The organism is Streptomyces albus subsp. chlorinus, from assembly GCF_013302895.1.
GTDB classification, from domain to species: domain Bacteria; phylum Actinomycetota; class Actinomycetes; order Streptomycetales; family Streptomycetaceae; genus Streptomyces; species Streptomyces chlorinus.
The window spans coordinates 4,171,754-4,287,096 of sequence record NZ_VJOK01000001.1 but is presented as its reverse complement, the minus strand read 5'-3'; the positions used below and the strand labels follow the sequence as shown (position 1 = coordinate 4,287,096).

Below are 115,343 nucleotides of genomic sequence, written 5' to 3'. Positions count from 1 at the left end.
AGCGGCGCTTCTGCCTGTCCTCCAGCTCCTTCATCGCACCCGCCGTGCCGCGCGGCAGCCGCTTGCCCTCCGCGGCGCCGAGCGCGGCACGCAGCTCCTCCGTCTCCTTGGCGTCGAACTCCTCCGCGACCTGCTTGGCGTCCTCCGTGGCCGCGTCGATCAGCTCCTGCGCGGCCCGGAGCGCCCCGCCCACGTCGTCCACCCGGGTCGGCAGCTTCAGCACCGCCTGACGGCGGGCCCGCGCCCGCTCGTCCGTCGCCAGCCGCAGCGCCCGGTCGATGTGGCCCTGGGTGGCGCGCGCGGCGAACACCGCCATCCGCGGCTCGATGCCGTCCCGCCGCATCAGCAGGTCCGCCACGGCGTCCACCGGCGGCGTCCGCAGCGCCAGGTGGCGGCAGCGGGAGCGGATCGTCGGCAGGACGTCCTCCGTGGAGGGCGCGCACAGCAGCCAGACCGTACGCGGAGCGGGCTCCTCCACCGCCTTGAGCAGCACGTTCCCCGCGCCCTCGGTGAGGCGGTCGGCGTCCTCCAGCACGATCACCTGCCAGCGCCCGCCCGCCGGGGACATCTGGGCCTCCCGCACCAGCGCGCGGGTCTCCTTCACACCGATGGTGAGCAGATCGGTACGGACCACCGTCACATCGGCGTGGGTGCCGACCATCGTCGTATGGCAGCCCTCGCAGAAGCCGCAGCCCGGACTGCCGCCCAGCGCGCGGTCGGGGCTCACGCACTGGAGCGCCGCGGCGAAAGCGCGGGCCGCCTTGTCGCGCCCCGCGCCGGGGGGGCCGGTGAAGAGCCAGGCGTGGGTCATCGCCGAGCCGGAGAGGACGGCCGAGCCCCCGGCGTTCCCGGCCTCGCCCCCGGCCTCCGCGGTGATGTACGCGTCAGCGTCGTGCGCCGCAGCCTGGAGCTGCCGCATTGCTCTGTCCTGGCCCACCAGGTCGTCCCACACCGCCATGGACCCATTGTCGGGGATGGGGGTGACAGACCGACGCCGCCGGCTGAGGGCCGGTAGCCGGCGGAAGACAGCCGCCGCGTCGCCCCGGCGGTCCCGGTGAGCCCGGCACGGGGATGCGGACGACCCCCGGCGATCCCGGCAAGGGGGACGGCGTGCGAACGACCCCGGCGATCCCGGCACGGAGACGGCGCGCGACCCCCGGCAACCCCAGCACGAAGACGGCGCCCCCGGGGGGACGCGCCCGTCGGCGTTCGGACGGTCCCGGCGGACGTGCCGCGTCGGTGCCGGCGAACGGTGCCGAACGGCCGGGGGGTCCCAAGGGACGCTGCCCTTGGGACCCCCCGGCCGTCGTGCCGCCTGACCGGTCCGCCCGGTCAGCGCGCCCCTCAGCCCCGTCGGCGGCGCCGGCCGTCCTCCTCGTCCGGCTCCTCCTCGTGCGGGCCCAGCAGCTCGTCGGCGAGGGAGGGGGCCGTCTCGTCGCCGTCCTCGCCGTCCTCGGGCTCCGCCCAGGAAGGGCGGGGGCGGGAGGCGTCCGGGGCGACCTGGGGGAGTTCGCGGGTGCGCTCCTCTTCCCCCTCCTCGGAAACGCGGGGCAGAACCGTCGTCTCGTCCTCGTCGGCCGGGATCCTCGGCAGGACGGTCGTCTCGTCCTCGGCCGGGGAGACCTGCGGCAGCACCGTGGTCTCTTCCTCCGCGGAGACGCCTTCGGGGCGGGGCAGCTGGGTGGTGTCCTCCACGTCCGGCGACGGGGCCGGCACCTGCGGGATCTGGGCGGTGTCCGCCTCGGAGCCGTCGGGCTCGGCGGCGTCCTCGGCCGCCTCGGCCAACTCGGCCGCGGCAGCCGCGTCGGCCGCCGCACCACCGGCCACCGGCTCGCCCTGCCCGGTCCCCGGGACCTCCGGATTCTCCGGAACCTCCGCCGTACGAGCAGCGTCCCCGGCCCCCACGGTCCGACCGGCTTCCCCGTCCTCCGAGGTCCGAGCGGCTTCCCCGGTCTCCGCGGCTCCTGCGCTCGCCGCGGTCCCGGTCCCGGCGGCCTTCGCCGCCGCCGCGCCCTCGGCCCGCGCGGCCTTCTCCGCGGTCCCGGCGCGTTCGGCCGCCGCGGCCCGTTCGGCTGCTTCGGCCCGTTCCGCCTTCTCGGCCTCCGCGGCCGCCTTCGCCGCGGCCTCCGCCTCGGCCGCCCTGCGGGCCTCCTCGGCGCGCAGCAGGGCCTCCTCGGCCCTGCGCTGGCGCTCGCGGCGGCGCTCCTCCGCCTCGGCGCGGAGCCGCTTCTCCTCCTCGGCGCGCTTGCGCAGCCGCTCCTGCTCCTCCTCGTAGGCGCGCTGTTCGGCCTCCCGGCGCTTGCGCTCCTCCTCGGCGATACGGCGCGCCTCCTCGGCCTGCTTGCGGGCTTCCTCGGCGCGGCGGATCTCCTCGCGCTGGCGCTCCAGTTCGGCCTCGCGGCGCTTGCGCTCCTCCTCCTCGCGGCGCAGCTTCTCCAGCTGCTCCTTGCGTTCCCGCTCCTTGCGCTCCTCCTCGGCCTTGCGGCGGGCCTCTTCCTCCGCGCGTTTGCGGGCCTCCTCCTCGGCCCGCTTCCTGGCCTCCTCCTGGGCCTTCTTCTCGGCCTCGGAGAGCGGCAGCACCTGGTCGAGGCGGTGCCGGATGACGGTGGTGACGGCCTCCGGTTCCTGGCCGCCGTCGACGACCAGGTAGCGGGCCGGGTCGGCGGCGGCGAGGGTGAGGAAGCCGGAGCGTACGCGCTGGTGGAACTCGGTCGGCTCCGACTCCAGGCGGTCCGGTGCCTCGGTGAAGCGTTCGCGGGCCGTCTCGGGCGCCACGTCGAGCAGCACGGTCAGGTGCGGCACCAGCCCGTCGGTGGCCCAGCGGGAGATGCGGGCGACCTCCACCGGCGACAGGTCGCGGCCGGCGCCCTGGTAGGCGACGGAGGAGTCCACGTACCGGTCGGAGATGACTACCGCGCCGCGTTCCAGCGCCGGGCGGACGACCGTGTCGACGTGCTCGGCGCGGTCGGCGGCGTACAGCAGCGCCTCCGCGCGGTGCGAGAGCCCGGAGGAGGAGACGTCCAGCAGGATCGAGCGCAGCCGCTTGCCCACGGGCGTGGCGCCGGGCTCCTTGGTGACGACCACCTCGTGGCCCTTGGCCCTGATCCAGTCGGCCAGCGCCTCGACCTGGGTGGACTTGCCGGCGCCGTCCCCGCCCTCCAGGACGAGGAAGAAGCCGCCGTCCGCGGGCGCGTGGCGGGGCCGGCCGCCGCCGAACGCCTCCAGCAGGTCCCGGCGCAGGGGTACGCCCTGCCGGTCGTCGGTGCGTCCCAGCAGGACCGCGCCGACGGGCAGCAGCAGCGCCCCGACGAGCATCAGCGTGAACGAGGCACCGCCGTGGTCGAAGACGAAGGCGCCGTTCTCCACCCGGTGCGGGCCGATCAGCGCGGCCACCACGGGGGCGAGCACCGCGCAGACGGCGAGCGACAGGCGCACGACCGCCTGGAGGTGCTCGGTGGTCCGGGCCCGGCGCGGCTCCTCGGTCTCCTGGTCGAGCAGGGTGTGCAGGGTGTTGGCCGCGATGCCGCCGCCCACTCCGGCCAGCAGCGCCAGGGCGATGACGGTCGCGGTGTCGGCCACCAGTCCGGCGACGAGCAGCGCGATGCCCGTCGCCCCGGTCACCAGCGCGAGCAGCCGCCGCCGGGAGAGCGAGGGCAGCGTGTGCGGTGCCAGGCGGATACCGGCGACGGTGCCACCGGTCAGCATCAGTGTCAGCAGTCCGAAGGCGACGGGTCCGCCGCCCAGGTCGGCGGCGTGCATCGGGGCAAGCGCGACGGCCGCGGCGACGGCACCGCTGAGGGCGGCCCCCGCGAGGACCAGCAGCGGGACGGCGCCGGTGCGGCCCTTGTCGGTTCCGGCGCCCGCCCGGGGCCTGCGCAGGCCCTCCAGGGGGGAGCGCGGGCGCGGGGTGGGCGCGTCCGGCAGTTCGAGGAAGTAGCCGATGGCCGCCCCGGCGGCGAAGAGCCCGGCCGCCACGTAGGAGGCGAGCGCGGCCTGGTGGGAGCCGAACCAGTCGATCCCCACGCCGAGCAGGTTGCTGATCAGGGTGACGACGACGAGGCCGGCCGCGGCGAGCGGAAGCGCCACGAAGCCGGACCGCAGCCACAGCCGCCGCAGCGCGTCGTGCCGGTCGGGCAGCGGGCGGACGGCCGCGCCCTCGGGCGGCCCGGCGGGCAGCAGCGCGGGCGCCGCGCTGTCCCGCGTCACGGTCGAGATCCGCTCCGCGGTGCCCGTGACGAACACGGTGATCAGGAGCAGGGCGAACGCGCTGCCGGGCGTCCAGTCGATCCACAGCGGCGCCAGGATCAGGGCGGCGGCACGCAGCACGTCGGCGCCGAACAGCGTCCAGCGCCGGTCCAGCACCTTGGTACGCGCGCCGGTCCCCGGCTTGCCGCCCGGCTTCAGGCGCTGTGCGGCGTCCGCCTCGGCGGCGCCCTCTCCGGCGTTCTCCCCCGCGTGAGCGCCGGTGCCTTCGCCGGCGCCCTCCTGGGTCTCCGCGCCCGGCGTCAGGCCCGGGGCGGCTCCCGGCCGCGCACCGGAGAGGGCACCGGGTTCCGGGCCGGACTTCGCACCCGGCCTGGTGCCGGCGCCGCTGACCAGCGCGGAGACCGGGCCCAGCAGGACGGCGCCGAACAGCAGCGTGGCGAGCAGCCGCAGCCCGAAGACGACCGCGACGACGAACGCCATTCCGCGGTAGCCGCCGCCGAAGACCGGGTCCCCCGCGACGCCGCGTACGGCCGCCGCCTGCATCGCCAGCAACAACAGCACCAGCAGGCCCAGCATGTCGCCGATCCCACTGGTGAACTGCGCCGTCCACAGCCGCCTCAACGGCGGGAATCGCAACAGCGCGGTGACGGCGCCCTCGCGGGATTCCGCCGCGAGGGAATCGTCCGGAGCGGTTGGGGGCGAAGACATCATTCCGCCAGCGTATAGGGAGGGACGGGCCAACCGGACGCGTACCCGAACATCTGTATGGCCACCAGCGCCGCGGCCACCGCGCGGCGCCCCCGACGTACGTGTGAGGGAGCCGCCGGAACCTCACCCGTCAGCGAGCAGGACCCCACCCGTCAGCGGGCTATTTGCCCTCCGCGCTCTTCTTCGCGGCGGAAGTCCCCTTCTTCGCCGCGCTCTTCTTCGCCGCGGTCTTCTTGGCGGGCGCCTTCTTCGCAGCCGTCTTCGTGGCGGCGGTCTTCTTCGCCGCGCTCTTCTTCGCGGCGCCCTTCTTCGCGGGCCCCTTCGCCCGCTTCTCCGCCAGCAGTTCGAAGCCCCGCTCGGGTGTGATCGTCTCCGGGTCGTCGTCCCGCCGCAGGGTGGCGTTGGTCTCGCCGTCCGTGACGTACGGCCCGAAGCGGCCGTCCTTGACCACCACGGGGCGGTCCGTGACCGGGTCGTTCCCCAGCTCCTTGAGCGGCGGCTTGGCGGCCGCGCGCCCCCGCTGCTTGGGCTTGGAGTAGATCTCCAGCGCCTGGTCGAGGGTGATGGAGAAGATCTGCTCCTCGCTCTCCAGCGAGCGCGAGTCCGTCCCCTTCTTCAGATAGGGGCCGTACCGGCCGTTCTGGGCGGTGATCTCGTTCCCGGACTCCGGGTCGACACCGACCACCCGCGGCAGCGACAGCAGCTTGAGCGCGTCGTCGAGCGTGATCGTGTCCAGCGACATCGAGCGGAACAGCGAGGCCGTCCGCGGCTTGACCGCGTTCTTGCCCGTCTTCGGGGTCCCCTCGGGCAGCACCTCGGTGACGTACGGACCGTACCGGCCGTCCCGGGCGACGATGGGCCGGCCCGTCTCCGGGTCGGTCCCGAGTTCGAAGTCGCCGCTGGGCTTGGCCAGCAGCTCCTTGGCGTACTCGACGGTCAGCTCGTCCGGCGGCAGGTCGTCGGGGACGTCCGCGCGCCGGCCCGGCTCGCCCTCCGTCTCGCTGGGCCCCTCCACGTACGGGCCGTACCGGCCCACCCGCAGGGTGATGCCCTCGCCGACGGGGAAGGAGGAGACGCCCTTGGCGTCGATCGCGCCGAGGTCGGAGACCAGCTCCTTCAGGCCGCCCAGGTGGTCGCCGTCGCCGTTGCCGGCCGCCGCGGCCTCGCCGGCGGCTGCCGCCGCCTCGCCCGCGCCCTCACCGAAGTAGAAGCGCCGCAGCCACGGGATGGCCTCGGCGTTCCCGGCGGCGATGCGGTCGAGGTCGTCCTCCATCTTGGCGGTGAAGTCGTAGTCCACCAGCCGTCCGAAGTGCTTCTCCAGCAGCCCGACCACGGCGAAGCTCAGGAAGGACGGCACCAGCGCGGTGCCCTTCTTGAAGACGTACCGCCTGTCCAGGATCGTGCCGATGATCGAGGCGTAGGTGGACGGGCGCCCGATCTCGCGCTCCTCCAGCTCCTTGACGAGCGTCGCCTCGGTGTAGCGGGCCGGGGGCTTGGTGGCGTGGCCGTCCACCGACATCTCGGCGGCGCGCAGCGGGTCGCCCTCGGCGACCTGCGGCAGCCGCCGCTCGCGGTCGTCCAGCTCCGCGTTCGGGTCGTCGGCGCCCTCGACATACGCCTTGAGGAAGCCGTGGAAGGTGATGATCTTGCCGGTGGCGCTGAACTCGGCGTCCCGGCCGTCCGACGAGCGCCCGCCGACCTTCACGGTGACGGACTGCCCGACCGCGTCCTTCATCTGGGAGGCGACGGTCCGCTTCCAGATCAGCTCGTACAGCTTGAACTGGTCGCCGGTCAGCCCCGTCTCGGCGGGCGTGCGGAAGCGGTCGCCCGAGGGGCGGATCGCCTCGTGCGCCTCCTGCGCGTTCTTGACCTTCCCGGCGTAGGTGCGCGGCTTGTCCGGCAGGTAGTCGGCGCCGTACAGCTGCGTGACTTGGGCCCGCGCCGCGGAGACCGCGGTGTCGGAGAGCGTCGTGGAGTCCGTACGCATGTAGGTGATGAAGCCGTTCTCATACAGCTTCTGCGCCACCTGCATCGTGGCCTTGGCACCGAAGCCGAGCTTGCGGCTCGCCTCCTGCTGGAGGGTGGTCGTACGGAAGGGCGCGTACGGGGAGCGGCGGTAGGGCTTGGACTCGACGGAGCGGACGGCGAAGTCCGTGTCCTCCAGCGCCGCGGCCAGCGTGCGGGCGGCCTGCTCGTCGAGGTGGAGAACCGCGGCCGGGTCCTTGAGCCGCCCGTCGGAGCCGAAGTCACGGCCCTGGGCGACGCGGCGGCCGTCCACCGTCGTCAGCCGGGCGCCGAAGGTCGCCGGGTCGCCCGCCGCGCCCGCTCCCGTCGAGGCATCCCCCGCCTGCCCCGTCGCGAACGTGCCGGTCAGGTCCCAGTACTCGGCGGAGTGGAACGCCATGCGCTCGCGCTCCCGCTCGACCACCAGCCGGGTGGCCACGGACTGCACGCGGCCGGCCGACAGCCGGGGCATGACCTTCTTCCACAGCACCGGGGAGACCTCGTACCCGTACAGGCGGTCGAGGATCCGGCGGGTCTCCTGCGCGTCGACCAGCCGCTGGTTGAGGCCGCGCGGATTGCGGACGGCGTTCTGGATCGCGTCCTTGGTGATCTCGTGGAAGACCATCCGCTTGACCGGGACCTTGGGCTTGAGCACCTCCTGGAGGTGCCAGGCGATGGCCTCGCCCTCGCGGTCCTCGTCAGTGGCGAGGTACAGCTCGTCGGAGTCGGCCAGCAGCTCCTTGAGCTTCTTGACCTGGTCCTTCTTGTCGCTGTTGACGACATACAGCGGCTCGAAGTCGTGATCGACGTTCACACCCAGACGGGCCCACGGCTCACCCTTGTACTTCGCGGGGACCTCGGCCGCACCGTTGGGAAGGTCGCGGATGTGCCCGACGCTGGCCTCGACGACGTAACCAGGGCCGAGATAGCCCTTGATCGTCTTGGCCTTGGCAGGCGACTCGACGATCACGAGTCGGCGCCCGCCGTTTGCTGTCTCGTGGGTCGGGGACAACTTCTGCTCTTCTCTCCGGTCGGCTGACTGTGCAGTCTGTTCGTTCTTTACCGCATCGCTGTCGCTGCGGAGTGTGACGGTACCTCCCGCCTCCATGTCAAACGGGAAAAGTCCGCAACGCCACTCGAACGGTAACCCGACAACCAGCCGTGGCGCCGCCCGACGGCTCTGGCAACATGTCGGGGGCACATCACCAGGTACCGCTCGACCTCGGAGGTCTTGTGTCCCATCCGAACCAGCCCGGTTACGGCTACCCGCAGCAGCCGGGCCAGAACCCCTACAACCAGCCGTCCCCGCCGCCGGGCCAGCCCGGCTACGGGTACCCGCAGCAGCAGCCGATGGGCGCCGCCGTCCCCGGCCAGTACACGGGCGACCCGAACGCCCCGTACGGTTACGACCCCTACGGGCGGCCGCTCTCCCACAAGTCGAAGATCGTCGCCGGTGTGCTCCAGCTCTTCATCGGCAGCCTCGGCATCGGCCGCTTCTACACCGGCCACGTCGGCATGGGCATAGCCCAGCTCTTCACCTGCGGTGGCATGGGAATCTGGGCGCTGATCGACGGCATCCTCTTCCTGACCAGCGACAGCCGCACCGACAGCGACGGCCGCGTCCTGCGTGGCTGACGCCGCACCAAGCCCGGGGAGAGGGTCGCGCGAACGAGGGGAGGCACGGGCCACATGGCGAGAAACACCGTCCCTGCTGCCGTGGGCCGACTCCGTGCCACCCTCTCCCATCCGGCTGCCCCACCGCTGATCACCGCGGCGGCGGGTCTCGCCGGCGCCTGGTACCTGTGGGGCACCGACCCGCACACGCCGGGCGCCTGGCTGCCGCGGTGCCCGTTCAACTGGGCCACCGGGCTGCTGTGCCCGGCCTGCGGCGGCACCCGTATGGCCTACGACCTCCTGCACGGCGACCTGGCCAGGGCGCTGCACGACAACGCCGCCCTGCTGACGGTCGGCCTGCCGGTCGCCGTCTACCTGTCCGGCCGCTGGCTGTGGGACGGGCTTCGCGGCCGGCGTTACGCGCCACGCATGGGCACCCGGGGCAAGGCGGCCGTGCTGGCCTGCGCCGTCGCCTGGACGGTGGCCCGCAACCTGCTGTGACCCACCGGCCGCCCCGGCACCGGAACCCGACCCGCGGTCCGGGTTCCCAGGCACCGGAACCCGGCCTGCGGCCCGGATCTCAGTGGTCTCAGTCCAGCACCGGCGTCAGGAACCCCTGTTCGACCAGCAGCCTGATCGACTCCGGCGTCCGCTCGCGCAGCCCGGCCAGGTCCTCGCCCAGCAGCTGGCCGATCGCCTCAAGGATGCGCCCCGCGCTCAGCGTCCCGTCGCACACCCCGGCGAACCCGGCGCCGACCGTGTCCACCGTGACGGCCCGCCGCATCCCGCGGTTCTGCCGCAGCACCACGTACTCCGGATCCTCCGCACCCGGCGCGCCGACCTGCTCCTGGACGACCTCGTCCGCGAGGAGGAAACGGTGCTCCAGCAGCGCCCCGTCGTGCGTACGGCGCAGGAAGTCCTGCCGTTCGAAGTGCGCGCGGATCACCTCCCCCAGGGGCTGCTCGACCGGGTGCGGCCACTCCTCGGCGAGCACGGAGGGGCGCTCCGCGTCGGTACGGCGCAGGGTGATCCAGCCGAACCCGACGGCCTTGGTGCCGCGCGCCGCGAACTCCTCCAGCCAGGCGTCGTACCGCGCCGCGTACCCGGCCGGGTCCCTCAGGTGGTCCCCCGCGTCCCGCAGCCACAGCTCCGCGTACTGCGTGACGTCCTGCTCCTCACGCTGCACGATCCACGCGTCGCACCCCGGCGGCACCCACCCCGAGACCCGGTCGCGCCAGTCCTCGCCCTCACGGTGCTCCCAGTTGGCCAGCAGCTGGCAGTAGCCGCCCGGGGCCAGGTGGCGGGCCGCCTGCTGGACGAGGGTGCGGCACAGGTCGTCGCCCGCCATGCCCCCGTCACGGTAGGTGAGGCGGGCGCCCGGCGAGATGACGAACGGCGGGTTGGAGACGATCAGGTCGAAGGGCTCCTCGCCGGCCACCGGCTCGAACAGCGAGCCCTCCCGGACGTCGGGCTCGGCCGCCCCGGACAGCGCGAGGGTCAGCCGGGCGAAGCGGAGCGCCCGCGGATTGAGGTCGGTGGCGGTGACGTGCGTGGCGAACCGGCTCGCGTGCAGGGCCTGCACGCCGGAACCGGTGCCCAGGTCGAGCGCCCGCGCCACCGGGGTGGAGACCATCAGCCCGGCCAGCGTCGTCGAGGCGCCGCCGACCCCCAGGACCACGTCCTGCCGGGGCACGGCCTGCGGCCCGCCAGCCCCGCCGGCACCGCCCACGGCGCGGCCCAGATCGCTGACGACCCACCAGTCCTGGCCCTCGGGGCCGCTGTAGGGGCGCACATCGACGGTGGCGCGCACGGCAGAGGCACCGCCCTGGTCCGCCTCACCAGCCGTGGCCGTCCCACCCGCCCCGGCCGCTTCCCCCGCCCTGGACGCCCCTCCTGTACCGGCCGCCTCAGCGCTCTCAGTCGTCCCGGCCGTTCCGGCCGTCCCACCCATCCCGGCCGCCCCGGCAGGCTGCCGCGGCACCCGCTCCAGCCACCGGTCGGTCAGCGCCCCCTCCACCGGCAGCGCCGCCCGTGCCCGCTCGTAGGGGACCGGCTGCTGGAGCAGGAAGAGCCGCACCAGCGTCTCCAGCGGACCGGTGCCCCGGGTGGCGCGGAGGGCGGGGACGGTCTCGCCGCGGGCGAGCGCCGCGTAGGCCGGGGCACCGAGCAGCTCCAGAAGCCCGTCGGCGGTGAACCCCGCCTCCCTCAGGGCCTCGCGCAGCCTGCGGGTGCTCTCGGACGTGGGCTCGGGCAGTGCGTCTGTACTCACCCGCGCCATTCTCCCTGGTTCCCTCCCCGTCCCGGCACGTGGCCGGGCCGCCGGAGGCGGTGATCCCGCCGGCGCGCCGTCAGCCGGCGGGACAGCGGCCCCGCGGGGCGCCGGCCCCCGGCGGGCACGGACCGGGCGTCAGGAGCCCTTCTTGGTGAGGCCGGTCTTCTTGCAGCTCTCCTGCTTGGCCATCGCCTGGCCGACCTCGCCGGTCGACAGCCGGCGCAGCGCCGTGTCGCCCCGCTTGCCCAGCGCCGCCAGCTTGGCGGCCACGCTGTCGATGCCCTCGTCGAACGTGTCGCCGGTGGGCACCTTCTCGACGGCGGTCACCAGGTCGTTGTACTTGCCGGAGATCGTGTCGAGCTCCTTGACGGCGTCCTTCCGCATCTTCTCGCCGTCGTCGACCGGCGGCGCGCCCGCCTGCTGAACCGCCCGGGCCATCGCCTTGTAGGCGTCGGAGACCTTCTTGAAACTGGCCGCGTCGGCCTTCTTGACCTCGTCGGGGGACTTGCCCGTGCGCGTGGCCTCGACGATGTCCTGGTTGGCCTCGTTGATCTTCGCGTGCTGGGGCTGGAGGTCGTCACAGACCTTCTTGGCCCACTCGTCCGTCTTGCCGCTGTCGTCGCTGCAACCGGACAGCGCCAGTACGAGTACGGCACCACCGGACAGCACCGCCGCGAGCTTCTTGTTCACCGGATCGGTCCCTTCCATGGCTGTTCGGCCCGGAACATACACGCCAGGGAGGAGGTGGCGGCGAGCCGGAAGAACCCTATGTCCACTATTGCAGCCATTTGAACCAACGACCGAGTGCGACATGACAGGGCCCGGTTGAGAGAAAACACACACGGGCGGGCGGGACGCCAACGCGTCCCGCCCGCCCGGTCGTTGACCACCGTCGGACAGCGGCGGCCCGTACTGTCAGGAAGCGGCCACCGGAGGCACCGGATCCACCGGGTCGGCAGGCTTCGCCGCCCGCTCGGCGCTCTCCTCGCCCACGGCGATGCCGCGCCGCTTGGAGACATAGACGGCGCCCACGATGACCGCCACGGAGACCGCGGCGACCAGCACGCGTGCGCCCACGCTCTTGTCCTCGCCGTAGCTGAACTTCACCACGGCCGGCGCGATCAGCAGCGCCACCAGGTTCATCACCTTCAGCAGCGGGTTGATCGCCGGCCCGGCGGTGTCCTTGAACGGGTCACCGACGGTGTCGCCGATGACGGTCGCGGCGTGGGCCTCGCTGCCCTTGCCGCCGTGGTGGCCGTCCTCCACGAGCTTCTTGGCGTTGTCCCAGGCGCCGCCCGAGTTCGCCAGGAAGACCGCCATCAGCGTGCCCGCCCCGATGGCGCCGGCCAGGAAAGCCGCCAGCGCGCCGACGCCGAAGGTGAAGCCCACCAGGATGGGAGACATCACGGCCAGCAGCCCGGGAGTGGTCAGCTCGCGCAGCGCGTCCTTGGTGCAGATGTCCACGACGCGGCCGTACTCGGGCTTCTCCGAGTAGTCCATGATCCCGGGCTTCTCGCGGAACTGCCGCCGCACCTCGAAGACCACGGAACCGGCCGAGCGGGAGACGGCGTTGATGGCCAGCCCGGAGAAGAGGAAGACCACCGCGGCCCCGAACATCAGCCCGACCAGCGTGCTGGGCTGCGCGATGTCGACCAGCTCCAGCATCTTGCCCGCGCTCTGGTCGGCCTCGGCCAGCGCGTCACCCAGCTCGGTGCGGTACGAGCCGAACAAAGCGGCGGCGGCGAGCACCGCCGTGGCGATGGCGATGCCCTTGGTGATCGCCTTGGTGGTGTTGCCGACCGCGTCCAGGTCGGTGAGCACCTGGGCGCCGGCGCCCTCCACGTCACCGGACATCTCCGCGATGCCCTGCGCGTTGTCGGAGACCGGCCCGAAGGTGTCCATGGCGACGATCACCCCCACCGTGGTCAGCAGGCCGGTGCCGGCCAGCGCGACGGCGAACAGCGCCAGCATCACCGTGCCGCCGCCCAGCAGGAAGGCCCCGTAGACGCTGAGGCCGACCAGCAGGGCGGTGTAGACGGCCGACTCCAGGCCGAGGGAGATACCCGAGAGCACCACGGTCGCGGGCCCCGTCAGCGAGGTCTTGCCGACGTCCCGCACAGGCTTGCGGGTCGTCTCGGTGAAGTAGCCGGTCAACTGCTGGATCACGGCGGCCAGCACGATGCCGATGGCGACGGCCACGATGGCCAGGACGCGCGGGTCACCGCTGTGGCCGAGGATCTCCTGCGCGTCGTCGCCCGAGACGCCTTCGAGGTCCGCGTAGCTCGAGGGCAGGTACGCGAACGCGGCGATGGCGACCAGTACCAGCGAGATCACCGCCGAGATGAAGAAGCCCCGGTTGATCGCCGACATCCCGCTGCGGTCGGACCGGCGCGGCGCCACCGCGAACACGCCGATCATGGCGGTGAGCACTCCGATGGCGGGCACCAGCAGCGGGAAGACCAGCCCGTCGTTGCCGAAGACGGCGGTGCCGAGGATCAGCGCGGCCACCAGCGTCACCGCGTACGACTCGAAAAGGTCGGCCGCCATTCCGGCGCAGTCGCCGACGTTGTCGCCCACGTTGTCGGCGATGGTGGCGGCGTTGCGCGGATCGTCCTCGGGAATGCCCTGCTCGACCTTGCCGACGAGGTCGGCGCCGACGTCCGCCGCCTTCGTGAAAATCCCGCCACCGACACGCATGAACATGGCGATCAGCGCGGCGCCGAGTCCGAAGCCCTCCAGCACCTTGGGCGCGTCGGCCGCGTACACGAGCACGACGCAGGCGGCCCCGAGCAGCCCGAGGCCGACGGTGAACATTCCGACGACGCCACCGGTGCGGAAAGCGATCTTCATGGCCTTGTGGGAAACGGCGGTGAGGTCGGCCGGAATCTCCCCCGGCTCGCCTTTCGCCGCACCGGCCGGAGACGGCACCGGAGTCGCCTCACGCGCCGCAGCCGCCACACGCACATTACTGCGTACCGCGAGCCACATGCCGATATAGCCGGTCGCCGCCGAGAAAGCCGCACCGACCAGGAAGAACAACGAACGGCCGATCCGCTGGTTCATATCATCGGCCGGCAACAGCATGAGCAGGAAGAAGACGACCACCGCGAACACCCCGAGGGTCCGCAGCTGCCGCGCCAGGTAGGCGTTCGCCCCCTCCTGCACGGCCGAGGCGATCTTCTTCATGTTGTCGGTGCCCTCGCCCGCGGCGAGCACTTGTCGTACCAGCACCAACGCGACGCCGAGCGCTGCGAGCGCGACAACCGCGATCACGATCGCGAGTCCCCGGTTGCCACTGGTCAGTTCCGCGGCGTCCGCGAGGTGCTGGGGGTTGTGTAGTGGGCTGAGTTGCCCCGCCATTCGTCCTCCTTGACGTTTGGCACATGGGCGCGCGCAAGCACGCTCAGGCGTCCTGCTGCAAAGATGTGGACGGATTGTAGGGAGCGCCACTGGATCAAAACAGAGCGCAGCAGCGGGAATTCGCTGGGAACAGCGAAGATCAGCCGCACGCGAGGCCGGTAATTCGCTCGCATGAGGGAACGTGCAAATTCAACTGACACCGGAAAAGTGATCTATCGAGTGACGGAGAAAACCGGCACAGCTCCGTTTAGAACCTGGTCAGCGGCGGTGAAAAAGCGCGCCGTGGATCGTCCGATGATCGCGAGAGAAGATCGGGAAAAGGGGCCGGAAGACAGAAAAGCCCGCCGCGTACGCGGCGGGCACATGACCGGTTGGGGCGGGTGGGGATGTGGAGGTTCAGGGGAGGATGGGCTCCGCTGTCGGCCAGCTCATACGGATCACCCCGCCGTTCTCGTCCGTCGTCACCTCGACGTCGTCCACGAGGCCGCTGATCACCGCGAGCCCCATCTCCCCGTCGCCCTCGTCCTCCTCGGCGACCGGCTCGGGAATCTCGTCCTTCGCCCCCGGCATCAGCGCGCCGTCGGCCTCGATGAGCCCGCCACCGGGCGCGTGACCGCCGCCGTTCCTGCCGCCGTTGGCGGAGGCCGACGCGGCCCCGGAGGCCGAGGCGGTGGCGCCGAGCGTGCCGCCGGGCAGGGTGAAACGCCGGTGCGGCGCGTCGTCCCCCACCTCGATGGAGAACTTCTTCTCGTCCTCGATCAGGGAAACCCGCACCGGGGTGCTCAGACCGTGACTCATGTGCAGGCCGACGGCCCGCGTGCACGCCTCACCGACGGCCAGCCGCACCTCGTCGAGCACGGCTTCGTCGACGCCGGCCCGCCGCGCCACGGCGGCGGCCACCAGCCGCGCCGTACGGACATGCTCCGGGAGCGCGCTGAAGAGCAGCTCAACGGTGGCCATGCCATCCCCCTCGGTCTTCCTGAGTGTCTGCGGGGCCCGTCCGGGGCTCGGGGAGCCGGCCCCGGCGACCGCCTACCGGTCAAGCGGCAGGCCGCCGGACCGCCCGCACCGGGGCGGGCCGGCGGCCCGGACGCGTCAGTCAGTGGCCGCCACGGCCTCGTCGACCGAGGAGTGGATCGGGAAGACCTTCGTCAGACCGGTGATCCGGAAGATCTTGAGAATGCGCTCCTGGTTGCACACCAGACGCAGCGAGCCCTCGTGGGCGCGCACCCGCTTGAGCCCGCCGACGAGCACGCCGAGCCCGGTGGAGTCGAGGAAGTCGACGCCCTCCATGTCCACGACGAGGTGGTAGCTGCCGTCGTTCACGAGCTCGACCAGCTGCTCGCGCAGCTTGGGCGCGGTGTATACATCAATCTCGCCACCGACCTCGACGATCGTGCGATCGCCTACGGTACGGGTCGACAGGGACAGGTCCACGGATCCTCCAGCACCTTGCTATCGAGCGGTCAGCCCCCTCGGTTCTCCCTCCCCCTGCCCTGACGGAGGGAGGTACCCCCAAAGGCAGGGGACGGATCGGCAGCCGCAGAGGCATTCAATCACTTACCAGCAGGCGAGGACGACGCCTTGCGGCCATTGTCCGCCTCGCCAGTGACACACTCGGTACCGATGGCCAACGAACAGCACACCCGGTCCGCGAGCGTACGCCCGCGAGCCGAGCCCGACCGCTCGGCTCCCCACGGCGACCCTCGCGAGGTGCTGGCTCGTCTCACCAGGGGGGCGGACCGCGCCGGGCGTGTCACCCATACGGAGCACTTGCCCCCGCGAAACGGTCGCCATGCGCAATGGCCCGAGCGGATCCGTCCGGAAGTGATCGAAGCTGTACGCCGCGCGGGCATCGACCGCCCCTGGGAGCACCAGGCCCGCGCCGCCGCCCACGCCCTCGACGGCGATTCCGTGATCATCGCCACAGGCACCGCCTCCGGGAAGTCCCTCTCCTACCTCGCCCCCGTCCTCAGCACCCTGCTCGACGGCAGCGAGGCCCCCAACGGCCGGGGCACCACCGTCCTGTACCTCGCCCCCACCAAGGCACTCGCCGCGGACCAGCGCCGCGCCGTCGCGGACCTGGCCGCCCCGCTCGGCACGGCCGTGCGGCCCGCCGTCTTCGACGGGGACACCCGGGTCGAGGAACGGGAGTGGGTACGGCTCTACGCCAACTACGTCCTCACCAATCCGGACATGCTCCACCGCGGCATGCTGCCCGGCCACACCCGCTGGTCCTCCTTCCTGCGCGCCCTGCGCTATGTCGTCATCGACGAGTGCCACACCTACCGCGGCGTCTTCGGCTCCCACGTCGCCCAGGTCCTGCGTCGACTGCGCCGGGTGTGCGCCCGCTACGGCTCCGAGCCCGTCTTCCTCCTCGCCTCCGCCACCGCCGCCTCGCCCGGGGAAGGCGCGGCCCGGCTCACCGGGATACGCCCCGTCGAGATCACGGAGGACACCTCCCCGCGCGGCGAGACGGTCTTCGCGCTGTGGGAGCCGCCGCTGACGGAACTGGAAGGCGAACGCGGCGCCCCGGTCCGCCGCACCGCCACCGCCGAGGCCGCCGAACTCCTCACCGACCTGGCCCTCCAGCAAGTACGCACCGTCGCCTTCGTCCGCTCCCGGCGCGGCGCCGAGCTGATCTCCCTCATCGCCCAGGACCGCCTGACAGGCGTCCCGTCCCCCCGCGGACCACTCACCGCCACCGACCCGAGCGGCTCGGCGACGGGGAACGCCAGCAGCATGGAGACCGCCACCATGGTCGCGGATGCCCACGGGGTGGGGGATGCCCTGGGAGTCGGGGATGCCCTTGGGGCGGGGGATGCTGCCGTGGGTTCGAGGGTCGCGGCTGGGGGTTCGAGGGATGCGGCTGGGGGTTCGGCGGGCGCGGCTTTGGGTTCGGGGGGCGCCGCTGTGGGCTCGGCGGATGCGGCTCTGGGTTCCGCGGGCGCCGCTGTGGGCTCGGCGGATGCGGCTGGGGGCTCGGCGGATGCGGCTCTGGGTTCGGGGGAGGCTCTCCTGGCGGGAGAGGGTGCCCCTTCGGGTCAGGGCGGGGGTGCCAGTACTGCTCAGGGCGGGGGTGCCCGTTCGGCTCGGGGCGGCAGTGGGGCTGGGAGCGGGAGCGGGGCCGGGAGTCCGGTCGGGGCCGGGGTTCGGGGTGAGCCTGGGGCCGAGGGCGGTGCGGCCGGGAGCAGGGGCGCTTCCTTGCCGGGTGCCGGATTGCCGGGTGCCGGATTGCCGGGTGCCGGACGGCGCGGGCTCTCCTCGCGCATCGCCGCCTACCGGGGCGGCTATCTCCCCGAGGAGCGGCGTGCCCTCGAACGGGCTCTCCACACCGGCGAGCTGCTGGGCCTCGCCGCGACGAACGCCCTGGAACTCGGCATCGACATCTCAGGCCTGGACGCCGTCCTGATCACCGGCTATCCCGGCACCCGCGCCTCCCTCTGGCAGCAGGCGGGCCGCGCCGGCCGGGCGGGTCAGGGCGCCCTGGTCGTACTGATCGCGCGGGACGAACCGCTGGACACCTACCTCGTCCACCACCCCGAATCCATCTTCGACACCCCCGTCGAGTCGACCGTTCTGGACCCCCACAACCCCTACGTCCAGGCGCCCCACCTGTGCGCAGCCGCAGCCGAGATCCCCCTCACCGAGTCCGACTTCGACCTCTTCGGGCCGGAGACCGGGCGGCTCCTGCGCAAGCTCGAAGAGCGCAAGCTGCTCCGCCGCCGCAGCTCCGGCTGGCACTGGACCCGCAAGGAGCGCGCCGCCGACCTCACCGACATCCGCGGCAGCGGCGGCAAGCCGGTCCAGGTGGTCGAGGAAGGAACCGGCCGCCTGCTCGGCACCGTGGACGCCTCCGCCGCGCACACCACCGTCCACGAGGGCGCCGTCCACCTGCACCAGGGCCGCACCTATGTGGTGCGCCACCTCGATCTGGAGGACTCCGCCGCGCTCGTCGAGGAAGCCAGCCCTCCCTGGACGACCATGGCCCGCGACACCACCTCCCTCGCCGTGCTGGAGACCGAGGCCGAGGTGCCCTGGGGCGAGGCACGGCTGTGCTTCGGCTCTGTTGAGGTCACCAACCAGGTGGTCTCCTACCTGCGCCGCCGCCTGATCACCGGCGAGGTGCTCGGCGAGTCCAAGCTGGACCTGCCGCCCCGCACCCTGCGGACCCGCGCCGTCTGGTGGACGGTCACCGAGGACCAGCTCGACGCCGCCCGCATCACCCCCGAGATCCTCGCGGGCTCGTTGCACGCCGCGGAGCACGCCGCCATCGGCATCCTGCCGCTCTTCGCGACCTGCGACCGCTGGGACATCGGCGGCGTCTCCATCGCCCTGCATCCCGACACCCTCCTTCCCACCGTCTTCGTCTACGACGGCCAGCCCGGTGGAGCCGGCTTCGCCGAGCGGGCGTTCCACACGGCCCGCGCGTGGCTGACCGCCACCCGTGACGCCATCGCCGCCTGCGAGTGCGAGACGGGCTGCCCCTCCTGCATCCAGTCGCCCAAGTGCGGCAACGCCAACGACCCGTTGCACAAACGCGGCGCCATCCGCCTTCTCACGGAGCTGCTGCGATCCGCCGAGTGACCCTGCCCTGCCTGTCCGCCCCGGGACGACGAGGCCTCTCCACGAGCCTCTTCCCATGAGATCGATGCCGACAGCGTCCGTGCTGAGGGGCACGGCCCCGGCTCCGGCTCCGGCTCCGGCAGCGTCCGTGTCCACGGGACCCGCTCCGGTCGGCCTTCGTGCCGAGGGGACGGTTCCGGCAGCCTCCGTGCCGACGGGACCCGCCCGGGCGCGTACCCGTGACGCGTAGGGCCCCCACCGCACCCGCGCGTCCAGGTCCGCGATCTCTCCCCGGACCGCACACCGGGACACACTCGCCCCCTGCGCCTGGGCCACTCGGCGTGCGACCGCGCAGGCGCGAGTCCGGCCGTCCAGGGCCCGGTCGGCCGCCGCGAGCGCCGCCAGGTCGGCGGCGGCTCCGGCCCGGTGACGGACGTGGACCGCATGGCCGAACCCGAGCACCGCTGCGAACACCCCGCACAGCACCACCGCGCTCAGCGCCGCCCACACGGACGCCGAACCCCGGTCATCACTGAGCCCCGCCCGCACCCGGCTCCCTCTCCGCCGCGCCCTTGCGCTCCCGTTCATCCCGCTCTTCCGCCGCCTGGCCCGCACCTCGCCCCCTCTCATGTGCGACCTCCCCCGGCACCATCCGTGGCGGGGCGGGACTCCTTGCCGGGCGCCGGCTCCGGGCCCCCGGCCGCCGCCCCGCCCCCGGCAGGCATCGCCCCGTTCTCCGTGTCCGCCACCCCCTCCTCGGGAACCTCGTCCTCCGTGGACACCGACCCGTCTCCCGGAGCCCCGTCCTCCGTGGCCGCCGCCTCGTCCAGCGCCACTGCCTCGGACCGCAGTTCCACCGTCAGCGGGCCCGGCCCCACCGTCCGTGCCCGTACGGCGACCCGCACCAGATCTCCCTCTCTCGTCACGTGCAGCCGGGCCCTGGGCGGCGCCGCCGACCGGACGGCGCGCGCCACCCCGTCGGCGGGTTCCCCGCGTGCCGCCGCACGCGCTCCGGCCCTGGCCGCGTCCACGCACTGGATCCGTGCCACCGCTGCCATCAGCCCCCACAGCAGCCCCGCCACCAGCAACACGAGCGCCGGGATCACCACGGCGGCCTCAGCGGTGACATAGCCCGCGCTCCAGTCCGTCCGCCGCGGGCGCCCTCCGCGAGCGGGCGTGCCGCGTGCCCGATCGGGGCCGGCCTCAGAACGACCCACGGAGAGCCCGCTCGATGAGCTGCTGCATCTGGTGACCCACCGGGCCGCTGTTGACCACCTTGTAGAGCACGGCCGCCAGTGCGACCGCCGCCAGCGTGCCGATGGCGTACTCCGCCGTACTCATCCCCCTGTCCCCGCTCGGCCTCCGCGCCGCGCACGCCCTCGCCCACAGCTGCCGCATCCTCGTCAACACCGCACGTTCTCCCTCGCCTTGTCCTGCGTCTTCCGACTTTTCCTGCGTCTTCCTCGTCACTGGCTTCTGTTTGTCGTCACCCGGTGCCCGCCTCCCCGGACACGCCGCCCGACTGTCCTCGGCTGGTCACCACAGCGACCGGGCGATCCCCAGCAGCACCGGCGCCACGCCGACCACCAGGAACGCGGGCAGGAAGCAGAGCCCCAGCGGACCGGTGACCAGCACCGCCGCCCGTCTCGCCCGGCCGTTGGCGGCCCGGGTCCAGCGACGGCGCAGCTCGGCCGCGAGCCGGGTCACCGACTCCACGGCCGGGACGCCGGCCACCTCGGCCCGTTCCATGCACCGGGCGAACTCCACTCCCCAGGGCCGCTCCGCGAAGCGCCCCCACACCAACGCCGGTTCAGCCCCCAGGCGCAGCTCCGTCGCCGCGCGGACCAGCCGCTCTCCCAGCGGTCCGCCCATCGAACTCCCAACCGCCTCGGCCGCATGCTCCGGTCCGGCACCGGCCGCCAGGCAGGCCGCCATGAGATCCGCCGCCAGGGGGAGTTGGGCCTCGGCCGACCGCTCCTCAGCAGACTGCGCGTCATCGGGTTGGGGCCTGCGCCGCAGCCACCGCCACATGCCCCATGCGGCAGCACCGCCCACCAGCCACCCTGCCGGGCCGCCGATCAGCACGACCCCCACAACGGCGGCAGCCGCCGCACCGAACCCCTCCCGCACCTGCCTCCGCCGTATCGTCACCTCCCACTTGCATACGGCCCTCGCCCGCAACTGCGAGAGCGCACCCGGGGCGGCACCGTGCCGCTCCCCCTCTCTCCAGTCCGCCCCGAACCGCTCACCTCCCGAATTGGACGGCCCCGGTCCCGCCCCGGACGGGCCGGGTGCCGCCGCCCCGAGCGCTGTCGTCCCGAACTGCCCATGTGCTGACCCGAACCGCTCACGTGCCGCTCCGGGCAGCTCGCGTGCCGCCGTCCCGGACGCTTCCGACCCGCGCGGTCCACTGCCGCACAGGAGCCGCAGCCGCCGCCGGGTACGGCCTTCGCGACGCGTCTCGCCGGCGAGGCCGGCCACGCATCCGGCCGCCGCCAGCACCGCCACGGCCGCCACCAGCCACATCCACACCCTGGGGACAACTTCCCCGCCGGCCACGCATCCGGCCGCCGCCAGCACCGCCACGGCCGCCACCAGCCACATCCACACCCTGGGGACAACTTCCCCCCACGCCCCGGCCATCTCGGCACTCACCTCGATCCGCTCGGCTCGCGGGGCACCGTTGCCACGGGCACCGCAGGAGTCGCCGGCCGCACGCGAGCCGCGGTTCCACCGGCGTTCCGTGCCGGCTCCGACCGGGTCGCGCGTCCCGTCAGGGACCGGCTCCCGCCCTCCGCCGAGCGCACGATCCGGGCGACCCAGGCCAGCCCCGCCCACTCCAGGAGCAGCCCGGCCACCAGGCAGGCGAACCCGGCAGGGGTGTGCAGGAGGATCTCCAGTGGGGCTGCCTCCATGGCGCTGCCCAGCACCAGGCCGAAGACCGGCAGCAGTGCGAGTACCAGCGCGGTGGAGCGCGGGCCCGCCAGTTGGGCCTTCAGCTCCTCCCGCTGTTCCCGGCGGGCCCGCAGGGACTCGGCCACCCGCTCCAGCCCCTCGGCGAGCCCCGCACCGCCGTCCACCGCCACCCGCCAGCAGGCCGCGGCACCGGCCAGTCCGTCGGCACCGCGCAATTCGGCGGCCCTGCGCAGCGCGGCGGGCACATCGCCGCCGAACCGCGCCGCCGCCAGTACCGCCGCGCCCGCGTCTCCGAAGCGCCGCAGCACTGCCCGGTCGAGTGCCAGGAGTGCCCCGTCCGGCTGTCTCCCGGCGCGCAACTCCCCCGCCACGGCCGCACAGAGGTCGATCACGGCCGCCTCCCGCTCCCGTGCCGCGCGGTCGGCGTCCCTCCGCAGGAGCCGCCCCCGTACGAGAGGTACCGCCACCAGGCCGGCCACGAGAGGGATCCACGAACGTCCCAGCAGAGCGACGAGAAGGCCGGCGGGCAGGCACCACCCGGCGTGCCCCATCCGCTCCCGCACGCGGCGCCGCACCACCACGGCGCGCTTCCTCAGCCACTCGGGCGGTTCGACGGGGAACCACCGGGCAGCGGCCTCTCCGCCACCGGCGAGCAGCAACCGGGCCCGGCGCGGCCCGCCGTGCCCACCTGTCATCAGCCAGGCCGCGGCTCCCGCACAGACCATCGCGGCGTACCCCGCGTACGTGGCCGCCGGCTGCGAACCGGCCGCTTCCTGGCCGATCATCCCGGTCACCGTCATCGCGTACTCCCGGCGGGAGAGCCCGCAGTCTGCTGTCCTCCGCCGTGCGCCGCCGAGTACGCGTCCGGCTTCGCCTCCGCCGCACCCAACCCCCGCCGGGCGGCGGCCGGAAGGCCGTCGGCATCACCGAGGTACCTCCGCAGGCACAGTCGGCGCAGCTGGTCCCATCCGCGTTCGCGGACGAACCCGCCTTCCGCCGCCCGGCCGCTTCGTCCACCGTCCGCGCCGTTCCACACAGCCGCCGGCACGGTCGTCACCAGGCCCGCCGCATCGCGGTCCAGGACGTGGATCTGTGCGATGCGGCGCCGCCCGTCGCGTCCCCTTACGAGATGCACGATCACGTCCAGCGCGGCTGCCAACTGGCTGTGGAGGGCCGCGCGGTCGAGCCCGGCTGTCGTTCCCAGGGCCTCCAGCCGGGCCGGGACGTCGCCGGCGGCGTTGGCGTGCACGGTGCCGCAGCCGCCCTCATGACCGGTGTTCAGCGCGGCCAGCAGATCCGTCACCTCGGCTCCGCGCACCTCTCCGACGACGAGCCTGTCCGGACGCATCCGCAGCGCCTGCCGTACCAGGTCGCGCAGTTCCACCCGACCCACGCCCTCCTGGTTGGCCGGGCGCGCCTCCAGCCGGACGACGTGCGGGTGGTCGGGACGCAGCTCGGCGGAGTCCTCCGCCAGCACGATGCGCTCGTCGTGGCCGACCAGCCCCAGCAGCGTGGACAGGAGGGTCGTCTTGCCCGAACCGGTGCCGCCGCTGACGACGAACGAGAGACGCGCGTCCAGCACGGCCCGCAGCAGCCGCTCCCCGCCCGGCGGCACCGTTCCGGCGGCGACCAGTTCTTCGAGGCCGAACGCGCGCGGGCGGACGACCCGCAGGGACAGGCAGGTCGAGCCGACAGCAACCGGCGGCAGGACCGCGTGCAGCCGCGTGCCGTCGGGAAGCCGGGCGTCCACCCAGGGGCGGGCGTCGTCGAGGCGGCGGCCCGCCGAGGTGGCCAGGCGCTGTGCCAGCCTGCGTACCGCGGCGGCGTCACGGAACCGCACCCCGGTGCGCTGGAGTCCGCGCCCCCGGTCGATCCACACCCGGTCGGGGCCGGTCACGAGTACGTCCGTGACCTCGGGGTCCGCGAGCAGGGGTTCCAGCGGGCCCGCGCCCACGAGCTCGGAGCGCAGCAACTCGACGACTCCGAGTACGGCGCTGTCCCCCATCAGCCGCCCTTGGGAGCGCAGCACGGCCGCCACCCGCGCGGGGGTGGGTTCGGCCCCCGTCTCGGCGAGACTGCGCCGCACCGAGTCCAGCAGCCGGGTGCCCGCCTCCGCGCCGTCGGCGGACGGTGTCCCCGGCACGGCTGCCCCAGGAGTTTCCTCCGGACCGGTCCGCGCGCCGTCGCGGGTGCGGGAAGGGCCAGGGGTGTCGAGGGAAGGAAGGGAGCCGCCCCCGACGGTATGCCGGGTACTGGCGGTATACCGGGCACCGGCGGTGTCGTGGCCGCTGCGGGCGCTGTGGACGCTCATGCCGCGACCCCTCCCCCGCTGAGGGCCCGCTCCCAGAACATTCCGCAGAAACGGGCGAGAGCGCCGTCCTTGGCCAGGCCGGGCGGTACACCCCGGTCGATGCCCTCCAGCAGTCCCCGCTCCCAGGGCAGCTCTCCGGCCAGTGGCAGTCCGAGCAGGCGGGCGACTTCCGTGTCGTCCAGTCCGGCCCCGTAGGCGCGCTCCCCGTGGGGACCGCCCGGCGTGCGCACCACCGCGCGCAGGTCCGGGACCGCCATCTGCGTCCGTCCGGCCACCCGGTGTGCCGCGGCGACCGCGCGCAGTTCGGCGGGGACGACGGCGAGCCCGAGATCGAGCTGGACGAGGGCCTCGGCGACGGTCTCATCCACTTGCCGGGGCAGGTCGACGACGACCACGCCTCCGTGCCGCCGGGCAGCGGAGAGCACGGAGCGCATCGCCTCGGCGGGCACCGGCCCGGAGTCACCTCGGTCCCAGCTCAGCACGCGCAGGCCGTGGGCGAGGGGCAGCGCTTCGGCCAGGGCGGTGCCGCCGACGCGGCCCCGGGACTGGGCGAGGTCGGGCCAGCGCAGCCCATCCGTCCGCTCCGCGCCGAGCAGCACATCCAGCCCGCCGCCGAGCGGATCGGCGTCGATGAGCATGGTCCGCTCGCCTGCGAGAGCCGCGGTGACCGCCAGCGCGCAGGCCAGGGTGGAGGCTCCGGCGCCGCCGCGCCCCCCGATCACTCCGATCGTCAGCGCGGCGGGGCCGACGCCCTCCACGGCGTCCGCGATGCGGCCTGTGAGCCAGCTCTCCGCATCGGGCAGCAGCACCACGCTCTCGGCCCCGACCCGGACTCCGCGCTCCCACACGCCCGGGTCGTCCCAGTCGCGCCCTACAAGCAGCACTCCGGGACGGCGCGGCACCGCTCCCGCCCCGGCCCTTCCGGACCAGGCCGCCCCTGCTCCGGAGGAGACGGCATACCCGGAAGACACGGTGGCGCCGGGGAGACCGGAGGGGCTCGGCGGCCCGGAAGCCCCGGGCGATCGGGAGGCGCCGGTGGGGTCGCCGAAGCCGGAGGCGGCGGCGCAGTCGTCCCCGACGAGCACCAGGGGTGCCCGCTCCCAGGCCGTGGCGCCGCTCCAGGCCGCCCACCCCGCCTCACAGGTGGGTCCGCCGTGTGCGACCTGGGGCTCCGCCGTCCCCGCCGCCGCGCACAGTCGCAGTAGGTCATCGAGGAGTTCTGCGTCCTCGGTGACAATCAGAATGTTTTCGGCCATGGTCCCGGCCTCCCCGTCCGTTGGGCACTCGCGTCCGCAAACGGCTGCGGACGCCGACGGGATTCACGGTGCTGCGAACCGGAAAAACTTGTGGATCATGGTCGAAAACTGTGGACAACCCAGGGGATGTGAATAACTCGCTCACCCAAACCAGTGACTTCCGGAGAGCAGCGCTTCGATTACACTCGGTTACAGGTCGGAGGAATCACCGCGTCCGGTCCCTGAAGATCGAAAAAGCCCCGGCCGATGCGGGCCGGGGCGGGAAAATGCCCCCGGACATGCGACGACCCCCGCCGGGGGGGAGAGCGGGGGTCGTCTCCACGGCCGACTCGGGGGGGGAGGAGTCGGGCCGGGTTAGCACGGTCGCGAACGATCCGTGACTTCCATGGTGTACCCGAGAGCCTTCTCAGGCAAACCCACGCGCCCCAGCTTACGCCGAATGGTGGGCGCCTATGCTCAGTGGCGTGGAAAATCTCGCGATGCCCCGCACCGCCGCCTTCTTCGATCTGGACAAGACGGTCATTGCGAAGTCGAGCACGCTCACCTTCGGCAAGTCCTTCTATCAGGGTGGCTTGATCAATCGCCGCGCTGTGCTGCGGACCGCTTACGCGCAGTTCGTATATCTCCTCGGCGGCGCCGACCACGACCAGATGGAGCGGATGCGCGAATACCTCTCCGCGCTCGCCCGGGGCTGGGACGTCGAGCAGGTCAGGGAGATCGTGGCCGAGACCATCCACGACCTGATCGACCCCATCATCTACGACGAGGCCGCCTCGCTGATCGAGAAGCACCACCTGGCCGGCCGGGATGTGGTCATCGTCTCGACCTCGGGCGCGGAGGTCGTCGAGCCGATCGGCCGGATGATCGGCGCCGACCGCGTCGTGGCCACCCGGATGGTCGTCGAGGACGGCCGCTTCACGGGGGAGATCGAGTACTACGCGTACGGCCCCACCAAGGCCGAGGCCATCCGGGAGCTGGCCGGCTCCGAGGGATACGACCTGGAGCGCTGCTACGCCTACAGCGACTCCGCCACGGACCTGCCGATGCTGGAGGCCGTCGGGCACCCGCACGCCGTCAACCCGGACCGGGCACTGCGCAAGGAGGCGCTCGCGCGCGACTGGCCCGTCCTGACGTTCTCCCGGCCCGTCCGTCTCAAGCAGCGCATCCCCTCGCTGTCCATGCCGTCCCGTCCCGCACTCGCGTTCACGGCAGTCGCCATGGGGGCGGCGGCCGCGACGGCGGGACTCGTCTGGTTCAACAACCGCCGCCGACCGCGCACGCCGTCGCGCTTCCGCCTCTTCTGAGACACCCGAGCCCTGGAGGCTCCGGCACCCTCCCCTGAGGCCGGTCAGCCTCCCCCCGGCGAAAACTGCGAAACAACGCCCCAGGCACAGAAATGCGGTGGCTCCGCCTGAGGGCGGCGCCACCGCTGGCATGTCCACCGGGTTACCAGTGCGTGCTTCACCTGTGTGTCCGGACATCAGGGCGGGAACTTTGCCCTTCCCTGGTGGGACCTGCCCATCGCGGGCTGTGCGTCGCGTGGGTGCCCGGTGTTCATGCATCCGGTCCGTGGGCCTTGCGTGACGGGATCCTCTCGGATGCCGCTGGTCTCGCGGGCCGTTGACTCCTTTGTACCCCCGCAGGCAGTCGAACGGAAGCCCTGGGCGCAGATCTTTACTTTTCACCTCAAGCAGGTATCAAACGGGCAGGAGCGCTGAGCGCCTCCAGCCCTCACATCCAGCCCGCGCGTCCGGCACCACACAACAGCGAGCACAGTCCCGCCGGCCCCGGCGACCACACCGTTCCGTCCGGGAAGGACCGGAACCCTCTGCAGGGGCCCACCCGCAGTTCCCTCTCCAGAAACGCTCACGATCCCCGTCGGAGGCTCTTTCAGGCCGCTCCGCGCTGGAGTGCCTCGCAGACCGCAGTGCTCTCGCGTACACCCAGCTCGACGGCGCGTCCGCAGTGCGCGATCCACTCGGTCATCCCCTCAGGCGTTCCGGCGGCGTACCCCGCCAGCGCCTTGCGGTAGGCCTCGCGGCCCAGTTCCGCGTAGCCCACCTCGGCCGGGCAGATGGCCTTCGGGTCGAGGCCACTGCCCACCAGGACGACGCGCTCAGCCGCGCGGGCGACCAGCCCGTTGCACGAGCCGAACGGGCGCAGCACCTGCAGCTCGCCGTGCACCACCGCCGCCGTGACCAGCGCGGGTGCGGAGGTACCACCCGAGACGAGCTGGGCCAAGCCGTCCAGCCGGGCCGCGACCTCGTCGGCGCCGGGCAGCTCCAGGCCGAGTTCGGGTCCCCGCACCGGCTCACCGGGGCGGCGCGGGCGCCCGACGGTGTCGTCGGGGGCCGCTCCGGACGCGGCCACCAGGTGCAACCGCGCCAGGACGCGCAGCGGCGACTGCTGCCAGATGTCGAGCAGCTGTCCGGCCTCGGCCGTCACCCGCAGAGCCGCACCAACCGTCCGGGCCTCGGCCTCGGTGCCGAAGTCGCTGCGGCGGCGCACCTCCTCCAGCGCCCAGTCGGCGCCTTCGACGGCGGCAGAGGCGCGCGCGCCGCGCAGTGCGGCCTCCGCGCTGACCTCACTGCTGCGACGGCGCATGATCCGGTGCCCGTAGACCCGGTCCACCGAGGCGCGCACAGCTTCCACGGCGTCGGGCACGCCCGGCAGTGCGGCGAGGGGGGCGAGCGGGTCGGCTGCGGGAGCCGCGGACGCCGCGGCGCGTCCGTTGGAGCCTGCGGTGCTACTCATGCGTACGACCCTACGCACCCGGCCGAGCGGCCCAACCCCACGATCGAGTGGTCTTCTTCACTCGCGCCTGCACAGCCACTGTCCGCACAGCCTTACGCTATTGAACATGAAGATCGCTTTCGTAGGAAAGGGCGGCAGCGGCAAGACGACGCTGTCCTCGCTGTTCGTCCGCCACCTCGCGGCCCACGGCACACCCGTCGTCGCCGTCGACGCCGACATCAACCAGCACCTCGGTGCGGCACTCGGTCTGGACGACGAGGAGGCGGCCGCACTGCCCGCGATGGGGGCACATCTGCCGCTCATCAAGGACTACCTGCGCGGCAGCAACCCGCGGATCACCTCCGCCGAGTCGATGATCAAGACGACGCCCCCCGGCGGGGGTTCGCGACTGCTCCGCCTGCAGGAAGACAACCCGGTTTACGACGCGTGCGCACGAACAGTGGCACTGGACGGTGTGGACATCCGGCTGCTGGCCACCGGCCCGTTCACCGAGTCGGACCTCGGCGTCGCCTGCTACCACTCGAAGACGGGTGCGGTGGAGCTGTTCTTGAACCATCTGGTTGACGGGCGCGAGGAGTACGTGGTCGTCGACATGACGGCGGGCAGCGACTCGTTCGCCTCCGGCATGTTCACCCGCTTCGACATGACCTTCCTGGTCGCCGAACCGACCCGCAAGGGAGTCTCGGTGTACCGCCAGTACAAGGAGTACGCACGGGACTTCGGCGTACCGCTGAAGGTGGTCGGCAACAAGGTGCAGAACGAGGACGACCTCGACTTCCTGCGCCAGGAAGCCGGCGAGGACCTCCTGGTGACGGTCGGCCACTCGGATTGGGTCCGCGCCATGGAGAAGGGCAGGCCGCGCCCCTTCGCGCAGCTCGAAGAGGTGGACGCCCGCGCCCTGGCGACCCTCCACGAGGCGGCCGACGCGGTGTACGAGAAGCGTGACTGGGAGCGCTACACCCGCCAGATGGTGCACTTCCACCTGCGCAACGCGGAGAGCTGGGGCAACGCCAGAACGGGTGTCGACCTCGCCGCCCAGGTCGATCCCTCTTTCGTGCTGAGCGAGGCCCACGGAACCTCTGTCCCGGAGCCCGCCCGGGCCACCGCACCGCAGCCGGCCTGAGGCGGGCCGAGAGCGCGGACCTCCACCGCTCCAGGCCGGCACGGCCGCATCCCCGTGAGCCGGAAGGAGGTCCGCACCGGGGAAGGAGGACCGCGCCGGCCGATCCCCTACGGTCACGCCCTGGCACCCCGCGTCCCGGCCTCCCGGCGTCCCGGCGCCGGGGCCGCCCTCAGGGCCCTGCCCTCCTCACCTCTCCCCGGTGTGCTCGACGTTCTTGGCGTCCTTCGTGCCTCTCGCCTCCCTGGCCAGGAACGAGCGCCAGCCGCCCTCGGGCCGCTCCCCGATCTCCAGGGTGCGCAGTTGGGCGAGCACGCGCGGGTCCTGCGCGTCCAGCCAGTCGACAAGCTGGCGGAACGAGACGCAGCGGACACCCTTCTTCGGGCAGACCGTCTTCATGACGTCCTCGACGGCGTCCATGTAGATGCCGCCGTTCCAGTCCTCGAAGTGGTTACCGATGATCATCGGTGCCCGGTTGCCGTGGTAGGCGCGCTCGAAGCCCTGCAGGAGCCCGTCGCGCATCTGCGCCTCCCACACCGGCCGCTTCTCGACCGCCCCGTCAACCGTTCCGGACTGGTTGGCGAGGAAGTTGTAGTCCATCGAGAGGGTCTCGAACTGGCGGCCGGGAACGGGGACCTGCTGAAGCGGCAGGTCCCACAGTCCGTGCCGCTTGCCCGGCCACACCTGCGTGCCGTTGCCGCTGGAGTCGTACCGGAAGCCCATCTGGCGCGCTGCCTTGAGGAGGTTCTCCTGACCTTCGAGACAGGGGGTGCGACCGCCCACCAGTTCCCGGCTGTAGTCGAACGGCAGCGCCTCGGCCTCCCGCCAGCCGGTGGTGGTCTTCCAGTGCTCGACGAACCAGCGTGCCTGCCTGATCTCGCTCTTCCACTGCCGGACGGACCAGGAGTCCACCCCGCCCGGCCCGCAGAAGTGGCCGTTGAAGTGGGTACCGATCTCGCTGCCCTCCAGCCACGCCTTGCGGACCTGCTTGAGCGTGGCACGTACGTTCTTGTCCCTGAGGAAGCCGATGTCGGAGGCGCCCGGGGCGCGGCCGGGCGGGGCGTAACGTTTCGCCTTGTCCTCCGGCAGCGTGTAGATGCCGCTGAGGAAGTAGGTCTGGGCCGCGCCGTACTTCTTGCCAGCCTTGCGGAAGCGGGAGAAGAGCCGCTTCTCGTCCTCGCCGGCGCCGTCCCACGAGAAGACCACGAACTGCGGCGGCTTCTGACCCGGCCTCAGCTTCCGGGGCGTGGGCTGGAGAGGCTGCCGGCCCGTCAGCGAGGTCGAGCCGTCGCCCAGGAGCCTGACCTCGCCTTGCGGACCGCCGTTGGGCGCGCCGTCCGGCGCGCCCCCCAGACTCCCGGTGTCGTCGCCGGAGCATCCCGCGGCAGCCAGGGACAGCGCCAGCGCCGCCAGGACCGCGGTGGTGAGAGCGGGTCGTCTTCGCGTGGCTGCCATCGGCTCACCTCGTCCTCTCGCCTTGTCTCGTCGGTCACCGGGCGGGACCGGCGTCGCCATGCGGACAAAAGTGACACGAGACGTTAATAAGACAAGTAAGACAAGCGGCCTTATCGGCACCGTTCACTCGATGGACGGAACCCGGACCGCCAGACACCACCCCGCGCTTCACCAAGGCTTTACTTGGCATTACATTCCATTTACTTCCGCTTGGGAGTAACCAGAAGATCACGCAGAGACGTGAGCGCCCTTGCCCGCCCACACCGAGAGGAGGCGCGATGTCCCACCCCACACCTGTCCGCGGCGGTGCCGCCGACAGCCCGGAGCGCCCCGCCGCAGGTCAGCCCCGGTCACCACGGCGCCGGCCAACTCTGCGCCGGACGGCCGGGCACACGACGGCGAAGCGCTGGTCGGCCGACCTCTCCGCCTCCGTCACCGTCTTTCTGATCGCGCTGCCGCTCTCCCTCGGCATCGCGCTCGCCGCGGGCGCACCGCTCCAGGCGGGGCTGGTGGCAGGCGTGGTGGGCGGGCTGGTCTGCGGCCGGCTCGGCGGATCACCGCTGCAGATCACCGGTCCCGCAGCGGGGCTGACCGTGATCACGGCGGAGCTGATCCACACCTACGGTTGGCAGGCCACCTGCGCCGTCACCGTCGCGGCGGGGCTCGCCCAGCTCGGCCTCGGACACCTCCGGGTGGCCCGCTCGGCACTCGCCGTCAGCCCCGCGGTGGTGCACGGCATGCTGGCCGGCATCGGCGTGACCATCGCGCTGGCCCAGTCGCACGTCATGTTCGGCGGCGCACCGGACAGCTCGCCGCTCACCAACGCGCTGGAGCTCCCGGGCAGAGTGCTCGCGGTCCAGCCCGCCGCCCTCTCCGTCAGCGTGCTCACCCTCACCGTGCTGCTCGCGTGGCCCCGGCTGAAGGAGCACGGAGGGCCGTTCGGGGCCGTCGTGGGGAAGGTGCCCGCCGCGCTGGTCGCCATCGGGCTGGCGACCTGCGCCGCCGCGGCGGCCGACATGCGTCTGCCCCGCGTCGATCTGCCCTCGTGGCGCGCGCACGCTCTCCCGCAACTGCCGGACGGCCCCGTGCTCGGGCTGGCCACGGCGGTCCTGACGCTCACTCTGGTGGCGAGCGTCCAGGCGCTGCTGTCCGCCGTCGCCGCCGACAAGCTGGCAGCGGCGCGCGGCGCGGAGAACCGGGTGCCGCGCAGCGACCTGGACCGGGAGCTGCGCGCGCACGGCGTGGCGAACGCGGTGTCCGGAGCGCTCGGCGGACTGCCCGTCACCGGAGTCGCGGTGCGCAGCACCGCGAACATCGCTGCCGGTGCCGCCAGCCGGAACGCCGGGCTGCTCCAAGGAGTGTGGCTGCTGCTGGCCGCCGCGCTGCTGGTGGGCGTGCTGGAGCTGATCCCTCTCGCCGCCCTGGGGACGCTCGTGATGGTCGTCGGCCTCCGCATGGTGAACCTGGGGCACCTCGCAGCGGTGGCGCGTCATCGCGAGGGAGTGGTGCTGGGCGTCACCGCCGTCGGGGTCGTGCTGCTCGGTGTGCTGGAGGGAGTGGGCCTCGGACTCGCGGTCGCGGTGGTGCTGGCACTGCGCCGTCTGGCACGGACACGGATCTCCGTCGTACGGGACACGACACACCATCTCCAGGACGGTTCCGCCGCGCCGGCCGGGGCGCCTCCCCGGAAGGGCGCCCGTGCCCAGGGAGCCCTTCCCCAGGACGCCCGTCAGGGCCCCTCTTCCGGGGACGGCGGCCCGATCGTCTCTCGCGTGGTCGTCCGGGGGCAGTTGACGTTTCTCGCGGTGCCCCGGCTCAGCCGGGCGCTGGCCCAGGTCCCGGAGGGGGCGCGGGCGAGCGTGGAGCTGGAGGGCTCCTTCATGGACCATGCGGCGTTCGAGGCACTGGAGGACTGGCGCGCCGCGCACACGGCCTCCGGCGGTGAGGTGGTGTTCAAAGGCCGCACGGGGCAGGAGAGCAGCGAGCCCGCGGCCACCCGCACCCGCCGCCCATGGTCGCCGTGGCGCAACCACCAGCGCCCCCGGCCGACAACCGACAGCCCAGGCAAGCCCCTCACCACGACCTCCCCGCACGAGAAGTCGTCACCCAAGCACGAGAAGTCGTCACCCCAGGAAGCCCACCCACCACCCGCAGACGAAGCTCCGGAACCCGAAGCGCCTGCGCCCAAAGCGCCCGCAACCGAAGCGCCCGCGCCCGGAGAACCCACCGGAACGTCCATGAGCGGGACTCCCCTCACCAAAGCTCCCCTCACCAAAGCTCGCCCTACCCCAGACCCCTTTGCAGCGCCTCCCACCGCCGGTACCCCCGCAGCCGACGCCGAGCAGGCTCTCCCCGCCAGGCCGGGGCACCGCGCTCTCCCCACCAGGACGGGGCACCGCGCTTCCCCCTCCGCCCGGCGCGGGCAACTGCTCGGCGGGGTGCGCGACTTCCAGCTGAGGACGGCGCCACTCGTGCGGGCCGAGCTGGCGCGGCTGGCCGAGGAGGGGCAGCGTCCCTCCCAGCTCTTCCTGGCCTGCGCCGACTCGCGGCTGGTCACCAGCATGATCACCTCCAGCGGGCCGGGTGATCTCTTCACGGTCCGCAACGTGGGCAATCTGGTGCCGCCGCCGGGTGGGGAGAGCGGTGACCAGTCGGTGGCCGCCGCGATCGAGTACGCCATCGAGGTGTTGCGCGTCGAGTCGGTGACGGTCTGCGGGCACTCGGGGTGCGGCGCGATGCGGGCGCTGTACGACAGCGCGGTCGCGGGCCGCGAGCCGGCGGACACCTCCCTCGGCCGCTGGCTGCGGCACGGCCGCCCCACCCTGGAGCGGTACCGGGCCCACGCGTCGCCGGCCGCACTCGCGGCACCGGCCGCACGCGCGGCACCGGCCGCACGCGCGGCACCGGCCGCACGCACGCCAGCTCCGGCGGCCTCGGCGGCAGGAGCCGAGCCCGGAACCGAGGGGCATCCCGTCCCATGGCCCCCGGCGCGCACCACGGCGTGCCGGGGAGCGGCGCCTGTCGCAGGGCCCCGGCTCGCCGACCGGGAGACGGCCGACGAGTTGGAGGCCCTCTGCCTCGCGAACATCGTCCAGCAACTGGACCATCTGGCGGCGCACGAGTGCGTGGCCCGGCGCCTGCGGGAGGGGACGCTCGAACTGCACGGCATGTACTTCCATGTGGGCGAGGCGCAGATCTATGTGGCGGAGCCGGAGGACACCGGGGATGACGGGCCGGTGTTCGCGGCCGTTCGTCCGGATTCCGTGGTCATATGAGGGAGTGCGTCCGCTCCTGGTACGGGGCCTCGCACAGCGGACAAGTCCCCCGGTCCCCGCGCGATCCGACAGGTCTAAACCAATTGTGGTGACGGCCCTTGTCATGGAGGTGGGGCGGCTGATGAGCTAGGGCGGGACACAGCGCACACCCCGGGAAAGGGAGATGCCGTGAGCAACGAAAACCTGGCCAGCCTGCTCAAGGAGGAGGGGGAAAAGTGAGCGAGCATTCTTCCCTCTCCAACCTGCTCAAGGAAGAGCGGAGGTTCGCCCCGCCCGCCGATCTGGCCGCGCATGCCAATGTGACCGCCGCGGCCTACGAGCAGGCGAAGGCCGACCGGCTGGGTTTCTGGGCCGAGCAGGCGCGCCGTCTGAGCTGGGGCACCGAGCCGACCGAGACGCTCGACTGGTCGAACCCCCCGTTCGCCAAGTGGTTCAAGGACGGCAAGCTCAACGTCGCCTACAACTGCGTGGACCGCCACGTGGAGGCCGGCCACGGCGACCGGGTCGCCATCAACTTCGAGGGCGAGCCCGGTGACACCCGCACGCTCACCTACGCCGACCTGAAGCGGGAGGTCTCCCAGGCGGCCAACGCGCTGACCGAGCTGGGTGTGCAGGCGGGCGACCGGGTCGCGATCTACATGCCGATGATCCCGGAGACGGTCGTGGCGATGCTGGCGTGCGCCCGTATCGGCGCCCCGCACTCGGTGGTCTTCGGCGGCTTCTCGGCGGACGCGCTGGCGACCCGTATCGAGGACGCCGACGCGCGTGTCGTCATCACCTCGGACGGCGGCTACCGCAAGGGCGCGGCCTCCGCACTCAAGCCGGCCGTGGACGAGGCGCTGACCCGGCCGGGCACCGAGAAGGTGCGCAACGTCCTGGTCGTGAGGCGCACCGGGCAGGAGGACATCTCCTGGACCGAGGGGCGGGACGTGTGGTGGCACGAGCTGGTCGGCCGCCAGTCGGACGAGCACACGCCGCGGGACTTCGACGCGGAGCACCCGCTGTTCATCCTGTACACCTCGGGCACCACGGGGAAGCCGAAGGGCATCCTGCACACCACCGGCGGTTATCTGACGCAGGCCGCCTACACGCACCACGCGGTCTTCGACCTCAAGCCGGAGAGCGACGTGTTCTGGTGCACGGCCGATGTCGGCTGGGTGACCGGGCACTCGTACATCGTCTACGGCCCGCTGGCCAACGGGGCGACGGAGGTGCTGTACGAGGGCACCCCGGACTCGCCGCACAAGGGCCGCTGGTGGGAGATCGTGCAGAAGTACGGCGTCACGATCCTCTACACGGCGCCGACCGCCATCCGTGCCTGCATGAAGTGGGGCGACGACATCCCGGCGAAGTTCGACCTGTCGTCGCTGCGCATCCTCGGCTCGGTGGGTGAGCCGATCAACCCCGAGGCGTGGATGTGGTACCGGCACCACATCGGCGCCGACCGCACCCCCGTGGTCGACACCTGGTGGCAGACCGAGACCGGCAGCATCATGATCAGTCCACTGCCGGGCGTCACCGAGACCAAGCCCGGCTCGGCGCAGGTGCCGCTCCCGGGTATCTCGGCGACGGTGGTGGACGACGAGGCGAACGAGGTGCCCAACGGCGCCGGCGGCTACCTGGTGCTCACCGAGCCGTGGCCGTCCATGCTGCGCACCATCTGGGGCGACGACAAGCGGTTCCTGGACACCTACTGGTCGCGTTTCGAGGGCAGGTACTTCGCGGGCGACGGCGCGAAGAAGGACGACGACGGCGATGTGTGGCTGCTGGGCCGGGTGGACGACGTGATGCTCGTCTCCGGGCACAACATCTCCACCACGGAGGTGGAGTCGGCGCTGGTCTCGCACCCGAAGGTGGCCGAGGCGGCGGTCGTGGGCGCGACCGACCCGCAGACGACGCAGGCCATCTGCGCGTTCGTGATCCTGCGCGGCGAGGTGGCCGAGTCCGCCGAGGACGAGGCGCTGGTCGAGGAGCTGCGCGCCCATGTGGCCAAGCAGCTCGGCCCGATCGCCAAGCCGAAGCGCATCCTGCCGGTCGCGGAGCTGCCCAAGACCCGCTCCGGGAAGATCATGCGCCGACTGCTGCGCGACGTCGCGGAGAACCGGACGCTGGGGGACACGCAGACCCTCACCGACTCCTCCGTGATGGAACTCATCCAGGCGAAGCTGCCGAGCGCGCCCAGCGAGGACTGACCTGGTCAGCGAGGTGAGCGCGGCGTGAGTCCGTGAGCGCGCGGTGAGGGGGCACCCGGTGGCCGGGTGCCCCCTCACTCGCATTGGTTAGGCTGGCGGGGGCGCGTAAAGAATGCGCCAAGAAATGGGGCGAGCCGGGAAGTCTGGTCGGCACACACCACAGGTGTGTCCGCCACCCTCCAGGGAGGTCCCTGATGTCCCCGCCCCACGGCGACGGCGCCCGCCGCCGCTCCGTCTTCCTCGGCAGGCTGCCGCTGACCGAGCGGACGTTCCTCGCGGACGCGCTCCGTACCGAGACCGTCGGCGGGACCCTCCTGCTGGCCGCCGCCGTTCTCGCACTGGTGCTGGCCAACACGGGGGTGAGCGGCTTCTACGCGGACGTACGGGACTTCCACTTCGGGCCCGAGGCGCTGCATCTGAACCTGTCGGTGGCCGACTGGGCCAAGGACGGCCTGCTGACGATCTTCTTCTTCGTGGCCGGTATCGAGCTGAAGCGTGAGCTGGTCGCGGGTGAGTTGCGCGATCCGCGGGCGGCGGCGCTGCCGATCGTCTCGGCGGTGTGCGGCATGGCCGTCCCGGCGCTGATCTACGTCGCCGCCTCCGCCGCGGGCGGCGGGGACCTGCGGGGCTGGGCGATTCCCATGGCGACCGACATCGCCTTCGCGCTGGGGGTGCTGGCGGTGCTCGGCACGGGCCTGCCCTCCGCGCTGCGCGCCTTCCTGCTGACCCTGGCGGTGGTGGACGACCTGGGCGCCATCGTGATCATCGCCGTCTTCTACTCGGCGGGGATCAGCCTGGGCGCGCTGGCGGGGGCGGTCGCGGGGCTGGCCGTCTTCTGGTTCCTGCACCACAAGGGGGTGCGTGGCTGGTACGTGTATGTGCCGCTGGCGCTCGTCATCTGGGGGCTGATGCACGCCAGCGGGGTGCATGCCACGGTGGCCGGCGTGGCGATGGGGCTGATGCTGCGCTGCTCGGTACGGCCGGGTGAGACGGCGTCACCGGCCGCGCGTATCGAACACCTGGTCAGGCCGCTGTCGGCGGGGCTCGCGGTACCCGTCTTCGCGCTGTTCGCGGCGGGTGTCGCGGTCTCGGGCGGGGCCCTGACCCAGGTGTTCACCCGGCCGGAGACCCTGGGGGTGGTCCTCGGGCTGCTGGTGGGCAAGACGCTCGGGGTGTTCTTCGGCGCCTGGGCCGCGGCCCGTTTCACCAAGGCCGAGCTGAACCGGGACCTGGCCTGGGCCGACGTGCTGGCCATCGCCGCGCTGGCCGGGATCGGTTTCACCGTCTCGCTGCTGATCAGTGAACTCGCCTTCGCGGGGGAGGCCGCGCTCACCGACGAGTCCAAGGCCGCCGTGCTCACGGGTTCCCTGCTGGCCGCCGTCTTCGCGGGGATCCTGCTCAAACTCCGTACGCGCAGGTACCGTTCGCTGCTGGAGGCAGAGGAGCGGGACGAGGACGGCGACGGCGTCCCGGACGTGTACGAGGAGGGCGACCCGGACTTCCACCTCCGGATGGCGGCCCTCTACGAGGCCAAGGCGGCGGAACACCGCAGGCTCGCCGAAGTGGCCCAAGGCGACGACGCGGCGGATGATGGTCCGGCATGATCGAGCCTGACACATGGTGACCGGCCGGTAATCCGGGGCGCCGGGCGCCGGACCTCCCGTGACGGGGACCTTCGCGGGGCGCGGGCCTCCCCGGCGGAGCCCTCGTTCGCGAAGGGACCGGTACCCCTCCGCGTTCGGGGTACGGGAACCGGGCGGACACTGGAGCCGGAGGAAGCACCGGGCCCGCACCGCCGCGGGCCCGTACGAGACGCAAGGGAGAGTGAGCGATGAGCGCAGCCGACGACGGCCGCAGCCTCGGCCAGTTGGTCGCGGCGGCCACCGCGGAGATGTCCGCGCTGGTGCACGACGAGATCGCGCTGGCCAAGGCCGAACTGCGGCAGGACGTCAAGCGCGGCGTGATGGGCAGCGGCGCGGCCCTGGTCGCCGGGGTACTGCTGCTCTTCGCACTGCCCGTGCTCAGCTTCGCCGCCGCCTACGGCATCCACAACCTGGGTCTCGGCCTCGCCTGGTCGTTCCTGATCGTGGGCGGCGCGTTCATCGCGCTCGCGCTGCTTCTGCTGCTGCTCGCGCTGGCCAAGTTCAAGAAGGTCTCCAGGAGCAAGAGCGCGCAGAAGTCGATGGCGTCCGCCAAGCAGAGCGCGTCCGTCCTCTCGCACGCCAAGCCGCACCCGCGTGCGGCGGAGGACGGTGGGAAGGAGCGCCCGCAGCTCCAGGGTGTGACACGCTCGTCCGTATGACGCTCGCAGACAGTCCCACGGCCGTGATCCGTCCCGAGGGCCCCTGGACGCACCGGGACGTGGCCGCCAACGGAGCGCGCTTCCACATCGCCGAGATGGGGGAAGGCCCGCTGGTACTGCTGCTGCACGGATTCCCGCAGTACTGGTGGGCGTGGCGGCACCAGTTGCCCGCGCTCGCCGACGCCGGTTACCGCGCCGTCGCCATGGACCTGCGGGGCGTGGGCGGCAGCGACCGTACGCCGCGCGGCTACGACCCGGCCAACCTCGCGCTCGATGTGACCGGGGTCATCCGCTCCCTGGGGGAGCCCGACGCGGCGCTGGTCGGACACGACCTGGGGGGCTATCTGGCGTGGACGGCGGCGGTGATGCGGCCCAAGCTGATCCGCCGGCTCGCCGTCGTCTCGATGCCGCATCCGCGCCGCTGGCGGGCCGCCATGCTCGCCGACGTCCGGCAGACGGCCGCCAGCTCCCACATCTGGGGCTTCCAGCGCCCGTGGGTGCCGGAGCGTCAGCTCGTCGCCGACGACGGCGCGTTGGTGGAGCGGCTGATCAGGGAGTGGGCCGGCCCCAAGCTGGCGGACACCACCGACACCACGGTCGCCGCCGACACCGTCGCCGCCGCCGACACCACCGCAGCCGCCGGGAACGCCGGGGAAACCGGCGGTCCGGCCCTCGGCAACTACCGGCGCGCCATGTGCATCCCCTCCACGGCGCACTGCTCGGTCGAGCCCTACCGGTGGCTGGTGCGGTCGCTGGCGCGGCCGGACGGGGTGCAGTTCTACCGCCGGATGAAGCGGCCGGTGCGGGTGCCGACGCTCCATCTGCACGGTTCACTCGATCCGGTGATGCGGACGCGCAGCGCGGCGGGTTCGGGGCAGTACGTGGAAGCCCCGTACCGCTGGCGGCTCTTCGACGGGCTCGGGCACTGGCCGCACGAGGAGGACCCGGCGGCCTTCACCACGGAACTGGTGCACTGGCTCAGCGACCCGGAGCCGGACCGCTGAGGCCCGCGCGTGCCCGCTTCTTCGCCCGCTCCTCCTCCCGATCCTCCGCCCGTTCTCCCGTTCCTCCGCCCGTTCTCCCCGCTCTTCTCCTCCGCTTCGCTCCACTCCGCACACATGCCCACCGCATAGGCCGAATGAGCGGCGGGTGGGTGATTACTGACCTTGGGCCCAGGGCAAGCACCCCGGTATGGGCTTGACGCACGACTTCCGTGACGTGGCACGTAACCGCGGTCATCTGAGGGACCCGCGCGGCCAGGCTTCTCCGCGCGCCGCCCGGCAACCGCACTCCGCGGACGCCGAGCTGGGCATCCCCCGCATCCTGCGCCGCCGGGCGCGCTGGGTGGGAGCGAGACTGCGGCACACCCGCGGCTGACCCCTGCCGGGCTCCCCGGCGCGGCGCCGGTGCCGTCAGAGCGCGCAGCCCTGGGTGTCCACCGGGCGGCGGGCCGTGCGTGACTTGGTGATGTCCTCGCGGATCTCGTCGACGGTCAGCGCGTACCCCGTGCGGTCGTCGTCCAGCGACTTGGCGAAGACCACGCCGTGGACCCGGCCCTCGGGGGTGAGCAGCGGGCCGCCCGAGTTGCCCTCGCGGATCATGGCGTAGAGCGAGTAGACGTCACGGCCGACGGTGCCCCGGTGGTAGATGTCGGGTCCCTCGGCCGTGATCCGGCCGCGCACCCGCGCGGCACGTACGTCGTAGCCGCCGTTCTGCGGGAAGCCCGCCACGATCGCGTCGTCGCCGCTGTCCGCGTCGTGCTCGTCGAAGCGCAGCGCGGGCGCGTGCAGACCGGGGACGTCGAGGACGGCGATGTCACGCTTCCAGTCGTAGAGCACCACGCTGGCGCCGTACCGCGCCCCCTCGCCGCCGATCTGCACGGTCGGCGCCTGGACACCGCCGACGACGTGCGCGTTCGTCATCACCTTGCCCCGCGAGAAGACGAATCCGGTGCCCTCCACCTCCTTCCCGCAGCTCGGCGCCGTGCCCACGACCTTGACGATGCTGCGCTTGGCGCGCTCGACCACGGGACTGCCGGCCAGCCGCGGGTCGGGGGGCGGCACGTCGCGGATCGGCTCGTTGGCGAACGGCGAGAAGACCTGCGGGTAGCCGCTCTCGGCCAGTACGGACGAGAAGTCGGCGAACCAGTTGTCGGCCCCCCGGGGCATCACCCTGGAGACGCCGAGCAGGACCTTGGAGTCGCGTACTTCCTTGCCCAGCGTCGGCAGTGAGGTGCCCGCCAGCGCGGAGCCGATCAGCCAGGCGACGACCAGCATGGCGAGCACGTTGACGAGGGCGCCCCCGGTCGCGTCCAGGGCCCGCGCGGGCGACCAGGTGATGTGCTGCCGCAGTTTGTTGCCCAGGTGGGTGGTGAGCGCCTGCCCGACCGAGGCGCAGAGGATCACGGCGATGACGACGCCGATCGCCATGCCCGTCCCCGGACGCTCGCCCCCGGTGAACTGGTCCCACAGCAGCGGCAGGACGAACAGCGCGACCAGTCCGCCGCCGAGGAAGCCGAGGACGGACAGGATGCCGACGACGAAGCCCTGGCGGTAGCCGACGATCGCGAACCACACAGCCGCCGCGAGCAGCAGTACGTCCAGCATGTTCACCGAATCAGCCTCGCCTCGGGTTCACCTCGACACTCGTGCACCGCCCGCCGCGCCCGCGCGGCCAGTGACCCGTGCGGCCAGTGGTCCGGGCGGCCAGTGGTCCGTGCGCGGGGGCCCGTGTGCCGGCGACCCGTGCGGCAGGCGGAAGGGACACCGTCTCATGAGCACGGCACCGCCGGACTCACGCCTGCCGAACGTGTGAACGCAGACGGTCACTTCCTCGGCCAAGACGGTCATTCCCCTCGGACAACCGGTCGGCAGCGGTCAGGCCGCACGGGGCGGTCCGCCCCGGGTCACGCGTGCCAGTCGAGCGGAACCCGGCGGTCCCGGTCCCAGGGGCGCTCCCACCCGGCGTAGTGCAGGATCCGGTCGATGAGGCCCGCCGTGAACCCCCACACCAGCGCGGGGCCGACCAGGAAGGCCGGGCCCACGTGCCCGGCGGGGTGGACGGCCATGGCGCGGTTGGCGGGGTCGGTGAAATCGGTGATCGGGACGGTGAAGACCCGGGCCGTCTCGGCCGGGTCGACGGGCGCCACCGGGGTCGGGCGGCGCCACCAGCCCAGCACCGGCGTGACGACGAAGCCGCTGACGGGGATGTAGAGGCTGGGCAGTACGCCGAACACCTGCACGCCCGAGGGGTCGAGGCCCGTCTCCTCCTCCGCCTCGCGCAGCGCGGCCCGCAGCCTGCCGTCCCCCTGCGGATCGCCGTCCTCCGGATCGAGGGAACCGCCCGGGAAAGAGGGTTGCCCGGCGTGTGAGCGCAGGCTGGACGCCCGCTGGATCAGCAGCAGCTCGGGGCCGTCGGCGCCCTCACCGAAGAGCACCAGGACGGCGGAGGGACGTCCTCCGCCGTCGCGCGGCGGCAGGAACCGGCTGAGCTGGCTCGCCTCGACGGTCTCGGCCGCGTCCCGTACGGGCAGCAGCCACTCCGGCAGCCCCCGGTCGCTGACCTCCACGGGGTCGCCGGGACCCGGGCCGGGCGCGGAAGGTGACGAGGACTTGGACGAGGACGGGGAGGAGGAGGTGGACGGGGACGAGGGGGTGGACGGGGACGAGGAAGGGCAGGGGGAGGGAGAGGGGGACCGCCGTGCGCCCGTCACTGGGCGCCCCCGGCCGCCGGCCGGCGGGAGGGCAGCGGCGGCGCGGGCTGCCCCGGGTAGTCGGCCGGGGGCTTGAGGCGCTGGCCCGGCTGACCGCCCATTTCGTACTTGAGCAGCTTCTTCGCCTTCTCCGGGTCGGTCTCGCCCTCGCCGTAGGAGGGACACAGCTCGGCGATGGGGCAGGCGCCGCAGGCGGGCTTGCGGGAGTGGCAGATGCGGCGGCCGTGGAAGATCGTGCGGTGCGAGAACATCGTCCACTCGCTCTCCGGCAGCAGGTCGTCGATCTCCTGCTCGACCTTGACGGCGTCCGTCTGCTCGGTGAGCTTCCAGCGGCGCACCAGCCGCCCGAAGTGGGTGTCCACGGTCAGCCCCGGCACGCCGAAGGGGGTTGACACCTTAGCACCATGGTTCGGGTCCCCCGCTAGGCTCGCGTCGCACGCGCACCCGTTGCCCGTGACCACGAACGCTGTCTTCCGCCCCACCCCTGGAAGTTTCACCAGCTCAGCAAGGGTCTTGGGCACCATCCCGTCATAGTCAGCGACCACGGAAGCGGCAAGCCTGGTGATGCTCCGGGTCTTGGCGCGGAAGAACCCCGTTGGTCTGATCAAGTCCTCAACGTCAGCCGGGTCCGCTCCGGCCAGATCAGCCGGGCGCGGGTACTTCGCGAACAGCCCCGGAGTCACCTGGTTGACCCGTAGGTCTGTCGTCTGTGCGCTGAGCACCGTTGCTACCAACAGTTGCCATGCGTTCACGAAGTCGAGTTCACAGTGCGCGTACGGGTAAACCTCAGCAAGAGCGCGATTGATCTTCCGTGCCCGCCGTACCAGTGCTGTTCGGGTCTCTTCCGCCATAGGGGCCAGCGTACGGGCATAGGAAGCCCCCGCCGCATGCCTTCGGGGGAAGCACACGACGGGGGCTGTACCGACGCGCTGAGCCATGTTTGCCGTCCTCAGCGTGCCGGGGTCACTCGCTGGACAGGCACTCAGCGCACGTCGCGCGACGCTGCCAGTAGTCCACATCTCCGGACGCGCCACAGAGGGGCTTGCCGTCCCGGACCATGTGCACGGTCATCACGTCGTCTCCGACCGTGCCCGGTGCCCACTCACACGTTGTGGGTTGCTGCGTCGTCTCCATCACTGCCACGCTCCCGGTTCCGCCCAGTACGGGCGCGTGATGTGCTCTCGGTATTCCGCATGGTCCGGGTTGGCTTTCAGGTGCTTGGCCGCCCACGCCGTACCGTCCTCGAACTCTTCGGTCTTCTCGCTGGTGTCTCCGCATGACTTGCACTGCATTGCCGACAGAATCGGCTCAGCTTCCGGCCGAAGGTCCGGCCTGATTGCGTGCTCGCGAAATCGGTAGGTTGCGCGAGTCATGCGCTCTCCCTTGCCGCAGCAACCGGCTTTTTGTCGTGGTTCGGGTGTCGCCTGATCAAGACGTTGCAGTCAATGACTCGGCTCAGATTGCCCGCTAGACGGGCTTCGTTCCGTTCTCGCGCCAGCCGGGCGCATTCAGCGCATGCACTCATGAGGCCACCCCCGCAGCGTCGCGCGTCTTTTCCAGCCGCTTAGCCATTTCGCATGACTGCTCTGGAGTGCACATCCGGCATTCCTGCCTGTGCATGACGTACGCTGACTGAAGTTGACTCAGGTCTTGCGGACGGGGGTGATTTGAGACTTCGATACGGGAAGACTCAGCCATTGGGACCTGCCTTGACTTCGACAGTGGGTGTCATCAGCCTATGAGCGGCTGACAGATCCAACTAGCCGTTTTCCTGTTCCCGCAAAAGCTCGTTCCGTAGTTCTTCCAACATTTCTCGCATTTCGTCCCCGTGCAACGCCACAGCGGAGAACCGTTCGAACTTCTCGACGTACTCAGCTACGTCTCTCGGGTCCGTAACTACGATCTCAGCGTGAACAGTCTCGACTGTAACCGTTCGCTCATCCCGCATCACGAAAGCATGATTCGCAATATCGGCCTGTTGCGCCGAGAAAGGCACAACCGCTACGTCTACGTTAGACAGTCGCGACAACGAGATAAGCCGGTCAACTTGCTCCGCCATCCTGCCGGGCGAGACAATGCGCCAGCGCAAGACGTTCTCAGTTATCACGAACTGTTGATCCTTGTTCACGTCGTACAGCACGCGCTGACGCTCTAGCCTTGAACGAGTCGTCTTGTTGAGTACATCGTCCGTGAGACCATGGCGCGACAGAATGGCATGAATGTACTCCGGGGTTTGCAGAAGTCCCGGGATCAGGGCCGGTTGGAACACCTTTAGCCGGGTCATCTGCGCCTCAAGTGCTTTCACCTGTTCTTGCGCCCTGTGCAGCCCCATACGCTGAATAAGACGCCACGCCGTAGCCTCGGTGACCTCAGCCCGTGCCTGATCAAGATATTCTGCCTTCACTTCATCCGAGACACCGATTGCCGTAAGGATGCGCTCAACGTCAGCGGCAGATGGTGAGAGCTTCCCGGTTTCTATCTTGCTGAGCTTGCTTACAGACATGACAGAACTCCGGGCAACAGCTTTGGCCTCTTTCCCAGAAGCCTTCCGCAGTGCCCGGAGTGCTGCGCCTAGCTCTCCCTTATTCACCGCCGTACTTGTCCCACCATTCCGTAAACGGCTGTGCGTGGCTGAGAGCCTTGTCCCTGTGCGCGATGAACTCTGCCGCTCGTTCGTCGGGAAGCACATCAGCCCCGAGGAATTTTCCTGCATCATCGTAGCGCAGTACGCCAGCGGACAAGCTATCGAATAGCCAGAAGTCGTCTACGCCTTCCAGCGGATTAGGTCGCTCTGTGGTGTCGAGAATGAAGAACTCTTCACCCCCGAGCATGTTCGTACGGTAGCCCCACCCCAATTCGAAGCGCAGATACGGAGTCAGCGGACGAGAGAGAATGTGCACACGATAGAGACGCTTTCCCTCATTCACGTACCCGCGAACCTCAGACACCCAATCGGAGTTATAGCCTTCCGGCTTGCTCTCCCCGGCTAGGAATGCCTTGTACGCTTCAACGCTGCCCGACTTGCTGTAGTCGTCCAGCGTTTCGAGCCGGAACGCTTCGCGCTCGAACGAGTCGAAGAGGTCCGACAGCGACCTAGATGACCCCATCAGCAATTGCCTTCTTGATCAGAGACAGGGGAATCTCAACAACCCCCTCATGTGCGGGCAGCGTCAGCCCGTGGTCTTCCGGCCTGTCACCTTGAACCAGAAGCGTCCCCCTGTCCGTGGCGTAGAGGGTCGGGCAGTCCTTCTTGTCGCACTCTTTCGAGATCATCCGAAGCTTCATTGCGCCTCCCATCCTCGGGGATGTTCCCGTTACAGCCTCCCCCGATGCGTGCACGGTGACCAGGGCCAAGATTTGCGAGAACAGGAAACCGGGCAATAGTCATATTTCCTGCTAAAAAGGGAAAAGCCCCGTACCGGCTACTGAGGGGTAGCGGGTACGGGGCTCGTTACACAGCGAGTGCAGCACGGATGCGCTGGGCTCTCGCCTGCCCGATGCGCAATTCCGTCTGGAGTGCACGGAGGGATGCACCCTTGCCGGTTCGGGTGCGCATCTCGGAGTCAACCCGCCGTGCATCCGGCAACAGCGGGTCAGGCTTCACGGCCAGAGTGCGCTTCACCGGAACCTCTGTACGGCTTTCAGCGGGCTTGCGCGGGGCTCTCGGCTCGCTGACTACCTCCGGTGCCTCTTCGGCCTTCTGAGGGGTGTTCACGGGCTTTCCCAGCGCCTTGACGCGCCACAGAACCAGCGGGGCTATCGCGCTGACGACAATGACCAACAGAACAGACATCGGAATGCGGCCGGATGCAACCAGGTGTGCAGCCGCATTCACGAGAACCAGCGCAATCACAACGGCTGGCACATCCCGGTGCACTGCGAATGCGCGGAGTGCGTACACGTCCAGTGCAGCCGGGACGCATCCGGCGAGTACCAGACCGAATCCGGCCGCGCGGGCAAGGTCGTACTCAGCGGATGCAGTACCTACGAGTGCGGCAACCAGTGCAGCCCAACCTAGATAGTCGCGCTTCACTCGGAATCACCAGCCATGTACTCACGCGCGGTACGAGCGTCCATGCCCGCTGCGTAAACGCGCCTCATGGCTTCGCGCGCTGTCAGGCCATTCGCCTTGTGTAGCGGCGGCAATCCGGCATCCCGTCGCGCCTGTGCTTCGGCTGCCTCAATCTGCCTTATGCGCTGACGGGCAGACACCAGGCGCTCAATCAGTGCGCGGTCATTGTCGTCAAGGTAGGTCATTGGGAATCTTCCCTCGGTCACGAGAAAGCCCCTGGCGTCGCACCAGGGGCTAATGAATGGGTATGCGGCTCCGCGCAAATCCTTACGGTTGCGGGGCTAGCGGAAAACCTCCCTGCCGACTGTTTCCGGGGGCGGGTCGGGGTCCCCCGCCACCCCCTACGCGGTCAGAACGCATTACCGCTGTCGTCAGTGGCGCGTGAGTCTCGTTCATTCGAGCCGTCCCGCTGTCACTGTGCACTACGCCTTGTTGGTGCTGCCCTCAGTGCTTGCCATGGGCTTAACGACAGCACAGGCGAAAGCGAAGTGACTGTGAGGAGTGATTGCAGGTCAAGGAATATGCGATATTCCAGCCGGCTCGAACGTGATCTTGCAATAGCGAAGGGCTGTACCGCTGGCAGTTGGCACAGCCCTTATCGCTGTCGTCTTACTCGCTGGCTAGGTACTCCGCTAGCTTCGTGCGTAGCACGTCCAGCGCAACGGTAGGAATATCCGGAGCCCATACCTTCATCGGATGCTGTGAGCCGTCCGGCATTCGCTTGATGTATGTCTCGCGCACCATCGGGGCAGCGCCCGGAACGGGGTACACGACATCAGCGGGGGTGTGGGTATTCGAGTAGGCGGGGGCACCGTTGATGTCACGGGGGGCATAGACGTACAGCCCATCGGGACCGGGGTCTAGTACGTCATTCAGCATCCGGCACCGTCCACTCAGCCGTAAGCGCGTCCTCTAGGTCAGCGGCGTGCATACCGGCAGCCCCGCTAATCGCGCCTTCAAGGTCCAGCCGCATTTCCCGATACGTCAACTCCATGGCAAAGCGGTCTTCCGGGTGCTCACCGTGTAGCCGGAAGTACGCTGCCCGCGCGTGTGCCCGAACGGCATTGCGCTTCGCTCGCTGAATGTGGAAGAGGGCAACAGCCTGAATTACGTCTCCGCCTTCATAGACGACATCAGCGGCAGACTTCGAACCGGCTGCCTGTAGCTCAGCGTCAAGCGCCTGCCACTTCGTAAGGAATTCCTCATCTAGTGCCCGCTGCTTCTCGGCTCGCTCAGCGGCCTTCTGTGCTGCCTTCTCGGCTTCGGCAGTCTCAAGGGCGGCTAGTTCCTGTGCGGCCTTCTCAGCGGCAGCACGGGCCTTCTCAATGGCGTTCATGGTCAGTTCCCTTCCGGCGCGCTGGTGTTCATGCCTAGCTGTTCGGCAGCCGCCTTACCCTGGCGGTAGTAGCCAATCTGAGTGCGCACGCTCGCGCTGATCTCAACGCCCTTGCCGTCAAGCTCAATTGCGTGCTCAAGGCCAGCGTCATAGCGCCACGCGTGGGCAAGGTCGGTCAGGTGCTTAGCCTGACGCTCAGGGGTTCGGTTAATGGGCGGGTTGGTCCACATGGTCAGTCCTTCGAAGTTGGTCACCTACTGGCTTAGTAGGTGATTCGGATGCCGTAGACGACTTGGGGGCGGTGCTTCACTTCCAGTCCCGCAGCGCGCACCAGGCGATTGAACGCGCCAATTGGTATGCCGGATCGATCGTTCATGTGCAGCCACTCACAGACCACAGCGAAGAGGCGCACCAACTCAACCCGTCCGCGCGGGTCGCGCTGAGTGGTTCCGAGGAATGCCGCCGCGAAGTCGTCTATGTACTGCTCATCACTCGCACGCATTGGCGCTCTCCGTGGCTTCCTTGTAAAGCCGGGCAATCTCATTGAGCGTGGCGAAGGACCGTAGGACCGTCTCACGCTCTCTTTCGTCCTTCGGCGTAGGCGTGAATGCCTCAAGCACGCGCACGGCGTGCAATCCCGCGTACGGGTCCATGTGAGTTCTCCTCTGGAAGTAGGGGGGGGGCGGGGACTGCCACTCTCAGCCCCCGCCCCTGGTGCAGCGCTCTACGGGTCCCGCGCATCAATTCGGCCCGTGTCGCTGCGGGGAAATGGTCTATTCGGCCAGCATCAGAAGCACTGCGTACAGCGTGATAGCGGCAGATGACAGCGAGAACAGAAAGAGCGCGTAAGCAGCGTCAATGCGGGTCATAGCGCCTGTCCCTTCTTGCGCTCGTAGTACGCCTTCTGTCGGCAGAGGTTTCCGCAATACTTCGCCACACGGCCCGTGGCAGCGCGCTTAACGGCCTTGCCGCATTGTTCGCAGCAAGCGTCACGACGCTCCGCTAGGTCCATCTCGGCTAGCTCTTGGTCTTCATCCCTGTCATCTTGCTTTTCGCGGCAGATATCGTCAGCGTCTTCGTAGTAGTCACAGAACTTCTGCCGGGGACGCTGGGGGATGAACGACTGTCCGCATAGCCCACAGGCACGCTGACGCTTCTGTGCCTTCTCGGAACGACGCAGCGCTAGGCGGCAGGCATTACCACAGAACCGCTCTCTACGTCCGCTTAGCTCTTCCCCGCACCAGTCGCATTTGCCGCTGAGGTTTCGCCAGTCGTAGTAAGACACGTCAGTTGCCCCCTTCGAAGCGCCATGCGTTCAGGCGGGTAAGTCGGTCAGCGCACACGTCCAGCGCGCACGGAGTACAGAAAGCTTGGTAATCGTCCGGGTCTTCGCTGTAGGGCAGGAATGCGGGACCCTCAACGTCAGCGAGAATGACTAGCTGCCACTCATCAGCGACGGAGCCGCAAGCACAAGTGAACTCGTCAGGCTCACCCTTGTAGTAGCGCACCTTCGAGAGCGCGTTAACTACTGCGTTGGCCTCAGCGGGATAGCGCGACGCAAAGCGGGTTAGCTGTGCATCGCGCTCGGTTAGTCGGTCGTCTAGGTCGTTGCGCATGGAAGTCCCCTGGCAGGTAACAGAAAACCCCCCTATCCGGGGAGCACACGTAACCCCCTGCCAGGGATGGGCTACGAGCGCTACAACCCAGATAGGGGGGTAGCTTGTGTGAGTCGCGCTGAATCCTGGCAGGCGCGCGACGAAGGCGCGTTAACTGCCTTCTCTGTATATCTAGCGAGTCGAACGCTATGCACAACCAGATAAAAGGCCATCTGACCTGCATTGATGCCAGGATTCAGCGATTTTTACTTTGCCAAGTCTTTACTAAATGCTCCGGAATTGCGATTTTTAGCCCTGCTGAACAGCGCCACGGGCAACAATTTGGGCAGCCATCCGGCGAATCTTGCGCCGTTCACGCGCTGCCGCACGCTCTTCGTCGGCGTAGTCGGATGACCGCCAGCGGGAGCACTGGGCTTTGAGTTCGGCTTGCGTCTTCACGTTCCCCCCTGAGCGCCTGTGACGTGTTCGCCGGATGCAGATACCGGGGCTGCCCTGAGAGGCTGTCAGGCAGGCGCTCAGGGCTTCCCGTTGGACAGCGGGACAGGTTGCCGCTCGCTGCCTTCTCTTGAGGCCAAGCGGGTTGAATGCCTGCCTTACGAAACTGGTGATGCCGACCAAGCTTCCCGTTTTCCTTTAGAGTCTCTATGTCTAACCTAGATGCTTAGTCTTCAAGTAGAGAAACATAAGAAAGTAAAGGTCAGGGCTAGTTTTGGGCGTTCTGTTGCCGTCACTCCGGCCGCTCAATCGTCACCACTTCCGCTGTCCGAAATAGCGAAACCCCCATCTGACGGGTTGTCAGATGGGGGGCTCGTGTCACTGGGGCTTACCGGCTCAACGCCTCAACGTCTCCCGTCAGCGTGGCCATGAGCGCTTCTACTCGCTGTAGGCGCTGCCGGAGTAGGACGCTGTCACCTTCGGCCCTGAGTGCCGTTCTGAGTGCGTCCCAGCGTGCCGACAGGGTTTCGTACTCCTGACGCCATGACCAGGCTTCTACGGGGCTCACAGGGCTTCTGCCTCTCCCAGCGATGCCCACAGCGAGATACGCGCTTCCTGCGTCCGTTCGTCCTCTTCGCTGACGTGTTCCAGCACCATCCGCAGCGACTCACGAAGAGAGCCGATAACGGCAGCCATGGCGCGCGTGTCGGTGAAGTCCAGCGCGTCAGCCTTCGCCAGTGCTGCCCGCGCGGTGCTGACAGCGGGACTCTCGGCAGTAGCCGCCCATTCCTGCCCCAGCGCGTCACGGTGAGCGTCGCTGTGGCCTTCCGGCCGGACGCACGGGATACGGTGCCGACCGATGGCGGGTCCGCTCTCCCATCCGGGCTTACGCGTCCCGCACGTCTCGCGAAGTGCCTTGCCGACAGCGCGCGCCGATTCGCAGTACAGGGGTTGGGTGTTGTCTGACATACTTCTCTCTCCTCTTGTTGAGGACACCCGCCCGTCAGCCCCGCCAAGAGTCGGCGGGCGGGTGCCAGGGATTACGCGGCTTCGGATTCGCTTTCGCGCTTCGGCTGGACGAATTCCAGCTCAATCCGCTTTGTCACGTCGTAGCCACCCCGTACGCGGCCCCCGTGGGCATTCGCCGTAGGCTTGACCGTGATCTTTCGCACGAACAGCTCTACGAACTTCCGCTTATCGGCAAGGTCAGCCGTTGCCCACCATGAGTCTTCGCCCAGCGGGTCACCGTTTTCCGATTCCAGCCATGCGGCTAGCGGAAGTTCCACGCTTTCCGGGTCGGCCAGCGACTCTAGGCGCGCTTCGGCTGCACTGATTCTTGCCTCAATGCGCGCCTTTTTCGCAATGAACCGTTCCCGACCAACGGGGCCGGAGTAGAGACCCGCGTCTAGGTCGTCGTACAGGTCTGAGAGCGCGTTTTGGGCGTCAGCCCGTTCCGCCACTACTTCGGTTCGCTCTGCGGCTGTCTCCGGGCGTTCCTGAGCCATGGAGAAAACCCGCGCTGCCTCAGCCACAATGGCCAGAGTTTCCGCGCTTGCGTCGCTGCATGTCGCATCCTGAATGACAGCGAAGATGCGCCGGGCAACGTAGTCATCAAGGTGACTTTGCATGACGCTGTTTTTCGCCTCATGCTCACCCGGCTTCGTCGGCACGTACGTTCCTCGGGTGCAGACGTAAACGGGCTTTGCCCCGCTGTTCTGTGCCTTGTCCGGGCGTCCACACTCACAGGTGAGAATGGCTTTCCGGTCGGCATTCCGAAGGCCACTGAGAAGCGACGTGCCACGGGCCACCCCCTCACCCTGACCACGACCCATGAGCCACGCTTGCAGCTCGTACCATTGCGCTGGCGGGATGATGGGCTCACACATCATGACCGGACGCCCGTCTTCGTCCCGATGAATGCGGTACCCAATCAGGGTGTTGGTCTTGGTCCCGTTGTCCTTGACCTTGTAAATCGGGTCAGCGCGCATGCCCGCAATGGCGGGGTTAAGGAGAATCCATTTCAGGGTCTTGACTCCCCATGCGGAGTTTGCCCTGTCCTTCCCCTTGCGCTGCCCGCGCGTAGGAATGCCCTTCGCTGTCATGTCGTCGCAGATTGCCGACAACGTTCCGGGGTTGCGCTGGCCTTTCCTCTTGCTTACCGGCTGATCCTTGTACTTGAAGATCAGAGCCACGATGCGCCGAAGGTTTGCCGCCTCTTTCTTGCTGTGCACCAGGCGCATTAGGGACAGCTTGCCCTTGAGGTACCGCTCAGCGTCGAAACCGTACGGCGTCTGTCCGCCAAGCCACGAACCCTCAGCGCGTTGTGCGGCCTTTACGTCCCGGACCTTCTTGGACTTGTGCTCTGATTCCTTGTTCACGGCGTCAAGGCGCATGATCAAGTAAATCAAGGCCATGGTGTCGCGCGGGGCAAAGATGCCGTCCATGACGCTGACAATCGTGATTCCGAGTCGGTGAAGCTCACTGACAATCGGGATAGCGTCCATGACTTCGCGCCGGGAAAAGCGGCTCACGTCGTAGACAATGAGCATGTTGAACGCTCCGGAGCGTGCGGCCTTGAGCATGTTCTCAAAGCCTTCACGGTAAGCGTCCGGGTCCCATCCGGAAATGCCGATGTCTTCGAAGTGCCGCAGGAAGCGCGCACCACGGGTCAGGGCTTCGCTCTCGTTGGTGCTGCGCTGAGTGAGGGGTGATGCCTCACTCTTGTCGGTCTTGGCAGACGACTGCCGGACGTAGCCGACTGCTACAGCTTCGATGGCTGGTGCAGGCAGGAAGCTTGCGGGCACGTCAGCCGGGGTGGTGTTGACCACGCCTTGTCTCCTAGGGGTCGTTGCGGACCCCCACGGGTCACGCCTCCCTAGGCGTCAAGCGGGTCGAATGCCGACCGTTGGGCCTAAGTGGCGAACCCGAACGCGTTGCCGAGCACGACGAACGCCGTCTTGCGGCCCACCCCCGGCAGCTTCACCAGGTCCTCCACGGTGTCGGGGACCTTGCCGCCGAAGTCGTCGCGCAGCGCCGCCGACAGCCCCAGCAGCGACTTCGCCTTGGAGCGGAAGAACCCGGTGGGGCGGATCAGCTCCTCCAGCCGCTCCGGATCGGCCGCCGCCATGTCCTCGGGGGTGGGGTACGCGGCGAAGAGAGCGGGGGTCGTCTGGTTGACGCGCAGATCGGTCGTCTGGGCGGAGAGGACCGTCGCGACCAGCAATTCGAACGGGTTCTCGAAATCAAGCTCGGGGTGGGCGTAGTAGTAGACCCGCGCCAGCGCGTCGTTGATCCGCGCCGCCCGCTCCGCCTTCGATTCCCGCGACTCCGGCCTCGTGCCGGACGCCTGCTTGGCGGCGGTCGCCTGCTTGGCCGCCGCACCCTTCTTCCGGTCCGCCGCCTTCTTCGCCGCGGCCTTCTCGGCAGCCGTCTTCTTCGCCGCCGCGGCCTTCTTGGTGGCGGACGACTTGGCGGGGGACGTCCTGGTGGCGGCCCTCTTGGCGGCGGACTTCCCGGGAGACGCCTTCTTGGGAGACGCCTTCTTGGCGGCGGTCTTCTTCGCGGGGGCCGTGGCGGTGTCCTCCGCGGGAGCCTTGGCGGACTTCTCCGCGGGGACCTTGGCGGTTCCCTCCGCCTTCCCCGTCTTCTCCTTCTCCCCCTGCTCCGCCTTACCCGATTTCTCCGCGGACCTCGCCGCGGCGGCCCCCCGCGCCGTCCGGCCCGCCGTCCCCTTGGCCGCCTCGTGTTCGCTCACAGCGGAATCCTCCGTCGCCGTCACCCGCCCAGCCCCTCTCTGTCCGTGTGCTTGCCGGGGCAGTGGACACCCGGCCAGCGTAAGGGCGCCCGCCGACATTCGTGGCTCACACAGCCGATCCGCGGCCCTAGCGCGCCCCGCGTTGGGGCTCACGGCATGAGTGCGTCAAACTTGGACTGATTGCTGTGACTGATCGCATGGTTTCACCGTCCGGCATCATGGGTTCGACGGACCCCATGGGCAGGTCGACAAGGAGAGAACTCGTGGACGACGTTCTGCGGCGCGCCCCGCTCTTCGCGGCGCTCGATGAGGAGCAGGCCGCTGAGCTGCGCGCCTCCATGACGGAGACGACGCTGGCTCGCGGTGAGGCCCTCTTCCACGAGGGTGACCCGGGCGACCGCCTGTATGTGGTGACCGAGGGCAAGGTGAAGCTGCACCGCACCTCGCCGGACGGCCGGGAGAACATGCTCGCGGTGCTGGGCCCCGGCGAGCTGATCGGCGAGCTGTCCCTGTTCGACCCGGGTCCGCGGACGGCCACGGCCTCCGCGCTGACGGAGGTCAAGCTGCTCGGCCTGGGCCACGGCGACCTCCAGCCCTGGCTGAACGCCCGCCCCGAGGTCGCCTCGGCACTGCTGCGGGCGATCGCGCGCCGACTGCGCCGTACCAACGACTCCATGTCCGACCTGGTCTTCTCCGACGTGCCCGGCCGGGTGGCCAAGCAGCTGCTGGACCTGTCGCGACGCTTCGGCGTGCAGTCCGAGGAAGGCATCCACGTGGTGCACGACCTCACGCAGGAGGAGCTGGCCCAGCTGGTGGGCGCCTCCCGCGAGACGGTCAACAAGGCGCTCGCCGACTTCGCGGGCCGCGGCTGGCTTCGGCTGGAGGCCCGCGCGGTGATCCTGCTGGACATCGAGCGGCTGGCCAAGCGCTCGCGCTGACCCGCACGGGGCGCTCGCGTGCCGCACGGGGCCTCGCCGGGCCGGCTCGCACCGACCCGCACGGGACCGCACCAGACCGCGCACCAGGCCGCACAGACCTCACCGGACCACCAAGGCCGCCAAGACCCCCAGGCCGCCAAGGCCGCCAAAGCCGCCAAAGCCCGCCGGTAAGGGGCGCTCTCCATGGAAGGGCGCCCCTTACACGTGTCCGTACGCGGGCCTCAGAGCAGCCCGTGCTCGTCCAGGTACTCCAGCTGGGCCCGCACCGACAGCTCCGCGGCGGGCCACAGCGACCTGTCCACGTCCGCGTAGACGTGCGCCACCACCTCGGACGCCGTGCGGTGCCCCTCCTCGACTGCCGTCTCCACCTGGGCGAGCCGCTTGGCGCGGTGGGCGAGGTAGTAGTCGATGGCGCCCTGCGCGTCGGACAGCACCGGTCCGTGGCCCGGCAGCACGCTGGTGACGCCGTCGTCCACCGTCAGGGAGCGCAGGGCGCGCAGCGAGTCGAGGTAGTCACCGAGCCTGCCGTCCGGATGCGCGACCACCGTGGTACCGCGTCCGAGCACCGTGTCACCGGTGAGGACGGCCGCGTCCGCCGGGAGGTGGAAGGAGAGCGAGTCCGCGGTGTGCCCCGGGGTGGGGACGACGCGCAGTTCCAGGCCGCCCGTGGTGACCACGTCCCCGGCGCCGAGCCCCTCCTCCCCCAGCCGCAGCGCGGGATCGAGCGCGCGTACGGGCGAGCCGGTCAGCTCCGCGAAGCGTGCGGCGCCCTCCGCGTGGTCGGGATGGCCGTGGGTGAGCAGGGTGAGCGCGACGCGCTTGCCCAGCCGTTCGGCGGTGGCGGTCACGTTCCGCAGATGGGCCTCGTCCAGCGGCCCGGGGTCGATGACGACGGCCGCCTCGGCGTCGGGCTCCGCGACGATCCAGGTGTTGGTGCCGTCCAGCGTCATGGGTGAGGGGTTGGGTGCCAGCACGCAGTGGGCGCGCGGGGTGGCCCGGCCGCCGATGGCGCCACCGCGTGGCTGGCCGGGGAGTGCTGCGGCGTCGGTCATGCGGGATCGATCCTCTTGGTGAACTCGTCGTGTCCTGGCCAGCTGAGCACGATCTCACCGTCCACCAGCCGGGCCCGGGCCAGCACCGGCGTCAGGTCGCGCTCCGCCGCCCCGGCCAGCACGTCCGCCACCGACCCGTAGGGCGCGAGCTGGCGCAGGGTGGCGATGGTGGGCGGCATCATCAGCAGTTCGCCCTTGTCGTAGCCGGCGGCGGCCTCCTCGGGCCGCACCCACACGGTGCGGTCGGCCTCGGTGGAGGCGTTGCGGGTGCGCTGCCCCTCGGGGAGGGCGGCGGCGAAGAAGTACGTGTCGTAGCGCCGGGTCTCGAACTCCGGGGTGATCCAGCGGGCCCAGGCCCCCAGCAGGTCGCCACGGAGGACGAGCCCTCTGCGGTCGAGGAAGTCGGCGAAGGACAGGTCGCGGGCGACCAGCGCCGCGCGGTCCGCCTCCCAGTCCTCCCCGGTGGTGTCGGCGGCGACGGTGTGCGCGTCGGGGCCTGCCAGCAGGACGCCGGACTCCTCGAAGGTCTCCCGGACGGCGGCGCACACGATCGCCCGCGAGGTCGCCTCGTCGGTCCCCAGCCGCTCGGCCCACTCGGTCCAGGTCGGGCCGGCGCTGTCGGTTCCGCGCGCGTCGCGCGGATCGACGGAGCCGCCGGGGTAGGCGTACGCGCCGCCCGCGAACGCCATCGAGGCGCGGCGGCGCAGCATGTGGACGGCGGGCCCGCGTGCGGTGTCACGGAGGAGCATGACGGTGGCGGCCCGGCGCGGGGTCACCGGTTCCAGCTCCCCTGCGGCCAGGGCCCGGATCCGCTCCGGCCACTCTGCGGGGTACCACTGGCCGTTCCCGGCGGGCGGGCCGGAAGCCGTGGCCGGGACGGCGGTGTCCGAGGGGACGGCCCCCTGGTCCGCTGAGCCGACGGGGCCGGGTGAGCCGACGGGGCCGGGTGAGCCGACGGGGCCGGGTGAGCCGACGGGGCCGGGTGAGCCGACGGGGCCGGGTGGGACGGCGGGTCCGGGTGAGGTGGCCGGCTCGGTGGCGCCTGGTGGGGCAGCGGGTCCGGGTGAGGCGGCGGCGTCGGGCGGGGTGGGCCTGGCCGGGTGGTCGGACGAGGAGGGCATGGCCGGATGCTACGGCCCGCCGCCCCGATGTTCGAGAGCGGCGGACCCCAGCCCTCCGGCCCAGCACCTGGTCCGTCCCCGGAGGGGCGTTGGGCCGGAGGCGGTTCGGCCCGGAAGGGGGTTCGGCCCGGAAGGGTTGGGGCCCGGAAGGGTTGGAGCCCGAGCCCCATCCGGACCACGTACGCGAGAGCCGACCATCCGGACCACGTACGCGGGAGCCCCGCACGGTCCACGTGCCGCCCTCAGGGCGGCGGTGGCCGCTCAGTCGGCCAGTTCCACCTGGATCTCGACCTCGACGGGCGCGTCCATCGGCAGCACGGCGACGCCGACCGCGCTGCGCGCGTGCACGCCCTTGTCACCCAGCACCTCGCCGAGCAGTTCGCTGGCGCCGTTGATGACGCCCGGCTGGCCGGTGAAGTCGGGTGCCGAGGCGACGAACCCGGTGACCTTGACGACACGCGCGACGCGGTCGAGGTCCCCGGCGACGGACTTCACGGCGGCCAGCGCGTTCAGCGCGCACGTACGGGCCAGGTCCTTCGCCTCCTCGGGCGTAACCTCCGCGCCGACCTTCCCGGTCGTCGGCAGCGTGCCCGCCACCAGCGGCACCTGGCCCGCGGTGTAGACGTGGTTCCCGCTGCGCAGCGCCGGGACGTACGCCCCGGCGGGGGTGGCGACCTCGGGCAGGGTCAGCCCGAGCTGCGCGAGCCTGTCCTCGACCGCGCTCACGCCTGCTTCTCCCGCTTCAGGTAGGCCACGAGCTGCTCGGGGTTGTTCGGTCCGGGCACGACCTGGACGAGTTCCCAGCCGTCCTCGCCCCAGGTGTCCAGAATCTGCTTGGTCGCGTGCACGAGGAGCGGCACGGTCGCGTATTCCCACTTCTTCATGGGGAGACCCTAACGAACGGCACCGCGCGCGCCGACGCCGAGAACGCCGGCCAGGCGCCCCGGAACCGGCTGTTCCCGGCCGGGTCTCGCCGGGCACCGGGCGACGAATTAGGCTCCCAGCCGTGAGCAGGCTTCACGTAGTGACCGGCAAGGGCGGCACCGGTAAGACGACGGTTGCCGCCGCGCTCGCGCTGGCGCTGGCGGCCGACGGGCGGCGCACGCTCCTCGTCGAGGTGGAGGGCCGCCAGGGCATCGCCCAACTCTTCGAGACGGAGCCGCTGCCCTACGAGGAACGCAAGATCGCCGTCTCGCACGGCAACGGCGAGGTGTACGCGCTCGCCATCGACGCCGAGCGGGCGCTGCTCGACTACCTCCAGATGTTCTACAAGCTCGGCAGCGCGGGCCGCGCCCTCAAGCGCCTGGGCGCCATCGACTTCGCGACGACCATCGCGCCGGGGCTGCGTGATGTGCTGCTGACCGGCAAGGCGTGCGAGGCGGTACGCCGCCGGGACAAGCGGCAGCGCCCCGTCTACGACGCGGTCGTGATGGACGCTCCGCCCACGGGCCGGATCACCCGCTTCCTCGGCGTCAACGAGGAGGTCGCCGGTCTCGCCAAGGTCGGCCCGGTGCACAACCAGGCCCAGGCCGTGATGCGCGTCCTCAAGTCGCCGGAGACGGCCGTGCACCTGGTGACGCTGCTGGAGGAGATGCCCGTCCAGGAGACCGTGGACGGCATCGCGGAGCTGCGGGCCGCCGGGCTTCCGGCCACCTCCGTGGTGGTGAACATGGTGCGCCCCGCGCTCCTGGACGAGGAGCAGCTGCTGCGCGCCGGGCGGCGCACGGACGACCTCGCGCGCTCCTTCGCACGCGCCGGGCTCGGGGGCGCGCGGCGCGGAGGGCACGCCGAACGTCTCGTCGCCCCCCTGCTCGAACAGGGCAGGGAGCACGCCGAGCGCGTGGCGCTGGAGCGCGGACTGCGCGCCGAGTTGCACACACAGGGGCTGCCGGTACGGGAACTCGGCCTGCTCGGCGAGGGGGTCGAGCTACCCGGCCTGTACGGGCTCGCCAGTCGGCTGCGCCGCCAGTGGCGGACCGCGCCGGGCGCCGGAACGGACGGGACGCAGGCGTGACGGCAGGAGAAGGAGACACCGACGTGGACACCGCTGTGGACACCGACGTGGAGACCGGTGCGGACGCCGGCGCCGTGACCGGTGCGGCGACCGGCGCCGAGACCGCTGTGGACACCGACGCCGAGTCCGGTGCGGCGACCGGCACGCTGGAGATCGATCCCCTGCTCGACGATCCGGCGACGCGGATCGTCGTCTGCTGCGGCTCCGGCGGTGTCGGCAAGACCACCACGGCGGCCGCCCTCGGTCTGCGCGCCGCCGAGCGCGGCCGCCGCACCGTCGTCCTGACCATCGACCCCGCGCGGCGCCTCGCGCAGTCCATGGGGCTGACGGAGCTGGACAACACCCCCCGCCGGGTGCCGGGCACCGACACCTCGGCGGGCGGCGAGCTGCACGCGATGATGCTCGACATGAAGCGGACGTTCGACGAGATCGTCGAGACGCACGCCGACCCCGAGCGGGCCAGGGCGATCCTGGAGAACCCGTTCTACCAGTCCCTGTCCGCCGGTTTCGCCGGTACGCAGGAGTACATGGCGATGGAGAAGCTCGGCCAGTTGCGCGCCGGCGACGCGTGGGACCTCATCGTCGTGGACACGCCGCCCTCGCGCTCCGCGCTGGACTTCCTGGACGCACCCAAGCGACTCGGATCGTTCCTCGACGGGAAGTTCATCAAGCTGATGACGGCGCCGGCCAGGGTCGGCGGCCGGGCCGGGATGAAGGTCGTCAACCTCGGCATGGCGGGCCTGTCGATGTTCACCGGTGCCCTCAACAAGCTGCTGGGCGCCGGACTGCTGCGGGACGTGCAGACCTTCATCGCCGCCATGGACACGATGTTCGGCGGCTTCCGTACCCGTGCCGACGCCACCTACCGGCTGCTCCAGGCGCCGGGGACCGCCTTCCTCGTCGTCGCGGCACCCGAGCGGGACGCGCTGCGGGAGGCCGCGTACTTCGTGGAGCGGCTGGCGGCCGACCGGATGCCGCTGGCCGGTCTGGTGCTCAACCGGATGCACGGCAGTGACGCGGCCGTGCTGAGCGCCGAACGGGCGCTCGCCGCAGCCGAAAATCTTGAGGACGGCGGCATTGTGGATCACCGCTCCGGGAAGAGTGTGGAGCGGAGTACCCCAGCGGCCGGTCCCGTGGCCTCCGAGGACGGCTCCCCCTCCTCGGATCCCGCGGTCCCACCGGCTTCCACGGACTCCAGGAACTCCTCGGGCTCGGCGGAAAAGGCCGGCGCCGTCCGGCCCGCCACCACACGCGGGGGGAGCCGGACAGCAACGCGAACGGTCCCTGACGCGCGGTCGGGTGCGGAGGCACACCCGGCCGCCGAGGCGGACGCGTCCCCCAGGGACGCGTCCGCCAATACCGACCCGTCGGTACGCGACGCCGACCCCGCCCCCGGCGGCGGCCTCCACGACGCCCCCGGCGACGGCGAACTCGACGTCCTGGCGGCGGGGCTGCTGCGCCTGCACGCGGAACGCATGCGCGTGATGGCACGCGAGAGGCGTACGCGGGAACGCTTCACCACGCTGCACCCGGACGTGCCCCTCGCCGAGGTCGCGGCGCTCCCGGGCGACGTGCACGACCTGGACGGCCTGCGCACCATCGGCGAGCGCCTCGCCCACCAGCGCACGCACCGGGCGCGCACGCCGGACACCACCGGAACGGACTGACCCGTTCCGGCCCCCGCGCGCTCACGAGCCGCCCCGGCACACCCGGTCCGGACCCCCGGCTCCGGTACGGCTCCAGGATGTCAGGGGTGCCAGGGCTGGACATGACGACTGCGGGGCGACGTGACGGCTGCAGGACCGTTCCGCCTCGCAGGGGTCACCCCACCGCGGCGTACCGCTCCTCGCGCTCGTCCTCGTACGCGGCCCCGTGCTCGTTGCCGTCCAGTTCCACATCGACCGGCAGCACCATGCCGCTGCTGCGTTCGTACTCCGAACGCGCGGTCTCCAGCAGGCGACGCCACGAGGTGACCGTGGGGCGGCGGCGCAGCAGCGCCCTCCGCTCACGCTCGGTCATCCCGCCCCAGACCCCGAACTCCACGCGGTTGTCCAGGGCGTCGGCGAGACACTCCGTACGGACCGGGCAGCCCGTGCACACGGCCTTCGCGCGGTTCTGCGCGGCTCCCTGCACGAACAGTTCGTCCGGATCCGTAGAGCGGCATGCCGCCTGCGCACTCCAGTCAGTAACCCAGCTCATTGCCGGTGCCGTCCTCTCCCGAATCGAGGCTCCCCCACGGCGGCGAACGGCATATTCACCGTTGCCAGTTGAGGACGTTACGGAAGAGCGGACAGGGCGCAACACCCCCTTCGGGCCCAATCTTGCATGGCCCGAACGGACTATGCGTGCGCAGGACATCACCCACCGGAGTGACCTGGGCCCACCGCGGACGACAGCGGAGAAGGGGCACCGTCCAAGCCCCGGAGGAATCCCACGGGACGTGGAGGAAGAGAAGGGAGCGGGGAGCGGGGCGCCTGAAGAAGGAGAAGAGGGCGAGGAGAGGGGAGGGGAGGGGAGGTGAGAAGAGATGAGAGGAGGTGAGAGGAGGTGCCAGAGTGACGAGGGCTTCAGCTTAGGGGACCTGGCGCCGCACTGTCCGGCGTTTGCCATGTCTCCCCGGGACCGGTGCGGGGCCTACCCGTCGTAGGCTCTTACCCATGGCTAAGGAGCGCGCGGGCCGCGGAGTCAGCAGGCCCCAGCAGATCGCCAAGTTCGTCGGCGTCAGTGTGCTGGCGGGGACGGTGATGGCCGGGCTCGCGCTGCCCGCCGTCGGGACGCTGGGCCTGGCGGCGAAGGGCACCGTGGAGGGCTTCGACGAGCTGCCGGTCAATCTGAAGCGGCCACCGCTCAGTCAGCGGACGACGATCCTGGACAACGAGGGCGGCGAGATCGCCAAGGTCTACTCGCGGGACCGTACGGTCGTCGACCTCAAGGACATCTCGCCCCATATGCGCAGGGCGATCGTCGCCATCGAGGACGCGCGCTTCTACAAGCACGGTGCCGTGGACCTCAAGGGCGTCCTGCGGGCGCTGAACCGCAACGCCCGTTCGGGCCAGGTCTCCCAGGGCGCCTCCACACTCACCCAGCAGTACGTCAAGAACGTCTTCGTGGAGGAGGCGGGCAACGACCCGGAGAAGGTCGCCCTGGCCACCCAGCAGACGATCGGGCGGAAGATCAAGGAACTGAAGTACGCCATCCAGGTCGAGGAAGAGCTGGGCAAGAAGAAGATCCTGGAGAACTACCTCAACATCACCTTCTTCGGGCAGCAGGCGTACGGCGTCGAGGCGGCCTCCCAGCGCTACTTCTCCAAGTCCGCCAAGGACCTCGACCTGGAGGAGGCGGCGCTGCTCGCGGGCATCGTCCAGTCGCCGACGCGCTACGACCCGCTGCTCAACAAGGAGGAGGCGACCAAGCGGCGCAACGTCGTACTGGACCGGATGGCCGTCCACCACGACATCACCCGCGCGCAGGCCCGCGAGGCCAAGAAGAAGCCGCTCGGTCTCGACGTCAGCCGCCCCAAGAACGGCTGCATCACCGCGACGACCGGCGCCGGCTTCTTCTGCGACTACGTGCGCCAGGTCTTCCTCACCGACCCGGCCTTCGGGAAGACCCGCAAGGAACGCGCCAAGCGGTGGAACCGCGGCGGCCTCACGATCAGGACGACGCTCGATCCGAAGGCGCAGCGGTCGGTCCAGAACTCCATCCGGTCCCATGTGAACAAGTCGGACAAGGTCGCGACCGCCACGGCGATCGTCGAACCTGGCACCGGCAAGATCCTGGGCATGGGCCAGTCGCGGCCGTACGGCTTCGGCGAGAACGAGACGCAGATAAACCTCTCGGTGGACAGGGACATGGGCGGCGGCGCCGGCTACCAGCCGGGCTCCACGTTCAAACCCGTCATCGCCGCCGCCGCGCTCGACAGGGGCGTCACCCCCTACCGGTCCTACCCCTCGCCCTACCGCATGCAGTACCCCTCGCCCGTCGACAAGTGCAAGGGCACATGGCGCGGAAAGGCCCCGGTGGAGAACGAGAACCCCACCGAAGTGGGCCCCTACCGGATGAAGGAGGCGATCGCCAAGTCGGTCAACACCTACTTCGTCTCCCTGATAGGGGACACCGGCATCTGCCCGGTGACCGAGATGGCCAAGAAGATGGGCGTCGAGCGGGCCGACGGGAAGAAGATCGACCAGGTCCCGTCGATCTCCCTCGGCACCCAGGAGATGTCGCCGCTGACGATGGCCGAGGGGTACGCCACCTTCGCCAACCGCGGCGTGCACTGCACCTCCGTCGCCATCGCGTCGATCACCGACGCGCAGGGCAAGAAGCTGGACGTGCCCAGGACGAAGTGCCGGCGCGCGATGAAGACCAAGACGGCCGACACCGTCAACGCGCTGCTGCGCGGCGTGGTCGAGGACGGCACCGGCAAGAAGGCGGGCCTGAGCGGACGCGACAGCGCGGGCAAGACGGGTACGACGGACCAGCGGTACGCCGCCTGGTTCGTCGGCTACACCCCGAACATGTCCGGCGCCGTGTGGGTCGGCGACCCCGCGCACCGCACCCGGATGATCAACATCTCCATCGGCGGCCGCACCTACGACAAGGTCTTCGGCGGCGAGGTGCCCGGCCCCATCTGGCGGGACGCCATGGCGGGCGCGCTGTCGGGCGAGCCGGCCCCCGACTTCCACCACGTGCCGATCCGCGGCGACAAGAAGCCCCAGGCCCCGTCGCACAAGCCGCCCACCCAGCCGGACAACGACGCGGGCGACGTCGGCGACCACCGCACCAACGACCCCTGGCCCGACGTCACCGTACCGCCGGACCTGATCGGCGGCGGGGACAACGGCGGCGGCCTCGGAGGCGGTAACGGCGGCATCGGAGGCATCGGAGGCGGTGACGGTGGCGGCGGCATCGGCGGCGGCGGCTGGCCCGGCGGGAACGGCAACGGGGGTGGAAACGGCAACGGGAACGGCGGCGGAGGCTGGGATGACGGCGGCGGAGGCGGCTGGCCGTAACCCCCTTCCGTCGAGACGTCAGGCGTGGCACGGCTCGTCATGGTTCGTCACGGCAAGTCACGTCATGTCACGGCTCGGCATGCGTGACACGGCAGGACCGGGACAGCGGCCTCGGGTGAGGCGTACGGACGCATGAAGGGGCGCCCTCCCGATCGGGAGGGCGCCCCTTCATGCGTCGCTCACCAGAACTGTTGCCTCACGGGAGGCCCGCCGAGAGGTCCGGCCGCGCCGGGCGGCAGCCTTGCGGGGTCCCGGTCCCGCCGGGCCCCTGCCTCGCGGAGGCACCAGTTTCGCGGAGGCACAGTTTCGCGGAGGCTCGACCCCATCGGATACTGAGGCTCGACCCCATCGGATACTCCGGCCTCGCCGGGGCTCCTGTCTCCTCGGAGATGCCGCCTCCTTGGAGACGCGGCTTCCTTGGAGACGCGGCTTCCTTGGAGACGCCGTCACTTGGGGACGCCGTCCCCGGGAGTCCCAGCCTCGCGGGAGGCTGCGGCCTTGCCGGAGGCTCCGACGTCGCCGGAGGCTGCGACCCCGTCCGGCTCGTCGACCGGGGAGCCGCCCCGGAAGCTATCCCGCCAGCCGCTTCTTGACGGCCGCCGCGACCCGGCCGCCCTCGGCGCGGCCCGCGACCTTCGGGTTCACGATCTTCATGACGGCACCCATCGCACGGGGCCCCTCGGCGCCGCCCGCGCGGGCCTCCTCGACGGCCTCGGCCACCAGGGCGTCCAGCTCCTCGTCGGTCAGCTGCTTGGGCAGGTAGTCCGCCAGGACCTCGCCCTCGGCCCGCTCCCGCTCGGCCTGCTCCGCACGACCCCCGCTCGCGAACGCCTCCGCCGCCTCGCGCCGCTTCTTCGCCTCGCGGGCGATGACCTTCTGCACCTCGTCGTCGGACAGCTCGCGCGCGGTGGTGCCCGCGACCTCCTCCTTCGTGATCGCGGCCAGGGTCATCCGGAGAGTGGCGGAACGCAGCTCGTCGCGCTCCTTGATCGCTGCGGTGAGGTCGTCCTGCAGCCGGGACTTGAGCGTGGTCATGAGGTCAGTGTGCCAGGCGTCACCGCCGCGGCGCCCGCGATATCCGTCCCGGGGACCGGACCAAGATCGTCGGAGGGCTCCGCGCCCGGGTTCCGGTCTGCAACCATGGTGCAATGCGCGCGCGATACCGGATTCCTCTCAAGACAGCCGTCGGCATCACCGCGCTCGGCGCGGCCTGCGTCGGGTATGCGGCGGGTGTCGAAGTCCGCTCGTTCCGTTTGCGACGGGTCTCCGTACCCGTGCTGCCCCCCGGCATGCATCCGCTGCGCGTCCTCCAGGTCTCCGACATCCACATGGTGAGCGGCCAGCGCAAGAAGCAGCGGTGGCTGCGGGAGCTGGCCGCCCTGCGCCCCGACTTCGTGATCAACACCGGGGACAACCTCTCCGACCCCGAGGGCGTGCCCGAAGTCCTCGACGCGCTCGGCCCGTTGATGGAGTACCCCGGCGCGTACGTCTTCGGCTCGAACGACTACTACGGACCGAGGCTGCGCAACCCCGCGAAGTACCTGAAGGAGAAGGTCACGGGCCGGTACGGCCTGAACGGCAACCCGCCGGTCGTCGGCGCCGTCCACAACCCGTGGGAACAGCTCCGCGACGCCTTCGACGCCGCCGGCTGGGTCGGCCTCACCAACACCCGCGGCCGCCTCAAGCTGGACGGCGGCCAGGAGATCGCCCTCACCGGCCTCGACGACCCCCACATCAAACGGGACCGCTACGGCGAGGTCGCCGGCGGCCCCGAGGAGGACGCGGACCTCTCCCTCGCCGTCGTACACGCTCCGTACCTGCGTGTGCTCGACGCGTTCACCGCGGACCGCTACCCGCTGATCCTCGCCGGCCACACCCACGGCGGCCAGCTCTGCGTCCCCTTCTACGGCGCCCTCGTCACCAACTGCGACCTCGACACCGACCGCGTGAAGGGCCTCTCCACCCACCACGCGGGCGGCCATGAGTCGTACCTCCACGTCAGCGCGGGCTGCGGCACGAACCGCTACACCCCCGTCCGCTTCGCCTGCCCCCCGGAGGCCACCCTTCTCACCCTCCACCCCCGACAACCCTGACCCCGCCCGGGGCCCGCGGTCCCCCTCCCCGGGCCCCACCCCGCTCCCCCTCGCCCCCTCCCTCCCCTCCCCGGGAACCCGATTTCGCCTCAGCGCTCCGCTGGGCTAAAGTAGTCGTCGTTGCTTCGGGGTGTAGCGCAGCTTGGCAGCGCGCTTCGTTCGGGACGAAGAGGTCGTGGGTTCAAATCCCGCCACCCCGACTGAAGAAACACCAGGTCAGGGGCCTGATCCGCGTCGCGGGTCGGGCCCCTGAGTGGTTTCTGGGCATCTTTTGGGAGCCGTTTGGGAGCCAACCCCGGAATCCGGCTCCCAAGGGAGCGCTGGTGACGCTCCTCAGAGGCCCGACACCTCCGAGCGCAGTCGACTCAGGTTCAAGCGGCCGACTCCTGCTCCCGGCCGACTTCCTCCGGTGGATCGAGAAGCCTGAAGTCGCAGTCGCCCGGACGACGCCCCAAGCGCTGGACCATCAGAGCTCCGAGAAGTGCGACCCCAGGGCCGCCCACCGGCCCCGCGTCCGTACCGACGTAGAAGATGCCGTTCTCATCGGGTTCCCGACCGCCGCGATCGGCACCGACGGCCAGCGCGATGGAGAAGCCGAGGAGGTCGACGCGCAGACCCGCGGGCAGATCGCCGCGGAGGAACACCAGCGGATGAGCCATCCCCTCACTGTCGTACCCGGCGGCGACAACGGCGCCCAGCCCGTCGGGCAGGGGATACATGTCCTCGGGAATGTACTCCACGACGCCCTTGAGGTGGTCGGCGGTGAACTGCTTCAGGTTCTCCCACACCTCGTCGTCGCTCCGCCATCCGTCCTTCGGTGCCCAGTTTCCGGCCTCGTACAGAGGCAGAACGTCAGCCGGCACCTCTGGCGGGTCCCCCTGCCCCCAGTCCGAGGCGTCATCTGGTTCCTTCACCACCACGCCTTGCCCACCTGTCTCCGGCCAAAGAGTCAGGAGGGAGGCAGGCCGGTGAATGTAACGGCCGAGCAGCGACCTGATAGCGACCGCCGTCTCCTGCTCGCTCAGGCCGACCCGCAACAGCACGCAGAGCCGCCCCGAGACGACGGTCAGTGCGGCCTGCATGCCTTGCTGCCCCAGGTCGATCGCGACGGCCCGTGCGTTCATCGTGTCCATCAGAACGGACAGCTCCAGCGCCCAGGCGTCGTGTGCGCGCATCCTTCCGGGCGCCGAGTCCTGGTGACGACTTTGCTCGGGCACGAGCCCCAGCGCTCGGTTTTGCATGGTTGCTCCTTTCCTCTACTCGGCTTGGAGCACCCAGTTTTCGCCCGTTTCCCGACTGTGCGCACGTAAAATCATGAAATGCCATTCCGTGCGCGTCACATCTGCCAGGCTGGTCAGCGTCAGCTCGTCACACACCGGGAATGAACTCTTCTCATACGGGTTGTGGTGAGGTGAGCACAGACGGTACGACGATCGCCATGCACCGATGGTCTCCGTTAAACGACCGGCAGCTCGCGCTCCTCACCCGCATCGGGGACGGAGCCGACCCCGTCACGTCGGACAGCCCAGAGTTCGCCCTCACCGCCCGCGCGCTCAAAGAGCGGCGTCTGATCACCATGCCCAAGCAGGATGGGAAGTGGCAGGCGGAGATCACTGACGCGGGGCGCTTCTACCTGGAACACGGCCATCACCCGGACCGGCCGGAACCGACGCCGCGCAAACAGCGGTCGGCGGGTTCCGAGCAACGGACACGGCCTGCCCCTCCTCCGCAGAAGCAAGACACAGCTCCGTCCACGACGAAGCCGGCGCCACAGCGCGCCGCCAAGTCCCCACAGGCGTCGCCGGCGGAAATCGGAGCCGCCTTGATCGCGGAAGTACAGCAGGCTGGGCGGTTCCTCCGGATCCCGAACCCCAGCGACCAGGAGCGAGCCCGCTACCGCAGGGCCTTCGACGCAGCCCGGCAGTGTGCGCCCGAGGGGTACCACCTGAAGTACAGCGGCCGGGCGAAAGGGGACTTCTTCCTCGGTCTACTCAGGGTGTCGGGTGAGGACGACACCGAGTGGAACCGGATCCGGCTGGCGCGCAGCCGGGTGATCAGCGATGTCGAGGAAGTGATCGCCGCTGTCACTGCGGACCACAGCGCCTTCGAGATCTCGGAGGAGGTCCTGCCGCGAGTCCTCTCGCTTCTCCGGCTCCTCGCCGAGCAGGCACTCGCCCGCCACGGCGAGATCACGGTGTCCAAGAAGCGCAAGCAGCCCAGGCCCCTGCTCACCGTTCACGGCAGGACGTACCAGGTCGGCTTCCGCGAACGGCAGAAGCAGGTCCGGTACGTGCCCAAGCAGCCGGGCCGACGTACGTACGACTGGCAGCGGGTGACGCCGGCGCACAGGCTCGAGCCATCCGGCGAGCTGGAACTGCTGATCAGCCAGCACTCGGGCTACGGCTACGGCCACAGCTACGGCTGGAAGAAGGAATGGGCCGACACCGCCAAGAAGCCGTTGGAGGAGCAGGTCGGTTCGGTGTTCCGGGCGCTGAAGGCGCGCGCGGAGGAGCAGGAGCGGGCTCGGCTGGAACGGGAGGCGGAGCAGCGGCGCCTGCGAGAGGAGCGGGAGCGGCAGGAGGCGGAGCGTCGGCGTCTGGAGGCGGAGCGGGAGGAGCGCGAGAGGCGGGAGTGGGAGTCCGCCGTCAGTGCCGCCTCGATCAAAGCGGTTCACGCCCTACGGGCGGAGCACTTCGGCGCAGCCCTGGAGCAGTGGAAGGTGGCTGGAGAGATCCGGGTGTTCTGCGGCGCTCTGGACGAAGCCGCCGCAACGTCGGACGACGCCGTCGAAGCCGAGAGGCTGCGAGAGTGGTCGGCTTGGGGGAAGGCGGAGGCCGACCGGCTGGACCCCACCATGAACGGCAGGGGCCTGGCCGTTCTCAACTTCCACGCGGAGCCGACGGGAGATCAGCTACGGCCTTTTCTCGGCGGCTGGAACCCGCACCGGCCGGAGAGGGAGCAGCCTGCGGCACGGCCCGAGCCGCCGAAGCCGACCCCGGAGCCGTGGCGCGGCTCTATCGACGCACGTCAGGATCAAGGCTGGCGATATGGACGCCAAGGTCGCGCTCAATGGTGGAGGCGATGACGCCGTGCCCACGGTCGCGTAGGGCCTTGACCGCCTTCTCCACCAGCTGGCCGAGCCGGATGACCTCTTCCCGCAGTGCGACCAGCTCGTCGTAGCGCTCAGCCTTGTCCTCGCCGCACCACGCCCGGACGGTCCGCAGGAGGGCCGCCTCCGCGTCCAATTGGCGGTCGTCCCGGCGACGGTAGGAGTACCAGGAGGGCTGTGCGCGCTCCTGCTCGATGTCCTGCTGCTTGCGGTCCACCTCCGGGAGGATCTCGTCGGCGAGGCGACCCGCTACCTGACGGGCGACGCGTTCGGTGACCGGCCAGCCGGCCAGGCACATGCCGGCGCGGTCCTCGTGCACCATCGGGTCACTGCGGAGCGCGGTGGCGTCCATGCCGATGAGCGGCGCCGTCTCGTCGAGTCGGCTCAGTTCCAGAACTCCCGCGTCCGCCACCCCTCGGCGGAGGCGCAGCCTGTTCTTCGGCCGGACGAACCCGAGGATCAGGCGCGCGGCCTCGAACTCCGTGCTGCCTCGTACGTGGCGTGACGCTTCGGTCAGTCTGAGCTCTGCCTCGTCATCCGCGCGGAACGCGTCGACGTCTGGCCACGGCGCTACCAGGCAGCCGGGACTGACCCATTCCTGCAGGCCGGCGTCATCGCCTTCCAGGAACCGGACATGGATCCAGTCAGACCTGCCACGGCCGCCCACCCGGACGATCTCCACCTGCCTGACAGGGCTGCCCAGCTCCTTCGGCCTCGCTCGGTATGCCCAGTGCTCGCCAATCTCCATGCCCCTATTGAGCCAGGTCCGTTGGCCCCGTTACTGGGCAATCGTCGCAACTGCTGGGGTATGGCGACCACGCCGAGTTGACACGGCCTCGCGGAGGCATCGTGGACATGGCTGTGCCCTCCAGCAGTGGTCGCCGGAGGGCACAGCACTTTGCCTGCTACGACTTGGCGGGCACACGTGACACCTCGCGTGCCCGCAGGAGATCACTCAGTACCCGCACTGGTGACGTGGCGCTCATGGTCAAACGTGCGTCGAGTGCTGCCTCCCACTGCTCGGTCAGCCCCAGCATGAGGCGCTTGCGCATGGCCGGGGTGACGTGGGCGTAGCGTGCCGAGACAGAGCCGTCGATGTGGCCCATGCGTTCGTCCATGAGCACCTTCTCGGTTCCCAGGTCCTCCATGATCGTCCGGTGGGTGTGGCGAAGGCCGTGGGGCGTGAGTCCCTTTGCTATCGGGAGCCAGCAGGCGTCGGCTCGTTCGCTGGCACCCCGCCCCCGTGCCGGAACGCCGGGCCAAGGCTCGCCGAGCAGGGGTACCGGTCGCGGCTCCTGCGGTGCCTTCTTCGGGTACCAGCCGGAGACCGCTGGCGTGAACAGCCAGGTAGCGAAACCGTTCCTGCGCCAGTGGGCGGCATGCTCCGGCACGATGCCGCCCCGCACGAACCGGAGGTCCGCGATGGCCTGCGCGACCTTCTCTCGCGTGGCCTCGGTGACGCGTTCGGGATGGTTGAGGACGTTGGACACCGTGCCCGTCGAGACGCCGGCACGACGGGCGACGTCGACGAGCTTCGCGCCCTGGTGGCCACCGGTACGGGCCGCGCCCTGTCCTCGGAAGACGTAGGTCTTGCTGTGGCAGGGGCATGGCTTGGGCTTCGTGCGGGCGATGTGATTGGCGACCAGCGCCGACAGCCAGTCCATCGAGTCGATGGTGCGGTAGCTGTCGTCCTTCGGCGGGCAGCGCACCAGCCCCCCCGAGTCGAGCTCGTACAGCTGCCACTCGACACGGACGGCTCCAGGGCGGACGAACGCGGTCTCCAGGCCGACGATCTCGCCCCAGCGCATGCCGGTGTACCCCTTGAGGACCACGGCGACGAACTCGTCGTCGCGGCCGGAGAGCAGGGCGGCGCGCTCGGCGGTCAGCAGGATGCCGAGCGCGTCGGTGACCACCTTCTCCGGACCACGGTCTCGGGAGCGGCCGGCGCGCTTACCCCGTCCGCGCCGCCGAGCGGCCGGGTTGGACGTGATCAGGCCCTCGTCGATCGCGTCCTCGAAGATCAGGTGGAGCGTCGAGCGCCAGGTCTTGACGCTGGAAGCGGCATAGAGGGCCTTCTCCTTCTTCTCCCACAGGTCGACGTCCGTGCGCAGGATGCCGGCGAGCGCCTTGTCCTCGAACTCGGGGAGCAGGTGCTCCTCGATGTGGCGCTTGTAGTTCTGCATGGTCGAGGCGGCCAGGTCCTGGGCCTCGTACCAGCGGTTCGCGTACTCGCCGAAGGTCTCCTGGCCGAGCGCCGGGTCGCGCCAGTCGCCGCGACGGTACTTGTTCTCGGCCTCAGCCGCTGCCCGTTGGGCCTCGCCCTTGGTGGCGAACCTGATCGCCTTGCCGTTCTCGTCGACGACCGTGTTGTGCTTGCCGGGCGCGACCTTGTACCGGCCGCGCCAGTAGTTTCCGCGCTTCTCCGCGAAACCCAAGTCCCGCTGTCCTCCTATTCTTTGTCCTCGGCTACGGCAGATGCGATCGGGTCACGCGACAGTGCTGTACTGCTGCTGTCGACGCGGCGGGCGGGCCCGCAGGCGAGTCGCCGGCGCCACGGCAGGGCGGCGACGTGGCGCGGAGCCGGTCTGCGTAACGGGCCCAGAGAGCGGCTCGCTCGCCCGGGCGGCTATCTGCGCAGGCTGTGCCGGCCGCTCCTCGTAGAGGCGGATGATCTCGGCGAGGTGCTCGGCGGTGAAGCGGTAAGCGCGGCCGACCCGGGTGTGCGGGATCAGACGCCGTCGCGCGCGGTCCTTGACCCACCAGGCCGAGCAGCCGAGGGTGTCGGCGATCTCCTCGGGACGGCAGAGGCGGGACGGAGGGGCGTCGGACGGCCTGTGGGGGATGGGCGCGGGCGTAGATCGGTGCAAGAGGGCGGCTCCTGGTCGCGAGGGCGAGGACGGATGCGTGAGCGGCTCAGGTGGCGCCCAGGCCCTGGAGGAGGGCGAGGGGCGATACCTGCAAGGCTTCGGCGATGGCGACGAGGTCGTCGATATCGCATCGCCGCTTGGCGAGTTCGATGCGGGACAGCATCGTGTTGGACATAGGACGGCCCAAAGCGGTACGCCGCGCGGCGAGTTGGCGCTGCCCAAGGCCGCGTTCCGTGCGGAGAATTTCGATGGTGCGAGCCGCCAGCATTCCTGCGGACCCTATTTCCAGAGATCGTGCTGCCATGGCTCCAGTTGTAGCGTGCATTCGCCGGTTTGGTTAACCGGCGATCGTCGGCTATGTTGCGCCGCGCTCAATCGGTGAGCGAGGCGGTCGGGGTGCTGCCCAAGGCCGGATACCCGAGCGGGTCCCAACCCCAGACAGCCTGTCTGACGTGGGGTGTTGTGTTGTAACTTCGTCGCTCGCAGGACGTCAACGGCTTGCCGATGTGATCCTTCTGGCTCGGGATGCGGGGCAACTATTTGGTCAACCGCCGATCGTGCCCTACCTTTTTCGCACCGCCCTCGCCGACTCGATTTCCAGCGGCATTTCTGCCGTGAGAGATTGCGCCGGATAGGGCTGGACTTACGCGACCTGGGTGTGGCTATGTTGACGACACCCCGGAAAGCTCGAGCGGCCATCAACGCTCCCGCGTCAACGGCCAGACATCCCCGCCCTTCACGCCCGACCCGCCCCGACCGACGGTGAACCGTGGGCACCCAGCCCACCGGCCACCGAGTGAGGACCGCCCCTCTTGGCACGAATCCGCACCATCAAACCGGAAGCCTTCGTCTCCGAGTCCCTGGCCGCCGTCTCCCTGACCGCCGAGCGCACCTTCTTCGGCCTGCTCACCCAGGCTGACGACCAGGGGCGCCACCGCGACCACGCCGCGATCATCGCCGGGCAGCTGTGGGTCCTGCGCCCGGAACACACGCCTGGCGCTGTCGAGCAGGACCTCGCCCAGCTCGCCGACGCCGGGCTGATATGCCGCTACAAGGGCCCGGGCGACAAGCGCTACCTGCACATCGTCACCTGGCGGCAGCATCAGAAGATCAATCGCCCCAGCGCGAGCCGTCTTCCAGCCTGCCCGCACCACGACACGCAGGCTCGCACCGAGCCTGGCGTCGATGCGTCGGCTGCGGGAGTGGGCGTCACGGAGCCCGCACCGCAGCCTCACGGAGCCCTCCGTGAGGGCTCCAGGCGAATACGCGAGCCTGCGGTGAATCCGGTCACCGATGACGAAACAGCAGGTCAGCGCGATTTCAGTGAGCCCTCCGTGAGGCAGCGAGGAGGGCTCAGTGAGGGAGCGGTGACGCCTCACGGTCCGGATCTAGGACCTAGGATCATGGATCTAGGAAATACCCCTTCGGGGGGCGCGAGCGCCCCCGCACCCCACGCCGTCTCGGCCAGCGAGCTCATCGCCGAGTACGCCGCCGCTTGCACACACCGTCCGCCCAAGGACGTCCTGGGCCATCTCGCTCGCGAGGTGCGCAAGCTGCTCGGCGAGGGCATCGCCCCCGCCCACATCCGGGCCGGTCTGGAGCGGCACCGCGCCAAGGGCCTGCATCCCAGCACTCTGCCGAGCTTCGTGCACGAGGCCATGAACGCGGCCCCCGCCGCGCCGGTTGTCCACAGGGCGTGGACAAACCCCGCCGATGTCGAAGCCGCCTACGGAGGTGACCTCTGACCGCCACCCTCACCCGCGAGCCCCACCGGGTCGGCCCGCTTGCCGACCGGCTCAACGGCATCCTTGCCAGTCGCGGCATCGACCTCGCCACCGCCGCCGTCGAGGACGGGCACGTCGAGCCCGTCACCGCGCTGGAACTCGCCGACGCCAGGATCCCCGCCCGCTACCGCCGAGCCCTGGCCGACCACCCGAAGGTCACCGCCTGGGCCGACGAGATCGCCCGCGCCGGACGCCCCGGCCCCGGCGGGCCGGGCATCGCCGAAGGCCCGTCGCTGCTGATCGCCGGCCCCACGGGCACGGGCAAGACGTACCAGGCGTACGGCGCCATCCGCACCCTGCTCGCCCGAGGGGTCCGTCTGCGCTGGGAAGCGACCACCACCGCCGACTTCCACGCGCGTCTGCGCCCCCGCGCCGGCCACGACGCCGAACGGGAGCTGCAGACCCTGGCGCGCTGCCCGCTGCTGTTCCTGGACGACCTCGGCGCGGCCAAGACCAGCGAATGGACCGAGGAGCTGACCTACCGGTTCATCAATTACCGGTACGAGCACATGCTCCCCACCCTCATCACCACCAACCTTCCGATGGAGCAGCTGCGCGTCACCCTCGGTGACCGCGTCGCCTCCCGCCTCGCCGAGATGACGGAGCGCGTCATCCTCGACGGCCCCGACCGACGACGCCGCACAGCGCCCGCCGTCTGACTGGCCGCCTCAGCGCCCTCTCCTGGCCGGGCCCGCCGCATCACCCGCGCTCACACCAGCCCCGCCCGCGCCAGCCTCTCGCATAGGCGGTTGCTCAGCGCTCCGTCGATTCGCCCTTTGCCCTCCTCGACGCCTTGGAGCCCTCTCCTGCCTCCTCACAGCCCCGTCCCCCTCGCCATACGGATCAGCGGCACGCCGCTCCTCCCTGACTGGGCCACCTCCCCGGTGGCCGTGGCGCTCCTCATCCCGCCCGTGCTGCTCGTCCTGCTCGCCGGGTGGCTGATCCGCCAGCGGCGCCACCGGCAGCATCAGACCAACCGCTGGCGCGGGACTGTCGCGGTGCCGGTCGCGGCCGTGGCCGCGCTCGGCTGCACCGCGTACAGCGCGGACACCAGCTGGCGGTTCGCGGCCGACTACCTCGACATGGGCGGCACCGCCGAGCGCGTCTCGATGTTCGCCGCCGCCGAGCTGGCCCTGTTCGCCACCGCCCTGATGGCGCGGCAGAACCTCAACGGCCCGAAGCAGGCACCCGGCCTGCCCGGCACCCTCACCTGGGTCATCACCGCCGTCCAGGTTCTGCCCGCCTACGCCGAGTCCGGGCTGGTCGGCGGCACCGTGCGGGCCTTCGTCGGCCCGGTGATGGCCGCGATGCTGTGGCACCTGGCCATGGGCATCGAGCTGCGCCACCGCGCCCCCGACGCCGCCTCACGCGGCCTGGCCGCCGTCCTCGTCCGTCAGGCACGCGAACGCCTCCTGGCCCGGCTCGGCATCGCCGACCAGAACGCCGATGCCGCCCGGCTCATCCGCGAGCGCGCGCTGAGCGAAGCCGTCGCCCTGATCCTGCGCGCCGAGTCGATGACCGACCGCCGGCGCGGCAAGCGGCGGCAACGACGCCTGACAGAACGCCTGCACGAGGCCCTGGAGCGGGCCGGCGTCGACGGAGATCCGCTCCAGGACGAGCTGCTGCGCAAGCTCGCCACCCGCAAGCAGGCCCTCGGCCTCGCTTCCATCACGCTGCCGCCGCGCTGGCAGATTCCGGCCTCGTCCCCCGCCCATGAAGACGGGCACAGCCACCCGCGCTCCGCCCGCCCGGAAGCACTGCCGCGGGCGGAGGACGCTGCCCGCCCACACCCATCAAACCCAGCTGACGACGAGGTGCCTCCGGCTGCCCGCCCGGAGCCCGGGCTGCCCGCACGGGCAGAAACTCAAGAGAGCCGGGCGCTCACGGGCAACAGCTCGGGCAGCCCTTCGGGCAGGAACGAGCGGAAGCCGGCTGCCCGGAACAAGCGCGACGCCGGCAAAGCCCGCGCTTCCGACGAGGTCATCCTCAAGCACGCTCGCCGCATCCATGATGAGACCGGCAGCGTCGGACGCGACCGAGTTGAGGACGCCCTGCGCGCCGCCGGCTACACCATCTCCAGCGACGGCGTCGGACGAGTCGTCCGCGAGTGCAAGGCCCAGCTCAAAGCCGTAGTCGGCCATCCACCCCGCTGATCCCCGCAGCACCAGCAATCCCGAACACACCCCGACCCGAAAGGCCCCATGCAGACTCCGCACCACGAAGACCCCATGGCCCCCGAGGAATCCCTGCCGTCCAACCCTGCTCCAGGCGGAGCAAGTTGGAGGTTCGGACACTCCCCCGTGGGGAGAGTGTCCGAACCCGGTCCCGCCCCGGGGGTGGCGGGGCCCGTCCGGCACCAGGGGGCGCCGGACGGCAAGGCTGCGACCGAGGGCGGACCGCAGCCAGGCAAGGGCAGCCGCAAGGGCGCGGCCAGGAAGGGGAAGTCGCGTCCGCGTGACAGGAAGCAGCGCCCCGCGCACAGCGTCCGCCTCAATGAGCTAGAACTCGCCATCATCCAGTCCGGTGCCGGCCACGTCGGCATGAGCGTGGCCGGGTTCCTGGCCCACTCCGCGCTGGCCGCTGCCCGCGACCAGTCCCGCACCGCAGCGGCCATCGCCACCGAGCGGGACATCCTGACTGCCCTGTTCGGTGTGCGCCGTCAGCTCGGCTGGGCGGGCGGCAACGTCAACCAGATCGCCAAGGCCCTCAACTCCGGTGCTGACGCACCGCACTTCGCAGCCGCCCTCGACGATCTGCAGCGTGCCGCACAGGCCGTCCAGCGGGCAGCCGACAGGGTTGCCAACGGGCAGGAGGGCGGGGCGGCTTGATCCCCCGGATCCACCAGCAGGGCAGCAACACCCTTGGGCTCCTGCACTACCTGTACGGCAAGGGCACCCACGAGGAGCACATCGATCCGCACCTGGTCGCTTCCTTCGACGGCATGGCCCCCGACCCCGGCCGCGACCCCTCGGTCACGAAGAGGGACCTCCAGCACCTACTCGACCAACCCCTCGCCCTCCTCGCCCCGGACCTGCGTCCCGACAAGCACGTCTGGCACTGCTCGGTACGCGCCGCGCCCGACGACCCGATCCTGTCCGACGAACAGTGGGGCGACATCGCCCGCCGCATGGTCGCCGCCACCGGCATCGACCCCGGCGACGGCGCCGGCTGCCGCTGGGCCGCCGTCCGGCACGCCGACGACCACATCCACATCATCGCCACCCTCGTCCGCGAGGACGGCCGCCGCCCCGACCACCACCGCTCCGGAAAACGCGCCCAGGCCGAGTGCCGACTGATCGAAAAGGAACTCGGCCTGCACCAGGTCGCGCCCGGGGACGGCACCGCCGCCAAGCGGGCCACCAGCGCCGAGCGGCACAAGGCCGAACGGCAGGGCAGGGAGCGCCCGGCGCGCGAGGAACTGCGGGAGACCGTACGGCGTGCGGTCGCCGGCGCCACCCGCGAGGAGGAGTTCTTCGCCCGGCTGGCCGCCGCCGGTCTTCTGATCCGCAAGCGCGTCGCGCCCTCCGGCGACCTGCTCGGCTACAAGGTCGCGCTGCCCGACGACCGAAACGGTGAGAACGAGCCGGTGTACTACACGGGCTCCACGCTCGCAGCCGATCTGTCCCTGCCCCGCATCCGCGAACGCTGGACCCTGCCCGCGGAGGCCGCAGCGTCGGCGGACGGCTCACGGCCGGAGCAGCCGGTCCTGCCGGACGTGACAGGTCCCGCGTTCGCGCGGCGCCGGGCCACCGCCGCCACCTGGCAGGCGCTGCTGATCATCGATCACGGTGACGACGGCGCGGCAGCGGCGCAGATCGCCGCGGCGGGCGAGGTCCTGGACGCGCTGGCAAAGACCTCCGCCGCCCACACCCGCGCTGAGCTGCGCGAGGCGGCGTTCGTGTTCGAGCGTGCCAGCCGCTCCCACGTGAAGGCTGTACGCGGGCACGACCGCGCTCTGCGCCAGGCCGCCCGCGACCTCGTCCACAGCGGACCCGCTCTGGGCCGCGGGGAAGACGGCGCCACCACCGCCATGCTCATCGACATGGCGTTCTTCCTCGCCGCAGCCGCGGCGAACTGGCACGCGAAGAAGCACCACAGCCAGCAGGCCGCCGCAGCCCAGCAGGCGGCCGAACACCTGCGCACCGCCTACCAAGCGGCCGCGGCCGAGTCCATGGCCGTCCTCCACCAGCGAGGCCAGCGCCTGGCCCCGCGTGCTCGGCAGCGGCAAGCCGACCTCCTACATGAGGTGCTGCCGGATCTGGCCGCACGGGTCCAGGCCGAGCCCGGCTGGCCCGCCCTGGCCGCCACCCGATTCTCCAGATCATTGATGCCTCCACCCACCCCACTCCTGTGAGGAGCACCCGTATGCCCGAAACCCAAGCCCGGCCCGAGATCGTCGTCCTGCTCTGCGACGCGGACATCAAGCGCAAGCGTGAAACCAACACGTGGAACCACCTCGACGGGCGCCCGTTCAGCAAAGAGGAACGGGCCCTGGTCCTCAGTGCCACCCGCGTCGAGTTCGAAGAGATCCACGAGCAGTTCAAGCGATACCGGGAGTACCAGCGCACGATGGACGAAGCGCCGAAGGCTCTGGAGGACTTCCTCGCCCCGTTCATGGAGCGGCTCACCGAGAAGACCCTCGGCAACGCCGTCGAACTCATGAACGAGGACGAACGGACCGAGTTCGACAGACTGCTCGGCCTCGCATCGGAGCCGGTCCGTTCCTTCACCCCTACACCTTCTAACCGGGGCCGCATGACCAGCGTGGCAGTGCCCCACTCCCAGGACGGAGTCGGCCTCTGACACACAGAGACATGGGCATTCAGGCGGTAGCCGGTACAACGCGCCCGCCGCGAATGAAGCACGGACCGCTTTCTGTAACCGCGGACCGTGACGCCACGCAGACGCCGGCCAAGGCACAACAGCACGAAGGCGGGCCTCCCCGAAGGGAGGCCCGCCTTCGACGCCTTGGATGGCCCTCAGCCGGCCGGAGCGCGCAGGAGCCGGTCGCGTGTGCTCTCCGGCAGTACCCGGCGCAGGACCGGTGCGCTGGAGCTGAGGGAGTCGGCGAAGGCGGCGACGAGGTCGTGCGGCACGCTGCTGCTGAACGACGCGGCCCACAGGTAGCCAGCGCCGAGCATCGGCTCGGCCCACGCCTGCCACCCGGCCAGGGCCGCATCGTCCGCCTCGGCCACCAGCGCGAGTGGGTCGCCATCCTGAATGAGGGGCGGCACCTCACCGAGGCGGATGTGGGAGGCGAACGTCGGATCCACCGCTCCCGTGCCGGGCTGGTCGACGTCACGCAGCCACCCGTGCGCCGTAACGGCGTCGAGAACCAGCTCGGGGCCACCGCACGGCAGGGCGGCTGATCGCGGGCGTCGAGCGCGGCAAGGAAGCCGGCGAGGATCTCCCCCGGGACCTCGCGGGTGAAGTAGGCCGACCACTGGGCGAGCGGGCTGCTCGGGTCCGTACGAGCGGACACTTGCCAGGCGATCGGCAGGTTCCCCAGGTGGAACGGCTCGTCCGGCAGGACCCACTGCGCCCACCGCAGGGAGTCGGGGCTGATGTGCAAAACGGTGCTGCGCAGGACCTGACGGTCCTCCGGCGCCTCCTCCGGCTCCTGGCGCCCGCGGACGATCGTCAGGCTGGTCCAACCCAATCTGCCGAGTGTTTCGGCGACGGAGTCGTACAGGCGTCCGTCGTCACCAGCCAGGTGCCGGGGACCGACCCAGTACGCGGACGGGACGTTCGTCGGGCTGGGTAGGCCGAACGGGAAGTCGGGGTGCAGGTATGCCTCCAAGGGCTTGGGAGTCTTTGTGCTGGCAGCTGGTGCGCGAAGTTGGATCGGCGTGCCAGGCTGGCTCTGCGGCGTTCTGGAACGGGTTGACCCAATGCCGTGTCCCCACGTCTCCTCTGCGCCAGGTAGGCGGCGGGCCGTCCGAGTCGGGCCTCTACCGCTGCTGGGAAGTCTCCAGTACACGAGTCACTGCGGCGGCGACGACGTCCGCCGGCGTCTCGGTGTCGAAGGACATCTGGTAACCGCGCACCTTGGCCGTTCCGGTGACGGCGATCTTCCACCCCTCGCCGTCGGTGCCAGGGCGCCCGAGCGGGAACCATCCAAGGTAGAAGCGCCCGTCCTTCGAGTTGACGTGTACGTCCGCGCGGTCGTCCACGACGAGGTGGAAGTCGTCGGCGGAGAACTGATCCATCACGAGCGTGGCCTGACCCGGGCCGAGCAGCCACTCACGCAGCCGCAGGGCCTCGACGGTGGTGGAGAATCCGGGCCCCTGGGGCGCCACAGTCACGGGCAATCACCTCTCTGACCTGCTGTTTTTACGAGAAGGTCGTCTAGGTTCACATGCCCTTGCGGCGCTGGCCAGTCATTCGTGGATCTTTGCTGTCTGCCACCGGCGAACTGCGACGCGGAGCGCGAGTGTGGGATCTCAAATTTCGCTGCATGGTCTCAGGGCTGATTGCACTCCGACTGCACTTGTGCAGTACGCATGAGACCCACTGCTCAGTATCGACGCCCATTCGAGTGACGGCACCCGATAAGCCCTCGCCCCGCGTCAGCCAGACGGCATCTTGGATTCGTTGGCCATTCCTCGGGGTGGGGGTAGTGCCATGAGTAGTCACGCTGTGACAGTCAGCGCTCGTCAGCCGAACGGACAGCTCCTCGAGGACCGGCCGTGGGCCGAAATCTCGGTCGATGTGTTGGGGGCCGCTGCTCCTTGGCGAACCTTTCACTGGCGCAAGGGGCAGAGGCATTACTCCGGCACGTACTGGTCGTCCACGACACGAAGCCATGTGATCTACGAGTCTCGGCTGGAGCTCGCGCGGCTGTTGTGTGCTGACTTCGACCCCTCGGTGCATGGCATCGTCGCGCAGCCCTTCCTGCTGAAAGCCCCGGTCGACGGCCAGGTCCGCAAGCACGTCCCGGACTATCTGTTGATCACTGATTGCGGCCCCGTGGTGGTGGACGTGAAGCCGCGCTGGCGGTGGTCCACGCCGGTCGTATCGTTCACCTTCGCTTGGACCCGACAGGCAGTAGAGGGACGCGGCTGGTCCTACGAAGTGTGGGATGCGCCGCCGCCCACAGAGCTGGAGAACATTCGCTTCCTCGCTGGATACCGACGCCCGTGGCTGTTTGATCTGAGCCTTCTGGACGAGCTGCATCGCGTCTCGCTGGACGGTGTTCCACTTCGGCTGGCGCCTTCGAGGCTGCCGAACCAGCCCGAGCCACAGGTTCGCGCCGCGGTCCACCACCTGCTGTGGTCCCACGATCTCTCCACGGATCTCACTGCCCCTCTATGCCCTTCCAGCCTGTTGAGGAGGACCTCATGAGCGGGGCCGCGGCTCGGGTGGGAGTCGGCACGCGCTTCCGCTACGAGGGTGAAATTGTCGAGGTGGTCGAGATGGCCGCAACGACGTCGGGGAACGAGGTGGTTCTCAGTGACGGCCAGGGGCGTGTCCTGCGGTTGGCGCTGAGGGAGCTACTGTTCTCCGATCGTGCGCAGGTGATACCTGATCAGCCGGGCCCATCTGCTGACGATGTGGAGCAAATCGCCTCGGTTGTGCTGAGCCAACTGCGTCCCGATGAACGGGAGATGGTGCTGGAACGAGCCGCGCACATCCGTGAAGTGCTGACGGGATACCGCTCTGGCAGCTCCGCGTCGGCCCGCATGGGCGAGCCACGTCCTCAGTTCGAGCCCGGCACGCCCGCGGAGCTCAGGTACTTGTCGAAGGCCGAGGAGCTCGGTGTGTCGATCCGCACCGTGAAGCAATGGGTGTCTGACTTCCGCCAGCACGGCGAGGCCGGCCTTGCACCGAAGCGGAAACGGTCAGGACAGCCGCGCTTCTCCGTTGATGACCGGTGGGTGGAGACCGCTCTGGAGGTGATGGTCGAGCACACCGGCCAGTCGCGGCCGTCACGAACCCTGGTGATCGAGCGCACGCGGGCCAGAGTGACTGCCCGCTTCGGGCCGGAGGTCGTTCCTCAGCCGAGCAGGGCGACGGCTTTTCGCGTGCTGGCAGAACTGGAACGGCGTCATCCGTTGTTCCGGCTGAGCACGAAGCGGAACCAGGATGTCGCCGAGCGGCCGGAGGGGCCGTACGGCAAGCTCCGCCCGACGCGGCCGGGCGAGTATCTGCTGATGGACACGACGCGGCTGGACGTGTTCGCGTTCGATCCGCTCACGTTGAAGTGGGTGCAGGCGGAGCTGACGGTGGCGATGGACTGGTACTCCCGGTGCATATGCGGAATCCGCCTCACACCAATATCCACGAAGGCGATGGATGTGAGTGCCGTCCTGTTCGAGTGTTTCCGTCCGCGGCCGGCCGGGCCGGACTGGCCGAAGCACGCGGTCTGGCCTGAGCACGGCATCCCCCGGACCGTCCTGGTCGATGTCGACAGAACTGAGGGGTTGGGGCTTGCCTCGCCGCCGCTCGTGCCGGAGACGCTCGTGGTCGATCACGGCAAGGTGTACGTCTCGGAGCATCTGACCAGTGTCTGTCAGCGGATGGGCATCTCGGTGCAGCCCGCCAGGCTGCGCACCGGCCGGGACAAGGGCCCGGTGGAGCGCTTCTTCCGGACGCTGCGTGAGGGGCTGCTGGAGGCCCTGCCCGGCTACAAGGGGCCGGACATCCACTCACGCGGTGCGAACGCCGAGGGCGAGGCGTTCTTCTTCCTCGACGAGTTGGAGGCGATGATCCGGGAGTGGACGGCGGCGGTCTACCACTGCCGGCCTCATTCCGGGCTGGTAGATCCGGGTCTGCCGGGCCTGCGGATGTCTCCGGCTCAGATGTTCGAGCACGGCATTGCGAGGGCCGGTTACATCGAGGTCCCCCGCGACCCGGATCTTGCCTTCGAGTTCCTGCCGACGAAGTGGCGCACGGTCCAGCACTACGGCGTCGAGATCGACCGTCGCCGCTACCGGGGAGCGGGCCTGCCCGCTTCTGGCATCCGGAGCCCTTACGCGGGCCCGGTGAAGAACGGCTGGCCGTTTCAGGTCGACCCTGATGATGTGACTCGTATCTACTTTCGCGACCCTGACACCCGCGTCTGGCACGCGCTGACCTGGGAGCATGCGCCGTCGATGCAGATGCCGCTGAGCGAGGACGCGCTCGTCTTCGCCCGGAGGTTGGCTGCGGCCAAGTACCGCTATCCCGACGACCGCCTCGCGGTTGCTGACCTGCTGGAGCGCTGGAACCTGGGGCTGGGGACGACGCTCGCGGAGCGCCGGATGGCCTTGCGGATCTCCCGCGAGCAGACCGGCCTTGACCTGCTGCAGCCCGGCGCCACGGCTGTTGGTTCGCTCTCATCCGTGCGCAGAGCGTTCGGGCAGGCTGAGGCGCCCGCGGGGGCGGACGCCGGGCCTGTCACCGAGGCAGGCGATGACGACGACGTCGATCTGGACGATCTCACTGCTGAAGAGGACTTCTATGCGGACGCCCTGGAGGACGTGTGACGACGGGGGCTCTCGCGGGCCTGGGAAGTCTGGCCCTGTCCAGGAAGGAGGACTTCAAGATGTTCGTCGACGCGCCTCGCCGGACACAGCCCGCAAGGCTGGCCCGGCAGGCCCTCCAGGCTCTGGACGAGGTGTCACGGACGGCCTATGAGCGCGACCGGCGAACCTGGCACGCGAACCTGGGCCCCATCAAGACCCCTCAACTGGTGAGCCTCCACGAGGACTTGTGGGACATCGTCGACAGCAACCAGCAGGACGGCGACAAGGCCAAGGGCGCCGTCGCCATCGACGCCTTCCCCGGCCTGGGGAAGACCACCGCCGTGCTCGCCTTCGCGCGGGAGTTTCATCGCCGGGAGATCGCCGAGCATGGTGCGTTCACCGCGCAGGGACATGAGCGATGGCCGGTGTGCCGAGTGGGACTGACCGGCAACACCGGCATGAAGGACCTCAACCGCGCCATGCTGGAGTTCTTCGGCCACCCCGGGCGCCAGACCTCGACCGCCGCCCAGCTCGGGCTGCAGGCCCTGGACTGCATGCTGCTGTGCGAGGTGCGGCTGCTCATCCTGGACGACTTGCACTTCCTGAAGTGGCGCAAGACCAGCGGCATCGAGGTCAGCAACCACTTGAAATGGATCGCCAACGAGTTCCCGGTGACCTTGCTCAAGGTCGGCGTGGGCCTCACGGACAAGGGCCTGTTCAGCGAGGGCGAATCGGCCGGAGACACGGCGCTGGCACAGACCGGCAGGCGCACCACCCGCCTCGACATGCCTCCCTTCGCCATCGACACCGAGCAGGGGCGCCGCCGCTGGCGCCAACTCCTGCTTGCCCTCGAACAGCGCATCGTCCTGGCCGACGCCCATCCCGGCATGCTCGCCGACGAACTGTCCGACTACCTCTTCGCCCGCAGCACCGGACACATCGGTTCACTCATGACTCTCATCAACCGCGGCTGCCAGCGCGCCGTCCGTAGTGGGGCCGAACGTCTCACCCTCAATCTGTTGGACCAGGTCCGCATCGATGCAGCCGCCGAGCAGGCCCGTGCCGAGCTCGAGCACGCCCTCCAAGCCGGCAAGGCCACCAGCCGACCGGCCCGTGTACGAGCCTCCCGGTGAGCGCCGGAGGTCGGACCCTACCGATCCGGTACGCGCCCGTCGTGGGCGAGGCGCTCGATTCGTGGCTGGAGTTCCTTGCCGCGCGCCTGCACTGCCGCTTCTCGGACGTGTTGCGCTCCCTGGGGCTGCCTGTGCGGGACGTGGGCCTGTCCAACCCCATGCTGCCTCGTTGGGCGGTGCGCTCCACGGCCGCCGAGATCGCCTCCATCTCCGCCGCGTCCGGTGTCGCCGAGGCCGTGCTGGTGTCAATGACGCTTCGGCGGTTCGACGGGTACGCAGTGGTGATCCGGCCGGATCAGCGGCGGGTGGAGCGACGGGTTCTGTGGGGGCGGGCCGGCTCTCGCTACTGCCCTGTCTGCCTGGACGAGAGCGATGGACGCTGGCAGCTGTCCTGGCGTCTGGGCTGGTCCTTTGCCTGCACGCGACATCAGGTGCTGTTGGCCGACCGCTGTCCGGCCTGCCATCGGATCCCCCGAGTACGTGCTCACCCACGACGCGAGACGCCCCGCCCCGGGCGATGCGCCGGCCCCCAGCTCGACGGGCCGCGAGGTGCTCGCTGCCACCATCCCCTGTCGGACATCCCTGTCGTGGCCCTTGAACACGACGGTCCCGTGGCGCGAACCCAGCGCCTCATCGACGATCTTCTCGCGGAACCGGAGCAGACCGTGCACTGGCCGCTGTATGGGGCAGGCGGCGCATCGTTGTCCGTGGTGCTGCGCGATGTGCGCTGTCTGGGCGGCCTGATCCTCAACCACGCCGCCTGCAGCGATCTCACCGAAGCGGCCGAACCTGCGGTCCTTCGCCAGATGGAGGTCTACCGATCCCGCACGGCGGCCACCGGTGCTCGGCACTCACGCCTCGATGCGCACAGCTACTACGCTCCCGACGACGCGGCGGCCACTGCCGTCGCGCTCGCCACCGCCCTGCGAGTACTTGCTGCCCCGTCGGTCCCCGCGGCTGGCGAAGCGGTGCGGTGGTTGACCGAGCGCGTCTCCTCCAGCGGGCGCGCCCTTCATCCCGGCGGTATGGCCCTGCTGAGCGGAGGCTCGGTCTCCCCCGGTCTCCAAGCGGCCTTGCGCTGCAGCCGCGAACAGAAGGTGATGCCCGTCGCGCGGCTGCGCCACCGCACCGCCATCGCCTCCACCCGCGCTCCGTGTAACCAGGAAGTCAGGGCCCGGGTGCTGCCGACCGCATTGTGGCCCGAGTGGACTCTGCGTCTGGCCCCATGGCACGCCAGCGGCAAACCGGTCGCTCGCCGCACGGACGAGCTCCTCGCCGTCGCCTGCCTTCTGGTCGGAAACACCACCAAGATCCACACAGCGGTCCGTCTGATGGGCACCACGGTCAGCAGCCACAATGTGTCGTCCCTGCTCGCCGAACTCACCCGCCGCCCCGACTGCGCCGACGTCCTGCATGCCCTGGTCCTGCTCGCCGACCACCTCGACCAGCACGGCAGCCCCATCGACTACGCCCGGCGCCGTGCCCTGTTCACCACCCGCTCCTGCTTCATCGATCCGGAAGAGTGGCGGGACCTGCAGCGTCGGCTGCGTTCGAACCATCTCCCCGACGCCGCGCACGCCCAGCGCTGGATCTTCCACACGCTCACCGGTTCGCCCCCTCGGCTGGCCCACCCGGCCATCGCCCCCGCGACGCCGTCGCAACGCGGGCAGTACCTGCGCTTTCGCTGGCGGATTCTGCCTGCCGAAGTCGACCTGCTGCTTCACGCTGCGCGGGCGATCCTCGACGAGCACGGCATCGACGAGCCCGTCCAGTGGACCCCACGCCTCGACGCTGCCGCCCTGTCCACGCTCCGATTGCCGGGCCCCGATCCGGACAGCATCAGCGCAGCCGAACTCCACCGAGCCGTGCCCGGCGGGGACTTCGCCATCGCCCGCGTTGCGCACACCCTGAACACCACCACGGCCCACGCGATCTACCTGCTGTCCGAGCACCCGGTCGACTGGAGTCCGCCGCGGTTTCGCCACACGCAGTACACCGCCGCCCGCATCGGTCAGTGGCGCACCTGGTACCAAGACGACCATTACTCCCTCCAGGACATCGCCGACCTGGAGGGAACGACCCTGGCCACGGTGCGCCTCGCGCTGCTCAAGTACGGCTTCCCGCTCCGCACCGCGGTGCCTCAACCAGGCCGCCCGAGCAGGCGAATCCCCCTCGCCGGACGTCCTGCCACCTGGCTCCCCGGACTGGACGAGGTGTAGCTCTCAAGCGGACCGGCGGTCACCGGGCGGCACGTCTGATGCAGTCCAGCCACGCCCGACAGCTGCACCACGATGCCAGCTTCGGTCACGTGCCCAGTTTGGCTGTCACGGGTGGCCTGAGGGGGTGAGCTCCTCGGTCTGCCCGGTGGTGGGTGTGTGCTGTGCGACGATGCGCGAGCTGCGCGGCCTGGTGTGCAGGGCGAGGGCGGTGAGGGGCAGCACGGTGCAGGCGGCGATGACGGCGCCGACGACAGGGGGTCCGGCCGGTCCTGCGTAGTCGAGGGCCAGGCCGGCTACGGCGGACCCGGCGGCGATGCCGACGTTGAAGGCGGAGGTGGTTAGGCCGGAGGTCAGGGTGGGGGCGTCTCCGGCGAAACGGACGGCGAGCGCGGTGACGACGGGGTTGACCGTGAAGCCGGTCCAGCCCATGAGCAGGACGAGCGCGGTGGCCGTGACCGCGTCGGCGGACAGCGGGATCATCAACAGCAGTACGAGTGCGGTGAGCGCGGCGGCGCTGATGGTGGTGGTCATCGGGCGGCGTTCGCCGAGCCGGCCGCCGGTGGTGGTGCCGGCCAGGGCGCCGACGCCGAAGGCGATGAGGACGAAGGGGACGGCGCCCTCGGGGATCCCGGCGCGTTCGGTGAGGAGCGGGGTGATGTAGGTGTACGTGGCCATGACCCCGCCCATGATCAGCATGGCGGAGCTCAGCGCGAGCCACAGGCGGCCCTGGCGCAGGGCGTTGAATTCCGCGCGCAGGGAGACGGTCGTGCGGTGTTCCTGGGCGGTGATGAAGCGGCCGATGAAGACGGCGGCGAGGGCGGACAGGACGGCGAGGGCCCAGATGGGGCCGCGCCAGCCGATGTACTGGCCGACGAAGGATCCGGCGGGGACGCCGATGACGTTGGCCAGGGTCAGTCCCCCGATCATGAGCCCGGTGGCGCGGGTCGCCGCGGCAGGTCCGGCGGCGGCGTTGGCGATGACCATGCCGATGGCCCAGAACGCGCCGGTGGCCAGCGCGGTGACGACGCGGGCGACGAGGACGACGGTGAAGGAGCCGCTGAGGGCGGCGGCGACGTGACCGAGGCTGAAGACCGCGAGCGCCAGGATCAGAGTCTGGCGCTGAGGCAGCCGGAGGGTGGCCATCGCCATCGTCGGGGAGCCGATGATCATGCCGAGGGCGAATGCGGTGATCAGGAGTCCGGCATGGGAGACGCTGACGCCGAAGTCACCGGCGATCTCGGGCAGCAGCCCGGCGACGACGAACTCGGTCGTCCCCATCAGGAAGGTGCCGGCGGCGAGCACCCAGACGACGAACGGGAGCGTGCCGGTCCGCGAGGCGGACGGGGTGGAGGGCATGGGCGGGTTCTTTCCTTGCAGCAGGTGTGAGGCGGTGCGGCGCGTTGACACAGCCGGGTGGTTCAGAGCTGGGCGGGGGCGTCCTGCGGCACGATCTCGTCCGCACGGTTCGTGGGGACTTGCTGGGCGACGACGCGTGCGTCGGTGCGGGTGCCGCGCAGGGCGAGCGCGATCAGGGGCAGCAGGGTGAGGGCGGCAAAGACGGCGCCGACCAGGGCGGGGCCGGTCAGGCCGAGGGAGGAACTGAGGGCAACGCCCGCGAGGGCCGAGCCGGCTGCGACGCCGGTCTCGTAGGCGGAGGTGGTCAGCGCGGCGGTCAGGGTGGGGGCATCACCGGCGAAGCGGACGGCGAGGGAGGTGACGATGGGGTTCAGGGTGAAGCCGGTCATCGCCATGAGGGCCACCAGGACGATGGTGGGCGCCGCGCTGGTGGACAGCGGGATCAGCAGGGCGAGGGCCAGGGCGGTGGCTGCGGCGCCGGTGATCGTGGTGGTCATGGGGCGCCGGTCGCCCATGCGTCCGCCGATGGTGGTGCCGGCCACGGCGCCGAGTCCGTAGGCGACCAGGACCAGCGGGACCGCGTTCGCGGGGATGCCGGCGCGGTCGGTGAGCAGCGGGGTGATGTAGGTGTAGGCGGCCAGGACACCGCCCATGATCATGACGGCTGCGATGAGCGCGAGCCACAACCGGGTGTTGCGCAGGGCGCTGATCTCGGCGCGCATCGACACCTGTGCGTTCTGTCCGGTGGCGGGCAGGAAGCGGCCAATGACGGTGGCGGCTAGGGCGGCCAGGACGGCGAGGGCCCAGAAGGGGCCGCGCCAGCCGATGAGCTGGCCCGCGAATGAGCCGATCGGCACACCGATGACGTTGGACAGCGTCAGACCGCCCATGATCATGCCGACCGCCCGGGTGGACTTGTCCGGCCCCGCCGCGGCGGTGGCCAGGACGAATCCGACGGCGTAGAACGCGCCCGTGGCCAGCGCCGTGACGAACCGGGCGACGAGGATGACGGTGAAGGAGCTGCTGGCCGCTTCGACGACGTGCCCGGCGGCGAAAACCGCGAGGGACAGGATGACGGTCATGCGCTGGGGCAGGCGCAGCGTGGCCAGCGCCATGGCGGGTCCGCCGATGATCATGCCGATCGCGAAGACGGTAATCATGAGGCCGGTGCGGGAGGTGCTGACGTCGAGGTCGGCGGCCATGTCCGGCAGCAGTCCGGCGATGACGAACTCGGTGGTTCCCATCAGGAACGCGGCAGCGGCGAGCACCCAGACGACGACGGGCATCCTGCCGGGAGCGGCCGTGGAGGCGGAGGGCATGCGAGGAGATCCCTTTCGGACGAAACGCGCAGGGCGCGGGACTTGAGGGTGGTCAGGCGGAGGCTTCGATGCGGATGCGCTCCGCCGTGGCGAGCCGGTCGATGTCGTCTGGGTCGGTCAGGCGGCCGAGGATGGCCAAGGCCGGGGAGTGATCACCGTCGCGGTAGAAGAAGGCCAGGTTGCCCCAGGGGGCGTAGTAGGCGAGGTCGCCCGCCTTCGGATTCGAGGCCGCAGGGGCACCCGTGGTGTCGAGCTTGCGGGGCGGGTAGGCGATCCGCTCGGTCTGGTGGAAGTCCTCCATGTCCAGGGCGAGAGGCAGGAGTTCGGTCAGGTCACGGGCGGCGACGCTGTCGTTGAGGATGGCGTCGACCTGGTGGCCGTCGATCGTCAGGCGAAGGTTCATCGGGGTGCTCCTGTCGGAAGGTTCGGACGATGCCTCACTGGTCTGTGCCGGGCGGCGCGCGGTGGAGGGCTCGGACGACGGCGTGGGCCGGCTCGTGGTGCACGCCGCCGCAGCCAGGACGAGGACCAGGGCGGGGGTCCTGCGGGCGATGGCGCTGGACACGGTCTGCCTCCTCGGGGCGGGTGGGCTCGGCGATCAGGGTGGGTCTCCGTATGCCGCCTTATCCAGGAAACCGGCATGGCGCGGGGAGATCGAGTTACGGATGAGGGGTGTACTGGCAGTGCATCCCTGGCACGCCGGCACGGCCGTAGCGTCGGGATCACAGGAGGCGCGGAGGGCGTGCTCCGGACGTCGATGTGGAGGAAGGTGCGGGCATGAGCCGGATCCTGGTGACGGGTTCCGCCGACGGGCTCGGACGTGCGGCAGCGGATGCCCTGCTGTCCCGCGGCCGCCAGGTGGTGGTGCACGCCCGCAACCCTCAACGGGCCAAGGGCCTGGACGGCTTGGTGGCGCGCGGGGCGGAGCTGGTGGTGGCCGACTTCACCGACCGCGACGCCGTACGGCGCATGGCCACCGAGCTCAGCGACGGAGCGCCGCTCGATGCGGTCATCCACAACGCCGGTGTGTGGAGCGGGCGGGCCGTCATGCCCGTCAACGTCATCGCCCCGTACCTGCTGACGGCGCTGATGCCCGCGCCCGGACGGCTGGTGTACCTGAGCAGCAGCTCGCACTTCAGTGGACAGCCCGTCCTGCAGGGAGTCGACTGGCAGGGGTTCAGCCCGGGCTCGTACGCGGACAGCAAGCTGTACGTGACCGCCCTCGCGGCCATGGTGGCGCGGTTGCGGCCCGGCACGCCGAGCAATGCCGTGGACCCGGGCTGGGTGCCGACGAATGGGCGGCCCGGGCGCGCCGGACGATCTGGAGCTCGGTCATCAGACCCAGGAATGGCTTGCCGCCGGCGATGACCCGCAGGCCCTGACGACGGGCGGGTACTGGTATCACCGCCGGCGTCAGCAGCCCCATGCCGCTGTGCGCGACGAGGCGTTCCAGGACCGGCTCCGACAGGTGCTCGCCGAGGAGACAGGCGTCGAGCTCGGCTGAACAGCCCGACTCGCACACAAGACCACAGCCGCTCCCGCTCACCTGCGCACCAGCGGGAGTGGCTGTCTGTGTGGTCTACCAGGCGTACGCCTCGGGGGCTTCGCCACCGGGGCCGGGCCAGATCTCGTCCAGCCGCTTCAGCACGTCGTCCGGCAGGTGTACGTCGAGCGCCTTCTGACCGGCCGCGAGCTGCTCAGGGGTACGGGGGCCGGTGATCACGGACGTGAGGACCGGGTTGTTCAGCAGCCAGGCCAGCGCCACATCGGCGGGCTCTTCACCGATCTCGGCGCACAGCTTCTCGTACGCCTCCAGCTTCGGCCGGTAGCGCTCGATGGTCTGCTGCATCTGCGCGGACGCACGGCGCCCGTTCTCGATCTTCTTCAGGACGCCGCCGAGCAGTCCACCGCCCAGCGGACTCCAGGGGATGAGTCCGATGCCATAGTGGCGCAGGGCCGGGATGACCTCGAGCTCGATGGTGCGGGCGGTCAGGTTGTACAGGGACTGCTCGCTCACCAGGCCCATGAAGTGGCGGGCGCGGGCCTCGCTCTGGGCGGTGGCGATCTGCCAGCCGGCGAAGTTGCTGCTGCCCACATAGGTGATCTTGCCCTCGCGGACGAGTTGCTCCATCGCCTGCCAGATCTCCTCCCACGGCGTCGACCGGTCGATGTGGTGCATCTGATAGAGGTCGATGTGGTCGGTCTGCAGACGCCGCAGGCTGGCCTCGGCGGCGCGTCGGATCTTGTACGCGGACAGATACTTGTCGTTCGGGCCGAGTCCCATCGGCTGGTACAGCTTCGTAGCGAGCACGACCCTGTCGCGACGTCCGCCGCCCCGGGCGAGCCAGCGGCCGATGATCTCCTCGGACAAGCCGTAGCCCTGCGGCATGTCGGGCCACTGCGGGCCGCCATAGACATCGGCGGTGTCAAACAGGTTGATGCCCGCGTCCACCGCGGCATCCATGATCGTGAAGCTGGTGGCCTCGTCGGTCGCGTCGCCGAAGTTCATCGTGCCGAGGGAGATGCGGCTGACCTTGAGACCGCTGCGGCCGAGATGTGTGTACTGCATGGGGGAGAGGTCCTTTCTGTGGCGGCGCGGCCGGACGAGCAGGCCCCGCGGTGAATGTGGAGGGCAGGCGGCGGCCGCGCGGTGGCCCGGCTGCTGTGGGGCCGTGTCTGCTCCGCCGTCGGGAGGGTCAGGCGAAGGTGGCGGCGTCGATGACGAAGCGGTAGCGGACGTCGGAGGCCAGCACCCGCTCGTACGCCTCGTTGACCTGGTCGGCGGGGATCACCTCGATGTCGGCGCCGATGCCGTGCTCGGCGCAGAAGTCGAGCATCTCCTGGGTCAGGGCGATGCCGCCGATCATGGAACCGGTGACGATGCGCCGGGCGCCGAGGAGGAAGCCGTTCACGGTCAGCGGTCCGGGGGCGGCGCCGACGTTGACCATGGCGCCGTCGATGGCCAGCAGGCCGAGGTAGGCGTTGGTGTCCAGGTCGGCGCTGACGGTGTTGATGATGACGTCGAAGCGACCGGCGAGGCTGGTGAAGGTGTCCGGGTCGGAGGTCGCGTAGTAGTGGTCGGCTCCCAGGCGCAGGCCGTCTTCCTGCTTCTTCAGTGACTGCGACAGCACCGTGACCTCGGCGCCCATGGCGTGAGCGATCTTGACGGCCATGTGGCCGAGCCCGCCCAGGCCGACGACCGCGACCTGCTTGCCGGGGCCCGCGCCCCAGCGGCGCAGCGGCGCGTAGGTGGTGATGCCCGCGCACAGCAGCGGGGCGGCTGCTGCGGCGTCGAGGTTCTCGGGGACGGACAGGACGAAGTCGGCGTCCACGACGACGTGGGTGGAGTAGCCGCCTTGAGTGTGGGTGCCGTCGCGGTCGGCGCTCGCGTAGGTGAAGACGGTGCCGTCGGCGCAGTACTGCTCGTCGCCGCCGCGGCAGGCGGCGCACTCGCCGCAGGAGTTGACCATGCAGCCGACCCCGACGCGGTCGCCGGCCTGGTGCCGGGTGACGTCGGAGCCGACTTCGGTGACGGTGCCGACGATCTCGTGGCCGGGGACGACGGGGAAGGGCTGGGGGCCCCAGTCACCGTTGACGGTGTGGATGTCGGAGTGGCAGATGCCGGCGTACTCGATGGCGATGAGGACATCGTTCGGGCCGACCGTGCGGCGCTCGATCGTGGTGGGAACGAGCGGCTGGCCGGCAGCGGGGGCTGCGTAGGCGTTGACGCGCATGATGGGGGTCCTTGTTCAGGCGGTGGCGTGGGTCAGTCGGTGGCGGGGGCGGACGCGTATTCCTCGTCGGTGACGGGGGTCAGCCAGTGGACGACGTCGTGGTCGGCGTCCGCCTCGTTGATGGCCAGGTGGACCATGAGGCGGTTCGGCGCGGCGCCGTGCCAGTGCTCCTCGTCGGCTTCGAACAGGACGCGGTCACCGGGCCGGATGACCTCAATGGGTCCTCCGCGGCGCTGGCACAGGCCGACGCCCTCGGTGACGAAGACGGTCTGGCTCAGCGGGTGGCGGTGCCAGTGGGTGCGGGCGCCGGGCATGAAGTGCACGAGGTTGGCGCTGACGCGGGAGGGCTGCGGGGCCGCGGCGACGGCGTCGATGTAGACGTCGCCGGTGAACCAGTCCGCGGGGCCCTTGAGGGTGTTGATCGAGCTACGGGTGATCTGCACGGCGTCCTGCTTCCTTCGAGTTGCGGGGGTGGCTCAGGCGAGGGTCAGGGCTTGAGGAGAGTCTTGATCGCGCGGCGCTCGTCCATCGCGCGATACCCCTCGGCGACCTGGTCGAGCGGGAGGGTGAGGTCGAAGACCTTGCCGGGGTCGATGGCCCCGCTCAGGACGCGGTCGATGAGGTCGGGCAGGTAGCGGCGCACGGGCGCGGGGCCGCCGCGGAGGCCGACGTGCGAGAAGAAGAGTTCCTGGCCGTCGACGGCGACCTCGTGCGGGACGCCGACGAAGCCGACGCTGCCGCCGGGGCGTGCCGAGTGCAGGGCCTGGCTCATGGCCTGGGCGGTGCCGACGCACTCCAGGACGCTGTCCGCGCCGATCCCGCCGGTCAGCTCCTTGACCCGGGCCACGCCCTCCTCGCCACGCTCGGTGACGATGTCGGTCGCGCCGAACGCGCGCGCCAGCTTCTGCCGGCTCTCGTGCCGGGACATCGCGATGATCCGCTCGGCGCCCATCTCCTTGGCCGCGATCACGGCGCACAGGCCGACCGCGCCGTCGCCGACGACGACCGCCGTTGAGCCGGGCCGGACCTCGGCGGCGTCCGCCGCCCACCAGCCGGTGCCCAGCACGTCGGACACCGCGAGCAGCCCGGGCCAGAACTTCTCGTCCGGCACCCCGTCCGTGGCGACGAGGGTGCCCTGGGCGTTGGGGATACGGACGTACTCGGCCTGGCAGGTCGACATGAACTCGCGGTTCAGACAGTTCGACGGGAAACCGTTGCGGCAGTTCGCGCAGGTGTTGTCCGAGGTCGCGAACGAGCCGACGACGAACTGGCCCGGCCGTACGGCGGTGACCTCGGAGCCGACCTCCTCGACGAAGCCGACGTACTCGTGGCCCATCGGGTGGGCGTGCTCGGTCGGCTCGGCGCCCCGGTAGGGCCACAGGTCCGAGCCGCACACGCAGGTCACGGCGGTGCGGATGATCGCGTCGGTGGGCTTGAGGATCTCCGGGTCGTCGAGGGTCTCGAAGCGGATGTCGCCGGGGGCGTGGATCACTGCTCCGCGCATCAGAGTGGTTCCTTACGTGCAGTACTGACGGGGTTGTGGTCCGGGCGGCCGTCGGTCGCCGCGGCCAGGTCAGGCAGCCGCCGGACACAGGGCGCGAATGCGCTGTTGCGGTTGTCAGCGGCCTCCCCCAGGGGCGTGTCCGCCGCTCAGGGGGGTGCCTGCTCTCCAGCAAACCGCCGTTCCGCGCGCGCAGCGAGTTACCAGTGAGGGGTGTACTGGCAGTGCATCCCTTTCACGTCGGCCGCGTCGTACCGTCGAAGGCATGGACAACCGTGACGAGGTCCGCGAGTTCCTCACCTCCCGGCGAGCGAAGATCAGCCCCGAGCAGGCAGGACTGCCCGCAGGCTCCCGACGGCGTGTGCCCGGGTTGCGACGCAGTGAGGTCGCGGCCTTGGCTGACATGAGCGTGGAGTACTACGCGAAGCTCGAGCGCGGCAATCTCGCCGGCGTCTCCCCTGCCGTCCTCGAGGCCGTCGCCCGCGTGTTGCAGCTCGATGACGCCGAGCGTTCCCACCTGCTAAACCTGGCGCACGCCGCCGACGGCACCGACGTCCTCACCCGGCCCCGGCGCCGCCACACCAAGGGCCGACACCAGATCCACCGCAGTCTGCAGTGGACGCTCGACGCGATCACCGCCGGGCCCGCAGTCGTATGCAACGGCCGGATGGACATCCTCGCCTCGAACCCGCTGGCCCGAGCCTTCTACACGGATCTGTTCGCGAACCCGGCCAACCAGCAAAACCTGGCGCACTTCCAGTTTCTCGACCCCGCCTCGCGCCGCTTCTACCCGGACTGGGACCTGTTCGCCGACATGGCCGTCGCCATGCTCCACGCGCAGGCCGGCCGCACCCCGTACGACAAGGACCTGCACGACCTCGTCGGCGAACTGTCCACCCGCAGCGAGGAGTTCCGCACCCGCTGGGGCGCGCACAACGTCCGCCGGCACGGCACCGGAACCAAGCGGTTCCACCACCCGGCCGTCGGCGAACTCACCCTCGCCTACGAATCCCTCGACCTGGCCGCCGACCCTGGCCTCCACATGACCGTCTACGCCGCCGAACCCGGCTCCCCCTCCGAAGAGGGACTGCGCCTCCTCGCCTCACTCGCCGCCACCGAGGACATCTCCCCGGACGTGCAGCACACCACCGGATGAGACACAACGACGCACCACACCGTGTGGCGACGGCCCCCGCTCAACTGGAAGGGGCTGCTGGCCGCCGGCGTACCGCGCCGGAGGCGAGCCCACTTCAGAGCCCACCGTGAGGAGGCCGGCCATCGGCCGGTGTCTCGGCGTGAATGACCGGCAGGACCAGTGACTGCTCACACGCCTGACTGCGATCATCGGCCGATGACGAAGGACGGGGACCAAGTAGCGCTTCGCCGGCTGCTGAGCGACGTCACGGCTGGGCTGGGCGACCAGCACACGCACACGACGCTGACGCAGGCCCTTGCCGACCTGGGCATGCCCCCCGTCGAAGAGGGATCCAAGCGCGAACGTGTGGAGCGAAGCCTCTCCCAGACAACCGATGGCCGACTCCTGCAGGTCGCCGAGCGCTTCCTCAAGACACAGCGCACCGATGCGCCGACCCGCAACCTCCTGCAGGACGCGATATGGGCGGCGGCCTCACCTCCCGAGATCCCTCTGCGCACCCGCCGCGAACTGGCCCGGGCCCTCGCCTCGGGCGACCTCGTCCAGCACGGCACCCGGTTCATGGCGCTGCTGGACAGCTTCTGGCACCTCGACGACGACCTCTGGTCTCTCGGCCCGAGCACAAGAAGCCTGCGCGCGCGCATCGAACGGCACTTCCTGCGCAACACCGACTGGCCCGTGGAAGAGCTGTTCGAGCAGCTCGGCGCCTTCGACGCCGGCGACGCCAGGTTCGCCCGCTTCGCAGAAGCCCTCGTCGCCGGCGACGTGCTGCTCGACGAGACGGTCCAGCGCCGCCTGGCCGCCGCCATGAACGCGCACCTTGGCACCGCGGGCCTCAAGCTCCGGCAGACCGGCACCCTCGGCGGCTACCCGCGCTTCACCCTCGTGCCGCTCCAGCTCGCTCACGCCCGGGCGCCGAAGAACGTCATCTTCGCCACTCCCGCAAAGCCCGACATCCGGTTCCTGTCCGCGGTCGACAACGACATCGAGGTCGTCAACGGCGACGCCCTGATCTACGACCGCACCGTCACCGACGACGGCATCCGCTGGCGCGACCTGCAGTCCTGGTGGCAAGAAAGAGAACACATCACCGACCCGGGCGAGGCCAAGAAGAGCCTCTACGCACGGCTCCGCGCCAGCCTGCCCGACAACTCACCCGGACAGCGCAACCTCTTCGACAACTACCACCGCATCCTCGGATCCGAGGTCTACGACATGCCTGCCCTCCTGCCGGAAGTGTGGCTGCACTGGGACCCCAGAACCGTCCGTGAACGCGGCCCCCAAGCCTTGCTGCGCTTCCGAATGGATTTCCTCCTGCTGCTGCCCCACGGCCAGCGGATCGTCCTGGAAGTCGACGGATCCCAGCACTACACCCGCGACCGCGGCCGCACCCCCGATACCGCCAAGTACGCCGCCATGGTCGCAGCCGACCGCGACCTCAAGCTCAGCGGGTACGAGGTCTACCGCTTCGGCCACGACGAGCTCCGGAACGAGACCACGGCCCGCACCATCCTGGAGGCTTTTCTTCCCCGGCTGTTCCAGCACCACAAGGTCACCGGCCGGCACTGACACCGAGGCCCGGCGACCGATGTCACGAAGAGCGAACTGCGGGCGAGTGCGCGACAGAGCGATAGCCGGTTTGCCCCCGTCAAACTGCAGTGAGAACCGTCCAGGTTCGATGTGAACAGACATAGGCGGCTCATCTGTCCCCGGTCGGCCGGGCTGGGCCCCTGATGGCTTCGTTCACTTCAAGACTCGTGAACAAAACCACCCTGAGGAAATGCCACGTGCGTGAGACTGGCCGGAGGAGCCATCGACCTGAGACAGCGGAAGAACCGCTGGTCAACGATCACGGCCAGTGCCACGAGCGATGAGACCCTACAGCGAGACCTCGCGGTCCAACCGCGGAAAATAGCGTGCGCGCGGTGGGGCCAGTGCTGATAGTTGCCGCATGGACGCGATCGAGGCCGCACGCGCCGTCGTAGACGAACGGCACCCCGAAGCACGCGCCGCGTTCCTGGGCGGCAGCATCGTGACGGCTCACCGAACGACCACGTCGGACCTCGACATCGTGGTCCTGCTCCACGGAGCCCCAGCCCCATACCGCGCGAGCCTCCATTACGCCGACTGGCCGGTGGAGATGTTCGTGCACACCGAGGCAACGTGGCACGCCTACGTCGAACGGGAACTACGCAAGCGCAGGTCACCGCTGCTGTGGATGTGTGCTGACGGGCTGCTGCTCTTCGACACCGATGGACTCGGAACCCACCTCGCCGCACAGGCCCGGAAGCTGACTGCCGCCGGACCACCCCCGGTGTCGCCGGAAGAGATCGACGACCGCCGCTACGCGATCAACGACCTCCTGGACGACCTCGCGGGAAGCCACGACCAGAGCGAGCTTCTCTTCATCGCGACCGAACTGGTCCGACGCACCGCTGAGCTGGCACTGGCCGTTGGTGGTTCGTGGGGTGGTGGTGGAAAGTGGCTGGCACGCCGTCTTGAGACAACCGCGCCAGGGCTCAACACACGCCTCCACCACGGCCTACAGGAAGTACTGAGCGGGACAGTGGAGCCCCTCGTGGCCGTGGTGGACGAGGTGCTCAGTCAGGCTGGCGGCCGGTTGTGGGCCGGCTACGAGCGTGCCGGGACTCTATGAAGGATCTCGCGGAAAGCACTCACGCCAGGTTGACTTGATCGATGACGCGCCAGCGATAGGCTCGGTCTTCACGGCGCATTTCGACCAGATGAAGGTGGTCGACCGGCACGCTGACGCAGTCCATGCCGCGAAGCGGGCGAATCGTTTCCCGAACCATGCGGGCGTCTGCCGCGCGGTTGCAGTAGGCGATGCCGATGTGTGGCCTCAACACCGAGGTTGGCTTCCGGAGCGGCAGCCGACATCGCGCGCCAGCGGCGGACAGTCTGGCGTGCAGGTCGAGTACGGGGGTCCAGGGGGCGATGCTGTAGCGAACCGCCCCACGGGATGCGGTCATGGGCACGGCCTGCAGCCGGAACCGGTCCGTCGACATCTCAGCCACAGCGGCAAGTAGTGCGTTCAGTTCGCCCAGGGAGACATCCTCGATGGTCCCGATCCGGCCTAGGGTCAGATGCAGACCACCCGCGTCGATGGGATCGAAGTGCAGATTCCGGATCTCGTCCTGGCACTGCTGAGCATGCTCGGCGAGTGCCGAATCTGCGGGGAAGCCGAGCATCCAGTAGTAGGCGCGCGTCGATGGAGTCCACCCACGCCGGTCCCAGTGGTTGCTCATCTCCTCCACTCGGTCGAAGGCCGCCCAGTCGTGCGCCGCGATGACTTGGGGGTCATCCAGGTCCGGTGGCGGTGCGGGGGGAAACGCGCTGGTGTCGTGAGTGAGCAGCACCCGGTGCCCTTCCATTACGGCTATCGCTCGCGAGTGCCATCTTGGCAGAGTCACTCACCGCTCGGGTTAGCGGAGCGTTGTGCCAGCTTCGTAGCGCCTCGGCGTAGTCCCTGACGGCCGGCAGCTCCTGCCAGGCCGCAGCAGTCGTATGGAGTTCGCCGGCGCGCTGGACGACCGATCGGATCGACGGACCGCCCCCCGCTGCGAGAGCCTGCATGCCAAGCGTCATGGCGTGCTCCACATCCGGCTGAGGGTCGGCGAGCATAGCCGTGGCCACGTCCAGGCGGACCAGTGCGCGGCTCCAGGAGGAATCGGACTGTTCGACGAGTTCGTCGACCTGCTCCGCGTACTGCATGACCTCTCGCGTGTTACCGAGGGCGACGTGTGCGGTGGCGGCATTCGCGAGGGTGCGGGGAATACTGTACGGGGCGAACGATATGCATGGCGTCAGGCCGTCGGGGAGCCGGTACTCACTGCTGAGCTCCTCGGCTTCCGCGATGGCCCGCCGTGCTCCAGTCGCGTCGCCGAGCTTGCCCAGAGCGCGTGCTCGACCGTTGGCCAGTAGCCGGATCGCCTGAGCGTTGCACCGATCAATGGCCAGACCGGCATCGGCCCACTCAAGTGCCTGGTCATATCGCCCTGCGTAGTAGGCGCCCAGGGACCTGGTACCGAAGATCCACATCGCCAGCTCCGAGTCATCGACTTCCAGAGCGAGCTGCAGGGCTTCGGTGCTGTACGCCTCGGCGTTGGCCTCGTGACCGGCATTGACGGCCATGTAACTGAGCAGTCCGGAAGCCTGCGCGGCCAAGCGGAACAGCTCGGTGCGCTGTCGAGGCGGCTGGCGCCCTTCCAGCAACGTCTGGATGAAGTTACGCAGCTCGGCGGTCCGAGGGCCGAGCTTGTGCGGCCCGTCAGCCTCGTAGCGATCCACTATGGAGCCCACTTGTTCGGTCAGCAGGCCCAGGGTGGCAGGGTCGGTGTTGGACGAGATCGTGCCGTTAAGGCGTCTCGCCACGTCTAGCGGGCTCTCCCAAGGTTCAAGTAGCTCTGGCTCGCGAACCGATGCGGGATGTGGACGGTGCGCTTCTACCGGACCCGGAGCCCTGCTCGCGAAGAGCTGCGGCAGGGCATGCTCCGGCACGCCCAGTCGCTCCAGCACGGTAACGATCTTGTCGTAGTGGGTCAGCCGCCTCGAGCCGGACTCCAGAGCGGAGAGGAACGGCTGGCTCAGCCCGGTGACACGGGCCATCTCCTCTTGCCGTAAGGAGGCGAGCCTTCGGACCCGGGCCAGAGCCGGCCCGAAGTCGCCGTCACGCATTGCCGTGACGACATCGGCGTCCTGCCACACATACTCAGGCACACGGGCAGGAGGCGGCTCAGCAACCACCAGCAGTCGGCTGCAGGGACTACAGCGCGGCTCACGGTTATACCGGCTCAGCGCCTGCCCGCATCCCGTACACCGCCTTGGCTCACCTGCCATCAGAACCTCCGCTCTCCGCGGCCGGGCCTTCCCGCGGGCTTCCAGAGCCGAATCACTCCAGTGATATCACCGCCGAAATGTGCCATCGGCTGCTTCCTGCCACATCGTTGATGGCCGCACCAGGTCCCCCGGGAGTCCCGCTGCCGATCAGCGCTGAAGTCATAGCGACTCTCCGGCAACCACACAGGGCTCCACCAGCCCTTAGGGCTGTCGCGAAATCAACTGACGCTACCGCCCGCGGAATGAGAGGCCACCGTGTACGACCGGACAGCAAGACCCGACTGGACCGAGCGCCAGATCGCCTACTACCGCGCCAGAGCTGCCGAGTACGACCGCGCGTACGACATACGCATGCACAAGCCCCGGCTGGTGAAGGCCCTCGACGAGCTGCCCATCAGCGGGGACATCCTCGAGCTGGCCTGTGGAACGGGCCAGTGGACCCAGTTGCTCTCCGACCGCGCCCGTAGCCTGACCGCGCTGGACGCCGCCCCGGAAATGCTCCGTATAGCCCGTGCCCGGATGCGGGGCTTGGCGACCCGCTTCATCGAGGCGGACATCTTCACCTGGGAGCCGGACCGCCAGTACGACACCGTCTTCTTCGCCTTCTGGCTCAGCCACGTCCCGCCCGTGGAGATGGAAGCCTTCTGGCACCTGCTGAAGTGGGCGCTGGCTCCTGGTGGCTGCGTTGTCTTCCTCGACGACTCGCTCGCCAAGGCCGAGCTCGAAGAACCGGTCGCCGAGGCACAGGTGCCGACAGTGCGCCGCCGCCTCTCTGACGGATCCCAGCACCTCACCGTGAAGGTGCTGCACGACGCCCCCAGTCTCACCTCGCAGCTGAACGACCTGGACGGGGAGGCCCACATCGAACCGATCGACACCTATCACATCGCTGGCGTCGCGCGTCCCCGGGAGAGCGAATGACCAGCATCGACGGCTACGCTGCCCGGCCGAGCGTCCGCGCCGGCGAGGTACTGCGGCTGCACATCGCCACATCGGCCCCTCGGTTCCGTGTCGACTTCTATCGCTGGGGGACGACTCCTCAGCACGCGGGACACGCCGAGTGGCCGGGCCGCACCGCCGCTCCCGGCACCATCGACAGGGACTGGCAGTGGCCTGCGTACGAATTTCCCGTGCCGCCCGACTGGAGGTCGGGGGTCTACATCGCAGTCCTGAGCACAGAGCCGAGCTCCTGCACGCCGCCGATGGATTCTCGGCAGGCGCGGATCCTGATCGTCGTCACGCCAGTGGCTCATTCGGGCCGCAGGATCCTCTACAAGATCCCGACCTTCACCTACCACGCGTACAACACGGCCGGCGGCGGCAGCCTCTACAGCGCCTCCCACGTGACCATGCGCCGCCCCGGAGGCGGCGTCGGAGGGCCGGTCAAGGGACTGCCCGACCCGTACGACTCCGCCTCTCCCCGGCAGACGTTCGCGCACTGGGACGCCCCCTTCATCACATGGATGGAGAAGAACGGGATAGAGAGCGACTTCTGCACCGACCTTGACCTCCACGAGGGCCGGCACCTCAACGACGGATACCGCCTCCTGGTCTCCGCCGGACACGACGAGTACTGGAGCACCGACACCCGCCAGAACGTCACCGCCTTCCGGGACGTCGGCGGCAACATCGCCAACTTCGGTGCAAACACCTGCTGGTGGCGGGTGCATGTCGCCCCGAACGGTGCCGAACTGAGCTGCGTCAAGCTTCCTCCGGGAGCCCCCGCAGGGACCGACCCCGACAGCTCGTACGGCTGCCCTGACCACTGGTGGGAGTCGGACCCCGAGAACGCCCTCCTCGGCGTGAGCTACCGCAACGGCGGAGGCCACTGGGAGGGCCCCCGTCCGCCACTCGGGTTCACCGTGACGGACGGCAACCACTGGATCTTCTCCGGCACCGGGCTGAAGACCGGCGACGTCCTCGGACACAGGGCTGCCCTCATTGGCTACGAATGCGACGGGGCGGCGTACGAGCTCGACACCGACGGCCGACCGCGTCCGACGGGCGAGGACGGGACACCGAAGAACTTCGAGATCCTCGGCATCGCGCCGCTGCCCTCGGACTGGAACTTCGCCGCCCGGGAGTCAGCCACCAGTCCTCGCGCGGCCACTCTCGGCCTCTACACCACGAGCGGAACAGTCTTCAGCGCCGCGACCACCGACTGGGCTCGCCTGCTGGCCACCGACCCTCAGATCGCCTCCATCACTCGCAGCGTCATCACTCGGCTCTCCTGACGAAGGGATCAACGTGTCTCGGTACACACGTCCGCTCAGCGTGGTCATCGGCGTCAACGGCATCGGCATGGGGCACTCCGTCAGGCAGAGTGCGATCGCCCAGTACCTCCGCGACCGCGGGCACCAGGTGCGGATCGTCACCAACGGCTCGGCTCGCGTGGAGTACTTCCGCGACCTCGGCTTCCCCGCATGGGACGGGTGGATGCCGACGCTTCTGGCGCGGGGCGACCGCATCCACGCTAGCGACGCCATAGGCGCCAACATCTGGCAGGTACCCGTCGGCGTCACCAAACACCTCCGCCTGCGTCGGATCATTCGGGACACCGGCATCCCGGACGTGTTCATCACCGACTACGAGCCCAACACCCCGCGTCTGGCCTACCATTTCGGCAAGCCGCTGGTCTCTGTCGACCAGCAGAGCAAATACCGGCACCTCGACCTGCCCACAGTCGGCCGGTACGCCCGGACCGCTGACGAGCAGCGGCTGCGCTACTTCGCGCCCCGACTGGACCGGTCGTTCATCTGCTCCTTCGTCCCGCTGGATGCCGACGACCGAAAGCTGGAGTTCATCGCCCCTGTCGTCCCCGACGTGGTCCGCTCCGCCCCGGTCAGCCCAGAACCCCTTGCCACGGCGTACTTCTCGCGCTACTTCGACCACGGCCCCGAAGAGTCGGTCCACGCTCTCGCCGAGGTCTTCCGCCAGCACTTCCCGGGCCGCACCCTGCGCATTTACGCGCAGGCGGCAGAGGCCAGGAACCTGCGTCAGTATGCAAACGACAAGATCGATATCTGCACCTTCGACCGCGAGGCGTTCATCACCGACATGGCGCGCTCCGAGGCGGTCTTCTCCAACGCCGGCTTCAACCTCATCAGCGAAGCCTTCGTCCTCGGCAAACCGGTCCACCTGATACCCCTGCCCACCTACGACCAGCACTGGTGCGCCAAGGTCGTCCACGAAGCGGAGCTAGGCACCGCAGCACCGCGCATCACCCACGGAGCAGTCCTCGCCTTCCTCAACCGAAGTCGGGAGCTCCGCAACAACGTCGTGCGCCACCGGGACCAGTACCTCTTGGCAGACCCCCGCGAACAGATTGCCTCCTATCTGGAGAGCCTCCCCGCGACCAGTCAGCGGACCCTCACACCATCCACACGGTGATCGCCATGGCGACTCCCCTGCTCCCCGCAGACATCGGCCTCGGGGTATCAGTAGCCGCCGTCGTGGCCTGTTATCGCCTCGCGGTCTCTCCCGCAGTACGAGCCCTCGCTCGCCGTCGCTGGGTCCTGCTGGCCGTGATCATCGCGCTCACGCCCGAGGTTCCGGCTGCCTTCCGGCCGTCGCCCGAGCCGGGCCCGCTGCGCTGGTTCGTCGTCTCTGTGATCGTCTTGCTCACATGGCAGGGCGCAACCAGCGACTATGACGTCACCCAGCCCATCGCCCCCCAGTGCCGCGACAAACGGCTGCTGCTACTCCTCGCAGCCGCGTCCTGCCTGTGGCCAGCGGCCCTGCTGCCGTGGATGACCGTGTTCTGCGGCAAGCTGCGCGGCTGGAAGCACCACGCGATGATGCCCACGCGTCTACTCAAGGCGTACCTGGCCTGGTTCTTCGTGGCGGTGCTCATCGGCGCCTCGTGTTCCGCAGTAACACTTCTGCTGGTCCTCGGCTGCGTCTCGCTCTCCCACTACGTCAAGCCAGCCTGGAGCAAGGCTCGCCTCGGGCCCTACCCGTGGTCATGGGCCTGGCACAACCGCACTCACTACCTCATGGCCTCCGCTTATTCCTGGGGTTGGGCGCGCTACCTTCGTGCCGAGACCGTGTCCCGCGCGCTGCGTCGTGCGCGCGTCCTCGACCGTCCGGTGAACTTCCTAGCGATGACCGTCGAGGCCGCCGGCCTCATCGCGTTCCTCGATCGCCGACTGCTCGTCGCAGCCCTGTTGGCCACCGCGCTCTTCAACATCATCGTGGCCCTCGCCTCCGGCATCCTCTTCTGGGAGAACATCGGCACCCACGTCGCCCTCGCAATCACGGTCACGCTGCTTCCCGGTGTGGAGTACGACGCGGCCTTCGGCTGGCCTGCCGCACTGATCGCCCTCGCGGTGCTCCTGCTCAGCTCCGCCGACCTGCTGTGGCAGCCCTGGCACCTGGGCTGGTGGGACTCCCCCTTCACCGCACGCATCCATTGGCAGGTGGAAACCGTCTCCGGGGTGAGGCTCGGGCTCTACAACGACTTCATGTGCCCCTACGAGCGCGAGTACGGCCGCGTCCTGGGCTATTTCCTCACCGACGAGCCCATCCTTCACGGCCACCTCGGCATCGTCTGGGACCGGCGCCTCCGCGACTGCCTCGTCCAGGCGGGCGGCGACCGTGATCAACTCCGCGCGCTCAAGCAGACCTACGGCCAGATACAGGCGGACAAGCAACAGGCGCAGGAGCACATCGCCTTCCTGACCAGGATGTTCACCCAGCTCAACGCCGGAGCGCAGAAAAGCCCCCTGCCCCGGTCACTGCGCCGCCTCAAGGCCCCGGGCGGCCAGCTCTACCGATGGGGCGACCTTCCTCCCTACCGCGGTGAGGAACCGGTCCGCCGCATCACAATCCGCTACCAGGAGCGCTGTTACCGCCCCGCCACTGGCGACTTCCTCCTTCTCACCAACCGCACCGTGCAGGAGATCGACCTCCTCGCACCCAGCGCCGACCAAGGGAGTACCTCATGCGAAAGGTCTTCATCGACTGCGGCACGAACCTCGGAATTGTGCTGAACCACTTCATCCACGAGCTTCCGGACCATGACTTCTACGCGTTCGAGCCCAACAAGGACCTGCTGCCCTCCATCCGCCGGCAAGTCGAGCAGGCCCCTCACTCCCCGCACGTCGAGATCTCCCACAGCGCGGTATGGACCCACGACGGAACGATCGACCTCTTCCTCGGCCACCACGAGAGCTCGACCGTGATGCCCGGCAAGCGTGTACCGCCGATGTACGACCAGCAGATCGACTACAGCTCACCGGTCCCTGTCCCCGCGACCGACTTCAGTTCCTGGCTGCGCCGGACGGTCACCACAGATGATCACGTCGTCGTGAAGATGGACATCGAGGGTGCCGAGTATCCCGTGCTCAGCAAGCTGCTCGCCGACGGGACGATCAGCCTCATCTCCGTCCTCTACATCGAGTGGCACTACGACCGCTTCCCCACCATGAGCCGAGCCGACCACGACCGGGTGGCCACCGCAATTTCCGCCTGTGTCGACGTCCGCGCCTGGGACTGACCCGAAGGAGGGGACACCCCGCCATGCCGACGAAGCACATCTACCTGATCAAGCACGGTGAGACAGAGGAGAACCTGCAGGGCATCCACCAGGGCCAGGCTGTCGGCGGCAGCCTCAGCCAGCGCGGGAGCGACGACATCCGCAAGGTCGGCGACAGCCTCGCGGCAGCCGGCGTCACCGTGGACCGGATGCTCGTCAGCCCGATGTCCCGCTGCCGTCAGTCCGCAGCTCTGCTGACCGCCACGCTCACCCCCGCCGACGTGCGTGTCGACGGGCGCCTGGCCGCCAAGAACAGCGGCTACCTCGGAGGCCGGCCCAGGGAGCTAGCGGCAGCCGAAGCCACTCGCCGAGGCGTCCCGATCCACCAGCTCCGTACGCCAGGCGGCGAGTCGTCCGAGGACGTCCAAAGCCGCTACATGGAGCTCTGGGACGAAGTCTGTGTAGGGCCGCACCGCACAACCATCCTCGTCGGCCACGGCGGGGGAATCGCCTGCCTGCTGCTACGGCTGACGGGGAACGGCTTCGAACGCTACCTTGATCACGTCCCTGGATCCGCAGGCGTGACCTGGTTCGAGGTCGACGACGGGGCCCCGCGGATCCGGCTGATGAACGTGCCGGCCGCAGACCTGTCCGGCCGTCTCAACACCCGTACCGCCCGATGAGAGCGCAGGCGGTACGGATGGGAGAGATTCCGTCAGGCGTCCTCGGAACCGCCGAAGCGCTCCCGGTAAGATTCCAGGTCCTCCTCGGTGATCTTCGTGAAGAGCACCGGCGGAACGGTGAACGCAGTCCCTGCCGGGACGGTGTCCAGGGCCTTGGCCTGCTCGGCGGTCCCCCAGGTCGCGGTGTCGCCCTCCAGCACGAAGGCCCCGCGCATGGCGGCCGCAGTGGACGGAATGAACGGTTCGGAGACCACCGCGTACAGGTGGATGAGGTTCATAGCGGTCCGCAGCGTCAGCGCGGCGCCGTCCGGATCGGTCTTGATCTCCAGCCAGGGAGCCTTCTCCTCCAGGTAGGAGTTGCCCGCCGACCACAGCGCACGCAGAGCAGCCGCGGCCTTGCGGAACTGGAGAGCCTCCATCTGCACCTCGTACTCGGCGAGGAGCCGCGCAATCTCCTCGCCCAGCTTCGCCTCCGCCTCACCGGCCGAGTGGCCCGCCGGTACCTCGTCGCCGAACCGCTTGCGGGAGAAGGACAGCACACGGTTGACGAAGTTCCCGAGAGTGTCGGCCAGGTCCTTGTTTACCGTGGCGGCGAAGTGCTCCCAGGTGAACGACGAATCGTCGGACTCCGGGGCGTTGGCAATCAGGAAGTAGCGCCAGTAGTCGCCGGGGAGGATCTCCAGGGCGGCGTCGGTGAAGACGCCGCGCTTCTGGGAGGTGGAGAACTTGCCGCCGTAGTACGTCAGCCAGTTGAAGCCCTTGACGAAGTCGACCTTCTTCCACGGCTCGCGTACGCCCAGTTCGGTGGCGGGGAACATCACCGTGTGGAAGGGGACGTTGTCCTTCGCCATGAACTCGGTGTAGCGGACGGTGTCGTCGGCCTCGTACCACCACGACTTCCAGTCACGGATCTCGCCGTCCGGGGCAGCGTCCGCCCACTCCTTCGTCGCGCCGATGTACTCGATCGGGGCGTCGAACCAGACGTAGAAGACCTTGCCCTCGGCCGCGAGGTCGGGCCAGGTGTCGGCTGGCACCGGGATGCCCCAGTCGAGGTCGCGGGTGATCGCCCGGTCGTGCAAACCCTCGGTGAGCCACTTGCGGGCGATGGACGAGGACAGGTGCGGCCACTGCTCACTCACGGCGTCGATCCATGCCTCAACCTCGTGCTGCAGCTTGGACTGCAGCAGAAAGAGGTGCTTGGTCTCACGGACCTCCAGCTCCGTGGAGCCGCTGATCGCCGAGCGCGGGTTGAGCAGGTCGGTCGGGTCGAGGACACGGGTGCAGTTCTCACACTGGTCACCGCGGGCCTTGTCGTAACCGCAGTGCGGGCACGTCCCCTCGACATACCGGTCCGGCAGGAAACGGCCGTCGACCGGGGAGTACACCTGGCGGATCGCCCGCTCCTCGATGAAGCCGTTCTGGTTCAGCTTCCGCGCGAAGTGCTGGGTGATCTCTACGTTCTGCCGCGACGAACTGCGCCCGAAGTAGTCGAAGGCCAGCTCGAAGCCGTCGTACACGGCCTTCTGCGCCTCATGGGCCTGGGCGCAGAACTCCTCGACCGAGAGACCGGCTTCCTTGGCGGCCAGCTCGGCCGGCGTGCCGTGCTCGTCGGTGGCGCAGATGTAGAGGACGTCGTGGCCGCGCTGGCGGAGGTACCGGGAGTACACATCCGCCGGAAGCATCGACCCGACCATGTTGCCCAGGTGCTTGATCCCGTTGATGTAGGGAAGCGCGCTGGTGACCAGGTGTCGAGCCATCCTCGGATGCTCCATTTCGTACGTACGGCGCCGGCGGCGGTGCCACGGCGGGCCCAAGTCGGGAAGCTGCAGCCCTTTCGATCACTCAGCTGGCGACTTGATATCACGCACAGTGACGTTACGGGTCTGCAGGCCACCGCCATCGTATCGAACCAGCGGTTTGCCCTTCCTGCGGGTTTTGCGACCTACCTACCCGGGGCCGAAAAGGCGCTCGGCCGTCCGAGACAGGCGGCCAAGCGAGTCTCGTACGGCCGAGGCACCTCCCATCTTAGAGCGCTCGCCGCGCCGCCGATCCGCATGCACCGCCGACACTCCTACTCGAAGCCGAAGAGGTGGACAGCGTGATCAACAATCGCACGTTCCAGCAGCTCCGCGTCGTCGTAGTCGGTCAGGGATACGTCGGACTCCCGCTCGCCGTCAGAGCCGCGGAGGTCGGACACCAGGTCGTCGGCTTCGACGTTGACGCCTCGCGCGTCAAGCGGCTCACATACGGAGAGTCATACATCGAGGACATTTCGGACTCACGTCTTGCCCCACTCCTCGCCGCCAGCGCCTATCACCCGACCATCGACGAGTCCGACTGCGCGGACTTCGACGTAGCGATCGTCACGGTCCCCACTCCCCTTCGAGACGGGGCGCCTGACCTCTCCCACGTCGAGGACGCGGCGCGGATGCTCGGCCGCCATCTCACACACGGCGCAACCGTCGTCCTGGAATCCACCACGTACCCCGGCACGACCGAGGAGGTCTTCGGCCCGCTCCTCGAACACGTCTCCGGCCTGGCCGCCGGCCAGGACTTCCACCTCGGCTACAGCCCGGAACGCATAGATCCCGGCAATTCCGCCTGGAGGCTGGAGAACACCCCCAAGGTCATCTCCGGCATCGACCCCGCATCCAAGGAAGCCATCCACCACTTCTACGCGTCCCTCGTCGAGACGGTCATCCCCGTCGCCAGGTGCAGGGAGGCCGAGCTGGCCAAGCTGCTGGAGAACACCTTCCGGCACGTGAACATCGCCCTCGCCAACGAGCTGGCGATCTTCGCCCACGAACTGGACATCGACGTCTGGTCGGCGATCGACGCAGCCTCCACCAAGCCGTTCGGGTTCATGCGCTTCACCCCGGGCCCGGGCGTCGGAGGCCACTGCCTGCCCATAGACCCGTCGTACCTGTCCTGGCGTGTCCAACGCACATTGGGTCGCAACTTCCGCTTCGTCGAGCTGGCGAACGACGTCAACAACCACATGCCCGACTACGTGGTCCGGCGCCTCGTTGACGGCCTCAACAAGCGCAGGAAGTCTCTCAACGGTTCCAGGATTCTGCTGCTCGGCCTCGCGTACAAGGCCAACACCGGCGACGCCCGCGAGACCCCGGCGGCACGCATCGCCGAGCTGCTGATCAGCATGGGTGCCGAGGTTCAGGCGGCGGACCCTCACGTCATCGACGACGCTCACCCTCGCGCGGCCGGCCTGGAGAACCTCCAGCGAGTCGAAGTAACCCCTGAGTGCCTCGCGGCTGCCGACGCCGTCGTCCTGCTCGCCGACCACGACGCCTTCGAGTACCCACTGATCACCACACACGCCCCGTACATCCTCGACTGCCGCCACCGACTCGCCGGCGCACACGTCGACTCTCTCTAGAAAGGGAAGCCACGTGAAGATCGTGATCACCGGCGGCGCCGGATTCATAGGCAGCAACCTCGCCCGGACCTTGATGGATCGCCCCGGTATCAGCCAGATCAGGGTGATCGACAACCTCTCCACCGGTCACAAGGAGAACATCGCGGGTCTCGATGTCCTCTTCTTCGAGGGCGACATCCAGGACGCGGCTCTCCTGAAGCAGGCGTTTCGCGACGCGGACGCCATCGTCCACCTCGCCGCCCTACCGTCCGTGCCTCGCTCTGTGAAGGACCCCATGGCCAGCCACCACGCCAACGCAACCGGGACCCTCCAGGTGCTCGAAGCAGCCCGCCGAGCCGGCAACCTGCACGTGATCGCCGCCTCCTCGTCCTCCGTCTACGGTGCGAACCAGTGCCTCCCCAAGAGCGAAGACCTCACCACCGCCCCGATGAGCCCGTACGCTGTCACCAAACTCGCCACGGAGGCGTATCTAGTCGCATACCACTACAGCTTCGGCCTACCGGTATTGCCCTTCCGCTTCTTCAACGTCTACGGGCCCGGCCAACGCGCCGACCACCCCTACGCCGCGGTCATCCCGAAGTGGATCAGCGCCACGCTCGACGGACGCCCCCTGACGGTGCACGGTGACGGCACGCAGACACGCGACTTCACGTACGTGGGCACGGTCTGTGAGGTCCTCGCCGACGCCCTCCTGCGGCGAGTCGACGAACCCTGGCCAGTGAACCTGGCCTTCGGTACGCGAACGTCCCTCCTGGACCTGATCCCCGAGATCGAGGCCGCAACCGGGTTCCGCGCTCAGCGGCAGCACACAGCTGACCGCGTTGGCGATGTCCCCCACTCGCAGGCTGACAGCACCCGCCTGCGAGCGCTCTTCCCGGCCATCACGCCCACACCGCTGCGGGAGGGGATAGCTGCTACAGCCGGCTGGTTCCGCACTTGATCAGGCGCGCGGTGTCAGAGCCGTTGACGAGACCGGGGCGGCGGGCCGCCGAGGCAGGTCGACCAGTTCATCGGCGGCGCTACTGCCCACCGAGACCGACTCAATGATCGGGCCAAGCTCATTCGGCCACACCAGCCGAGGAACGTCTCTCGCCTTCGCTGATCCGGAGCACGGTATGGCCTTCGCCTATGCGATAAACCGCGTCGTCGGAGGCGGCGACGACGTGCGCGCGGCTTCGCTGTTCGGGACTGTGCGCGGGGCTCTGGCGTAATGATCTGCTGACCGCGCACCTTGTGATCATTCCGGAAGCCGTGAATCGCTTCACGTATGAACGGCAACGAAACGCACAGGCTCGGCAAGTACGGCTGTAGCGGCGGTCAGATCCGCCAGTCGGGCCGACAGCGTCGCCTCCGCCAGGCGTGGCGGCAGCGCGTCCCCGAACTTCAGTCCTCGCACTGCCCGTTCGTCGACAGCGGGAAGGCAGAGCCGGCCCGGACCCTCGCTCAGCGCTTCCTTCCACACAGGTGGCGTGAGGTCTTCCCGTAGACGGACCCAATGATCGTTGATGCGCTGAGCCGGTACGGCGATTCCCTCCAGCGTGGCCGCCAGCGTCGCGTTCGCGCGGTGACCTGCCCAGGTCCACCAGCGAAGTTGACCCGATTCATCGCGCACGATCAACGTGCCGCCCGGGTGGACCTTCTCCAGAAAGACCTCACGTGCCTCCTTGAGCGTCGTGGTGGCGCGTTGGGTCAGGGCGACGGGCGGATCCGTGCCGAGCAGCACCTCGCGCACCGCACGTGTGACCTCGAAGGAGGTGCCCTGGCCGAAGCCCTTGCCGCTCCACTTGGCCTTTCCGCCGCCGTCCACCGGCTCGACGAAGCAGCGTTTGCGGCGCCAGTCGATGTAGGTGACCTGCCAGCTGCGGCCAGCTAGTAGAAGCCTGCGGGGGCCGGCGACTCGCTCGGTTAGGAGGGCGGGGTCGGTGCGGCCGATCTCGGTGCGGCCCTGGAGGACGGTGAACTGCGGGGGCGCGGTGAAGACGGCGGTGAGGTTCATGAAGTGGCGGTGGCCGAAGCGCCGTTCGGCTTCTGGGCCGATGAACAGCATGCCGCCGTCCTGGTCCAGGTACCCCTCCTCCACCAGGTGGCGGACGATCGGCTCAGCCGACCCTCCGAACGGTCCCAGGCCGTTCCACCACTCCTGCCAGAGCCGGTCTCCGACGCGGTGTTCCTGGAGGCAGAGGGCGAGCAGCTGCTGGGCGACGATGTGCCGGGGCTCGGGCGGCGCGGTGACCGGTTCGACCCAGCCTCGTGACCACTGGAGCAGCAGTCCCGCGGCAGCCAGGAGCCCTCCTTGGTCGAGGGTGAGGAAGAGGCAGTTCCGGGTCGTGCCGGGGCGGCGTCCGGTGCGGCCCAGGCGCTGCAGGAAGGAGGCGACCGAGGTGGGTGCGTCGATCTGGATGACCCGGTCCAGGTCGCCGACGTCGATGCCCAGTTCCAGGGTGCTCGTGGCGATGATCACGCAGTCGCGTGCCTCGGCGAACGCGGTTTCCGCGCGTCTGCGTTCGTCGAGGGAGAGGGAGGCGTGCGAGAGGAACGTAGTCACGCCCTTGGCCCGCAGCTTGGCGCCCAGTTCCTCGACCAAGCGCCGTGACTCGCAGAAGACGAGCCGCTTCTCGCCGCGGTGGAGGGCGCTGATGACGGTGGCCGCGTTGTCGAGCGAGCCGACGTAGTCGAGCTGGATGTCGCCCGGCGGTACGGTGGCCGGCGTCGGCTGATCCTCGGCCAGGTGGGGCGCGACGACGTGGCCAGGGCGCCGACCTGCCCCGGCCCCCTGTAGCCAGGTGAGCAGGGCTTCAGGGTTGCCGACGGTCGCGGAGAGGCCGACGCGCTGCACGGTGCGGCCCACGACGCGCTGCAGGCGCTCCAGTACGGCAAGCAGGTGCCAGCCGCGGTCGTCTCCGGCGAAGGCGTGAACCTCGTCGACGACCACGGCCCGCAGGCCGGAGAAGAAGGACGCGTGGTCGACGTTGACGCTGACCAGCATGGCTTCCAGCGACTCGGGGGTGGTGAGCAGCACGTCGGGCCGGGAGGCGAGGATGCGCCGCCGGGCGCCGGCCGGTGTGTCGCCGTGCCACAGGGCCGCGGTCCGGCCGAGCCAGGCGGTGTAGGTTTCCACGCGCGGCAGCAGGTTGTTCAGCAGCGCCTTGAGGGGACACACGTACAGGACCGATGTGCCGGACCAGCCCTGGGCGTGCATCCGGGACAGCAGGGGGAAGCAGGCGGCTTCGGTCTTGCCGCCTGCCGTCGGGGCCAGCAGCAGGGCGTCGTCTCCTGCGGTCAGCGGGGCGACGGCGGCCTTCTGGAGCGGGCGCAGGTCCTTCCAGCCCAGGGTGTTGACGATGTGGTGGACCAGCGCCGGTTCCAGGCCGTCGGCAGTGGTCACGGCAGTTCCAGCTCGATGTCGTCCGCCCCGTCGGCGGCGGCGTTGCGTTCGGTGTCCGTCAGCTCGCCGGCCGAGACGGTGAGCTGGTAGTGCTTGCGTGGGTCGAAGTCCTCGAACTCGTCGACGCGGTCGAGGACGTCGGCGACAAGCTTGCGCAGGAAGACGCGGGGGGCGATGCCAACGTTGCCGCCCAGACCGCCGGTGACGGCGGTGGCGAGTTCGCCGACGTAGGCGTCATCGACCCGCGTGGTGACCCGCTCGGGGTGGCGGGCCGCGCCCCGGTAGAGGTCCCGCACCTTGCGGCCGAGTTCCCCCAGGCGCGGCAGGTCGAAGCCGGGCAGGCGGAGCTGGACGGCGCGGGGCGAGTCGAAGCGGGCGTCCGTGGTGAAATCGGTGGCGAGCCGCTGGGCCAGGGGCGGGAGCCGCTGGACGCCCTGCTGGCCGTCGTAGAACGCGGGGGTTCCGGTGATGACGAGGAAGAGGCCGGGGAAGCGGCCGGCGTCGATCTCGTCGAGGAGCTGGCGCAGTGCGTTGAGGCCCTTCTCCCGGACGTCGCCGCGGACGCGTTGCAGGGTCTCCGTCTCGTCGAGGACGAGGAGCAGCCCGGGGTGGCCGCAGTCGCGCAGCACGGTCAGGAGTCCCTGGAGGAAGCCGAGCGCGGCGAAGTGGTCGAGATCTCCGCGCACTCCTGCGGCCCGACGGGCGGAGGCGGCCACGGACTTCTGGCCGCCGAGCCAGGCGATCAGGGCTTCCGCCGTGGCGCCGTCCCCGGCGGTGACGGCACGGCGGTAGCCGCGCAGGGCGGCGGCGAACGCGGGCGTGGTGCGGGCGACGTCGGCGAGCCGGCGTTCCATCAGCGTGTCCACGGCCTCGGCGAGGGCTTCCTCGTCGTCCTCGTCGATCTCCGAGCCGTCGAGGACCTCCTCCTCCAGGGTGTAGAACCACGAGTCGACGACCGCGCACAGCGCGCTGGGCTGGTGGGTGGCGGTGGCCAGGCGCTCGGTGAGCCGGCGGTAGACGGTCTCCAGCCGGTGCAGCGGTGTCTCGGTCTCGGAGATCTGCACCTCGGCGGTGGCGAGCCCCGCACGTTTGGCGCGTTCGGCCAGCCAGCGGGCAAAGAAGGTCTTGCCGGAGCCGTAGTCGCCACGGACGGCGTGGAAGGCGGCGCCGCCGCGGGTGACGGTGGCCAGGTCGTCGTCCAGGGCGGCTTCGAACCGGTCCAGTCCGACCGCGAACAGGTCGAGGCCGGACTGCGGGACGGTGCCGCGCCGCAGGGCGTCGATGACCTCGCGGCGCCGGACCGCGCTGACGGAGGCGGGCTCGGTCACGCCTGCTCCTCCTCCCGCTGTCCTGCTTCGGCTTCGTCCATCTCCTGCGCGCTCTGCTTCGGCAGGAACTGCCCGCGCAGTAGAGGCACGTCGAGCTTCACCGCGTGCCCGCCGTCGATGAGCCCGAGGACGGGGTACCCCTCGACGTTCAGCAGCCGCTGCACCGTGGCGACGAAGCCCTCGATGTTGCGGCGGACGCGCCCGGTCGCGGAGATGGCCGCGGCGAGGGCGGCCGGGGACATGGTCCCGCCCGCCGAGACGAGTGCGTCGATGACCGCGGCCACCACCTTCGCCTCGGGCGCTTTGCGGACGTACTCCTTTTGGGCCGCGTATACCTCGCTGCCCACCACCGTGGAGCCGAGCGACTCCGCCACCGGCGGTGCGGCTTCCGTCCGGGCGGACGGTCGCGCCTCGGTGGTCGGCGCGCATTCGGAGGGTGCCGTGGGTCGCGTGGGCGAGGGCACCACCGGCTGATGAGCGGACTGGGGAGCACCCCGTGCGACGTGCGTCCGCCACCAGCCCGGCGTGGACAGCTCGCGCGGCAGGGGCACCCAGTCCTTCGGGGCCTCTTCCCCGGCGGGCAGCAGGACGAGTACCGGGACGGTGACTTCGGCCAGGGAGGCCCCACCGTGGTATCCGGCGCGCCGCCCGGTGTAGCGGATGTCCTCGCGCCACGGCAGGATCACCGCTCCCCCGCCCTCGCGCACCCTCGGGCCGTGGACGGCGATCTCCCCGTCCCCCGCGGCGTCGCCGGTGCGCCAGCGGGCGGACTCCGCACCGTCGGCGGCCGTCGTCGGGCCGTCGCTGCGGCTGCCGCGCTCCAGGACGTGCCCGTGGTCGGCGACGAGGACGACCGGGCGACCGTAGCTGCGGGCGGCTCCGAGCAGTTCCCGCAGGTGCGTGACGTCGGCCAGGGACCAGGTCGTGCCGCGGCCGTGCCGGCCGTTGTCGAGTGCCTCGTCGATGGTGTTGAGGATCACGCCCACTACGGCGTCGGAGGCGAGGGCGGTCATCAGCTCGTGGGAGAGCGCGTGGCCCGCCTCGCCGCCGATGGCGGCCTTGTGGAAGAGGGCCGCCGCCTTGCGCCGCCGCTTCCAGAAGGCGGTGAAGCCGCTCGTCTCGGCCGACTGACC

At 70.0% G+C, this 115,343-nt stretch carries 97 protein-coding genes, 1 tRNA gene and 3 pseudogenes (2 of these 101 running past the window's edge); 41 read left to right on the top strand and 60 right to left on the bottom strand.

All coding sequences use genetic code 11. The annotated features are described in order from the left end of the window. The 3 genes from FM076_RS18670 to topA all read right to left on the bottom strand — a co-directional run. Positions 1–958 carry the 5' portion of a DNA polymerase III subunit delta' gene (locus tag FM076_RS18670; RefSeq protein WP_173872160.1) on the bottom strand. 269 nt of this gene lie to the left of the window's left edge, so 958 of the gene's 1,227 nt are visible here — the first part of the coding sequence; it begins with the start codon at positions 956–958; its stop codon lies off the left edge, out of view. Positions 959–1,344: 386 nt separating this feature from the next. Next, the gene (tmk, locus tag FM076_RS18665) at positions 1,345–4,914 is read right to left on the bottom strand and encodes a dTMP kinase (protein WP_173874847.1); all 3,570 of its coding nucleotides are present in this window, start codon (positions 4,912–4,914) and stop codon (positions 1,345–1,347) included. A gap of 160 nt (positions 4,915–5,074) precedes the next feature. Next, positions 5,075–7,930: a type I DNA topoisomerase gene (topA, locus tag FM076_RS18660; protein ID WP_173872159.1), complete on the bottom strand. Its 2,856-nt coding sequence runs from the start codon at positions 7,928–7,930 to the stop codon at positions 5,075–5,077. A 221-nt stretch (positions 7,931–8,151) separates the two neighbouring features. On the opposite strand from topA, the gene FM076_RS18655 reads away from it, so the two are divergent. After that, complete coding sequence (locus FM076_RS18655) at positions 8,152–8,553, top strand: TM2 domain-containing protein (protein WP_345945090.1); 402 nt, start codon at positions 8,152–8,154, stop codon at positions 8,551–8,553. 54 nt (positions 8,554–8,607) lie between these two features. Then, complete coding sequence (locus FM076_RS18650; RefSeq protein ID WP_173872157.1) at positions 8,608–9,033, top strand: DUF2752 domain-containing protein; 426 nt, start codon at positions 8,608–8,610, stop codon at positions 9,031–9,033. An 88-nt stretch (positions 9,034–9,121) separates the two neighbouring features. On the opposite strand, the gene FM076_RS18645 is transcribed toward FM076_RS18650, so the two are convergent. The 5 genes from FM076_RS18645 to bldG all read right to left on the bottom strand — a co-directional run bounded on the left by FM076_RS18645 (position 9,122) and on the right by bldG (position 15,601). Continuing rightward, on the bottom strand, positions 9,122–10,810 hold the full coding sequence (locus FM076_RS18645) for a DUF7059 domain-containing protein (RefSeq protein WP_428814918.1): 1,689 nt from the start codon (positions 10,808–10,810) through the stop codon (positions 9,122–9,124). 129 nt (positions 10,811–10,939) lie between these two features. Then, the gene (locus tag FM076_RS18635) at positions 10,940–11,494 is read right to left on the bottom strand and encodes a small secreted protein (RefSeq protein ID WP_345945088.1); all 555 of its coding nucleotides are present in this window, start codon (positions 11,492–11,494) and stop codon (positions 10,940–10,942) included. 225 nt (positions 11,495–11,719) lie between these two features. Then, complete coding sequence (locus FM076_RS18630; protein WP_173872155.1) at positions 11,720–14,164, bottom strand: sodium-translocating pyrophosphatase; 2,445 nt, start codon at positions 14,162–14,164, stop codon at positions 11,720–11,722. 396 nt (positions 14,165–14,560) lie between these two features. Beyond that, positions 14,561–15,124, bottom strand: a complete 564-nt coding sequence (locus FM076_RS18625) for an ATP-binding protein (protein ID WP_173872154.1) — start codon at positions 15,122–15,124, stop codon at positions 14,561–14,563. A 135-nt stretch (positions 15,125–15,259) separates the two neighbouring features. Further along, on the bottom strand, positions 15,260–15,601 hold the full coding sequence (gene bldG / locus FM076_RS18620; protein ID WP_016473000.1) for an anti-sigma factor antagonist BldG: 342 nt from the start codon (positions 15,599–15,601) through the stop codon (positions 15,260–15,262). A 390-nt stretch (positions 15,602–15,991) separates the two neighbouring features. Here bldG and FM076_RS18615 point away from each other — a divergent pair, with 390 nt between their 5' ends. Continuing rightward, on the top strand, positions 15,992–18,751 hold the full coding sequence (locus FM076_RS18615; protein ID WP_173872153.1) for a DEAD/DEAH box helicase: 2,760 nt from the start codon (positions 15,992–15,994) through the stop codon (positions 18,749–18,751). Between the two features lie 207 nt (positions 18,752–18,958). On the opposite strand, the pseudogene FM076_RS18610 reads toward FM076_RS18615, so the two are convergent. The 7 genes and pseudogenes from FM076_RS18610 to ssd form a co-directional block, all read right to left on the bottom strand. Further along, a pseudogene (locus FM076_RS18610) lies at positions 18,959–19,318 on the bottom strand (Rv3654c family TadE-like protein); the annotation flags it as partial. Between the two features lie 38 nt (positions 19,319–19,356). Then, positions 19,357–19,836 carry a TadE family type IV pilus minor pilin gene (locus FM076_RS35020; RefSeq protein ID WP_428814917.1) on the bottom strand — a complete coding sequence of 160 codons (480 nt, stop codon included), beginning with the start codon at positions 19,834–19,836 and terminating at the stop codon, positions 19,357–19,359. Positions 19,837–19,933: 97 nt separating this feature from the next. Further along, complete coding sequence (locus FM076_RS18600; RefSeq protein WP_173874846.1) at positions 19,934–20,128, bottom strand: DUF4244 domain-containing protein; 195 nt, start codon at positions 20,126–20,128, stop codon at positions 19,934–19,936. A 138-nt stretch (positions 20,129–20,266) separates the two neighbouring features. Next, positions 20,267–21,373, bottom strand: coding sequence for a type II secretion system F family protein (locus tag FM076_RS18595; RefSeq protein ID WP_243274563.1), 1,107 nt, complete (start codon positions 21,371–21,373; stop codon positions 20,267–20,269). A gap of 8 nt (positions 21,374–21,381) precedes the next feature. Next, positions 21,382–22,431, bottom strand: coding sequence for a type II secretion system F family protein (locus tag FM076_RS18590; protein ID WP_428815160.1), 1,050 nt, complete (start codon positions 22,429–22,431; stop codon positions 21,382–21,384). Between the two features lie 11 nt (positions 22,432–22,442). Beyond that, positions 22,443–23,957, bottom strand: a complete 1,515-nt coding sequence (locus tag FM076_RS18585) for a TadA family conjugal transfer-associated ATPase (protein ID WP_243274562.1) — start codon at positions 23,955–23,957, stop codon at positions 22,443–22,445. Next, a complete protein-coding gene (gene ssd / locus FM076_RS18580; RefSeq protein ID WP_173872150.1) occupies positions 23,954–25,213 on the bottom strand; it encodes a septum site-determining protein Ssd in 1,260 nt (419 codons plus the stop codon). Before ssd ends, FM076_RS18585 begins: the two co-directional genes overlap by 4 nt. Positions 25,214–25,665: 452 nt before the next feature. Here ssd and FM076_RS18575 point away from each other — a divergent pair, with 452 nt between their 5' ends. Then, complete coding sequence (locus tag FM076_RS18575; RefSeq protein WP_173872149.1) at positions 25,666–26,517, top strand: HAD family hydrolase; 852 nt, start codon at positions 25,666–25,668, stop codon at positions 26,515–26,517. Positions 26,518–27,103: 586 nt separating this feature from the next. On the opposite strand, the gene FM076_RS18570 is transcribed toward FM076_RS18575, so the two are convergent. Beyond that, positions 27,104–27,967: an oxidoreductase gene (locus FM076_RS18570; RefSeq protein ID WP_173872148.1), complete on the bottom strand. Its 864-nt coding sequence runs from the start codon at positions 27,965–27,967 to the stop codon at positions 27,104–27,106. 106 nt (positions 27,968–28,073) lie between these two features. On the opposite strand from FM076_RS18570, the gene FM076_RS18565 reads away from it, so the two are divergent. Next, positions 28,074–29,090 (top strand): ATP-binding protein, encoded by a 1,017-nt coding sequence (locus FM076_RS18565; protein ID WP_173872147.1) that lies wholly within the window; start codon positions 28,074–28,076, stop codon positions 29,088–29,090. 186 nt (positions 29,091–29,276) lie between these two features. On the opposite strand, the gene FM076_RS18560 is transcribed toward FM076_RS18565, so the two are convergent. Then, a complete protein-coding gene (locus tag FM076_RS18560) occupies positions 29,277–30,542 on the bottom strand; it encodes a hypothetical protein (RefSeq protein WP_173872146.1) in 1,266 nt (421 codons plus the stop codon). 278 nt (positions 30,543–30,820) lie between these two features. Here FM076_RS18560 and FM076_RS18555 point away from each other — a divergent pair, with 278 nt between their 5' ends. The 6 genes from FM076_RS18555 (at position 30,821) to FM076_RS18525 (ending at position 39,688) form a co-directional block, all read left to right on the top strand. Further along, the gene (locus FM076_RS18555) at positions 30,821–33,817 is read left to right on the top strand and encodes a SulP family inorganic anion transporter (RefSeq protein WP_243274561.1); all 2,997 of its coding nucleotides are present in this window, start codon (positions 30,821–30,823) and stop codon (positions 33,815–33,817) included. A 215-nt stretch (positions 33,818–34,032) separates the two neighbouring features. Next, on the top strand, positions 34,033–36,009 hold the full coding sequence (acs, locus tag FM076_RS18545; RefSeq protein WP_173872145.1) for an acetate--CoA ligase: 1,977 nt from the start codon (positions 34,033–34,035) through the stop codon (positions 36,007–36,009). Positions 36,010–36,203: 194 nt separating this feature from the next. Next, the gene (gene nhaA, locus FM076_RS18540) at positions 36,204–37,613 is read left to right on the top strand and encodes a Na+/H+ antiporter NhaA (protein WP_173872143.1); all 1,410 of its coding nucleotides are present in this window, start codon (positions 36,204–36,206) and stop codon (positions 37,611–37,613) included. Positions 37,614–37,840: 227 nt separating this feature from the next. Continuing rightward, positions 37,841–38,311 carry a phage holin family protein gene (locus tag FM076_RS18535; protein WP_173872141.1) on the top strand — a complete coding sequence of 157 codons (471 nt, stop codon included), beginning with the start codon at positions 37,841–37,843 and terminating at the stop codon, positions 38,309–38,311. Continuing rightward, on the top strand, positions 38,308–39,315 hold the full coding sequence (locus FM076_RS18530) for an alpha/beta fold hydrolase (protein WP_173872140.1): 1,008 nt from the start codon (positions 38,308–38,310) through the stop codon (positions 39,313–39,315). The genes FM076_RS18535 and FM076_RS18530 overlap by 4 nt, the downstream gene beginning before the upstream one ends. A 187-nt stretch (positions 39,316–39,502) precedes the next feature. Next, on the top strand, positions 39,503–39,688 hold the full coding sequence (locus tag FM076_RS18525; RefSeq protein WP_173872138.1) for a hypothetical protein: 186 nt from the start codon (positions 39,503–39,505) through the stop codon (positions 39,686–39,688). Positions 39,689–39,723: 35 nt separating this feature from the next. Here the strand turns inward: FM076_RS18525 and FM076_RS18520 are convergent, their stop codons facing one another. From FM076_RS18520 to FM076_RS18455, 14 genes are all read right to left on the bottom strand, one after another. Further along, positions 39,724–40,923 carry a MarP family serine protease gene (locus FM076_RS18520; RefSeq protein ID WP_173872136.1) on the bottom strand — a complete coding sequence of 400 codons (1,200 nt, stop codon included), beginning with the start codon at positions 40,921–40,923 and terminating at the stop codon, positions 39,724–39,726. 293 nt (positions 40,924–41,216) lie between these two features. After that, positions 41,217–41,879: an NUDIX domain-containing protein gene (locus FM076_RS18515; RefSeq protein WP_173872134.1), complete on the bottom strand. Its 663-nt coding sequence runs from the start codon at positions 41,877–41,879 to the stop codon at positions 41,217–41,219. A gap of 140 nt (positions 41,880–42,019) precedes the next feature. Next, positions 42,020–42,961: an endonuclease III domain-containing protein gene (locus FM076_RS18510; protein WP_173872132.1), complete on the bottom strand. Its 942-nt coding sequence runs from the start codon at positions 42,959–42,961 to the stop codon at positions 42,020–42,022. Positions 42,962–43,156: 195 nt separating this feature from the next. After that, on the bottom strand, positions 43,157–43,396 hold the full coding sequence (locus tag FM076_RS18505) for a hypothetical protein (protein ID WP_173872130.1): 240 nt from the start codon (positions 43,394–43,396) through the stop codon (positions 43,157–43,159). Between the two features lie 386 nt (positions 43,397–43,782). Further along, the gene (locus FM076_RS18500) at positions 43,783–44,577 is read right to left on the bottom strand and encodes a helix-turn-helix domain-containing protein (protein ID WP_243274994.1); all 795 of its coding nucleotides are present in this window, start codon (positions 44,575–44,577) and stop codon (positions 43,783–43,785) included. Between the two features lie 28 nt (positions 44,578–44,605). Continuing rightward, positions 44,606–45,133, bottom strand: a complete 528-nt coding sequence (locus FM076_RS18495) for a DUF6879 family protein (RefSeq protein ID WP_173874844.1) — start codon at positions 45,131–45,133, stop codon at positions 44,606–44,608. Next, positions 45,117–45,296 (bottom strand): hypothetical protein, encoded by a 180-nt coding sequence (locus FM076_RS18490; protein ID WP_428814916.1) that lies wholly within the window; start codon positions 45,294–45,296, stop codon positions 45,117–45,119. Before FM076_RS18490 ends, FM076_RS18495 begins: the two co-directional genes overlap by 17 nt. 178 nt (positions 45,297–45,474) lie before the next feature. Next, positions 45,475–46,056, bottom strand: a complete 582-nt coding sequence (locus FM076_RS18485) for a hypothetical protein (RefSeq protein WP_173872125.1) — start codon at positions 46,054–46,056, stop codon at positions 45,475–45,477. Then, positions 46,053–46,280, bottom strand: a complete 228-nt coding sequence (locus FM076_RS18480; protein ID WP_173872123.1) for a hypothetical protein — start codon at positions 46,278–46,280, stop codon at positions 46,053–46,055. The genes FM076_RS18485 and FM076_RS18480 overlap by 4 nt, the downstream gene beginning before the upstream one ends. A gap of 683 nt (positions 46,281–46,963) precedes the next feature. Continuing rightward, the gene (locus FM076_RS18475) at positions 46,964–47,431 is read right to left on the bottom strand and encodes a hypothetical protein (RefSeq protein ID WP_173872121.1); all 468 of its coding nucleotides are present in this window, start codon (positions 47,429–47,431) and stop codon (positions 46,964–46,966) included. Between the two features lie 2 nt (positions 47,432–47,433). Continuing rightward, positions 47,434–47,685 (bottom strand): hypothetical protein, encoded by a 252-nt coding sequence (locus FM076_RS18470; protein WP_173872119.1) that lies wholly within the window; start codon positions 47,683–47,685, stop codon positions 47,434–47,436. An 8-nt stretch (positions 47,686–47,693) separates the two neighbouring features. Continuing rightward, positions 47,694–47,933 (bottom strand): hypothetical protein, encoded by a 240-nt coding sequence (locus FM076_RS18465; protein WP_173872117.1) that lies wholly within the window; start codon positions 47,931–47,933, stop codon positions 47,694–47,696. Positions 47,934–48,296: 363 nt separating this feature from the next. After that, entirely contained in the window at positions 48,297–48,716 is a 420-nt protein-coding gene (locus FM076_RS18460) for a hypothetical protein (protein ID WP_173872115.1), read from the bottom strand. A gap of 1 nt (position 48,717) precedes the next feature. After that, positions 48,718–49,047 carry a hypothetical protein gene (locus FM076_RS18455; RefSeq protein WP_173872114.1) on the bottom strand — a complete coding sequence of 110 codons (330 nt, stop codon included), beginning with the start codon at positions 49,045–49,047 and terminating at the stop codon, positions 48,718–48,720. Between the two features lie 225 nt (positions 49,048–49,272). Between FM076_RS18455 and FM076_RS18450 the strand changes: the two genes are divergently transcribed. Further along, entirely contained in the window at positions 49,273–49,440 is a 168-nt protein-coding gene (locus tag FM076_RS18450; RefSeq protein ID WP_173872112.1) for a hypothetical protein, read from the top strand. Positions 49,441–50,046: 606 nt separating this feature from the next. Here the strand turns inward: FM076_RS18450 and FM076_RS18445 are convergent. The 3 genes and pseudogenes from FM076_RS18445 to FM076_RS18435 all read right to left on the bottom strand — a co-directional run. Then, positions 50,047–50,451 carry a hypothetical protein gene (locus FM076_RS18445; protein WP_173872110.1) on the bottom strand — a complete coding sequence of 135 codons (405 nt, stop codon included), beginning with the start codon at positions 50,449–50,451 and terminating at the stop codon, positions 50,047–50,049. 71 nt (positions 50,452–50,522) lie between these two features. Beyond that, a complete protein-coding gene (locus FM076_RS18440; protein WP_173872108.1) occupies positions 50,523–52,310 on the bottom strand; it encodes a recombinase family protein in 1,788 nt (595 codons plus the stop codon). A 95-nt stretch (positions 52,311–52,405) separates the two neighbouring features. Beyond that, positions 52,406–53,236, bottom strand: a pseudogene (locus FM076_RS18435) (endonuclease III domain-containing protein); the annotation flags it as partial. A 263-nt stretch (positions 53,237–53,499) separates the two neighbouring features. Between FM076_RS18435 and FM076_RS18430 the strand changes: the two are divergent. Further along, complete coding sequence (locus FM076_RS18430; protein WP_016473040.1) at positions 53,500–54,174, top strand: Crp/Fnr family transcriptional regulator; 675 nt, start codon at positions 53,500–53,502, stop codon at positions 54,172–54,174. A gap of 221 nt (positions 54,175–54,395) precedes the next feature. Here FM076_RS18430 and FM076_RS18425 read toward each other — a convergent pair whose 3' ends face one another. The 4 genes from FM076_RS18425 to FM076_RS18410 all read right to left on the bottom strand — a co-directional run bounded on the left by FM076_RS18425 (position 54,396) and on the right by FM076_RS18410 (position 57,231). Beyond that, complete coding sequence (locus FM076_RS18425; RefSeq protein ID WP_173872104.1) at positions 54,396–55,226, bottom strand: MBL fold metallo-hydrolase; 831 nt, start codon at positions 55,224–55,226, stop codon at positions 54,396–54,398. Continuing rightward, entirely contained in the window at positions 55,223–56,035 is an 813-nt protein-coding gene (locus tag FM076_RS18420) for an NUDIX hydrolase (protein WP_173874843.1), read from the bottom strand. The genes FM076_RS18425 and FM076_RS18420 overlap by 4 nt, the downstream gene beginning before the upstream one ends. A gap of 573 nt (positions 56,036–56,608) precedes the next feature. Continuing rightward, positions 56,609–57,073: an Atu1372/SO_1960 family protein gene (locus tag FM076_RS18415; protein ID WP_173872103.1), complete on the bottom strand. Its 465-nt coding sequence runs from the start codon at positions 57,071–57,073 to the stop codon at positions 56,609–56,611. Continuing rightward, on the bottom strand, positions 57,070–57,231 hold the full coding sequence (locus FM076_RS18410) for a DUF4177 domain-containing protein (RefSeq protein WP_110629497.1): 162 nt from the start codon (positions 57,229–57,231) through the stop codon (positions 57,070–57,072). Before FM076_RS18410 ends, FM076_RS18415 begins: the two co-directional genes overlap by 4 nt. 122 nt (positions 57,232–57,353) lie before the next feature. On the opposite strand from FM076_RS18410, the gene FM076_RS18405 reads away from it, so the two are divergent. Together FM076_RS18405 and FM076_RS18400 are read left to right on the top strand one after the other, a co-directional pair. After that, positions 57,354–58,361, top strand: coding sequence for an ArsA-related P-loop ATPase (locus tag FM076_RS18405; RefSeq protein ID WP_173872101.1), 1,008 nt, complete (start codon positions 57,354–57,356; stop codon positions 58,359–58,361). Positions 58,362–58,468: 107 nt separating this feature from the next. After that, on the top strand, positions 58,469–60,028 hold the full coding sequence (locus FM076_RS18400; RefSeq protein ID WP_345945435.1) for an ArsA family ATPase: 1,560 nt from the start codon (positions 58,469–58,471) through the stop codon (positions 60,026–60,028). A 154-nt stretch (positions 60,029–60,182) separates the two neighbouring features. Here FM076_RS18400 and FM076_RS18395 read toward each other — a convergent pair whose 3' ends face one another. Further along, a complete protein-coding gene (locus FM076_RS18395) occupies positions 60,183–60,560 on the bottom strand; it encodes a WhiB family transcriptional regulator (protein ID WP_173872099.1) in 378 nt (125 codons plus the stop codon). 458 nt (positions 60,561–61,018) lie between these two features. Here FM076_RS18395 and FM076_RS18390 point away from each other — a divergent pair, with 458 nt between their 5' ends. Next, a complete protein-coding gene (locus tag FM076_RS18390; protein ID WP_173872097.1) occupies positions 61,019–63,373 on the top strand; it encodes a transglycosylase domain-containing protein in 2,355 nt (784 codons plus the stop codon). Between the two features lie 570 nt (positions 63,374–63,943). Here the strand turns inward: FM076_RS18390 and FM076_RS18385 are convergent. Further along, a complete protein-coding gene (locus tag FM076_RS18385; protein WP_173872095.1) occupies positions 63,944–64,408 on the bottom strand; it encodes a GatB/YqeY domain-containing protein in 465 nt (154 codons plus the stop codon). Between the two features lie 113 nt (positions 64,409–64,521). On the opposite strand from FM076_RS18385, the gene FM076_RS18380 reads away from it, so the two are divergent. Further along, positions 64,522–65,466 (top strand): metallophosphoesterase, encoded by a 945-nt coding sequence (locus FM076_RS18380; protein WP_173872092.1) that lies wholly within the window; start codon positions 64,522–64,524, stop codon positions 65,464–65,466. A 126-nt stretch (positions 65,467–65,592) separates the two neighbouring features. Then, positions 65,593–65,666: transfer RNA gene (locus tag FM076_RS18375), tRNA-Pro, on the top strand. Positions 65,667–65,837: 171 nt separating this feature from the next. Here the strand turns inward: FM076_RS18375 and FM076_RS18370 are convergent. Beyond that, positions 65,838–66,707: a hypothetical protein gene (locus FM076_RS18370; RefSeq protein WP_173872090.1), complete on the bottom strand. Its 870-nt coding sequence runs from the start codon at positions 66,705–66,707 to the stop codon at positions 65,838–65,840. Positions 66,708–66,877: 170 nt separating this feature from the next. Between FM076_RS18370 and FM076_RS18365 the strand changes: the two genes are divergently transcribed. Further along, the gene (locus tag FM076_RS18365; RefSeq protein WP_173872088.1) at positions 66,878–68,551 is read left to right on the top strand and encodes a PE-PGRS family protein; all 1,674 of its coding nucleotides are present in this window, start codon (positions 66,878–66,880) and stop codon (positions 68,549–68,551) included. On the opposite strand, the gene FM076_RS18360 is transcribed toward FM076_RS18365, so the two are convergent. From FM076_RS18360 to FM076_RS18350, 4 genes are all read right to left on the bottom strand, one after another. After that, positions 68,481–69,323 (bottom strand): PE-PGRS family protein, encoded by an 843-nt coding sequence (locus FM076_RS18360; RefSeq protein ID WP_173872086.1) that lies wholly within the window; start codon positions 69,321–69,323, stop codon positions 68,481–68,483. The two genes, FM076_RS18365 and FM076_RS18360, sit on opposite strands and share 71 nt — an antisense overlap. Before the next feature lie 157 nt (positions 69,324–69,480). Continuing rightward, entirely contained in the window at positions 69,481–71,010 is a 1,530-nt protein-coding gene (locus tag FM076_RS18355; protein ID WP_173872084.1) for a LacI family DNA-binding transcriptional regulator, read from the bottom strand. 51 nt (positions 71,011–71,061) lie between these two features. Then, a complete protein-coding gene (locus FM076_RS33985; protein WP_243274559.1) occupies positions 71,062–71,442 on the bottom strand; it encodes a helix-turn-helix domain-containing protein in 381 nt (126 codons plus the stop codon). A 46-nt stretch (positions 71,443–71,488) separates the two neighbouring features. Next, entirely contained in the window at positions 71,489–71,746 is a 258-nt protein-coding gene (locus FM076_RS18350; protein ID WP_173872082.1) for a helix-turn-helix domain-containing protein, read from the bottom strand. Positions 71,747–72,254: 508 nt separating this feature from the next. Here FM076_RS18350 and FM076_RS18345 point away from each other — a divergent pair. The 6 genes from FM076_RS18345 (at position 72,255) to FM076_RS33980 (ending at position 78,029) form a co-directional block, all read left to right on the top strand. Next, positions 72,255–73,187 (top strand): hypothetical protein, encoded by a 933-nt coding sequence (locus FM076_RS18345; RefSeq protein ID WP_173872080.1) that lies wholly within the window; start codon positions 72,255–72,257, stop codon positions 73,185–73,187. Further along, positions 73,184–73,885 (top strand): ATP-binding protein, encoded by a 702-nt coding sequence (locus tag FM076_RS18340; RefSeq protein WP_173874841.1) that lies wholly within the window; start codon positions 73,184–73,186, stop codon positions 73,883–73,885. Before FM076_RS18345 ends, FM076_RS18340 begins: the two co-directional genes overlap by 4 nt. A gap of 177 nt (positions 73,886–74,062) precedes the next feature. Next, positions 74,063–75,379 carry a hypothetical protein gene (locus FM076_RS18335; RefSeq protein ID WP_173874840.1) on the top strand — a complete coding sequence of 439 codons (1,317 nt, stop codon included), beginning with the start codon at positions 74,063–74,065 and terminating at the stop codon, positions 75,377–75,379. A 156-nt stretch (positions 75,380–75,535) separates the two neighbouring features. Then, entirely contained in the window at positions 75,536–76,054 is a 519-nt protein-coding gene (locus FM076_RS18330) for a plasmid mobilization relaxosome protein MobC (protein ID WP_345945084.1), read from the top strand. Next, positions 76,051–77,580 (top strand): relaxase/mobilization nuclease domain-containing protein, encoded by a 1,530-nt coding sequence (locus FM076_RS18325; protein WP_243274558.1) that lies wholly within the window; start codon positions 76,051–76,053, stop codon positions 77,578–77,580. The genes FM076_RS18330 and FM076_RS18325 overlap by 4 nt, the downstream gene beginning before the upstream one ends. 11 nt (positions 77,581–77,591) lie before the next feature. Further along, a complete protein-coding gene (locus FM076_RS33980; protein WP_243274557.1) occupies positions 77,592–78,029 on the top strand; it encodes a hypothetical protein in 438 nt (145 codons plus the stop codon). Between the two features lie 176 nt (positions 78,030–78,205). Here FM076_RS33980 and FM076_RS18320 read toward each other — a convergent pair. Together FM076_RS18320 and FM076_RS18315 are read right to left on the bottom strand one after the other, a co-directional pair. Further along, positions 78,206–79,026, bottom strand: a pseudogene (locus tag FM076_RS18320) (DUF317 domain-containing protein). A 151-nt stretch (positions 79,027–79,177) separates the two neighbouring features. Further along, positions 79,178–79,531 carry a DUF317 domain-containing protein gene (locus FM076_RS18315; protein ID WP_173872078.1) on the bottom strand — a complete coding sequence of 118 codons (354 nt, stop codon included), beginning with the start codon at positions 79,529–79,531 and terminating at the stop codon, positions 79,178–79,180. A gap of 334 nt (positions 79,532–79,865) precedes the next feature. Here FM076_RS18315 and FM076_RS18310 point away from each other — a divergent pair, with 334 nt between their 5' ends. Genes FM076_RS18310 through FM076_RS18295 form a run of 4 tightly spaced genes read left to right on the top strand, consistent with a single transcriptional unit; the run spans position 79,866 to position 86,024 of the window. Next, entirely contained in the window at positions 79,866–80,570 is a 705-nt protein-coding gene (locus FM076_RS18310) for a TnsA-like heteromeric transposase endonuclease subunit (RefSeq protein ID WP_345945083.1), read from the top strand. Continuing rightward, positions 80,567–82,693, top strand: coding sequence for a helix-turn-helix domain-containing protein (locus FM076_RS18305; RefSeq protein ID WP_173872076.1), 2,127 nt, complete (start codon positions 80,567–80,569; stop codon positions 82,691–82,693). The genes FM076_RS18310 and FM076_RS18305 overlap by 4 nt, the downstream gene beginning before the upstream one ends. Then, positions 82,690–83,805: an AAA family ATPase gene (locus tag FM076_RS18300; protein ID WP_345945082.1), complete on the top strand. Its 1,116-nt coding sequence runs from the start codon at positions 82,690–82,692 to the stop codon at positions 83,803–83,805. Before FM076_RS18305 ends, FM076_RS18300 begins: the two co-directional genes overlap by 4 nt. Then, positions 83,802–86,024 carry a TniQ family protein gene (locus FM076_RS18295; RefSeq protein WP_345945081.1) on the top strand — a complete coding sequence of 741 codons (2,223 nt, stop codon included), beginning with the start codon at positions 83,802–83,804 and terminating at the stop codon, positions 86,022–86,024. Before FM076_RS18300 ends, FM076_RS18295 begins: the two co-directional genes overlap by 4 nt. 105 nt (positions 86,025–86,129) lie before the next feature. Here FM076_RS18295 and FM076_RS18290 read toward each other — a convergent pair whose 3' ends face one another. The 3 genes from FM076_RS18290 to FM076_RS18280 form a co-directional block, all read right to left on the bottom strand. Then, entirely contained in the window at positions 86,130–87,380 is a 1,251-nt protein-coding gene (locus FM076_RS18290; protein ID WP_173872071.1) for an MFS transporter, read from the bottom strand. 62 nt (positions 87,381–87,442) lie between these two features. Then, positions 87,443–88,699 (bottom strand): MFS transporter, encoded by a 1,257-nt coding sequence (locus tag FM076_RS18285; protein WP_173872069.1) that lies wholly within the window; start codon positions 88,697–88,699, stop codon positions 87,443–87,445. Between the two features lie 52 nt (positions 88,700–88,751). Then, positions 88,752–89,102 (bottom strand): cyclophilin-like fold protein, encoded by a 351-nt coding sequence (locus tag FM076_RS18280; protein WP_173872067.1) that lies wholly within the window; start codon positions 89,100–89,102, stop codon positions 88,752–88,754. Between the two features lie 374 nt (positions 89,103–89,476). Here FM076_RS18280 and FM076_RS18275 point away from each other — a divergent pair, with 374 nt between their 5' ends. Beyond that, positions 89,477–90,067, top strand: a complete 591-nt coding sequence (locus tag FM076_RS18275) for an SDR family NAD(P)-dependent oxidoreductase (RefSeq protein WP_345945080.1) — start codon at positions 89,477–89,479, stop codon at positions 90,065–90,067. Between the two features lie 211 nt (positions 90,068–90,278). Here the strand turns inward: FM076_RS18275 and FM076_RS18270 are convergent, their stop codons facing one another. The 4 genes from FM076_RS18270 to FM076_RS18255 form a co-directional block, all read right to left on the bottom strand. Continuing rightward, positions 90,279–91,268 (bottom strand): aldo/keto reductase, encoded by a 990-nt coding sequence (locus FM076_RS18270; protein WP_173872065.1) that lies wholly within the window; start codon positions 91,266–91,268, stop codon positions 90,279–90,281. Positions 91,269–91,395: 127 nt separating this feature from the next. Next, a complete protein-coding gene (locus FM076_RS18265; protein ID WP_345945433.1) occupies positions 91,396–92,436 on the bottom strand; it encodes an NAD(P)-dependent alcohol dehydrogenase in 1,041 nt (346 codons plus the stop codon). Between the two features lie 29 nt (positions 92,437–92,465). Beyond that, positions 92,466–92,876 (bottom strand): (R)-mandelonitrile lyase, encoded by a 411-nt coding sequence (locus FM076_RS18260; protein ID WP_173872060.1) that lies wholly within the window; start codon positions 92,874–92,876, stop codon positions 92,466–92,468. 44 nt (positions 92,877–92,920) lie between these two features. Continuing rightward, on the bottom strand, positions 92,921–93,937 hold the full coding sequence (locus FM076_RS18255) for a zinc-dependent alcohol dehydrogenase family protein (RefSeq protein WP_173872058.1): 1,017 nt from the start codon (positions 93,935–93,937) through the stop codon (positions 92,921–92,923). Positions 93,938–94,199: 262 nt separating this feature from the next. Here FM076_RS18255 and FM076_RS18250 point away from each other — a divergent pair, with 262 nt between their 5' ends. The 3 genes from FM076_RS18250 to FM076_RS18240 all read left to right on the top strand — a co-directional run bounded on the left by FM076_RS18250 (position 94,200) and on the right by FM076_RS18240 (position 97,743). Beyond that, positions 94,200–95,090 (top strand): helix-turn-helix transcriptional regulator, encoded by an 891-nt coding sequence (locus tag FM076_RS18250; RefSeq protein WP_173872057.1) that lies wholly within the window; start codon positions 94,200–94,202, stop codon positions 95,088–95,090. A gap of 195 nt (positions 95,091–95,285) precedes the next feature. Further along, a complete protein-coding gene (locus FM076_RS18245) occupies positions 95,286–96,656 on the top strand; it encodes a hypothetical protein (RefSeq protein ID WP_173872055.1) in 1,371 nt (456 codons plus the stop codon). Positions 96,657–97,038: 382 nt separating this feature from the next. Next, positions 97,039–97,743 carry a nucleotidyltransferase domain-containing protein gene (locus FM076_RS18240; protein ID WP_173872053.1) on the top strand — a complete coding sequence of 235 codons (705 nt, stop codon included), beginning with the start codon at positions 97,039–97,041 and terminating at the stop codon, positions 97,741–97,743. A 19-nt stretch (positions 97,744–97,762) separates the two neighbouring features. On the opposite strand, the gene FM076_RS18235 is transcribed toward FM076_RS18240, so the two are convergent. Both FM076_RS18235 and FM076_RS18230 read right to left on the bottom strand, forming a co-directional pair. After that, a complete protein-coding gene (locus FM076_RS18235; protein ID WP_345945079.1) occupies positions 97,763–98,464 on the bottom strand; it encodes a 2'-5' RNA ligase family protein in 702 nt (233 codons plus the stop codon). Then, positions 98,406–99,824 (bottom strand): helix-turn-helix domain-containing protein, encoded by a 1,419-nt coding sequence (locus tag FM076_RS18230; protein WP_173872048.1) that lies wholly within the window; start codon positions 99,822–99,824, stop codon positions 98,406–98,408. Before FM076_RS18230 ends, FM076_RS18235 begins: the two co-directional genes overlap by 59 nt. Before the next feature lie 471 nt (positions 99,825–100,295). Here FM076_RS18230 and FM076_RS18225 point away from each other — a divergent pair, with 471 nt between their 5' ends. Genes FM076_RS18225 through FM076_RS18200 form a run of 6 tightly spaced genes read left to right on the top strand, consistent with a single transcriptional unit; the run spans position 100,296 to position 106,103 of the window. Then, positions 100,296–100,865 (top strand): class I SAM-dependent methyltransferase, encoded by a 570-nt coding sequence (locus FM076_RS18225; protein WP_173874836.1) that lies wholly within the window; start codon positions 100,296–100,298, stop codon positions 100,863–100,865. Between the two features lie 5 nt (positions 100,866–100,870). Beyond that, entirely contained in the window at positions 100,871–102,178 is a 1,308-nt protein-coding gene (locus FM076_RS18220) for a N,N-dimethylformamidase beta subunit family domain-containing protein (RefSeq protein WP_345945432.1), read from the top strand. 13 nt (positions 102,179–102,191) lie between these two features. After that, on the top strand, positions 102,192–103,334 hold the full coding sequence (locus FM076_RS18215) for a glycosyltransferase family protein (protein ID WP_173872044.1): 1,143 nt from the start codon (positions 102,192–102,194) through the stop codon (positions 103,332–103,334). Between the two features lie 5 nt (positions 103,335–103,339). Beyond that, on the top strand, positions 103,340–104,935 hold the full coding sequence (locus FM076_RS18210) for a hypothetical protein (protein WP_173874835.1): 1,596 nt from the start codon (positions 103,340–103,342) through the stop codon (positions 104,933–104,935). Then, positions 104,887–105,441, top strand: a complete 555-nt coding sequence (locus tag FM076_RS18205) for an FkbM family methyltransferase (RefSeq protein WP_173872042.1) — start codon at positions 104,887–104,889, stop codon at positions 105,439–105,441. The genes FM076_RS18210 and FM076_RS18205 overlap by 49 nt, the downstream gene beginning before the upstream one ends. A 23-nt stretch (positions 105,442–105,464) precedes the next feature. Then, complete coding sequence (locus FM076_RS18200) at positions 105,465–106,103, top strand: histidine phosphatase family protein (protein WP_173872040.1); 639 nt, start codon at positions 105,465–105,467, stop codon at positions 106,101–106,103. 32 nt (positions 106,104–106,135) lie between these two features. Here FM076_RS18200 and metG read toward each other — a convergent pair whose 3' ends face one another. Continuing rightward, a complete protein-coding gene (metG, locus tag FM076_RS18195; RefSeq protein WP_173872038.1) occupies positions 106,136–107,860 on the bottom strand; it encodes a methionine--tRNA ligase in 1,725 nt (574 codons plus the stop codon). 341 nt (positions 107,861–108,201) lie between these two features. Here metG and FM076_RS18190 point away from each other — a divergent pair, with 341 nt between their 5' ends. Together FM076_RS18190 and FM076_RS18185 are read left to right on the top strand one after the other, a co-directional pair. Next, positions 108,202–109,497, top strand: a complete 1,296-nt coding sequence (locus FM076_RS18190) for a nucleotide sugar dehydrogenase (RefSeq protein ID WP_173872037.1) — start codon at positions 108,202–108,204, stop codon at positions 109,495–109,497. 13 nt (positions 109,498–109,510) lie between these two features. Beyond that, positions 109,511–110,437 carry an NAD-dependent epimerase/dehydratase family protein gene (locus tag FM076_RS18185; RefSeq protein WP_173872034.1) on the top strand — a complete coding sequence of 309 codons (927 nt, stop codon included), beginning with the start codon at positions 109,511–109,513 and terminating at the stop codon, positions 110,435–110,437. A gap of 321 nt (positions 110,438–110,758) precedes the next feature. Here FM076_RS18185 and FM076_RS18180 read toward each other — a convergent pair whose 3' ends face one another. The 3 genes in view from FM076_RS18180 to pglZ are tightly spaced (each overlapping or abutting the next) and all read right to left on the bottom strand, a layout consistent with a single transcriptional unit that may run on beyond the window. After that, positions 110,759–112,882, bottom strand: coding sequence for a DEAD/DEAH box helicase (locus tag FM076_RS18180; protein WP_173872032.1), 2,124 nt, complete (start codon positions 112,880–112,882; stop codon positions 110,759–110,761). Further along, the gene (brxD, locus tag FM076_RS18175) at positions 112,879–114,210 is read right to left on the bottom strand and encodes a BREX system ATP-binding protein BrxD (RefSeq protein WP_173872030.1); all 1,332 of its coding nucleotides are present in this window, start codon (positions 114,208–114,210) and stop codon (positions 112,879–112,881) included. The genes FM076_RS18180 and brxD overlap by 4 nt, the downstream gene beginning before the upstream one ends. Further along, on the bottom strand, positions 114,207–115,343 hold the end of the coding sequence (gene pglZ, locus FM076_RS18170; protein ID WP_173872028.1) for a BREX-2 system phosphatase PglZ. It continues 1,674 nt past the right edge of the window; only the last 1,137 of its 2,811 coding nucleotides appear in the window; the start codon falls outside the window, past its right edge; the stop codon is at positions 114,207–114,209. Before pglZ ends, brxD begins: the two co-directional genes overlap by 4 nt.

What these genes read in the sequence shown, in the direction of transcription:
- FM076_RS18530 (WP_173872140.1), top strand. Translation starts at nt 38,308, where the DNA reads ATGACGCTCGCAGACAGTCCCACGGCCGTGATCCGTCCCGAGGGCCCC.
- nhaA (WP_173872143.1), top strand. Translation starts at nt 36,204, where the DNA reads ATGTCCCCGCCCCACGGCGACGGCGCCCGCCGCCGCTCCGTCTTCCTC.
- FM076_RS18380 (WP_173872092.1), top strand. Translation starts at nt 64,522, where the DNA reads ATGCGCGCGCGATACCGGATTCCTCTCAAGACAGCCGTCGGCATCACC.
- FM076_RS18280 (WP_173872067.1), bottom strand. Translation starts at nt 89,102, where the DNA reads ATGAACCTTCGCCTGACGATCGACGGCCACCAGGTCGACGCCATCCTC.
- FM076_RS18255 (WP_173872058.1), bottom strand. Translation starts at nt 93,937, where the DNA reads ATGCGCGGAGCAGTGATCCACGCCCCCGGCGACATCCGCTTCGAGACC.
- FM076_RS18510 (WP_173872132.1), bottom strand. Translation starts at nt 42,961, where the DNA reads ATGGCTCAGCGCGTCGGTACAGCCCCCGTCGTGTGCTTCCCCCGAAGG.
- FM076_RS18385 (WP_173872095.1), bottom strand. Translation starts at nt 64,408, where the DNA reads ATGACCACGCTCAAGTCCCGGCTGCAGGACGACCTCACCGCAGCGATC.
- FM076_RS18410 (WP_110629497.1), bottom strand. Translation starts at nt 57,231, where the DNA reads ATGAAGAAGTGGGAATACGCGACCGTGCCGCTCCTCGTGCACGCGACC.
- FM076_RS18630 (WP_173872155.1), bottom strand. Translation starts at nt 14,164, where the DNA reads ATGGCGGGGCAACTCAGCCCACTACACAACCCCCAGCACCTCGCGGAC.
- FM076_RS18455 (WP_173872114.1), bottom strand. Translation starts at nt 49,047, where the DNA reads ATGCGCAACGACCTAGACGACCGACTAACCGAGCGCGATGCACAGCTA.
- FM076_RS18305 (WP_173872076.1), top strand. Translation starts at nt 80,567, where the DNA reads ATGAGCGGGGCCGCGGCTCGGGTGGGAGTCGGCACGCGCTTCCGCTAC.
- FM076_RS18480 (WP_173872123.1), bottom strand. Translation starts at nt 46,280, where the DNA reads ATGACCTACCTTGACGACAATGACCGCGCACTGATTGAGCGCCTGGTG.
- FM076_RS18250 (WP_173872057.1), top strand. Translation starts at nt 94,200, where the DNA reads ATGGACAACCGTGACGAGGTCCGCGAGTTCCTCACCTCCCGGCGAGCG.
- FM076_RS33980 (WP_243274557.1), top strand. Translation starts at nt 77,592, where the DNA reads ATGCCCGAAACCCAAGCCCGGCCCGAGATCGTCGTCCTGCTCTGCGAC.
- FM076_RS18395 (WP_173872099.1), bottom strand. Translation starts at nt 60,560, where the DNA reads ATGAGCTGGGTTACTGACTGGAGTGCGCAGGCGGCATGCCGCTCTACG.
- FM076_RS18240 (WP_173872053.1), top strand. Translation starts at nt 97,039, where the DNA reads ATGGACGCGATCGAGGCCGCACGCGCCGTCGTAGACGAACGGCACCCC.
- FM076_RS18505 (WP_173872130.1), bottom strand. Translation starts at nt 43,396, where the DNA reads ATGACTCGCGCAACCTACCGATTTCGCGAGCACGCAATCAGGCCGGAC.
- ssd (WP_173872150.1), bottom strand. Translation starts at nt 25,213, where the DNA reads ATGGCCGAAAACATTCTGATTGTCACCGAGGACGCAGAACTCCTCGAT.
- FM076_RS18390 (WP_173872097.1), top strand. Translation starts at nt 61,019, where the DNA reads ATGGCTAAGGAGCGCGCGGGCCGCGGAGTCAGCAGGCCCCAGCAGATC.
- FM076_RS18645 (WP_428814918.1), bottom strand. Translation starts at nt 10,810, where the DNA reads ATGGCGCGGGTGAGTACAGACGCACTGCCCGAGCCCACGTCCGAGAGC.
- FM076_RS18285 (WP_173872069.1), bottom strand. Translation starts at nt 88,699, where the DNA reads ATGCCCTCCGCCTCCACGGCCGCTCCCGGCAGGATGCCCGTCGTCGTC.
- FM076_RS18595 (WP_243274563.1), bottom strand. Translation starts at nt 21,373, where the DNA reads ATGGCCGGGGCGTGGGGGGAAGTTGTCCCCAGGGTGTGGATGTGGCTG.
- FM076_RS18565 (WP_173872147.1), top strand. Translation starts at nt 28,074, where the DNA reads ATGAAGATCGCTTTCGTAGGAAAGGGCGGCAGCGGCAAGACGACGCTG.
- FM076_RS18445 (WP_173872110.1), bottom strand. Translation starts at nt 50,451, where the DNA reads ATGTCAGACAACACCCAACCCCTGTACTGCGAATCGGCGCGCGCTGTC.
- FM076_RS18570 (WP_173872148.1), bottom strand. Translation starts at nt 27,967, where the DNA reads ATGAGTAGCACCGCAGGCTCCAACGGACGCGCCGCGGCGTCCGCGGCT.
- FM076_RS18370 (WP_173872090.1), bottom strand. Translation starts at nt 66,707, where the DNA reads ATGCAAAACCGAGCGCTGGGGCTCGTGCCCGAGCAAAGTCGTCACCAG.
- FM076_RS18590 (WP_428815160.1), bottom strand. Translation starts at nt 22,431, where the DNA reads ATGATCGGCCAGGAAGCGGCCGGTTCGCAGCCGGCGGCCACGTACGCG.
- FM076_RS18270 (WP_173872065.1), bottom strand. Translation starts at nt 91,268, where the DNA reads ATGCAGTACACACATCTCGGCCGCAGCGGTCTCAAGGTCAGCCGCATC.
- FM076_RS18475 (WP_173872121.1), bottom strand. Translation starts at nt 47,431, where the DNA reads ATGAACGCCATTGAGAAGGCCCGTGCTGCCGCTGAGAAGGCCGCACAG.
- FM076_RS18205 (WP_173872042.1), top strand. Translation starts at nt 104,887, where the DNA reads ATGCGAAAGGTCTTCATCGACTGCGGCACGAACCTCGGAATTGTGCTG.
- FM076_RS18625 (WP_173872154.1), bottom strand. Translation starts at nt 15,124, where the DNA reads ATGGCCACCGTTGAGCTGCTCTTCAGCGCGCTCCCGGAGCATGTCCGT.
- FM076_RS18245 (WP_173872055.1), top strand. Translation starts at nt 95,286, where the DNA reads ATGACGAAGGACGGGGACCAAGTAGCGCTTCGCCGGCTGCTGAGCGAC.
- FM076_RS18450 (WP_173872112.1), top strand. Translation starts at nt 49,273, where the DNA reads ATGCCAGGATTCAGCGATTTTTACTTTGCCAAGTCTTTACTAAATGCT.
- metG (WP_173872038.1), bottom strand. Translation starts at nt 107,860, where the DNA reads ATGGCTCGACACCTGGTCACCAGCGCGCTTCCCTACATCAACGGGATC.
- FM076_RS18350 (WP_173872082.1), bottom strand. Translation starts at nt 71,746, where the DNA reads ATGGCAGCACGATCTCTGGAAATAGGGTCCGCAGGAATGCTGGCGGCT.
- FM076_RS18560 (WP_173872146.1), bottom strand. Translation starts at nt 30,542, where the DNA reads ATGGCAGCCACGCGAAGACGACCCGCTCTCACCACCGCGGTCCTGGCG.
- FM076_RS18585 (WP_243274562.1), bottom strand. Translation starts at nt 23,957, where the DNA reads ATGAGCGTCCACAGCGCCCGCAGCGGCCACGACACCGCCGGTGCCCGG.
- FM076_RS18225 (WP_173874836.1), top strand. Translation starts at nt 100,296, where the DNA reads ATGCACAAGCCCCGGCTGGTGAAGGCCCTCGACGAGCTGCCCATCAGC.
- FM076_RS18290 (WP_173872071.1), bottom strand. Translation starts at nt 87,380, where the DNA reads ATGCCCTCCACCCCGTCCGCCTCGCGGACCGGCACGCTCCCGTTCGTC.
- FM076_RS18465 (WP_173872117.1), bottom strand. Translation starts at nt 47,933, where the DNA reads ATGCGTGCGAGTGATGAGCAGTACATAGACGACTTCGCGGCGGCATTC.
- FM076_RS18575 (WP_173872149.1), top strand. Translation starts at nt 25,666, where the DNA reads ATGCTCAGTGGCGTGGAAAATCTCGCGATGCCCCGCACCGCCGCCTTC.
- FM076_RS18360 (WP_173872086.1), bottom strand. Translation starts at nt 69,323, where the DNA reads ATGGAGATTGGCGAGCACTGGGCATACCGAGCGAGGCCGAAGGAGCTG.
- FM076_RS18275 (WP_345945080.1), top strand. Translation starts at nt 89,477, where the DNA reads ATGAGCCGGATCCTGGTGACGGGTTCCGCCGACGGGCTCGGACGTGCG.
- FM076_RS18525 (WP_173872138.1), top strand. Translation starts at nt 39,503, where the DNA reads ATGGGCTTGACGCACGACTTCCGTGACGTGGCACGTAACCGCGGTCAT.
- FM076_RS18650 (WP_173872157.1), top strand. Translation starts at nt 8,608, where the DNA reads ATGGCGAGAAACACCGTCCCTGCTGCCGTGGGCCGACTCCGTGCCACC.
- FM076_RS18210 (WP_173874835.1), top strand. Translation starts at nt 103,340, where the DNA reads ATGGCGACTCCCCTGCTCCCCGCAGACATCGGCCTCGGGGTATCAGTA.
- FM076_RS18490 (WP_428814916.1), bottom strand. Translation starts at nt 45,296, where the DNA reads ATGATCTCGAAAGAGTGCGACAAGAAGGACTGCCCGACCCTCTACGCC.
- FM076_RS18535 (WP_173872141.1), top strand. Translation starts at nt 37,841, where the DNA reads ATGAGCGCAGCCGACGACGGCCGCAGCCTCGGCCAGTTGGTCGCGGCG.
- tmk (WP_173874847.1), bottom strand. Translation starts at nt 4,914, where the DNA reads ATGTCTTCGCCCCCAACCGCTCCGGACGATTCCCTCGCGGCGGAATCC.
- FM076_RS18200 (WP_173872040.1), top strand. Translation starts at nt 105,465, where the DNA reads ATGCCGACGAAGCACATCTACCTGATCAAGCACGGTGAGACAGAGGAG.
- FM076_RS18555 (WP_243274561.1), top strand. Translation starts at nt 30,821, where the DNA reads ATGTCCCACCCCACACCTGTCCGCGGCGGTGCCGCCGACAGCCCGGAG.
- FM076_RS18425 (WP_173872104.1), bottom strand. Translation starts at nt 55,226, where the DNA reads ATGACCGACGCCGCAGCACTCCCCGGCCAGCCACGCGGTGGCGCCATC.
- FM076_RS18600 (WP_173874846.1), bottom strand. Translation starts at nt 20,128, where the DNA reads ATGCGGCAGCTGTGGGCGAGGGCGTGCGCGGCGCGGAGGCCGAGCGGG.